We start from the raw sequence: 113,722 nt of genomic DNA on the forward strand, positions 1-113,722 counted from the left end.
GCTGGTCGACGCGCCACTCGAACCGGCTCAGCTGCCAGCTGCCCATGAACACACAGAAGGCGACGGCGAGCAGCGTGAGCACGCTGACCGCCAGCCAGCGGGAGGTGAGCAGGAACCGGTACACGCCACAACGGTACGCGGGCCGGGCCGGTGTGTTGCGCCCGACCCCGGGAGCGGCCCGGCTTTCCCGGGGCCGGCCCCCGGAACCGGCGCGGGCTTCGCACTCTAGGAGGCGGGTGTCCCGTTCGTGGCGGGCAGCGGGGCCGTGGTGTACACCGTGCCGGCGCAGGCGTCCTTGATGACCGGTCCGGTGACCACGGGGGCGCCGGCGGCCGGGGTGTGGTTCAGGCTGACGCTCCCGGAGGCGGGTGCGGCCGGGGTGTCACCGGCGGCGGAGGACCCGCCCGTGCCGGCGGGCGCGCCGTTCGCGTCGGTGCTGCCGGCGTCCGTGCCGGAACCGGCGGTGCCGGTCGCCGTCGGGGTCGCCGTCGGCGAGGGGGGCGGTGTGCTGGGCACCGGGCAGCCGCCGGGGCCGCTGCCGTCGGGCACCCAGGCGAAGGCCACCTCGTAGTCCTCGCCGGGCTTGAGCAGGAGCGGGCCGGCCGTGTCGGGCGCGGGCAGGCCGGACGCGGCGTCACCCGCGGTGTGGCTGACGACCTGGATCCGGGAGGGATCGGCCGATCCCTGGGCCAGCGCCTGGACCACGCCGCCGCTCGGCACGGTGCACGCGGTGTCGGAGACGTTCGCCACACGGAACCAGCCGTAGACCCGGCCGCCGGCGTCGGGTGCGTCGGCGCCGCTGGCGCCCTGCCCGAGCTGTGCGCTGGAGCAGTCCGGCACGGGACCGCCGGTACCGCCCGCGGTGGTGGGCTCGGCGGTGGGCGTGCCGCCCGCGGTGGGGTGCTGCGCGGAGGGGTCGCCGCCCGGGCCCGGCGGTGCGTGGCCCGACGGATCGTCGGCGCCGCCGGGGCTGGTGTGGCCGTCGGTCTCCGGTGAGCCGGTGTGCGACGCGGAGACGCTGGCGGCGGTGGTGCTGGAACCGTTGGTGGTGCCCGCCGCCCGGATCAGCGCGGGCACGGCCGCGCCCATCAGCAGCAGCGCGGCCGCGGCGCCGACCAGCGCCTGACGCCGGCGCTGCCGGCGCACCGGAATGGCCTGACGCAGGTGGTCCAGGGCGGCCGGAGAGCCGTGCAGGCCCTGGACCGCGTCGCGCATGAGGACGCGCAGTGCCGCCTCCTCGGCGGACTCGCCGCCCAGCGGCTCCTCGGAGTGCGAAGAAAGGGGGTTGTTCTGCTGATCCATGGTGTGAGGGTCGTCGGGTCCGTGAGGGGTGGTCATGCCGTCGCCTCCATCGCGACGCGCAGCGCGGCGAGGCCGCGTGAACCGTACGCCTTGACCGAGCCCAGGGAAATCCCCAGGGTGTCGGCGACCTGTGCCTCGGTCATGTCGGCGAAGTAGCGCAGCACCAGCACCTCGCGCTGGCGGCGCTGCAGGGTGCGCATGGCGGCCTTCAGCTGGTCGCGCTCCAGGAGCTCGTAGGCGCCTTCCTCCGCGCTGGCCATGTCGGGCATGGGCTTGGAGAGGAGCTTCAGGCCGAGGATGCGGCGGCGCAGGGCCGAGCGGGACAGGTTGACGACGGTCTGCCGCAGGTAGGCCAAGGTCTTCTCGGGGTCCCGGACGCGGCTGCGCGCCGAGTGCACCCGGATGAACGCCTCCTGGACCACGTCCTCGCACGAGGCGGTGTCGTCCAGGAGGAGGGCGGCCAGTCCGAGCAGCGAGCGGTAGTGCGCGCGGTAGGTCTCGGTGAGGTGGTCGACCGTGGTGCCGACTGCCATCGCGGTGTCAGTGTCCCGACTGTCAGAGGTGGTGGACGAGCTGTCGCCGGTCACCCGCACCGGCCACGGCGCGATCACCGGGAGCCCTCCGGGACCCCGTGCCGGCGCCCCCGCGGCTGTGCCGGCAGCTGCCGTGCGCGCCCGCGGGATCCGCGGGGGCGCCAGAGTGCCGCCCCGCGGTCCGAATGCCGTCTCGATGCCCAATGCCTCCGCCACGACTGTTGGACACACATCCCCCCGCCAGGGTTGTACGCGCAAGTCTCATGACCCGACGGAGCGTCAGATATCTCCATGCGTACCAACTCTTCCTTGCGCCCCAATGCCACCGACGCCCCCCAGGAACACGTACGGCGTGCCACACCACAGGGCGGTGCACTGACACAAAGACGCTCCCCCGCGGCCGGCCGGTTGCAGCCACGGGGGAGAAGATTGTCCAACGTTTGAGCAGCCTGGTTCAAGTGGTCCAGACCAGCAGTTATCGAACTCCGCGTCGGCCGGCGGCCGGTGACCGGCACCCCGCCGCTGTGGTTCAGCGGCGGGAGGCCCGGCTGCGGGGCCGGTTCAGCGGCCGGTACCGCCGTAGACGACCGCCTCGTCGCTGTCGCTGTCGAGCCCGAAGGCGGAGTGCACCGCCTGCACGGCCGGCTTCACGTCGTCGACCCGCGTCACGACCGAGATGCGGATCTCGGAGGTCGAGATCAGCTCGATGTTCACCCCGGCGTTGGACAGCGCCTCGAAGAACGTCGCCGTGACGCCCGGGTTGGTCTTCATCCCCGCGCCGACGAGCGAGATCTTGCCGATCTGGTCGTCGTACCGCAGCGAGTCGAAGGCGATCACCGTCTGCGCCTTGGACAGCGCCTCCATCGCCTTGTGCCCCTCGGCCTTCGGCAGCGTGAAGGAGATGTCGGTGAGCCCGGTGGCCGCCGCCGACACGTTCTGGACGACCATGTCGATGTTGATCTCGGCGTCGGCGATGGCGCGGAAGATCGTCGCCGCCTCGCCCGGCTTGTCCGGTACCCCGACGACGGTGATCTTCGCCTCGGAGGTGTCGTGCGAGACACCCGAGATGATCGCCTGCTCCATCGGCCTCTCTCCTTGGGGTGGTTCGTTGCTGACCCAGGTACCCGGAAGCCCGGAGAACGAGGACCGCACGTGGATCGGGATGTTGTAGCGGCGGGCGTACTCCACACACCGGTGCAGCAGCACCTTCGATCCGGAGCTGGCCAGCTCCAGCATGTCCTCGAAGGCGATCCAGTCCATCTTGCGGGCCTTCTTCACCACCCGCGGGTCGGCGGTGAAGACGCCGTCGACGTCGGTGTAGATCTCGCAGACGCCGGCGTCCAGGGCCGCGGCCAGCGCCACCGCCGTGGTGTCCGAGCCGCCCCGCCCCAGGGTGGTGATGTCCTTCTTGTCCTGGGACACCCCCTGGAAGCCGGCGACGATCGCGATGTTGCCCTCGTCCAGCGCGGTGCGGATCCGGCCCGGCGTCACGTCGATGATCCGCGCCTTGTTGTGCACCGAGTCGGTGATCACACCGGCCTGGCTGCCCGTGAACGACTGCGCCTCGTGGCCGAGGCTTTTGATCGCCATCGCCAGCAGCGCCATGGAGATGCGCTCTCCTGCGGTCAGCAGCATGTCGAACTCGCGGCCCGCCGGGATCGGCGCCACCTGCTCCGCGAGATCGATGAGCTCGTCCGTCGTGTCGCCCATCGCGGACACCACGACGACGACCTGGTGGCCGGCCTTCTTGGTGTCGACGATCCGTCGGGCGACCCGCTTGATGCCCTCGGCATCAGCAACGGAGGAGCCGCCGTACTTCTGCACGACAAGGCCCACGTGCGCTCCTCGCTCAGGGGGGAATGCGGTCAGCCCAGTTTAACGAGCAGGGACCATATGCCCCGGTTGTATCGCATGATGAGACGAGGCGTTCACCACGTGATCATTCGCCGGCTCACGTGCCGCACCCCCGGGCCCTGACAGGCCCCGGCGTGCCCCACTCCCCGGCCCCGGCGGGCCTCAGCGGCGGCCCCGCCGCAGGCCCATGGTGCCCAGCTCGGCCTCCATGACCCGCCCGGCCTCCTGCGCCAACTGCTCCTCGTCGTCCCCGTCGCTGCCGGTGTCCAGCCCGTCCAGCTCGTCCAGCGGGCTGTCCAGCCGGACGTGGGCCACCAGCGACTGCAGCGCCCGCAGCGACGCACTCGCCGTCGGCCCCCAGTTCGACAGGTACGAGAACTGCCACCACCACAGGGCCTCGGACACCCGCCCGGCCCGGAAGTGCGCCAGCCCGTGGGTGAGATCCGCCACCACGTCGGCCAGATCGTCCGAGATGCGGGACGCCACCGGCGTCGACCGCGGCACATACGGGTCGAAGACCTCGGAGTACACGTCGATCGGCTCCAGCAGGGACCCCAGCTGCTGCCGCAGCTCGTCCTCGTCCGGCTCCGGGCCGACGTCCGGCTCGTAGCGCTCGTCCGGCACGAAGTCCTCGTGCGCGCCGAGCCGCCCGCCCGCCAGCAGCAGCTGCGAGACCTCCAGCAGCAGGTACGGCACCGCGCTGTCGGGGTCGTCGCCCTTGGCCACCTCGCGGACCGAGAGGATGAAGCTCTCGATCTGGTCGCCGATCTGCACCGCGAACTCGTCCGGCTCCTGCGGACCCGGCACCGCCTGCTCCAGACCCTTCGTGGCGGTCCCCCCGTTCCGGGAGCCGCGGGGGCCCTGCTTCCTGTTCACCACGGTCTCAGACATCCAGCAACCGCCTCCCTTCGAAGGCCCGCCCCAGCGTGACCTCGTCCGCGTACTCCAAGTCGCCGCCCACGGGCAGCCCGCTCGCCAGCCGTGTCACGCGCAGTCCCATCGGCTTCACCATCCGGGCGAGATACGTGGCCGTCGCCTCCCCTTCCAGATTGGGGTCCGTGGCCAGGATCAGCTCGGTGACGGTGCCGTCGGCGAGCCGGGCCAGCAGTTCCCTGATCCGCAGGTCGTCCGGGCCGACACCCTCGATGGGGCTGATCGCACCCCCCAGGACGTGGTACTTCCCGCGGAACTCGCGGGTGCGCTCGATCGCCACCACGTCCTTGGGCTCCTCGACCACGCAGATCACCGCCGGGTCGCGGCGCGGGTCACGGCACACCCGGCACTGCTCGTCCTGCGCGACGTTCCCGCACACCGCGCAGAACCGCACCTTGGCCTTGACCTCGGCCAACGCGTGCGCGAGCCGCCGCACGTCCACCGGATCGGCCTGCAGGATGTGGAAGGCGATCCGCTGCGCGCTCTTGGGACCCACGCCGGGCAGCCTGCCCAGCTCGTCGATCAGGTCCTGAACCACGCCTTCGTACACGCCGACGCGCCTTCCTCGTGGGTTGTGGGGTCAGAAAGGCAGGCCGGGCATACCGCCGCCCAGCGCCTGGGTGAGCGGGCCGAGCTTGGCCTGCTGGAGCTGCGCGGCGGCGGCGTTCGCGCTGTGGACGGCTGCCACCACCAGGTCGGCCAGCGTCTCGGTGTCGTCCGGGTCGACCGCCTTGGGGTCGATCACCAGCGCCCGCAGCTCGCCGGCCCCGGTCACCGTCGCCTTGACCAGACCACCGCCCGCCGAGCCCTCCACCTCCGCCTCCGCCAGCTCCTGCTGGGCCGCGGCGAGGTCCTGCTGCATCTTCTGCGCCTGCTGGAGCAGCTCCTGCATGTTCGGCTGACCACCGGGGATCACGGTTTCGCTCCCGCCTGTTCCGTGCTGTTCGTACGTGACAGAGCGAGCCTACGTGCTCGTACGGCCCAGCGCTCTACGCCGTACGGAGGATCGGCGCGCCGCGGTCTCAGCCCGGAGGGGCAGACGGCCTCAGCACCGCGGACCACACCGCGCGTGCCGCCACCCGTGCCAACGAAACCGCAGGTCAGCCGTGGTTGATCTCCTCGATGACGGTGGCGCCCAGCTCACGGATGAACAAGTCGTGACCACTGAGTGCGGAGTCCACCAGATCCGGGTCGTCGTCCTCGGGGATGTCGTCCTCGAGCGGCGGCGGCTCCTCGGCGGGGGGCGCCGCCGGGTGCGGTTGCGCGGGACGGGGGGCCAGGGTACGCGCGGCGAGGGCCGTCGCGGCGCCGCCGCCGTGGCCGGGGGCCGCACCGGGAACGCCTCCTGATCCGCCGGGACCGCCGCCTCCGCCGGGACCTCCACCCGGGCCCGCCGCGTTCTGCCCCGGGCCCGCGGGGGCGCCGGGACCGCCCGGGCCGCCGGTCGCGCTGCCCGCGCCGCCGCGGTCGTAGGGCGCCGGGTTGCCGGACGGCTGCTGCGGTGCCGGGGGGCGCGGCGCGGCGCCGCCACCGCCGCCGTAACCACCGCCACCGCCACCACCGCCGCCGGGGTCGACGAGGGTCTCGATCCGCCACGACGCGCCGGCGACCGAGGTGATCGCCTGCTTGAGGACGTCCTCGCTGTCGCCGTTGGCGAAGCTGTTGCGCGCGCCGGGGTTGTCGAAGCCGATCTGCAGCGTCTCGCCGTCGAAACCGACGATGCGGGCGTTGTTGAGCAGCAGCATCCAGGTCAGACGGCGGTGCTTGACGGCCTCCAGGATCTGCGGCCAGAGCTGGCGGACCCGCGACGGGTCGCCGACCGGGGCGGACGCCTGGGGCGCCGGGCGCTGCGGGGCCGCCTGGGCCGCGGGCTGCGGGGGGGCGGCCGGGGCCTGCGGCGGGGATGTCTGAGGCTGCGGTGTCTGGGACTGGGAGGTCTGGGCCTGGGACGCCTGGGGCTGGGCCTGGGGTGCCGGGGCGGGCCGGGCGGCCTCCTGCTGCGGCGCGGCGGGTACGCCCGGCACCGCGGCAGTGGGCCAGGCGCCGGGGCGCGCGGGTGCGGCCGCGGGGGTGCCCGCACCGGATCCGGCTGCCGCGCCCGGGCTGCCCGGGGCGACCGGCCAGGCGCCCGGGCGGGCGGCCTGCGGCTGTTCCTGGGCGCGGGTCTGCGCGGGGGGCGCCTGCTGCTCGGCGGGGTGCGGTACGGGCGGCGGCCCGGGCTGCTCGTGCTGCTCGTACGCGGCGACGGGCTCCGGGGCAGGGGCGGAGGCGGGCGGTGCGGGGGGCACGGGCGCCGGGGCCGCGGGGGGTGCGGAGGGTGCCGGCTCGGGCGCGGGGCGTCCCATCGCGGCCCGGGCCGCGGCCGCGCCACCGGGACCCGCGGGGACACCGCCGCCCTGGGCCGGGCCGGGGAAGCCGCCGTCCGCGAACGCGCCCCCCATGTGACCGGCGCCAATGCCAGCGCCCGCCCCGGCGGAACCGACACCGCGCTCCAGCCGGTCCAGCCGCGCCTGCAGCGACCGCTCGTCGTCGTACGCGGCGGGCAGCAGCACCCGGGCGCAGATCAGTTCCAGTTGCAGCCGCGGCGAGGTGGCGCCGCGCATCTCCGTCAGCCCGGTGTTGACCAGGTCGGCGGCGCGGCTCAGCTCGGCGGCGCCGAAGACCGACGCCTGGGCCTGCATGCGCTCCATGACGTCCCGCGGCACGTCGATGAGGCCCTTGTCCACCGCGTCCGGGACGGCCGCGACGATCACCAGGTCGCGGAGGCGTTCCAGCAGGTCGGCGACGAAACGGCGGGGGTCGTGCCCGCCTTCGATGACCCGGTCCACGATCTCGTAGACCGCGCCGCCGTCCCCGGAGGCGAAGGCGTCCACGACGTCGTCGAGCAGCGCGGTGTCGGTGTAGCCGAGCAGCGAGGTGGCCATGGCGTACGTCACACCGCCGGCGTCGGCTCCGGCCAGCAGCTGGTCCATCACCGACATCGAGTCACGCACCGAGCCCGCGCCGGCGCGGACGACCAGCGGGTACACGCCGTCCTCGACCTGGATCGCCTCGTGCTCGCAGACCTCGGCGAGGTAGTCGCGCAGGGTGCCGGGCGGGACCAGGCGGAACGGGTAGTGGTGGGTCCGCGAGCGGATCGTGCCGATGACCTTCTCGGGCTCGGTCGTCGCGAAGATGAACTTGAGGTGCTCCGGCGGCTCCTCGACCACCTTCAGCAGGGCGTTGAAGCCCGCCGAGGTGACCATGTGGGCCTCGTCGATGATGTAGATCTTGTAGCGGCTGGCCGCGGGGCCGAAGAAGGCCTTTTCGCGCAGGTCACGGGCGTCGTCGACACCGCCGTGGGAGGCCGCGTCGATCTCGATCACGTCGATGGAGCCGGGGCCGTTCCTGGCCAGGTCGCGGCAGGAGCGGCACTCGCCGCACGGGGTGGGCGTCGGGCCCTGCTCGCAGTTCAGGCAGCGCGCGAGGATGCGGGCGCTGGTCGTCTTGCCGCAGCCGCGCGGCCCGCTGAACAGGTAGGCGTGGTTGACGCGGTTGTTCCGCAGCGCCTGCTGCAGCGGGTCCGTGACGTGCTCCTGCCCGATGACCTCGGCGAAGGTCTCGGGTCGGTAGCGGCGGTACAGGGCGAGGGACACGCCTACGAGACTATCCGCGCGGACTGACATCGCGCCCCACCCCTGCCAGGGCCGCCTCCGGTGCGGCACTCCCACCGGCTCGCGGCCTCACCCCGACCTCGCGCCGGCGTCCGGGTCCGCGTCCGGTCCGGGGCCGGGTTCCGCGTCCGGTCCGGGGCCGGATCCGCGTCCGGTCCGGGGCCGGGTTCCGCGTCCGGGCAAGCGAAGACCCCTCACGCACCCGCCAGAGCCCACCTACCCTTGCTGCCTTCCGGCCCTGGGGGAGTTCAGCGAGATAGCGCCACGTGAGGGGCTGAGCCCCACCCTACCCGATCGGATCACCCGGGATCGAGTTCGCTACCACCCCCCTCGGTCTTGTACTGTTTGCCGCGGAGGATTCGCCTAGAGGCCTAGGGCGCACGCTTGGAAAGCGTGTTGGGGGCAACCCCTCACGAGTTCGAATCTCGTATCCTCCGCCAGCTCAGAGGGCCGGACCACATCAGTGGTCCGGCCCTCTTGGCGTTCACAGTCTCAACCGCAGTCTCAACGGGTGCCCGCGGAACTCTCGGAGTCCACCTCTCCCCCGCCCTTGGCCACCTCCCAGATGAGACCACCGACGCGCTCGGCCACATCCCGGAGGATGCCTGCGGTCACGTGCTGGTAGCGGGCCGCCATGGCGGTAGACGACCACCCCATGATCTGCATCACGACGCGCTCAGGGACGCCCAGGATGAGCAGGACGGTAGCGGCGGTATGGCGAGCGTCGTGGAGACGCCCGTCGCGGACCTTGGCGCTGACGAGCAGGTCCTTCCACGTGTCGTAGTCGGTGCTCGGCACCAGAGGCTCACCGAACGGAGACGTGAAGACGAACCCGGTCTCGCGCCACGCGTTGCCGACGCGGCGGCGGTCCCGATCCTGCTCCTCCTTGTGCAGTTCCAGCAGACGGGCGAGTTCGTCGGGCAGGCCGATGACGCGCCGGCCCGCACGGGATTTGGTGTTGGCGGTGTCCTCGTTCTTCCGTACGCGCTGCTTGCAGTACCCCGCCTTACGGCCGCAATCCCCGTCGCAGCCGTGCCGGTATTTCGGACGCAGCCGGTTCATCCGTACGCGGATCACGCCGCGAGTCAGGTCCACGTCCGTCCAGCGCAGTCCAAGCGCTTCCCCTTGCCGCAGACCGAGAGCGAGCGCCACGGACCACCGTGCGCTGTTGGGCAGCTTGGCCGCCTGTGTGAGCAGACGCTGCACCTCTTCGAGGTCGTACGGGTCGATTTCCTCTTCTTCGACCTTCGGGGCCGCCGCGAGCATGGCCACGTTGCGCGTGACGTGGCCACGACGCAGAGCGTGATTCAGAGCCGTCTTCAGCGACCGGTGCACGTGATGGACCGTCGCGGGCTTGCTGCCACTTGCCAGCATCTTCGAGTAGAAGCGTTCGAGGTGTTCCGGTTCCAGCTTGGCCAACCGGTGAGCGCCCAGGCCCGGAATCAGGTGAACGCGCACGTCCACCTCGTATCCGCTGTAGGTCGAATCGCGCACAGAAGGCTTGGCGATCTCCTCAACCCAGTGGAGTAGCCAAGCTTCGAGGGTCCACGCCTTACCGGCCCTGCGCACTTTGCCCGCGTCGCGTTGGGCTTCGAGCTTGCGGACCTTCTTAATAACCTCCGCCTCACTGACCTTGCTCATCACGTGGCGTCGATCGGGCTTGCCGTCGTCTCGGATGCCGACTGTGACGCGGCCGTGCCAGTAGCCGTCCTTGCCGAAGTAGATGGTTGATGCCCCATCGGGGCGCTTCGCTCGCTTTGGCTTGTCCACAGGTCACTTCCGTTGTTGTGGCTGATCGGAGAATGCGCCTGTGGCGTGGCTCCGGAGTCCGGAGCCACGCCACAGGCTGAGGGAGTCAGGCGGCGCGGTGCGCCTCGCGCAGCCGCGCAACGTATTCGGGCAAGGCATCGACCGGAACTCGGCGAAGATGGCCGATGGTCACCGACTCCAGTGCCCCAGTGCGGATGAGGTTGAAGCAGGTCGTCCGACCGATGCGCAGGCGGTCAGCCGCCTCCTCAACCGTGAGGAGAACAAACTTCCCGTTGGCGTCAGGAATCTCGCTGGGAAACTCTGCGATGGCGGTGGTCACTGCGGCTCCTTGTCGCGGTGAGCGGGGGGCGGCCCCCCTCTTCCTCTGGGTCCGCTACTTCCGCTACCTCCGCTACCGCCCTGGTCAGGGGCTTGTGTGTGGTAGCGGATGGGGTAGCGGGTAGCGGATGTGCCGCTACCGGCCGGAGGTCCGACCGGTAGCGGATGTGGCGTGCTGGTAGCGGATAGGTGCGGGGCTTGCCGCTACCTGTCCACCGGGTCTGACCTGCGCGGTAGCGGAGGTAGCGGAAGTAGCGGACTCTCAGGGAGAGGGGGGCAGTAGCGGGTCCACGCGTCGTGCAGGTCGCTGGCGTAGTAGCCCTTGACGACTCCGTCGCCGGTCTTGATGTTGCGTGCCTTGATCGGGTCGTTGTCGGCGGTGACGTACTCCCCGAGGCGCTTGGCCAGCGCCCGGGCGTCCAGGGGCTTGCCGCCGATGTCGGCCCATGGGGAGTCGTCCAGGGAGTTGAGGCTGACCAGGATGTGCGCGGTCGGCATGCGTTCCGCGCCGTTGAAGATCAGCCGCAGGTCGGTGAGCAGCTTGATGCCGATGCTGGCCTTGTCGCTCTGCTTCGCGGCCTTGACCAGCTCCACACAGGCCACGCGGGCCCGCGCCGGCCAGTGCCCGCCTGCCGCGTCGGCCACGGCGAGCAGGGGTTCCCACACGTCCGCGGGCCGGTCGCTCACGCCTTCCGGCATCTCCGGGAAGGCTCCGTCCACCTGCTCTCGGACGCTGGCGGCCCACTTCGCGAGCCGGTCGCGGAGGGCGTGGCCTTCGGGTTCGTTGAGCCGCTTGCGCCACGGCTCGATCACCTCGTTCGGTGCCCGCCTTCGCATCCGCACGATGACGGAGCGGGTCAGGATCGTGTCCGGCAGCGACCCGAGTCCCGCCATGGCCACGGCGCAGAACGACGGGAACTCGGTCGGGGTCTGCGACGATCCGTCGCCGACGCACCGCCACGTGGACGCGCCGCGTCGGTGTCCGGCGTTGATGAATGCCCGGAGTTGTTCGTCTCCTCCGGCCAGTGGGCCGAAGATGGCGTCCACCTCGTCGAAGAGGATGGTGGGGCGGGTCTCGGTCGCGGACACCGCGCGGAACATGGCGTTGGCGGTGGCGTTTGCGGCCATCATCCGGTTCGGGACCAGGGTCTCCATCACTTCCAGGGCCCGGGACTTGCCCGACCCGGGCTCCGGGGACAGGAACGCGATGCGCGGTGTGGAGTCGAACGCGTCGACCAGGTGGGCGTGGGCGTCCCACAGGGCCACGGCGACGTAGGCGGCTTCCAGGGGAAAGACGTTGAAGCGGCGGTGGAAGGCTTCCACCTCGTCCAGCAGGGCAGCGCCGTTCTCGCTCATGCCGCCTGCCTCCTCTCCGGTGCGGGGATGAGCAGCGGGCACACCTCGCGGTGCGCGTTGTGGGTCTCGATGAGGACCAGCACGTCTCGGCGGCCGGAGGCTTCCACGTGCCTGCCGCACAGGCAGTCCGAGGTGGCCCACGGGATCGTGTTCCAGCTCGGGGCCGCGACGACGTGCAACCACGAGACCGGCTGGCGCCCGTCTCTCGGGCGCGGGTCAGGGACAACAGCAGACAGGACGCCTTCGGCGACGACCTTCGGCGCACCACCCGCCGCGGGTGTTCCTGGCGGTGTGGCGGTGCTGAGCTGGTCTGGGGTGGCGGTGAGGCTTTTCAGGCGGGGGGATGGGGTCTGGTTCATGCCGTCTCCCGGGGTCGGGCGGTGCGGATGGACCAGTCCAGGGCGCTGCGGATGGTGGCGCGGCACTCGGATGCCGGCAGTCCCGCCGACTCGCCCCCCGCCTGAAAAGCCTCCTCAACGGCGGCGCGGTCGAGGTCTCCCCACGCCACGAAACGGCCCACCGCCCGCACCGCGCGCAGCAGTTCAGCGTTCCGCCCGCCCTCCGAAGCTCCGGCGACCGCGCTCACCTCACGATCGAGGACCACCGAGGCGAGTCGGGGGGCGTTGCGGGGCGGTGTGGGCCGGATCGGGCCCACCACGGCCCTCTGAGGGGCCGTCAGAGCCTTTTGGAGCCATTCGGGTAGGTTTGTAGGCTCTACGTCGCACAGGACCGTGTACGGGCCTTGTGGCGTCTCGGACCCCGGAGCGACGACCTGTCCGCCCCATGCGCGGGTGTCCACATGGGGGGCGAGGGTGCCCGCGGTGTTGCCCAGCCGGATGCCGGGCGGCGCAGTGAAGTACAGGTGGTGCCCGCCGCTCGCGGTCCGGATCGTGCGCGTGGTGGGGACGGGCTGCCCGTTGCGCTCGCAGAGCGCCTGGAAGGTCGTCACGCCGTCAGGCGGGCCCTTGATGTCTGTCGCCTTGACGGTGTCCAGGTCCACCACGACCAGCCCCGCGGGGCCGGTCGCAATGCCGACGTTGAACGCCCCCGCAGCCCAGCACCGTTCGATGCGGGCGGGATCGGTCGTGGCGCGCTGCTCCCAGGTGCGGTGCCCGCCCGCGCAGTCTCCGGTGTGGTGGCAGGCGCGTTCGCTGTGGAGATTGGGGATCTTCCGTCCGGGCCACAGCGGGATTACGGGCCAGCCGCGTTCGGCGGCGGATAAGGCTGCGGACAGCAGCGCGGATCGGTCGGGATGGGCCATGCTGGGTGTCTCCAGTTCCTTGATGGGGTTGCTGGTGCCGGGGCGGTCGCGGACTTTGGCGAGAGCGCGACCGCCCACAGGCGGGGTCACACGGGCGGGATGTTGGCGGGGAGCCCGGTCAGGACTTTGGTGCGCCAGTTGAGGGCGTAGGGCAGGCAGTTGGCGCAGTTCTTGTGCGTGGTGTGGCCGGGCATGGGGGGACGCCTGCGGGCGTGGTAGGACCAGGCGGCGGAGTCGGCGGATGCCATCAGGTGTCCGACGCGCTGGAGACCGAGGGTCTTGAAGCCGAACCCGTGTAGGCGTATGCCGTGCGCGGCCAGGCTGGTCACGATGGCGGCGCCGTCGGTGGTGGATTGGCGGCGGCAGACCGACCCGAGGCCGACCAGCGGTTCGCGGGTGAGGTCGATGCCGGCGCGGTCGTACATGCCGACGCAGCGTTCGTAGTCCGGGAGCTCCCATCCCTGGAGGACGGGCACGATCGGCAGGTCCGGGGCCAACTCGTGTAGGTGCAGGTAGTTGGCGACGGTGCGGCGCTGGTGTTCGGCGACGGACAGGCCGGTGCCGGTGAAGGTCTGCCCGCCGAAGGTGCCGCCGTGGATGATCGCGGGTTCGCACATCCAGTCCTGCGGTGCGGCCCAGTCGAACGGGCCGACCTCATCGCGGATGCGCCGCAGGTCGTCCACGTACCGCTGGGGGGTGATGGTCCAGCGTCCGAACCGCTGGAGGATGGTGAAGCCGCCGGAGTCGATCGCGTAGCGGCCGATGGCCAGCGGCAGGCTGCGGGCGGTGCCCACACCGAAGTGCTCGTACTTCAAGAACAGCGGCACGTCGGTGAGGGTGACCCAGTGCCGTTTGTGGGTGGTCAGATAGAACCTCACGCTGCCTCCTTCGAGGCGTCAGAGCAGGGCCAGCAGCAGCCCAGCGAGCGAGGGATGACGTAGCCGCGGTCGCGGCGGCAGGCGGGGCAGGTGCGGCGGGCCCGCATCGCCGCGTTCAAGGCCCGCCTGCGGCCCTCGGTCATGGGGCGGACGGGCAGGGCGTGGGTGCGGTCGTAGAGGAGCGCGAAGCGCCGCCCCCGACGCCAGCGGATCTCCGCAACCGGGTCGACGCCCCCGGGCCGCAGCCCTGCTGCGCGGAGTTGGCGGCGGGTCAGCAGGCCATCGGGGGCGCATCGGTAGGGGTAGACGGGAACCAGGGGGTTGGCCGGGCCGGAATGGGATCCCGGCGAGAACCCGCTGGGTGCAGGGCGGTTCTGGGCGGGAGCAACGCGCGGGCTCCTGGGCTTGTAGGACAAGATGGGGCCTCCGAACTGGAGGGGGTTAGCGATGGCTTACGAACTGGAAGCAGTGATCGGCGAGGGCAAGGCCCTGAGCACCGTGGCGAAGGATCTTCCGGGCGCCCGGCTGACGTCGATCGGACAGGGCCTCGCACTCATGCCGATGACGAAGGCGCTGGCCGATTCCGTCGCAGATAGCAGTGGTGAGGGCGTGTTGGGGTTCTGGCGGCTGCCGGGAGGGTTCGAGGAGACCCTCGCTGCCTGGTCGGCTGGTGGACCGATGGCCTATGTGGAAGCTGAGTACTTCGGCGGTGTGGGCGAGCAGCGCGCTGCGGTGTGGGACGGCGGGACCCTCGTGCTGGGACCGCTTCATCTGGAGGAAGGACAGGCCCCTCCGCCTGTTGGCACCCCGATCTCCCAGGCGCTGCGGCGGTTGGGCGTGCGGGTAAGCGGCAGGGAGGACGAGTTCTCCGCTGCGGGATTGGACCGCCATCGACAGAGCGAGGCGTGGATCGACTGACGCGCGACTTCCGGTTTTCTCTTCCTCAGATCGGTGACTGTGCGTACAGGGAGGGAGGCATGCGGGATCCCGGAAACCCTGGTTTTCGGAGGTTTCCGCAGGTCCGAGCCGGGTGCCTCCCTGACTCCCTGTGCGGGTGTTCGTGCTGATCAGGTCAGGGAGGCGGGGTCAGGGAGGCGGTCAGGGAGAACTCCCTGCCTCCCTGACCGCCTCCCTTCACTCAGCGTCACTCTCGGCGGTGTCCTCGGTCCGGTCGTCCAGTGCCTCGCGGACCCTGCCCCGGTCCACGACCATGCGGCCGTCGGACTTGCGGACGGCTCCGGAGGGGGCGAGGACCTCGCGCAGATCGGCGAACGTCCACTCCCGGTACTCGCGTCCGTTGCGCTCGGAGAGGCGGTGCAGCACCTCCTGGGTGCGCATCCGCTCGTTCTGCCCGAGCACGGCGTAGATGTCGGCGAGGTGGTCCACCTCCTCGCCAGCCGGAGCATCGGCAGCAGCCGCGGGTGTGATGCCCTCGCGCAGCGCCAACGCCCGCTTCACGACGGGCGTCACCTGGTCCACCTCGGCGTCCTTGCCGACGTAGTAGGCCCGGACCAGCTCAAACGCATTCGAGGTGAACCCGACCGTGAGCGCCGTGCCGATGTTCTCGGCGGGGTTGAGGGTGGTGGCGGTGATGCCGGCGCGGTGCTTGCCCGTGCCCAGCAGACCGTCATTGGCGACGTGGTCGCCGACCGCGAACGCCACCCGATGGGAGGTGTTGCGGGTAACGTCCTTCGGGATGCTCGATGCGGTCGGGGAGACGGTGACGAACACCAGCGTGATGCCGACCTTCCGCGCCTTCTTGAGCACCTTGATGGCCAGCTCAGCGGCTTCCTCGCCGTACTTCTTGTGCTCGAACAGCTCGTGGCACTCATCGAACACCACCACCCGCGGACGCATCCGCGGGTCCCGCTCGGCCAGTTCCCGGGTGAGCTTGACGGTCTCCCCGCCCATCTCCTCCAGCAGCTTGCCGCGCCGCGTCACCTCGTCGCGCAGGTCCCGCAGCGCATACAGGGCGTCCTTGACCTGCTCGTCCTCGTCGCCCTTGACCAGCGTGCGCAGCCGATCCCGCATCGGGTCGTAGTCCACGTTGTAGGCCATGACGTACACGTCGATCTCGACCAGCGGGTCAAGCATCGCGCCCAGCAGCAACCCGACGACCAGCGACGACTTACCCGAACCCATGATGCCGCCGACCATGTAGTTACTGGCCATGAGCTTGCCCATGACCGGCTCCCCACGCTGCGAGACACCGACCGGCACGCCCTTGAAGTAGTCCGCCGTCCCTTCGGTCAGCAGGGGCCAGGCGAGCACCTTGCCCGAGAGACTGCCCTGGTCGGCCACCCACAGATCGAGGGTGCCGGGGGCCGTTGACGGTTCGGTCGGCCACACCTCGACGGGCAGGCGCAACAGGTTGTGGGCGAGCACGTCCTTGTGCTTGTTGATCATCTCGACGGTCACGCCCATCGGGAGCTGCAACTGGGTGTGCCAGCCCTTCCCCAGCCGGGTCGTGGGCTGGACCCAGCGGGCCTGCCAACCAGCCTTGAACGCCTGGTTCAGCGGGCCGATGCCCAGGTGGCGCAGGGCGTCCAGGATCGCGCCCTCATCGGGCACCACATCCCGGGTCTCCTGCTCGGAGGCGGGCAGCGCCCAGTTCGGCGCGGCCTGCCCCTTGCGGCCGATGCTCCACAGGGCCGCCAGGCCCAGCCACGGGCCGAAGAACGTGGCAGGTCCCCATACGATCGACGCCAGCCACACCAGCGTGCTTATGGCGTGGATGATGAACATGATCGGCGCGATGGTCAGGCCCGGCTGCTTCTCGGCGATGGCCAGCACGATGCCCAGGCCGAGCAGGCCGCCCGCGGTGCCGGCGGTGCCGACCGCGGCGGACTTCACCACCCGGGGGGCGGCGGTCAGCAGCTCCATCCGGCGCTTGTGGCGGTCCTCACGGGCCTTGGCTGCGGCCTGCGCCCACTCCAGGGCCACCTCGTGCTGACCGGCTGCCTCAGCGGCGCGCATCATCCGCTCATGCCGGGCGACCGTGCGCGCATCCCACGCGCGCTTTGCCACGATGCGGGCCCCGCCCACCACATATGACCCGTGGCGGACGACCAGACGGGCACCGGTCTTGGTGCGGTCATGCGTGACGACGTGCAGCGTCACACCCGCGGCACGCCGCAGGCGGGCGGAGGCAAGCGCGGCACGGCCCCACTCTTCCTTGCCCATCCCCGGGATTCCGGACGGGATGACGCGGCCTTCCAGCACCCGCGGAGCGCCCGGGGCGGGGTCGCTGTCGGAGGCGGGATCGGCGGTGTGCTTGGTCAGGTCGGTGACGGGCCGGGCCCGTCGCGTGCTGATGTCGATGATCTCGGTCATGCTGGGCTTCCCTGCTCTCTGGCATGAGGTGTGGGGCCCGGGCCGGCCGATGTCTTGGCGGATAGGCGGCCGGTCCGGGGCAAGGTCACTTACTGGTGTCGGCGCGCTTGCGTGCGCCGTCCAAGATGCGATCGAGCTTGCGTTGCAGGTCGCGCTGATCAACGTCGTCACCCGCCACGCCGCGCTTGGCCATGCGGGCGATCAGCCAGGCCACGCGGGCGGCTTCCGCGGCGGTCAGCGGTGGGTCGTCGGGGTGGGTGCGGATCACCGGGGACCACCGCCGACGACGGTTACGTGGTCGTCGCCGAACACGTAGTGACCGGCGAACCATTCGGTGAGGGTCAGACCGGAGACGATGTTCATGCCGTTCTCGTGGTCGGTCACGATGGCGCGGCGGCCGATCAGCCGACGCGGCGGCTTGGCACCGTCCACGGCCAGGTGGTCAACGGAGGTGATGGTCACGCGGGTACCGATGGGCAGCACAACGGTTCTCCCGTCCGGGAAGGGGACTTGCGGAAGTCAACGCGTGGTTCGGTTGCCGCAGGTCAGTGGCGGCGGATGTCGCGGTAGATGCCGTAGACGACCAGCGCCACCAGCGCCACGGCCGCGGCGGCAATCGCCAGCGCGACGGCAGCGAACGCCACGGTGACCATGAGCATCGATCCGCCTACCGCGATGGCCAGCCACTTGCCTGCCTGATCGGCAGCGGACTTCTGGACCACGATCGGCGTGGGCGGGGCCACCTGTTGCTGTTGGGCGTTGATGATCTGTTGGGCTTGCAGCGCGGCCACGATCACCGCGAACTGGTCGCCCTGCCGGGCGGCTTCCACCGCTTCGGCGGAAGCCTTGCTGATCTCAGACACGTCAGTGCCTCCGGTCTTCCGAGTGGGGTGGGGGTCGGTGGGGTCAGCCGGTCGCGCCATCGGCGGTCAGGCGCTTCCACGACGCCCGCAGACGCGTCTCCGAGGCGCTGTGACCGGAAGCGCGGAACCGGGAAGCGGCCTCGCGGTAGGAGGGCGGAGGGATCTGGGAGGCGAGGATCTGCCCGATGATCGCGTCCAGGTCGTCATCCGACAGGGCGGGCGCGTCCAGCGCGGGCAGGGTCGGAAGCGGCTCAACCGGCCCCCACACCGGCAACTCCCACAGCGACTGCGCGCCGGGTGCGACACGACCGGTCACGCTGGCCAGAGCCGCCGCGGACTTCTCATCCGTGCGGGCCTTTTCCAGCACCGCCCACGCCTCCGACAGTGCGGCGGCGGTCGCGGCCTGCACGCGTGCGATGCGCGCGCCTGCCTCCGTCACGGCGGTCAGCCGGGTCTCTTCGGTCGTGGCGTCGGCCCGCAGCCTTGCCCGCGCCACCGCGGCTTCATCGCGCGCCTCTTGCTGAATGGCGCTGATCTTGTCCAGCGCGCCCGCGGTAAGTGCGGTGCGCTCCCACAGGCTGTGGACAAGCCACAGCGCCTTCGCTGCGATCGGCAGCCATGCCACGGCCAGCCACGCACCCGCGGACTTCTCGGCGAGCAGCGCGTGAGCGACCAGAACACCGGTCGCCAGTAGGCCGAACGCCCAGCCGACCGCGGTGACCGGTCGGGAGTGGTCGCCCTGCGCGGCAAGACGCCGCTCGTAGGCCAGCGTCGCCAGCCAACCCCCGTCCAGGCCCAGACCGACCACCAGGGCAACCGGCCACGGCATCGACTGACCGAGCCACATCACGACCACGGCCAGCGTGAGCACCATCGACACGACCGTCATCGCCACGGCCGGCGCGACGGTCAACAGGCGCTTGAGGTTCTTGCGGGTGCGGTTCATGCCGCCACCTGCTTTCCCCGCGGGCGGCGGCGGGCGGGAACGGTGGGGCGGGCCGGGACGAGGTTCAGGAGCTCCGGCATCGTGCGGCCGATGGTCTCCACGGCCAGCGCGGTCGTGCGGTCGTACAGGCCCGGGTCATCGGCGAGGATGTCCCGCGCGGCGGCCAGCCGGGCCGCGCGCTCTTCCTCGCTCTCACCCTCCTCACCCAGCCACAACTCCAGCGGGGTACCCAGGGCCAGCTCAACGAACTCTTCGGCCGTAACGGCCACCTGACCAGCGACGATACTTCTCATGGGTCGTGCACTCTCCTAGATCGCAGGGGAACGGCCCGAACAAGCGGCCCCGGAGTTGCAGCTCCGGGGCCGTGTGCCGTTCAAGGTGGAGTGCCCCGGGCCCGATTCGATCGGACGCCCTCGCGGCGGAATGCCGGGGCCGACGTGCATGCGTCTCCTTCGGGCCAGCGGCTCCCGTATCAGGTAGAGCCGCCGCAGCCCGTTGTAGGCAGAGACGTGACCTTTCGGTCTCGTGCCATCCGGCTGACAAGGCGCCGGTGACCTCCCCCCGACCAACGCGGGGCTCCTGGGCATGCCTGAGCAGCCCAAAGAAGGGCCACTCTGTGCCGTTCCGGACTTCTCCGGTGGCGACGTGTCCAACATAGCCAACCTGCTTAGACAGGTCAACCAGGCTGCGCATGCTGCTCAGGATGGGCAGGTGGCCTACCATGGCGGGATGAGCCTCGACCCGAACGACGACCGCCCGCCGTACTTGCAGGTCAACAGTGTTCTGCGTGCCGAAATCCTCACGAAGAAGTTCGAGCCTGGAACACAACTCCCGTCCGGCCCCGAGTTGGCCAAGCGTTTCGGGGTGGCTCGCGGCACGGTCACGCGAGCGATCGACATGTTGCGAGACGAGGGACTGATCGTGACCCGCAAGGGGTCCGGTTCCTACGTCCGTGAACGCACTGAGCGGCCGGTAGGACTACGACCGCACCTGGAAATGGCGTTCGCCGACCAACAGGTGACGATCGACTTCGCAGGCTTTAGCAGTGAGACGCTGCACAGCGCGATGCAAGAACCTCTCGACAAAATCCGCGCGGGCCGATTGCGGCCCGAGTCCATCGCGGTCCGACTCCTACTGCCGGACACCACGGCTCCGATGGCGGTCCCGACCCTGGTGGACGGCCTGGCGGATGATCCAGCGCTGAGGAACCGGGCCCGCGACATCGCCCTAACGAACGCAGCCGGCATCAAGCACTCGGTGGAGGTGCTGGCGGAGATGGGTCTGGTGGAAAAAGCCACAGTGGACGTGAAGGTCTATAGGGCGACGTCCCTGTTCAAGCTATACGTCCTCAACCACCGCGATGTGTTCTTCGGCTTCTACCCCCTACGTGAGCGCACGCTGGCGGTAGAGGGCAAAGCACGTACGTTCTTCGACATCACGGGCAAGGATGCGACCCTCTTCCACCACGCAGCCGGGCCTGACGCGGAATCGATGGGCTCCCAGTACGTTCAGCAAGCCACGACGTGGTTCGACAGCGTATGGTCCACGATCGCCTTTGAGCGCGCGTGAATACGGATCCGGAGGAACTGGCATCGATCCTCGCGCCGGTGCGTCACGTCCTGCTCGACTTCGACGGGCCGGTCTGCTCCGTGTTCGCAGGCTTCCCCGCGGCCGATGTCGCTCGGCGACTTGCTGATCTACTTGCGGGCCCGGACGGCCTCCCGCCAGGTCACGGACTGATGGACCCTTTGGCCATGCTGCGGCATATTGCCGACGTGCGGCCGGACCTGGTTCCGATGGCGGACGACGCATTGGCGCGGCTGGAGGTTGAAGCCGTCGCACAGGCGAGACCTACTGAGGGCTCCGTGGAGTTCCTGGAGGCGTGCGCAGCCAGCGACAGACAGGTGTGGTTGGTCAGCAACAACGCGACGGCAGCCATGGACCGATACATCGAGACATACCAGCTCAAGGCCTTGGTGGCGGGGTGCTTCGGACGCGTACCCGGTCGACCGAAGTCCATGAAACCATCGCCGGAACTCCTGCTAGCCGCAATGCGAGTGGCGCATGCGGAGCCCGCCGAATGCATCTTCATCGGTGACGCGATCCGCGACGTTCAAGCCGCCAAGGCAGCCGGGGTGTTGACGATCGGGTACGCAAACAAGCCGGGAAAAGCGGAAGCCCTTGCAGAAGCGGGCGCTGTCTCGATCGTGACTCTAATGAAGACGCTGGCAGAGTCGTGGCCAGCGTGAAGCGATGTCCGAACCCCGTGACGCGTATCGGCACAGTTCACAGTCTCAACCGCAGTCTCATCCATCCGCGTACATGCCCGTACGCTCATGCGTGCCAGACATCGCCGACCAGTGCGCCGAACGGCTGTGAACCTGCCGGGACAGGCGCATGCAGAGTTGGAAAGCGTGTTGGGGGCAACCCCTCACGAGTTCGAATCTCGTATCCTCCGCCAGTGCCTCACCGGGCACGATGTCGAAGGGCCCCGCCTCGCGGCGGGGCCCTTCGCCGTTCGGGCGTCGGTCGGAGCCGTGCCTCAGGCGTTGCCCCGGCCCGGACGGCAGCGCAGTTCACCGCTCGGCACGCTCGGCACGCTCGGTGGGACGTCCGGCTGCGGTGTCGGTCCCCGGACGTATCGTTCCCGGCACCGCACACCGACCGTGAGGACCAAGGGACTTGACCGAGCTGTCCGCTTTCCCCCTGCCCTTTCACGCTTCCCGTTCCACAGCGTTCGCGGCGCCCCGGACGCTGCGGGAACTGGAGATGATGCGGTGCAGCGCCCGCATCCGGGAGAAGCCCGGCTGGTTCGACAAGATGAACGACGCCGGCATCGTCGCCAGGTGGACGCGGGAGGCGGTCGCCCAGGGCCTCACCGAGGCGCAGGTCCGTTACGTCCTCGCCGAACTCGGACACTACGCCGCGCTGCGGGACGGGCGAACCGGCGTCGAGGTGTCCGCCGTCGACGGGGTGTGGCAGTCGGACACGCTGGTCGACGAGGAGCTCCGGGCGCGGCTGCGCGAGGCGGTCCGGGTTCTGGAAGAGGTCCCGGAAGCGGAGCGGGACTGGCATCCCGGATCCGGTGGCCAGGTACTGGATCTGGTGCATCCCTCGCTGTTCTGCCTGGTCCGAGAGGTGAGCGGCGGGCCCGAGCGGGCCTGGCACAACCCCACGGACCGCTGGTCGAGGTACGAGTTCTCGGAGAAGTTCCAGTGGCTGCCCACCGACGTCGACGTCCGTGACGACGGTGACGTCGCCTTCCGTTCGTACGTCAACAACGTCCACCCGGAGGCTCATCGCGAACTGGCCCTCGTCCTGCCGGACGTGTTCGCGCGGCTGCGCCCGCTGCTGGAGAACGTGCTGACCGATCTGCGGCACCCACGGCCGCTGCGGATCGAGGCCGATCCCTGGGGTTGGTACGACGCCGAACCGCAGTATCCGGAGAAGTCCTCCTTCAGCGACGACGAGGCCTACGCGGAGGCCCGTCGCGTGTGGGAGACGGCCCACACCGACTGGTGGGAGACCCGCCGGCCGGTCATCCCCGACGCCCCGGCCTTCACCGCGCCCGAGGTGCCGGGCGGCCCCGACCGTGTCGACCTGCGCGGCTGCCGCGTCCAGGTGATCGTCAAGCTCGCCACCATTCATCTCACCCCGGACGAGCCCGAATACGCCGGTGGCTCCTGGCATGTCGAGGGCATGATGAACGAGCGGATCGTCTCGACCGGCATCTACTACTGGGACAGCGAGAACATCACCGAGAGCCGGCTGAGCTTCCGGGCGGCGCTCGACGACCCGGACTACGAGCAGAACGACGACAACGGTCTGCGCGAGGTCTACGGTCTCGAGAACGAGGACGCGCTGAACCAGATGCTGGGATCGGCGTCGACCCCGGCCGGCCGTTGCCTGGCGTTCCCGAACGTCCTGCAGCACCGCGTCGGCGCGTTCCGCCTCGCGGACGGGACGCGCCCGGGGTATCGCAAGATTCTGGCGTTCTTCCTCGTCGACCCGTCGCAGAACATCGTCTCGACCTCCGACGTCCCGCCGCAGCAGCCCTGGTCCGACACCTCGACGATGACGCTGGAGCAGGCCAGGGTCTACCGCGAACACCTGATGCAGGAGCGGAAGTTCTTCGTCGACGAGCACAACGAGCAGCTCTACGAGCGGGAGTTCTCCCTCTGCGAGCACTGAGCTCCGTGGGGCTCCGCCCGCCTGGGCGCCGCGGTCCTCAGGGGATCGCCCAGGCCTCGCGGGGGAACCAGTGGCAGAGGTCGTCGCGCATGGCCGGAGTCTCCGGACCGAGGCGGGCACCCCGTGCCGGCCGGCGGCCCCGCCCGCCGGGCACAATAGTAGCGGCAGAGATAGTATCTCTAGCGATACTATCGATCACGGGGGCTTGTCATGCGTCGTTTCATCGGACGAGACCGGGAGCTGCGCGTGCTCCACAACGTCTTCCAGGGAGTGCGTGACGCCGTCGGGACGGCGAAGCCCGGCCAGTGCGTCCTCATGCGCGGGCGGCGGCGGGTGGGCAAGTCCAGCCTCGTCGAGGAGTTCCTGCGGCGCACGGAGGTTCCCAACCTCTTCTTCACCGCATCCGGCGGCACGGCGGAGGACGAGCTGACGGAGCTGCTCGACGCCGTCGCCAGGTCCACCCTGCCCGAACGGGAACTGTTCGCGGAGGAAACCCCGGGACAATGGAACGCGGCGTTCCGGCTCCTCGCCGAAATGCTCCCCGACGACACCCCGAGCGTGGTCGTCATCGACGAGGTCCCCTATCTGATGGAACGCGTCGACGCCTTCGAGGGCATGCTGCAGCGGGCGTGGGACCGTCTGCTCAGCCGGAAGCCCGTGCTTCTCCTCCTCGTCGGATCCGATCTCTCGATGATGGAGGCGCTGAACAGCTACGACCGCCCCTTCCACCAACGGGGCCGGGAAATGGTCGTGGGGCCGCTGAACCCGGCCGACATCAGCGAGATGCTCGAGCTGGAACCGGCCCCCGCCTTCGACGCCGCCCTGGTCACCGGTGGTCTCCCGCTGATCTGTGCGGAGTGGCGCCCGGGGGCCGACGTCTGGGAGTTTCTCCGCGACGCGCTGGACAACCCGATCTCCGCACTGCTCGTCTCCGCCGAGCGGTCGTTGTCCGCGGAGTTCCCGCCGCAGGCGATGAGCAGGGAGGTCCTGCGCGCCATCGGGAGCGGTGAGCGGACCTTCACCAACATCGCGCGCGCCGCGGGAGGCATCGCCCACACCACGCTCACCCGGGCCACCGAGGTTCTGACGGAGAAGCGCGTCGTGGCGGCCGAACTGCCCCTCTCGCTCCGGCCGTCGAAGGAACGCCGCTACCGCGTTGCCGACCCGTATCTGCGGTTCTGGCTGGCGTTCCTGGACCCCCACATGGCGGAGATCGAGCGCATGCGCGGAGATCTCACGCTGAGCCGGATCAAGGAGCGGTGGACGAGTTGGCGGGGGCGTGCGGTCGAGCCCCTCGTCCGGGAGTCTCTCGCCCGGCTGCTGCCGGACGCGGCCCTGCCCGCCGCACCGGCCATCGGCGGGTACTGGACCCGTAGCAACGATGTCGAGATCGATGTGGTGGGCGGCGACCGGCAGCCGGTGGCACGGGAGTTGCTCTTCCTCGGTTCGATCAAGTGGTTGGAGACCGCTGCCTTCGACAGCCATGACCTGGCAGCGCTGCAAAGGCACCGGGCCGCGCTCACCGATGATCCGGTACCTCTCATGGCGATCTCACGCAACGGGATCGACTGCTCAGGACTCGCGGCGGCGTACGGCCCCGAGGCCCTGCTCAGCGCGTGGCGCAAGCCGTCGTGAGGACCGGACAGCAGGCCCCCCTTGCCGATCGCCCAGGACAGGCCGGAGGGCCCCGCCGAGAAGGAACTCGGCGGGGCCCTCCGGCCATGGGGTCAGCGCCCGTCAGCGCCCGTCAGCGCCCCTCAGCGCCCGTCAGCGCCCGTTGCCCCCGGCCGTGATCGGCCGGTGATCGTGATCCGTCAACTGGAACCCGACCGTCCAGGTGCGGGTGACCGCTCCGTTGGCCGAGGTCACCGTGATGGTCCGGGTGGTGAACCGGGAACCGTCCGACGAGAGCACCGGGCTCCCCTCGGTGACCTTCACCCGCGCGCCGGGCTCGGCCGGCACCGCGGAGACGGCCGGGATCTTCGCGTTCTTCGGCCAGTCCACGACGTACGTGGACACCCCGGGCGCGAACCCGTCGATCCTGGCGCCGCCGACCGTGACGGCGTCGACGTCCGCGTCACTGGCCTTGGTGGCGTCCGCGAAGTTCGTCACCGTGACCGAGCCGTCGGCGTTGACGACGACGTGTGCCGCCATCGCCGCCGCCAGGTTGATCCGCTCCCAGCTCGCCCCGCCGTCGCCGGTGAGGTCGAGCGGGTACCCGGAGTCCGTCGCGGTCTGCTGCAGGATCTCCGTGCGCTGCTGGTCGGTGAGGTCCGGGAAGGCCGTGATCAGCAGGGACGCCGCGTCGGTCGGCGCCCGCAGGGTCTGCCCGGCCTTCCCCACCTGGGAGAACCCGTAGCTGAGGCGCTGCGTGTACAGGTCGATGTCCTGCGCGGTGCTCAGACCGTCGTAGGAGTCGCCCTCGCAGGCCGCGAGCGTGTCGCCGTACCCCTCCTTCTCGCACTGCTCCAGCAGCACGTTCTCCATCTCGGTGTGGGCCTGCGTCAGCAGCTTCGCGAAGTCGGGGTCGGCCCACCGGTGGGCCACCGTGGCCTGTCCGGTGATGCGGCCGCCCATGACGTCCAGCGGGTAGTGGAAGCCCAGGACGATGCGGTTGTTCCCGTACTCCGAGGTCCGGGCGAGGATCGACGGCGCCAGCTCCGGCAGCAGCGTGGCGAGGATCGTCCCGGCCTCGTAGCCGCCGTAGGTGTGGCCGCTCGGGTACGAGCCGCTGGTGGTGAGGCTGCCGTACGAGCCGTCCTGGGACTCGTAGACGTCCCCGCCGTCGCCGACGAACCCGAGCCGCACGTACGGGCGCAGGTAGCCGAAGTGGTCCTTCGCCGCGTCGTGGGTGTCGATGCTCTTGGTGACACGGGAGAACAGCGCGCTGGTCTTGGGTAGTTGGCCGCTGTTCAGGGCGTCGTGGTAGATCTGCCCGAGCCGGGAGCCGAGGCCGTCGGCCATGGTGACGGTGGCGCTGTTGGTGGCGTCCACCTCGGCCCGGTCCACCTCCTTCTGGGTCGCCGCGTTGTTGATGCCCACCGCGATCCGGTCGTTCTGCGCGGTGAGTGCCGTGCCGTTCGGCACCTTGGAGTTCGCGCCGAGGATGTCGGTGTGCAACTCGTCGATCCCGCTGAGCAGGTTGTCGAAGTAGTCGCTCCCGTCTGCGGTCTTGGGCCACGCGTCGGACGGGTAGGTCGCGTTGAGCGTGTCGTCCGGGAAGGGCGACGCCGTGTAGCCCGGGTCGGAGGCGTCCGTCGCGGTCGTCGCGGAGACGTCCGCGGGGGTGGCCGCGGCCGGGTCGTCCGAGGTCCCGGCCAGGGTGACCGCGGTGACGGCGGCGGTGTGCGCCTTCGCGTTGCCCGTGGTCGTGAGCAGCGCCGTGTCCGCGGTGGCCGGGACGTGCGCGGTGGTTCCGTCGTCGAGGGCCACGGTGTAGCCGATGACCGGGAACCCGCCGTCGCCGGCGGCGCTCCAGGTGACGCGGACCTGCTTGCCGTCGGTGACCACCGAGGCCACCTCGGGCTTCTGCGGCTTGCCGCCGCCGGTGGCCACGGGTGCCGTGGCGGCGCTCGGGCGGGAGGTGCCCACGGCGTTCACCGCCTGGACGCGCGCGGTGTACGACGTGCCGGCCGGCAGCCAGGTGAACGTCGTGCTCCGGCTGCCCGGGTCGGCGACGGTGACCTCGTGGCCGTCGTCGAGGGTGACCTTGTAGCCGGTGACGGGTGAGCCGCCGGTGTCGCCGGGCGCGGACCAGGAGACGGTCACGCTGCTGCCCGACGACGTCGCCGACACCGCGCCGGGCGCGGCCGGCACCGTCCGGGGCTTCGTGGCGAGCCCGGACCGGGCCTGGCGGAGGGCGTCGTAGCGGGCGGTGAGGGTCGCGTCCGTCGACGTGGCGTCGGCGAGCGCGGTCTTCGCCGCGGTGAGCGCCCCGGTGAACGCCGCCCACGACGCGTCGGTGTAGCGCGCGTCGTCGAGCGCCGAGGCGGTCGCGACCAGGTCCTCCAGGGTCAGCCTGGGCAGGGGGACGAGCTGGTCGGCGGCCAGCGTGAGGCTGCGCGTCTGCGTGTCCACCTCCGGCTGGGTGGCGTCGGCGGCGGCCACGAGGGCGCGCGCGGCGGCGAGTTCCCGCTGGTAGACGGCGAAGTCGATCGCGTCGTAGCGGTCCGCGTCGGCGGCGAGCCCCGCGTACTGGTCGATCGCCTTCCGCAGGGCGGAGGTGTCCGTGGCGGCGGGCGTGTCGACGTGGGTGAAGGTGACCCGGCCCAGGTTCGCGACGTACGGGTGCGAGGAGTCCGGGGTCGTCGTCAGCCGCAGGTGCACGGCGTGCTTGCCGGTGATCGCCTTGGGCAGCGTCAGGCTCGTCGTGCCGCCCGAGGACCAGGCGCTGCCCGTCACCGGCAGCGGCACGGTCGCGTACGGCGTGCCGGGGTTGGCCGCGTCGAACGAGTCCAGATAGAGCTGGACGGCCGAACCGGTGCCGCAGCGAGCCGAGTTGTTGACGTAGGTGAGCGTCACGGTGGTCTTCGGGGAGTCGCCGAAGTCGACGGTCCCGTAGTCCAGCCAGGCTCCGTTGTAGGTGCCGCCGAGGTCGGTGGCGGAACCCGCGCCGGTCCAGCCGGCCGGCTCGCTCTTGAGCCCGCCCCCGCTGTCGGCGGTGAACGCGGTGGCGTCGAACGCCACGGGGGCGTCGGCGGCCTGCGTGAGGGTCAGCGCGTAGACGTTGCCCACGTACGGCTGGGAGGACGTCTGCGTGCTGGAGACGAAGTCGGCGTACACGTCCTGGACGCCGGTGAAGACGGCCGGGTCGAGGTGCACCGACGTGGTGGCGATGGTCCCCCAGCCCGAACCGGTGTAGTCCAGGGGGATGTCGACGCTCTTCTGGCCGTCCTTCGCGCCGAGGTGCAGCTCGATGTGCGAGTCGGACGCGGCCCGCGACTGGGGCTTGTCGTAGCGGACGGTCACGGTGTCGGCGCCGTCCCGCAGGTCGGTGCCCTGCCACTGGGCCCACGCGCCGTTCGAGACGTTCTCGAAGATGCCGTTGGAGAGGTTGAGCGGTACCGTGCCGCCGCCGGTCGCGGTGGTGTCGGCCGCCGACAGGTCGGCGAGCGTGGTCGTCGGGGACGACGACACCGGGTTCGGTGAGAACTGGAACCAGTCGAAGTTCGACACCCACTGCTGGCCGGACGGCGCGTGGAAGACGAACGTCGCGCCGGAGGCGCCCAGCAGGACGTCCGGGGACGTGACGGGCGCCTGCACCGTGGAGTAGTACTGCCAGCCGCCGGTGCCCGGGAGCGACACGGTGGCCACCACCGGGCCGTCGGCGGTGCCGGCGTGGATGTCGACGCTGCTCGGCTTGGCGTTCGCCGCCTGGGAGTTGGCGTAGCGGACCGAGACGCTCCGCGGGGCGACCCCGCCGAAGTCCAGCTTGTCGAACTTCTCCCACGCGCCCTCGGTGACGCCGCCGAGGTCGCCGTCCGAGTAGTACGCCTCGCTGACGAGGTTCGGGCCCTGCTTCTGGTCGGGGGCCTCGGCCTGCAGGACGGCGTAGCCGCCCTCGTCGATGGTCAGCGCGTCGGCGGACGACCGCAGCGCGTCCTGCGCGGCCATCAGCGTGCCCGTCCCGGAGGCGGTGTCCGCGAGGACGGTCCGGGCGCGTTCGAGGGCCGACTGGAAGAGGTTCCAGGAGCCCTCGGCGTAGTTGCCGCTGCGCACCAGGGACGCCCGGCCGGCGAGCGCGCCGAGCGACGTGCGGTACACCGCGGCGGCCGAGACGACGAGCGGGTCGGTCGCGGAGGTCCCGGTGCCGCTGACCGTCGCGGCCCGCACGCCGTGCGCGAAGGCCGCGTCGGCGAACGTGACGGCCGGACGTCCGTCGACCTTGGTGGTGCCGGTGAGCGACAGCGTCGCCGTGTGCTTGCCGGTGACGCGGAGGTCCGCGGTGACGCCGTCCGGCAGACCGCCGACGCTCGCCGCGCCGGTCGACGTGAGGCTGGTCCCCTTGCGGGCGGCGAAGGACGCCGGTCCCGACAGGGTCAGCCGCACGCTGCCGTCGACGGTTCCGTCCGCGGTGGTCTCCACCCTGGCGGGGTCGGCGGTGACGGCGGTGCCGCCCTGGCCCGTGCCGCCGTCACCGGGGTCGGTGTCCAGCGAGTACGCGGGCTTGGTGTGGGCGCCCCACTGCGAGGGCTTGGACCCCATGGTGAAGTCGAGGGTGCCGCCCGCGATGATCTGCCGGTAGTCGAGCCAGGTGTCGTCGAACCGCGCGCCGTTGAGGGTCGCGCTCCGCACGTAGTAGTCGCTCGGCGAGACGCCGTCGGCCTTCACCGTGAACCGGGTGCCGCCTGCATAGGTGATGGTCGTGGAGTCGAAGAACGGGCTGCCGATCTGGAACTGGCTGGAGCCGGCGGTCACCGGGAACAGGCCGAGGGCGGCCGCGACGAACATCGTCGACATGGTGCCGGCGTCGTTGTCCATGGTCGGCAGGAAGCCGTCGGGAGCGAGCTTGTAGACCCGGGTGTCGACCGGCGGGGTGAACTCGCCGCCGGAGCTGGGGGCTTCGTTGGTGGAGCCGGTCGCGATGTAGCGGTTCCAGGTCGTGCCGGTGTAGATGGACCGCACCCACTTCTGCGTCAGGCTCGGCTCGCCGACGTAGTTGAAGAGGTACGGGGCCTGCAGGTCGATCTCGTTGGCGTTGGAGTGCAGCATCGTGGAGCCGTCCGAGGCGCTGGAGTCCTCGCCGAACATGTGCTCCACGGCGGCCTTTCCGGCCTGCGCGCCGCCCATCGCCTTGATCAGGCCGCCCATGTCGTAGGCGTCGTACCAGTTGTACTGCCAGAGCGTGCCCTGGTAGAGACCGGCCGCCTCGAACTTCTCGTAGTCCGCGCTCTGCCAGTCGCCGCCGGACGCTCGCGGGGTCAGCAGGCCCACCGGGTGCCGTCAGCGGCCGTCCAGGCGCCTGACTTCACGAGGTGGTCGATCGCCATCGTCGACTGGGTGCGCAGCTTCTGCGCGTCGTCGTCCTTGCCCAGCGCGTGGGCGATGATCGACAGCGCCCACTGGTCGTAGCCGCGCTGCACGGTCGTACCGGGGTCACCGGTGACATAGCCCTGCCGCAACTGCGCGCCGGTGTAGTAGCCGGCGTACGACATCAGCGCCGGGTAGGCCTCGTCGAGCCGGTCGAAGTTCTTGTAGCCCTTGGACAGCGCGTCGGCGATCACCACCGCCGAGCGCTCCCAGCGCACGCTCGGCACCGACTGGGTGAGGCTGCCGAGGCTCTTGCCGGAGGTGTGCGCGTCGGCGAAGAGCTCGATGAGCGACTGCACCAGGTCCCGGTAGGTGGCCGGATCGATGTAGGCCTCGACGGAGTACTTGCGGAAGTCGTCCCAGGTGGACCATCCGTCGTAGTACGTGAAGCCGTTGGTCCGGTGCACCGCGCCGTCGGCGCCGCGGTACGTGCCGCTGGTGCTGGTGGCGTTCACCGGCAGCGCGTACATGCGGTACAGGTGGGTGTAGAACTCCTTGGTCAGCGTCGACCCGGGGTCGGACGTGGCCGAGGCCCGCACGTCGACCGCGCCGAGCGCGCTGTTCCAGTCCGCCTTCGTCCGCGCGCGGGCCTGGTCGAAGGTGAGCTGACCCACCTCGTTCCGCTGGTCGGCGCCGGCCTGTTCTGCGCTGATCGGCGACAGCGTCACCCGCAGCTCGATGTCGCTGCCTGCGGACGGGTCGAACCCCAGCACCGCGCCGGTGTCGGCGCCGTCCTGCGCGCTCGCGTCGGTCAGCCGGCCGTCAGCGCCCCAGCTCTTCAGCGAGGTCACCGGGACGTTGGTGGTCGCGTCGTAATACAGCTGGTACGCGGCGCCGTTGAACGACCCCGCGACGATCCCGGTGATCGACGTGGTGCCGTCGGGGAGCGTCGCCGCCTTGAGCGTCGAACGGGTGCGGCTGGTGTAGTTGTTCGCGAGGTCGAGGACCAGCTCCGGGTTCGACCCGGCGGGGAAGCTGTACCGCTCCAGCGCCGTGCGCGTCGTCGCGGTCATCTCGGCGTTGATCGTCCCGGAGTCCTGCGTCACCGACGACGCGGTCCCGGACAGCGCCCCGAGCCCCACCTGGTAGTAGCCGGGCGTCGCGGTCTCGTCATCGTGGTGGTAGGTGTGCGCGTACGTGCTCGCGGCGGGACGCTTGTCGTACTGCACGGACGTCGGCACGACCAGCAGGTCGCCGCCGCCGCCCGAACCGCCGACACCGTCGAGGTCGGTGGCGGTGAACCCGGCGATGTGGTCGGCGTTGTAGTCGTAGCCGGAGTGGTTGCGGCCCGGCGTGGTCATCGGGTTGACCTTGGCCAGGCTGTGGGGCGCCTCGGCGCCCGGCAGGTCGTTGCCGTCGTCACCGGCGGTCGAGACGAACGGGTCGACGAGCTTGGCGTAGTCCGTACCGCCGGACGTCCCGGAGGACCCCGCGGAGCTGTTCGGAACGGGCGCAGCGGCGGCGACGCCGGTGGCCGCCAGCGCGGCGAGGCCGAGCGTGCCGGCGAGCACCGCGGCGACCGTCGCGCGCATCGGACGCCGGCGGGTGGGTCTCGGGGGAACCACGCTGGGCACGGGGGGATGGGATCTGCTGGGCACGTAACCTCTCCGGCGTTGCGGTACGCGTGCACGACCCGACGTGGAAGACAACGTTGTCAGGCCAACGCCGGAGCGGGCAGAGCGAGACGGCAGTGGACACGCGGGAGTATCTCCCGCCGTGTTCACGGACGTCCACCATCAGACACGGAGAATCCGTACGGCGGGCGAACGGAAGGGACACAGCGGGTGTTCGGGGGCGGCGGGGCTCGGCGCGGGCCGGGTGGGCGGCTCAGCGCGGCCGGGCAGGCGGCTCGGCGGGGGCCGGGTGGCTCGGCGCGCGGGCCGGAGCGGCGGCGCTTAGCTTGGAACGAGGGGGCGCCGGCGCACACCTGCGCGCACCACCGCCCACGACGCCCGGAGGCACAGACATGACGGAGAGCGGTCCGTACATCGACTACGAGAATCTCCCGGCGCCGCAAGAGGGCTTCGTGGCCACGCTGTTCATCACCGTCCGCCACGTCGCGCGCTCGCGGGAGTTCTACTCGAAGGTGCTGGGCGGCACGGTTGTGCTCGAGGAGAACCCGTGCATCGTGAAGCTCGCCAACACCTGGATCCTGATGAACCCCGGCGGCCCGCCGACGCCCGACAAGCCCGGCATCACCGTCGCCGACTACGAGCCCGGTGACACGACGTCGATCTTCCTCAACCTGCGCGTCGCCGACATCGACGCCTGCTACCGGCTGTGGTCCGAGCGGGGGGCGGAGTTCGTCACGCCGCCGATCGACCGCGGGGCGGAGATCCGCTGCTACATGCGCGACCCCGACGGCTATCTCATCGAGGTCGGCCAAGCCACGGGTGTCCTCACGGGGCACCTGGCGAAGAAGCGGCCCGAGGACCTGCCCGGCTGAGCCCGCAGCGGGCCGCCGGAGCGGTTGCGCGGGCCGGTGGCGGCTGCACCGGCGTTCAGCGGTGCGACGGCCGAAGGGCCCCGCCTGGTGGCGGGGCCCTTCGGGACGTGCGGCCGGCCGTGCGGCCGGGACTCGGTGAGCGGAATTCAGTGCTTCAGTGCTTCACTGCCGGCTTGTGCCGGAGACCGACCATCCAGGACGGCTTGCTGATGGTCAGCGGCCCGCCTCCCTTCGTGGGCGGCGCCGCCGTCACCGTGTAGCCGCCCGGCAGGTAGCCGGTCGACCGGGTGCCGGAGGTGTAGCCCGCGAGGTCGAGGACGACGTCGTACCGGCCCGGCGTCAGGCCGCGGGTGCTGAGCACGACGGTCAGCGTGGTGCCGTCGGCACTGACGCTGACGGGTGTCGCCATCGGGTCGTAGCTGGACCGGATGCCGCCCTGTGCCAGGCCGACGTCGGTGCCCAGGTTCAAGTTGGTGCCGTGGAGCACCACCTTGTTGTCCCTCTCCGCCGGTCCCGCCGCCGGCGACAGCGACGTCACGTCCGCGGGCTTGGGCGACGTCGAGCACTGCGAGCGGCACACGCCCTGCATCGTGTACGGCAGGGGGAGTGTGCTCCCGCCCGGGCTGACGATGACCACCACCTGGGTCGCGGGGGCGCCGCCGCTGACCGAGCAGTGGAAGTCGTACCCGTAGCTCGAACCGCCGCACTGGTAGGCGTAGTCGATGGCCGTGCCGTTCCAGTTGGCGCTGCTGAACATGTCCACCGACGGCCCGGCCGCGGGGTTGCCGTCCACCAGGTAGACGTCGAAGGACTGCCGGGGCTTGACCTGCATGACCCCGCAGTAGGCCGTCGAGGTCTCGGTGAGGCTACCGCTGCGCGGCGCGAACCCGTCCGCGGACAGGGAGTTGGCCGTGCACTGCGACGCCCATCCCGTGGCCGTCCCGACCCGCCAGGTGTCGACCCGCGCGGGGATCGACGTGCCCGTGTAGCCGGCGGCGAGAACGGCGACCACGTAGGAGGCCGAGCCGCTCACCCGGCACCCGGAGCCGTGCTGCCAGCACACGATCGTCCCGGTGGAGTCCATGACGAGGAGCTCCGCGCCGGTCTTCGCGGGCGCGGCCGGAGTCCGCACCGACAGCCACAGCTTGTCGGTGGTGGCCGCCTGGACGCGCAGGCAGCGGGAGTCCAGCGCCGAGGTGAAGGTGTAACCGGTCGACGCGCCGCCGACGGTGAGCGACGCCGGGGCGGCGCAGGCCGCCGACGACGACACGTCACGGCGCACGAGGTGGTACGTGTCGACCGTGCCCGTGCCCACCAGGACCGCCGTGTAGGCGACGCCGGCGGTGAACCGGCACGTCGTCGTGGAGCTCGCGATGCTCGAACACACCTGGTTGCCCGCCGCGTCGAACACCCGTACCGAAGCGTCGAGTCGGTTGGCGGTGTTGGCGAAGTCGAACAGCTCGGCCGTGGAGTGGCCGTTCGCGGGGAGCGTCAGGCAGGCGGTCTGCGCCGTCGCGGTGAGCTTGACGGGCGTACCGGCCGAGGCCCCGAACGGGGTCTGCGGCCACCCGGCGCAGCCTCCCGCGTCACCGGTCCGCTGGACGGTCAGCCGGTACACCCGGGGCACCGGCGCCGTCACCACGACGTGGAAGGGAGCCGTGCCGGTCAGCTTGCAGACGGCGAAGGAGTACTCGTTCTCGCACTGCTGGACGCCCTTCGCGTCGTACACCGTCTCGACCGGGACCATCCCGTCGTCGGCCGCGGCGGGCACCAGGTAGACGCCGTTGCCGGACGCGGTGGGAAGGGTGAGGCAGTCGCGCACCCCCGCCGCGCTGAGATCGAGGCTCACCGGGCCGCTGACGAAGCCCCGGTCGGACGCCGCCACGCAGCCCGCGGTCTGTGCCGGGGACACGAAGACCGGGGCGAACGGGGTGTCGTCGAGGTAGCCGGGCCGGAAGACCATGGCGTACGTGCCGGCGGCGGGGAAGGTGCAGGACGCGGCGCCCTGCGCGCAGAACCGGGTGCCGTCCAGGTGGTACACGCCCGTGCCGCCCACGTCGTAGGTACCGGCGGCGGGCACCTGCAGAAGCCAGCACGGGTCGGTGGAGGTGGCCGGCGCGGTGCCGTACACCTGCGGGTGCAGCGCGGTGCAGCCGGCGGGGTCCGACAGCCGGGCGATCCGCATCGTGTACGAGCCGGTGAACCCGTACATCGTGTGGCTGATCACCCGGTAGGGGCCGGACCCGGTGAGGACGCACCCGTCCTGGCTGCTGCCGTCACCGGTGCTCGTGGAACAACTCGGCGCGCCCGACGGGTCGACGATCGTCGAGGTGAGCTGACCGTACACGTCGGTGCCGGCGCTGAGGTCGATCCGGTCGCCGGCCGCGGCGTCGAAGGACTGGCAGTCCACCTGCACCGCGGAGGTGAACGACCGGTGCAGCAGCGGCAGGTCGTAGGAGGTGCCGACGCTCGCCGCGCACCCGCCGGTGGAGGCCAGCGGCACCAGCGACACGGTGTAGGGGGCGTCTTCGTAGCGCGACGCGTTCTCGATCAGGACGGTGTACGTGCCGGCGCCCGGCAGCGAGGAGCACGTCACGTCCTCGCTGCTGTCGTAGCAGGCCGGATCGCCCTGCGCGGTCAGCAGCTGCCAGGACGCGCCGCCACTGGTGGACTCCCCGCCCTGGAGGGACACCATCGTGAGCCCGCCCGGCAGCGTCACGGTGCGGCACTGCAGGCCGCCGACGGGCAGCGTCCCGGTCGCCACGGCGGAACCCGGGTCGCCGAACGGCGCCGCCGCGAGCGTCGCGCAACCGGCCGGATGCGACAGGCGGTTCACGGACAGCGTCCAGGACGCGGCCTGCGCGTAGCTGTCCTCCAGGAGCATCCGGTAGGGAGCGGTGCCGGACAGCGCGCAGGTGTCCCCGTACTGCCCGACACCGCAGACGACCGTGCCGGTCGCGTCGTAGACGGTGGCCTGGACCTCGTACGACAGGCCGCCCACCCGCAGCGCGTCGCCGCTCGCCACGCCGTCGTCGAGGCCGTAGCACGCGGAGGCGGCGCCCGCGGCGAGCGAACCGGTCTTCGGCGCGCTGCCGAAGGCCAGGTCGGACGCGGTGATCGGGGTGCACGCGGAAGACTTCAGCGAGGAGACCGCGAGGGTGTAACCGCCGCTGCCGTACTGGTCGTCGACCACGAGGGTGTAGCCGCCGGCCGCACCCGTGGCGCAGGTCCTGACGGAGACCCCGGAGAAGCAGGACACGGCGGTGCCGTCCGGACCGGTGAGCGAGGCGTTGACCTGGGCGCCGGAGGTCGCGACGAGCTGGATCGTGAGCTGGTCGTCGGCCGCCGAGGTGGTCACTGTGTACGCGTCGCTGCCGCCGGACGCGATCGCGTCGCAGGCGTGCACGGTGTCGAACGCCAACGGGCCGCCGCACGAGGCGTCCTGGGTGTCGCGCGGGGAAGCCGAGGCGAGGGCGCGGGCCGCGGCCTTCGCGCGCAGAGCCTTGAGCTGCGCGGCCGACGGCCTGGCGGCTGCGGGCTTCGTGCCGGACGGCTTCTGCCCTGCGGGGTGCCCCGCGGGCGGGGCGGACGCCGGACGGGTCGTGGGGCCGGACGTGGGCCGGCCGGGCGTGGTGCGGCCGGGCGCCGGCGGCTTCGCCGTGGCCTTGTGCACCGAGGCTCTCGCCGCGGCTCGTGCGGTCGCCGCTCCGGTGCTGGCGTAGGTCGGCCCCGCCCAGCCGATGAGCGCGACGGCGGCGCTGGTGACCAGTGCCGTGATCGCGGCGGCGCTCGTTCTCCTGCGGCGCGTCTGGTGGCGCCCGGCAGTGGGCCATGGAGTCATACGGTTCCCCCCCTGGGAAACACAGGCCCGGCCCCCATGACGACCACAGGGGCCACTCAGGGCGCGCAAAGCTTAGCGAGCACCGACGACAGACGGGTAAGGAATTCGCTGTCGCCAGGCGCGCGTTCGCCCCCCCCAGGCCGGGACCTGACCCGCGCGTGGTCCGTCGGGCCCCGCTACCGCGGGCAGGCCGGGTCGGACTGGGTGTGGTGCCAGGGCGAGCCGTGGAGGGCGACGCGGACCGTGACCGAGGCGGAGGCGGCCTCGGAGGGGGTGGGGGCCGGGACGGCCGTTCCGGGGATCGAGCCGCCCACCCGGGGCTGGGCGAGGTGTGGGGCGCCGCCGCTCAGCCGGTACGCGGTCGCGGCCGTGCAGACGAGCTGGCGGACCCCCGCGGAGTCGGGCGCGGCCGTCCCGGCCGGGAGCGTCAGCGTGACCGTGCCGTCCTGAAGGCGGACCTGGACCGGCGAGGTGAGGTGCGGCAGGCGCGTCGTGAGGTCGGGCCGTCCCGCCGCGCCGGGTCCGGCGAAGAGCAGATGGACGGCCGCCGCCACCGGATCCGCGTCGCCCGCGATCTTCTCCTGAGCGGCCTGGAGCCGGTCGCCGTCCAGGAAGTAGACGACGACGCGGTCCGCCGCGACCGGGACCGCGGGCAGCCCGCTCGCCGGCATCCCCACGTCGACGACGCCGGTCGTGGGCACACCGCATCCCGCGATCAGAACGGCCGCCGCACCGGCTCCGGCGCCCGCGACCGCCACCCGCCGCCGCCCTCCGAGGCCCGTGCGAGTCCTCGCCCCCCTCACGGCCTCCACTCCTTCATCCCGCTCCTCCCGCTCATCGCGCTCATCCCGCTCATCCCCTTCCGTCGCCGCGGCCGGCGGGCAGGTCGACGGTGAAGACGGCACCGCCCGCGGCGCCGTTCTCCGCGCGGATGCGGCCCCCGTGCAGCCGGACGTTCTCCGCGGTGATGGCCAGCCCGAGCCCGCTGCTCTCGCTGCGCGTCCGGGCCGAACTCGCCTTGTAGAAGCGCTCGAAGACGTGCGGCAGCGCGTCCGGGGCGATGCCGGGGCCGCTGTCGGCGACGACCAGCCGCACCCACGACCGCTCCCCCGCCGCACGCGCGAACCCGGCCGTCCCCGCGGCTCCCGCCGTCCCCGCGGCTCCCGCCTTCGCCGCGTCCCCCGCCCCCGGTTCGCGGTGCGCCGTCAGCGTGACGGTGACCGGTGGCGCGCCGTGCCGCAGCGCGTTGCCGACGAGGTTGGCCACCACCACGTCGAACCGCCGCGGGTCGACCGGCGTCCGCAGCGCGCCGGGCGGGGGCAGCCGTACCGTCACCCGGTCCTGCCAGCCCCGGGCGGCCAGCGTCCGCCGCACCGACTCGGCCATGTCGATCTCGTCCAGGTGGAGTTCGGCCGCGCCCGCGTCGAACCGGGAGATCTCCATGAGGTCGTTGACGAGCCGGACCAGTCGCTCGGTCTCCTCACCGATGAGCTGGACGGCCTCGGCCGTGCCGTGTTCGAGGTGCACCGCCTCGTCGTCCAGGACGTCGGTGACCGCGGACATCGCGGCCAGCGGCGTGCGCAGTTCGTGGGAGACGTCGGCGACGAAGCGCCGTGCCTGCGCCTCCATCCGCCGCAGTTCCGAGACGGAACGCTCCAGCGCGACGGCCGTCTCGTTGAACGCGGCCGACAGGTCGGCGAGTTCGTCCGAACCGTGCACGCTGAGCCGGGTGTCGAGGTGGCCGTCGGCCATCCGCCGGGTGGCCTGGCGCAGCGCCCGCACCGGCCGCAGCACCCCGCGGGCGACGAACAGCGCCAGCAGCACGGCCAGGCCGAGCGCGGGCAGCGCGGCGCGTTCGACGGCCGAGACCAGCGTGCTCACGTACCGCTGTTCCGTGGTCTGCGGCACCACGAGGTAGAGCGCGAGCCCGGAGTCGGCGCGGGAGCCGGTGCCGTCCGCGAAGACGACGGGCAGCCCGACCACGAGCGCCGACGCGCCTCCGCTGTGCACCCGCTGGAAGACGGCCACCGACCGGGTCTCCACGGAGTGGCGCAGGGCGGCGGTGAGTTCGCCGAAGTCGTCGCCGGCCTCGGACGGCGCCTCCACGCCGCGGTAGGTGGCCAGCACCCGCCAGTGCTGGGAGCGGTGCGTGGAGGCCAGGCTGAACACCAGGGAGCCGAGCTGGGCCCGGTCGGGCTGCGACGGGACGTCGGGCAGCAACGCGTCGACGCTGTCCCGGAACTGGTTGACCACGGTGTCCTGGCTCTGCTGGAGCACGCCGGTGCGGGCCTCGCGGAAGGTGAGGGCGCCGGTGCCGAGCGCGCTCACCACGGCGATCAGGCCGAAGCCGGCGACGAGACGGAACCGCAGACTGCGGACCGCTTCGGGCATCCTGACCATGGCCGGTGTCCCGCCGTCACGCGGCGCGGAAGCGGTAGCCGAAGCCGCGCACCGTCTCGATGTGGCCGGAGTCCCCGCCGAGCTTGCCGCGCAGCCGCTTGACGCAGGCGTCCACCAGCCGGACGTCCCCGTGATAGCTGTGCTCCCACACCTGCTCCAGCAGTTGCTGGCGGCTGAGGACCTGGCCGGGCGCGTCCGACAGGGCGAGCAGCAGGCGCAGTTCGGAGGGGGCGAGCGGCACCGGCTCGCCGCGGTGGGTGACGACCAGGGCGGCCCGGTCGATGGCGAGGTCGCCGTAGGTGCGCGGCCGCGGCCGGGTGCGGCCCTCCGTGTCGGGGGCGGTGCGGCGCAGCACGGCCCGCATCCGCGCCTCCAGCACACTCGCGCGCACCGGTTTGACGACGTAGTCGTCGGCGCCCGCCTCCAGGCCGACCACCACGTCGATGTCGTCGCCGCGAGCGGTCACGATGATGATCGGCACCTGGTCGTGCTCGCGTATCCGGCGGCACACGTCGAGCCCGGGTATGCCGGGCAGCATCAGGTCGAGCACCACGACGTCCGGCCGGTGCGAGCGCAGGAGGGTCAGCCCCTCCTCGCCGGTGGGCGCGGCGGCGACGTCGTGCCCGCGGTGACGCAGCGCCCATTCCACGCCCCGCCGGACGGCGGGGTCGTCTTCGATGAGCAGTACGCGGGACACCGCCTCAGTATGCGCAGGGCGCGGCGCGGGCGGGTCTCCGGTTCCGTCCCGGGGCGGGTTTGTTGCAGAACGGTCACATGGACGGTGGCACCGTCACCGGCCCCCATCAGGCAGCATGCGTCCGCACGTTATGCATTCGTGACCGAACGGACCAGGAGTCATCATCTGCTCTCGCGAGCCTGAGGCCACGACCGCCGGTCAGCCGGCGGGGAGTTGACCGAAGAGCGACGGAGGGGACGGGGACATGGGCGGGGCGCGCGGCAGAAGTGCCAAGCGGGGCGGGCGGCGCGGCGCGCGGCGCTCGGGCGGCGGGTCGTACGTCGTGCTGGGGCTGATCTTCCTTGCCCTGCTCGGGGTGACGCTCTATGTGGTGAAGGCCGGCGGGCACGCGGGGGCGGCGGAGGCGCGGAACGGCCCGCCGGGGCCGGGGGACGGCACGGTCCCCGCCACGGCCGGGGCCTCGGACGCGGCGTCCGGCGCGTCGTCGAGCGCGAAGCCGCACCGCACGACGCCCGGCAGCCCCGCGGCACCCACCACCCCGGACGTCCCCGGCCACGGCACCGGCGACTTCAGCACCGCCGACGCCGCCGGGAAGGCCGTGGGGCAGGGCACGATCCGGCGCTACAAGGTCGAGGTCGAGGGCGGCACGGGCATCTCGGCGGCCGCCGCTGCCCACGAGATCCAGGGGATCCTCGCCGACCCCCGCGGCTGGACCGACGACGGCCGTGACGGCTTCCAGCTCGTGTCCTCCGGGCCCGCCGACTTCGTGATCAAGATCGCCACGCCGGACACCGTGGACGCGATCTGCGGCGCCGCGGGCCTGCACACGCACGGCGAGGTGAACTGCGACGTCGGGCCGACCGTCGTGGTCAACCTCAAGCGCTGGCAGCTGGGTTCACCCCAGTTCCCGGGGCCGATCCACGGCTACCGCGCGCTGATCATCAACCACGAGGTCGGCCACAGGATCGGCCACGGCCACGAGGGGTGCCCGGGACCCGGCCGGCTCGCGCCGGTCATGATGCAGCAGATCGACGGGCTGCACGGCTGCAGGGCCAACGCCTGGCCCTACGACGCGTCCGGCCACTACATCCAGGGGCCTTCCGTCCCCTGACCCCCTGGCCCGGGGCCCTGGGGCGACCACGACGCCCGGTCGCCGCCGAAGGGACCGCTCCTACCGCATCTCGAAGACCGGCCCTCGCGGGGCGAACGGCAGGCGGGCGCCGCGCGGCAGCAGGAAGGCGTGCTCGCGCCGCACCCTGAGCACGTCGCACTCGCCGTCGGTGATCAGCAGCACCGGGGCCCCTGGCGGGAAGTCGTCGGCGCCGAGCATTACCGGTTCTGAGCGGTTCTCAGTGGACCTTCAGCGCCGCATCGCGGTCTCCCGCTCGACCCGCGACAGCTTCTCCGGATTGCGCACGTTGTAGATCCCGGTGATCAGCCCGTCGTCGATCCGGATGGTCACGACGCCCTCGATCACGCCGTCCACCCGGATGACCAGGCCGGCCCGGCCGTTGACCTCGACCGCCTCGACGTCCGCGCGGCCGGCGAACCGCGGCAGGCCCTCGGACAGCACCCGGCCCACCTCCTGGGCGCCGCGCAGCGGCTGCGGCGCGGCCTCGCGGACACCGCCGCCGTCACCGAGGGCGACCACGTCGGGTGCGAGCAGCGCGATCAGGTTCCGCAGGTCGCCGGTCTCGACGGCCTGCTGGAAGGCCGCGAGCGCGCGGCGGGTCTCGTCCGGGGAGACCGGCCCGCGCGGCCGGCGGGCGGCGACGTGGGCCCGCGCGCGGTGCGCGATCTGCCGGACCGCGGCCGGTGTCTTGTCGACGGCCTCCGCGATCTCCGCGTACTCCAGGTCGAACACGTCGCGCAGCACGAACACGGCCCGCTCGGTGGGCGTCAGCGTCTCCAGCACCAGCAGCATGGCCGTGGACACGGAGTCGGCGAGTTCGACGTCCTCGGCGACGTCCGGGGCGGTGAGCAGCGGCTCGGGCAGCCACGGCCCGACGTACGTCTCCTTGCGCCGGGCCAGGGTCCGCAGCCGGCTCAGCGCCTGGCGGGTGGCGATCCTGACCAGGTAGGCGCGGTGGTCGCGCACGGTGGCGGCGTCGACGCCGACCCAGCGCAGCCAGGTCTCCTGGAGGACGTCCTCCGCGTCCGCCGCCGAGCCGAGGATCTCGTAGGCGACGGTGAACAGCAGGCTCCGGTGGCGGACGTAGGCGTCGGTGGCCCAGTCCCGGCCGTCGTCCGGAGCGAGCGGCCCGGTCGCGTCCGTCGTTCGCTCGCTCATCGCCTGACTCCTGCCCGTTCGCGTGCCGTGGTGGTGCCGGCGGCCACTGGCTCCCGCCCCCTGGCGCTCCCCCCCGACCGCCCGCCAGTGGCCGCCGATCACAGGACTCCGGTGCGCGCCGCTTTGTGACACCTGGAGATCGTGGCGCAGGTCACATTCCCACACCGTCACAGGGGCCGGATCGTTGGCATCTTGTGTTCGTTCCGTGCCAGGAGCACACAAAACGTCACAGGTAAGGATGAAACGATGGAACCCCGCTTCAACCTGCTCGACAGCCCCACCGCCGCGAAGGCCGCCAAGCGGTTCTACAGCGCCTCGCTGGCCCTGCGGGAGTCGACGCTGCCGCGGAGCCTGCAGGAACTGGTGTCGCTGCGGGCCAGCCAGATCAACGGCTGCGGCTGGTGCGTGGACATCCACGTCAAGGAGGCGACGGACATCGGCGAGACCCCGCTGCGCCTGCATCTGGTAGCCGCCTGGCGGCACAGCACGGTCTTCACCGAGGCCGAAAGGGCGGCCCTGGCGTTCACCGAGGAGGCCACGCGGCTGGCCGGCGGCCAGGGCGTCTCCGACGCGACCTGGGAAGCGGTCCGCAAGCACTTCGACGACGACGCCCTGGGCACCCTCGTCTACGTCATCGCCATGATCAACGCGTCGAACCGGATGAGCATGGCCGTCAACATGCAGGGCGGCACCTACGAGCGCGGGATGTTCGGCGCCCTGGAGTGACCCCCCGCCGGAAAGCACGCGGCCGTCCCCCCGGAGGCGGGACGGCCGCGGCGCCACGAGCGCGGGTCAGTCGCCGCGCCCGGGGCTCCGGCGGTCGCCGGACAGGTGGATGGCCAGGTCCTTGGTCAGGTGGGCCTTGCGGTTGAGGGCCAGGGTGTCGGCCACCGGCCCGAGGTGGGCCAGCTTGTCGGGGTTGCTGACCGAGCGGATGGCCTGGATGCGGCCGTCGTAGATGTCCAGGGTCCAGGTGTTGAGGACCTTGCCCTCGCCGTCGCGGAAGATCCCGCCGGGGTGGCCGTTCATCTCGCGCGCCTCGACGGTTCCGCCGACCCGCACGAACAGGTCCGCGAGCCCGCCGATCACCCGGGTGACGTTGTCCAGGCCCAGGAACTCGTCGGCCACGCGCGGGGCCTTGCCGCCGCTGTCGCCGACCAGCGTGACGTCCGCGGCCAGGAGTTCGGCGAGCCCGTCGACGTCCCCGACCCGGAACGCGTCGAAGAAGCGCCCGGCCAGCTCCTCACGCTCCCTGCGGTCCGCCTCGAACCGCGGCCGGCCCTCGTCCATGTGCCGGCGCGCCCGCACCGCGAGCTGCCGGCACGCGGCCTCGGAACGGCCCACCGACGAGGCGATCTCCGGGAACCCGAAGCCGAAGACCTCACGCAGCACGAACACCGCCCGCTCCAGCGGGCTGAGCCGCTCCAGCAGCAGCAGCGCGGCCATCGACACCGAGTCGGCCAGCTCGGCCGAACGCTCGGGGTCCTCGTAGGGGTCGGTCAGCAGCGGCTCGGGGAACCACGGCCCGACGTACTCCTCGCGCCGCACCCGCGCCGAGCGCAGCACGTCGATCGACACCCGCGTCACCACCGCCGACAAGAAGGCCTTGACGGAGGTCGGTTGGGTGGAGGACGCGGCGTACCGCAGCCACGTCTCCTGCACGGCGTCCTCGGCCTCGCTCACGCTCCCGAGGATCCGGTACGCGATCGAGAACAATAACGAACGGAGATCTTCGAATTCCTCGGCCCGCGTCACGCCAGCTCCTCCTTGAAGCCCTGCCGCCACGAGGGGTACCTCAGCTCCCAGCCCAACTCCCGCTTCGCCTTGGCGTTGGAGAAGCCGCGCCCCTCCGTCATCATAATCACCACCACCTTCCCGGCCAGGACGCGGGCCAGCCACGGGGGCACTCGCATGGGCTTCTTCGCGCCCGCGCACTCCGCCAGGTACGGCAACCACGCGCTCGCCGGGGCCGGTTCGTCGTCCACGATGTTGAACACGCCCCGGGCCTTCTGCTCCAGCGCCAGCACGGTCGCCCGGGCGGCGTCGTCCAGGTGCACCCAGGAGGCGTAGCCCGAACCGTCCCCCACCAGCGGGAACTTGCGCAGCCTGATCAGCTCCACCTGGTCGTCGATGGCACCCGGCCCGTAGAATCCGCCGTACCGCAGCACCGCTCCGCCCGCCTTGACCACCACGTCCTCGACATGGCGGAGCGCCTCCATCGACGACTGCGCCGCGGTGCCCACCTCCATGTCCAGCGGGTCCTCCTCGGTCTTGACCCAGCCGCCCTGCCGCAGGCCGTTCCAGTTGGCGTAGCCCTGCGCGATGACGTGGTCGACGCCGTTGGCCTCGGCCGCCGCCAGCAGGTGGTTCGTGCCCTCCGTGCGCAGGCGGATGGTGGGTTCGGCCCACCGGTCGAAGTGCTTGAGGTCGGGCTTGCCGGCGTGCTTCAGCGAGATCCCGGTCATCTGGTGGATGATCGCCTCCGGCCGGGCGCCGCCCACCGCCTCGGCGACGGACGCCGCGTCCAGGCCGTCCATGACGACGCCCTTGGCGCCCAGCGCCTCAACCACCTCCAGTTTGGCCGCGCTCGTCGTCGTAGCGATCACCTCGTGCCCCGCGGCCACCAGTTGCGGCACCAGCCGCCGCCCCAGCACCCCGGCCCCGCCTGCCACGAACACCCGCACAGCCATCACCTTCCCGATCACGGAATGTCAGGATTTCTCTCTACCATCCCGGACAGTTCGGGGCGATCTGGTGGGGGGCGCGTCGGGAGTGAAGAAGCGCAGCGCGCGGCAGAGCTACGGCGGATTCTCCGGGGCCGTACTCCCCGGGTGCCCGGGGGGCTGGTCCGGGCCGCGCCGGGGCTGCCTGTGCGGGGGTGCTGGTCCGGGCTGCGCCGGGGCTGCCTGTGCGGGGGCCCGTGCTGCGCCGGAGGCCGGAAGTGCCCGGGGGCCGGATGCTGGTCCGAGCTGCGCCGGAGGCCGGGAGTGCCCGAGGCCCGGGGCCGGTCCGGGCCGCGCCAGGAGCCGGAAGTGCCCGAGGCCCGGGGCCGGTCCGGGCCGCGCCAGGAGCCGGAAGTGCCCGAGGCCCGGACGCTGGTCCGAGCTGCGCCGGAGGCCGGGAGTGCCCGAGGCCCGGGGCCGGTCCGGGCCGCGCCAGGAGCCGGAAGTGCCCGGGGGCCGGTCCAGGCTGTGCCGGGGCTGCCTGTGCGGGGGCCCGTGCTGCGCCGGAGGCCGGGAGTGCCCGAGGCCCGGGGCCGGTCCGGGCCGCGCCAGGAGCCGGAAGTGCCCGAGGCCCGGGGCCGGTCCGGGCCGCGCCAGGAGCCGGAAGTGCCCGAGGCCCGGGGCCGGTCCGGGCCGCGCCAGGAGCCGGAAGTGCCCGGGGGCCGGGGCGGGCTGTGCCGGAGGCCGGAGTGCCCGGGGCCGGGATGCCCGGGTGCTGATCCGGGCTGCGCCGGGAGCCCGGAGTGCACAGGGGACGGGGGCTGGCCCGGACTGCGCCGGAGCCGGTACCGGCTCCCGGGCGAGGGGGTCGGCTGGACAGAGCCGGACGGTCCAGCGCCTCGGGCGGGGGCTGGGCAGGAAAGAGCCGGGCGGCCCCGGCTCCCCCGTTGATGGGCCCAGGCGGGCCCGAACCCCCGGAGTCGTACGGCCTGACGGCACCGGGACGGGCGCCCGAACTCCCCAGGCGAGGAAGGCCGGGCGCGACGCAACGGTGCTGCCCGGGGCTCCCCGGGTGACGGAAGGCCCGGTCGGGCGGTGCCGGGAGCCGAGCCCGAGGCCGGAGTGCGTGTGCAGGCTGCGCCCGAGACCGGATCCCCGGGGGAGGGAGGCCTGACGCGGCGGCCCCAGCTCACCGTCCGGCGGGCGGAGGCAAGGACCCAGGCCCCCCGGGGGGTCAGAGGCCCACGTCGCGGTTGCGGATGTCGGCGAGGGACTCGCGGCGGACCAGGAGGCGGACGCGGCCGTTGTCGACGGCCACCACGGGCGGGCGGCCGACCATGTTGTAGCCGGAGGCCATCGAGACGTGGTACGCCCCGGCCGCGGGCACGGCGAGCAGGTCGCCGGGCCGGAGGTCGGACGGCAGCGGCACGTCCGCGGCCAGCACGTCACCCGCCTCGCAGTGCCGGCCGACGACCGTGACCAGCGCGGGACGGGCGGTGGACACGCGGCCGGCCAGCCGGGGCGCGTACCGCACCCCGTACAGCGCGGGCCGCGGGTTGTCGCTCATCCCGCCGTCGACGGCCACGAACGTCGTCCCGCCGGTGCGTTTGACGACCAGCACCCGGTACAGGGCCACGCCCGCGGGACCGGCGATCGCGCGGCCGGGCTCGACGGTCAGCCGCGGCACGGCGAGGCCCGCCGCCGCGCAGCTCTCCGCCAGCTCGGCGTAGACCTTGCGCGCCAGCACGCCGATGTCCAGCTCGGGTTCACCGGGCCGGTAGCCGATGCCGTGGCCGCCGCCGAGGTCGAGCTGCGGCAACTGGACGCCGTGCGTGTCCCGCACCCGCGCGAGCAGCCCCACCATCCGCCGTACCGCGGCCAGATACGGCTTGACCGTGGTGATCTGCGAACCCAAGTGGCAGTGCAGGCCCACCAGTTCCAGGCGCGGCTGCTCCAGCACCCGGGCGATGACGTGCTGGGCGGAACCGTCGGCGATGGACAGGCCGAACTTCTGGTCGTCGGTACCGGTCCGCACATGGGCGTGGCCGCCCGCCGCGATCCCCGGCACCACCCGGACGAGCACCTTCTGCCGGCTCTCCGGCGCCACCGACGCGGCCAGCCTGGGCACTTCGGACGGGCTGTCGACGACGATGCGGCCGACGCGCAGCCGCAGCGCGGCGTTCAGGTCCTCCGGGCTCTTGGCGTTGCCGTGCAGCAGGATGCGCTCCGGCGGGAAGCCGGTGGTGACCGCGAGCTCCAACTCGCCCGCGGAGCAGACGTCCAGGCCCAGGCCCTCCTCCTGCACCCAGTGCGCCATGGCCCGGCACAGGAACGCCTTCGCGGCGTAGACGACGTCCGCGTTCGGGAACGCGCGCAGGTACGCCCGGCAGCGCTCGCGGACCTCGGCCTCGTCCACCAGGTAGACGGGCGTGCCGTGGCGTTCGGCGACCTCGCCGAGCGGTACGCCGCCGACCGCGAGTCCCGCGCCCGGCAGGACGCGGGTGGACGCCGGCCAGGGCGCGGCGACCGGCTCCTCGCTCACCGGCGGCACGGAGGCCGGCACCGGGGTCACGGGGTCGCCCGGGCCGCCGGGGTGGGCCGGGGTCGCGGGAGATCCGGGGTTCGCGGGATTCCCCGGCGACGCCGGGGACACCCGGGACACCGGAGTCACCGGGCTCACCGGCTTCGCCGCCCCCGACGGGTTCGCCGGGGGCATCACTGTGGTCATGACGGCACCTCCTCAGCCGATCCAGAGAGTGAGCGCTTCGACGGCGGCGGCCATCGCGGTGACCCGCAGGACGCCGACCATCTGCGGGTCCCAGCGCCGTTCCGCCTTGCGTGCGGCGGCCGCGGCCGGCGCGGCCCGGAGAGCGGGCGCCTTGGCGAGCGCGGGCCTCTTGGCGAGCGCGGGCGCGGCCCGCAGGGCGGGAGCCGGCCTCGGGACCGCGCCGGGTACGGAGGCAGCGACGGGGCCGGGGGAAGGAGCCCTGACCAGGTCCGCCACCGCGGCGGGCGACGGCCGTGCGGGCAGCGGCCCGGCCTCGTCCCCGTTCCGCACCGCCGGGGCCGCGAGTTGCGGGTCCACCGTGAGGGTGGTGACGCCGAGCGGCTCGGCAAGGGACCGCAGCGCCGGCACGGACAACCTCGTGCAGGCCTGGTCCGGACCGAGGACCTCGGTCATCCGGCGGTGGGACGTGAACCCGACGGCCGTACGGTCGCCGAGCGGCGTCCGGAACATCCGGGCCGCGATACCGAAGGGTCCCGGCCGGACGGGAACGTAGAGCAGTCCGGCCGGGAGTCGATCGGCGGGCTCCGGATCGTCCGTGGACAGCGTGTCGGTCATGGGAGGCTCCTTCGAACGCGAAGGCCGACCGCGGGGGTCGAGCGCTGAGGTCCCCGGGCCGGGAAGGAAGCCCGGGGCACGTCAGTGACGGTATGTCCGCCCGGGCCGCCCCTCGGCCCCCTCCTGACGCACCCCTGACGGCCGGCCCTCCGGCATTAGCGCGACGCTGACGCCGGCGCGTCCGCCCGTCCCTCCGTCCCCCCTCCGCGTGCCCGTTCCGCGCCCCGCGCTCACCGGACGCCGCCCGTTCCCGCAGGTCACGCCCCTACTCCGCCGCCGTCACCACCTCCACCGGGCGCGGGCGCAGCGCCACCCGGCCCGGCAGGGCGACCGCGGGCAGGGCCAGCACGGCCGCGAGTGCCACGACGCCGCCGTACGGCAGGGCCCGGAACGCCGGGGCCGGGCTGCCGGTCATGCCCGTGCTGAAGGCGGTGAGCACGGCCAGGGCGATGGCGCTGCCCAGCGCCGCGGCCAGCACCACGACGGCCGCGCCCTCGCAGGCGAGCATGCGCAGGACCTGACGCCGTCCGGCCCCGGCCAGCCGCAGCCGGGCGAACTCGCGCACGCGTTCCGCGGTCGACATCGCCAGCGTGTTCACCGCGGCGATCGCGGTGAAGACCAGGACCAGGCCCATGGCCAGGAACTGCGCCTCGGCGTTGGACCGCCGCACCCGTGTCGTCAGCGCGTCCGCCGCCCGGCCGGGGGCGAGCACGCGCACGCCGGGGAAGGCGCGGACGGCCGCGGTCAGGGCGGCCGCTTCGGTCCGGGCGTCCCCGCGCACCAGGACAGCGGCGGCCAGCGGGTCGTCGACGTGCCGTGCCACCACGTCGTGGGCCAGGGTCAGGTCGCCGAAACCGAGCCCGCGGGCGTACACCGCGGCCACCGTCAGGGTCACCCGGGTGCCGTCGCCGAGCGTCACCGGCAGTGTGTCGCCGGGCCGCAGACCGCGTGCCCGGGCGGCCGTCTCGCTCACCGCGACGCTGCCGTCGCCGAAGTGCGCCAGGGTGCCGGAGACGACGTCCGGGTCCCAGGTGCGGGTCGGCGCGGCCGAAGTGACGCCCTGCGCGGGGTACTTGTCGAGGCCGACGCGGACGGTGGTCCGCACCACCTCGGTGACCGCGGTGACACCGGGGACCTTCCGTACGGCGTCCGCGGCGGCGCCGGGCACGCCGAGGCCGTCGGAGACCAGCGTCCAGTCGCCGTGCGTGCCAGCGGCCGCCTGGCGGTGGGCCGCCTGCCCGAGCGTCGACTGCGTGAACAGCACGGTCGAGGCCATGGCGACGAGCAGGGCGAGCGGCGTGACGGCGGCGGCCGTCCGGACCGCGTTGCCGCGCAGGTTGCGGCGCGCCAGGACGCCGGGGAAGCGGGCCAGCCGCAGCGGCCCGGCCAGCAGCGCCGCACCCGCCCGCACCAGCGCCGGACCGAGCAGCGAGACGGCCGCGGCGAGGACGACGACGGCGAGGAAGGTCACCGGGGTCGCGGCCGGCTCGGTGTCGAGCGCGCTCAGGACGCCGACGAGGGCGCCGCCGCCGGCCAGCAGCACCAGACCGGCGACCGTACGGCCGCCCGAGCGCCGGGGCTCCAGCACGGCCTCGGCCAGCGCCTGGGCAGGGGTGATCCGGGTGATGCGGCGCGCGGAGATCCGGGCCGCGGCCCACGCACCCGCGGTCGTCGTCAGGACGCCGGCCGCGACGGGGACGAACCCGACGGCGGGACGCAGCGTGTCCGGGATCGTGCCCATGGCCACGAAGCGGCCCAACAGCCAGTGCGCCAGGGGAAGCCCGGCCAGCGAGCCGAGGACGCCCGCAGCCGCGCCGACGAGCAGCGCCTCCCGGCCGACCAGCCGCCGCAGTTGGCGGGCGGTGGCGGCGACGGCCCGCAGCAGGGCGAGTTCGCGGTAACGCTGCCGCAGCGACAGGGCGAAGGTGCCGACGACCACCAGCACGGCGACGAGCAGGGCGGTGCCGCCGATCGCACCTCCCATGCTGACGAGTTGGACGCGTGCGCGGGCGGCGTCGGGGAACTCCACCGAGCCGCGGCCGTCGCCGCTGTGGAGCTGGGCGGTGGTGCCGGCAAACGCCGTCCGCAGCACGTCGGGGTCCAGGACGCGGCCGGACGCGGGCAGCACCCCGATGGCGGCGACCTGGCCCGGGTGGGCGGCCAGCCGCTCGGCCTCGGCAGGGCTGAAGAACAGGCTGGTCTGGTCGGCGAGGTCCCCGCCGGCCGCGGTGGCGATCCCGCTCACCCGGTACGTGCGGGGGGCCGCGGTCGACTGGACGGTGAGGTGGTCGCCGGGTTTCAGGTGCGCCCGGGCGGCGAGTTCACGGTCGACGACGACATCGGTCGGGGCTTTCGGGGCGCTGCCGGCGCTCAGGGTGAACGGGGTGAGCCGGGCGGATTCCCAACTGTGGCCGTACGCCGTCCTGCCCGTCGCCGGGACGCCCACCGGGGCTGCGGGGAAGGTCAGTTCGGGCACCGCCGCGGCCACGCCGGGGACCCGGGCGATCCGGGCGGTCAGGGCGGCGGGCAGCCAGGCGCGCTCGGCGAGCGGCTTGGCCTTGTGCTTGACCTTCGTCTTGCCCTTCTTGTGCTTGACGGTCGTCTGGTGGACGTTCTGATCGGCGGCGACGACGAGGGGGGCGGCGGCGTACCGCTCGGTCGCGACGGTGCCGCGCAGGCCGGTCTCCAGGAGGCCGCCGCAGGCGGTGACGAGGGCGGCGGCGCAGAACAGGGCGACGAAGGCGCCGAGGAAGCCGGTTCTGCGGGCTTGCAGGGTTCTCAGGGCGAGGCGCATCAGCATGGGGCGGTCCTTGGGCGGGGTGGCCGCACCGTGCGGGACGGTGCGGTGGCCGTCGAGCCCGGCCTGCTCCCACCCTGCGGCACGCAGCGCCCCCGCACACTGGAGTGGTCCCGCCCCTCCCAGTAGGGCCAGCCCCCTCCCCCGGCGTCGGGCCCACGTCCTGCCCGCTCGCGGCGCGTTCCCGACTGCTGCGCCGTCGTGCCTTGTCGCGCTGGGGGCACCACCCACCGGGCGGAGGACGGGAACGCACACCCGGGGGCACCCCGGAAGCCGTATCCCCCGGACGGGGGAAGCGGGTGAAAGGATGGCCCGCGCACTAATGCGGTGAAAGGGACCGGCATGAGCCATGCCGACAACGGCACGCACCAGCACCGACGCACCACCCTGCACGCGGCGGACCAGCTGGCCCACGCCGCCCGCGCCCTCGCAGAGGATCACGCCCGGGCGGTCGACGCCGCACGCACCCCTCTCGACGCCCTCCGCGCCGACCTCGCCAGGCGCGACCTCGCGAAGATCCCGGTCGCCCGGCTGAAGGACGTCACCGAGGGCCGTCTGCGGCTGGCCGCGATCGAGTCCGCCGGGTACGCCACCGTCGCGCACGTGCTGGACGCCGGCCGCTACGAACTGCGCCGCATACCCGGCGTCGGTCCGCAGACCGCGGACCAGGCGGTGGCCGCGGCCGGCCAGATCGCGGCCGCGGTCGAGGAGGCCGTGACCGTCCGCATCGACATGGACGACCGGGACCCCCGGACCACCGCCCTGCTCGTCGCCCTGCACCGCCTGGTCGAGGCCGGCCCCGAGGCGCGCCGTGCCGTGGACACCGCCGCGAAGCTCGGCCCGGAGCTGGAGGCGCTGCTCGCGCAGGCCAGGCCCGCGGCGTCGCGCGTCCGGCTGTGGCTGAAGGGCCGCACGGCCCGCGAACTCGCCCTGTCCGCGGCCGCCCGCGTCCAGGCATTGCAGGCGCAGGCCGAACGCGATGGCGTACCGGAGCTGTTCGCCCAGTCCTCCGTGGACCTGCTGCGCGGCCCGGCCGACGCGATCGAGGCGTGGGTCGACTTCGAGGTGCGGTCGGCGGAGTACTACAACCTGCTCGCCGAGCTGTCGGGACAGGGCCCCGACCCGGCCGCGGCCGAGGGCTTCCTGCCGTCCGAGATCGCCGACCGCGTCCGGGAGCAGCCGCTGGACGACACCCACCGCCGCGTGTCGCTGCGCGGCTACCAGTCGTTCGGCGCGCGGTTCGCCCTGGCCCAGCGGCGGGTCATCCTCGGCGACGAGATGGGGCTCGGCAAGACCGTCCAGGCGATCGCCGCGCTCGCCCACCTCGCGGCCCGCGGCCGTACCCATTTCCTCGTGGTGTGCCCGGCCGGCGTCCTCGTCAACTGGACGCGGGAGATCCGGACCCGCAGCACCCTGCGGGCCGTCGCCCTGCACGGCCCGGACCGGCACGACGCGTTCGCCGAGTGGCGCACCCGCGGCGGCGTCGCCGTCACCACGTACGACGCGCTGCGCGGCTTCCCCGCGCTCCCCGCGGCCGACGGCGGCGACGACGTGGCGATGCTGGTCGTCGACGAGGCCCACTACGTCAAGAACCCGGAGACCCGCAGGTCCCGCGCGGTCGCCGAGTGGACCGCGCACTGCGAGCGCGTGCTGTTCCTGACCGGCACCCCGATGGAGAACCGGGTCGCCGAGTTCCGCAGCCTCGTCCGCTTCCTGCAGCCCGGTCTCGTCCCCGACGTGGACGCGGCGGACGGCGCCGCCGGATCCCAGGCGTTCCGGGCCGCGGTCGCGCCGGCCTATCTGCGGCGCAACCAGGAGGACGTGCTGACCGAACTCCCGTCCCTGGTCCGCACCGACGAGTGGCAGGAGCTGAGCGCCGCCGACCAGGACGCCTACCGCGACGCCGTGCTCAGCGGCAACTTCATGGCCATGCGGCGGGCGGCCTTCGCCCAGCCCGAGAAGTCGGCGAAGCTGGCGCGGCTGCGGGACATCGTCGCCGAGGCGGCGGGCAACGGCCTGAAGGTCGTCGTCTTCTCGTTCTTCCGCGACGTGCTCGCGGCGGTCGAGCGGGCGCTCGGCCCGGACGACGTCCACGGTCCGCTGTCCGGAGGACAGTCACCGGCCCGACGCCAGGCGCTCGTCGACGCGTTCAGCGCGGTGCGGGGGCACGCGGTGCTGCTCGCGCAGATCGAGGCGGGCGGGGTCGGCCTGAACCTCCAGGCCGCGTCCGTGGTCATCCTCTGCGAGCCGCAGGTCAAGCCGACGATCGAGCATCAGGCGGTGGCCCGGGCGCACCGCATGGGGCAGGTGCGGGCGGTGCAGGTCCATCGGTTGCTCTCCACCACCGGGGTGGACCAGCGGTTACTGGCGATCCTGGAGTCGAAGGGGCGGCTTTTCGATGCGTATGCGCGGCGCAGTGAGGTGGCCGCGGTTGCGCCCGAGGCGGTGGACGTCTCCGACGTGGGGATCGCTCAGCGCATCGTCGCCGAGGAGCAGCTCCGCCTCTCCTGAAGCCTTGCAGCCTGCCGCTGGGCTCCCCGAGCCCGTCCCCCGGGCTGCCCCGGCCTCGACTCCCGGGCTGCCCCTGGCCCTTGTTCGCCGTCTGCCGCGCCGTCGTGGCTGTTCGCGTTGGGGGCACCTCCCACCGGCGGACAGCCGGGAACGCGCACCCGGGGGCACCCCCGAATCCGTACCGCACTACCCAGCGGGAGGCACTACTTGTAGACCTTGCCCGGCACCGGCGCCCCCGGCGCCAGCAGCTGGGACACCGTCACGAACGTGTACCCCCGGGCCTGGAGGGCCGACACGATGCCGGGTACCGCCGCGACCGTGCCGTTGTAGCCCTGGTTGGTGGGGTCCACCAGATCGTGGAGCAGGATGATCCCGTCCGGCTTCGTCTGCTGCAGTATCCGCTTGGTGATCAGCGCCGAGTCCGTCGTGCGGTAGTCCGCCCCGTTGGCGCTCCACTCGACCTCCGCCATGCCGAGGTCCTTGGCGATCGCCGTGACGGTGCTGCTGGTACGGCCCTGCGGGGGCCGCAGCAGGGTGGGGCGGACTCCCGTGACCTTCTCCACCGCGTCCGCTCCCTCGGTGATCTCCTTGCGCACCTCGGCCTTGCTGATCTTCGTGAGTATCTGGTGCGACCAGGTCAGCGTCTCTATCTCGTGGCCGTCGGCGGCCATCTGCCGCACCATCTCCGGGTGCACCATGACGTGGTTCTTGCCGAGGGTGAAGAACGTGGCGTGCACGTGGTACTTGCGGAGGATGGCGAGGATCTGCGGGGTCCGCACGCTGGGCCCGGCGTCGAACGTCAGCGCCACGCACTTGATCTTCCGGCAGTCGACCGAGCCGCTGGGGCCCGAGGCGAACGCGGCCCTGCCGGCGGTCGTCGGGTGCTGGCGGGCGGAGGCCGGCGCCGTCGCGTCGTAGCCGTTGCAGCCGGCGAGGCCGAGGGCGAGCGCGCCGGTGGTGACGAGCGCGGCCAGTCCGCGGGCCGGTGTGATGGTACGACGCATGCGGGTTCCCCCTGTGTCGGCGAGGGCCCGCACGCGCGGACCGCCGGGAACTATACACAGGGCGTATACATGCCCCGGCCCCCGGCCCGGGCCATCGCCTCACCCTGCCACCGCGGGCCCCCGCCCCCGTCGCACCCACCGCGACGGCCTGGTCACGCCGCGCCACACCGCGGCCCGGTACGTCCCGGCGTACACCGCGGTCGCCGCCGCCAGAATGCTGAAGCTCGGCGGCATCCGCGGCACCGCGTAGCTCAGCACGAGTCCCGCCCACATCTCACCGACGGCGAGCGCCCCGGACAGGGCGAGGCCCCGCAGCGGGCGGTCGGTCATCCGGTGCGCGGCCCCCGCAGGGGCCGCCAGCAGTCCCAGGATCAGCAGCGAGCCGACCGCCTGGGTGGCCTCGGCCGCGCACGCGCCGACCAGGGCGAGGAAGACGAAGCCGAGCAGCCGTACCGGCACCCCGCGGGCCGCGGCCACGGTTTCGTCGAGCGAGGCGAACAGCAGCGGCCGGGCGACGGCCACGAGCACGGCGCAGATTCCCGCCCCCACCAGCGCCGCCGTCAGCGCCTGGGCCGACGACAGCCCGAAGACCGACCCGAACAGCACGCTCACCCCCGCACCGCCGTTCCCCGCGCTGCGGGAGGTCGTGTAGAGGGTAAGGAAGAACACGCCCAGGCCCAGGATCCAGGAGAAGACGCTGCCGATGGCCACGTCGTCGGCCCGCCCCCGCCTGCCGAGGCTGCCGAGCAGCAGCGCGACGGCGACGGCCGTGACGAACAGGCCGATCCGCAGGTCGACGCCGACGGCCAGGGCCGCCAGCGCGCCGGTGAACGCGACGTGGCTGAGCGCGTCCCCGACGAAGACCTGGGCGCGCAGCACCAGGAAGTAGCCGGTCAGCCCGGCGGCCGCGGCGATGGCGGTGCCGGCGAGCAGCGCGTGCTGGAAGAAGGGGTGCCCGAGCGCCCCCATCGCGAGCGTCATGCCGCACCTCCCGCGGGCACACGGACGGGGACGTGCCGCGGCGCGCGATCCGCCGCGGCCCGGCCGATGCGGGCGAGCACGTAGGCGGCGAAGGCGTACGAGGTCACCGCGAACCCGAGCGGGCCGTCGGAGAAGTAGGCGGTGGTCAGCCCGAGCCAGGTCACGGCGATGCCGATCACCACCGACAGGGCCAGGCTCAGCGCCGGACGCGCGGTCAGCACCTGGGCGGTGGCCGCGGGCATCACCAGCAGCGCGAAGACCAGCAGCGTGCCGGTGATCTGGCTGGCCTCGGCGGCGGCCGCGCCCAGCAGGACCAGGAAGCCGGTGGACAGCAGACCCACCGGCACGCCGCGCCCGGCGGCGACGTCCGGGTCGACGGAGGCGAACAGCAGCGGCCGCCCGATCGCGCCGAGCAACGCCAGGACCGTGACGGCCACCGCGAGCAGTACCCACACCTGAGCGGTGGTGATACCCAGGAAGCTGCCGAACAGCATCGACGTCACCCCGCCGAGCACGCCCTTGTACAGGGCGGTGAACAGGAATCCGCACGCCAGCAGGAACGCCTGCACGGTGCCGGTGAGCGCCGCCTCCTGGCCCGCCCCGGGCCGGCGCCCGCGCCCGGTCCGCGGGACCGCCGCGACGAGCAGGGCGGCGGCGACGCAGAAGACGAAGTAGCCGTAGGTCGCGGAGACCCCGACCAGAACGGCCCCCGCGGCTCCGGGGAAGCCGACCACCGCCAGCGTGTGCCCGGCGAAGCTCTGGCGTCGCAGCACCATGAACCAGCCCATGACGCCCGCCGCGACGGCGGTGATCGTCCCGGCCCGGAAGGCGTTCACCATGAACGGGTAGGCCCACATCTGCCGCAGGTCGGCGACCGGGTTCCAGGACCAGGTCGCATACGCGTCCGCCAGCGCCGTCATGCCCGCTCACCCCCGGACGCCCCACGCGGGATGCCTGCGCTCTCGGCCTCCCCCTCGACCACGAGAGGTACGGGCGGCGTGTGCCGGTCGGTGTGGTGGGCGGGCGCCTCGGGCTGGCCGACGACCACCAGCCGCCCGTCGGACGTCCGCAGCACCTCGACCGGCGTGCGGTACAGCCGGGTCAGTGTCTCGGAGGTGATCACCTCGGCGGGCGTGCCGCTGACCGCGCCGCCCTCGGCGAGGTACACCACCCGGTCCAGGCGGGACAGGATCGGGTTGACGTCGTGCGCGACCATCATCACCGTGACGCCCTCCTCCCGGCAGATGCGGCCGATGAGCGCCGCCACCGCCGCCTGGTTGGGCAGGTCGAGGCTGTCCAACGGCTCGTCGAGCAGCAGGAGTCGGGGGCGGCGGACCAGCGCCTGGGCGATCAGCAGCCGCTGCTGCTCGCCGCCGGAGAGCATGCCGATCGGGCGGTGGGCGTAGCCGCTCGCCCCGACCAGCTCGACGACGTCGGCGATCCGCTGAGCCGCGGCCCGGCGCCCGGACGACCAGGGCAGCGGCACGCCCCAGCGGTCGCCGTCCCAGCCGAGGCGGACGACGTCGAGGCCGCGCATCCGCAACGACGCGTCGAAGCTGCGGCGTTGCGGCAGGTAGCCGACGCGGTCCCCGGCCCTGCCCGGGGCCGCGCCCAGCACCCGCACCTCGCCGGCCGCGGCCGGGAGCACGCCGAGCAGCACCTTGATCAGCGTGGACTTGCCCACGCCGTTGGGACCGAGCACGGCGACGAACTCCCCTGCCCCGACGTCGAGTCGGACGTCCGACCACAGCGTGCGCCCGCCGACCCGCACGGCGGCGTCGCGCAACGACACCACCGGGGAGGGCCGTACGGATTCCTGAGCGGCGGTCGTCGCGGGCGTTGTCGGGGACGGAGCGGGTGGCGCCTGCCCGGGGACGGAAGCCGTCGGGGCGGAGAGCGGATCCCGCGACGCGACTGCGTTCGCCACAAGGCCCGTTCGGGCCGGACGTTTCCCGCTCACCGGCCGACCGCCTTCGCCAGCGCCTGGCGGATGCCCTCCAACTGCCGTACCTGCCAGTCCTGGAAGGACGCGCCGGCCGGGGTCAGCGTCTCGGTCACGGTCGCCACCGGAATGCCCGCCGCCTCGGCCTCGTCGACCTGCCGCTTCACATCGGGCGTGGCGTTCTGGCTGTTGTAGACGTAGACCTTGATCCGCCGGTCCCTGATCTGCCGGTCGATCAGCGCCTTGTCGTGCGCGGTGGGGTCGGTTCCCTCGCTGATGGCGTCGAGGAACGTCTCGGGCGTCAGCATCTTCAGGCCGAGTCCGTCGGCGAGCGGGCTGACGATCGACTCCGAGGCGCCGACGGGAGTGCCGCCGTACGTCGTCCTGATCTCCGCCGTCAGCCGGTCGTACGGGCCGAGGGTGCGCTGCTCGAAGGTCGTCCTGAGCCGGTCGAACTCGGCCGCGTCGGCCGGGTCGAGCTTCTTGTAGTCCGCGGAGATCCGCTCGACGACGGTATGGACGTCGGCGGGCGCGTACCAGCGGTGCGGGTTGCCGCCGGGCTTGACGCCGACGAGGTCGCCGACCTTCAGATCGGTCCGGCCGGACGAGGGGGTGGCGGCGAGCAGCTTGTCGGCCCAGGTGTCGTAGCCGACGCCGTTGACGATCGTGTACCGCGCGGCGGCGACGGTACGGGCGTCGCGGGCGGTGGGTTCGTAGTCGTGCGGGTCGGCCGCGGGGTTGTCGATGATGCTGGTGACCTTCACATGGCTGCCGCCGAGCTGGCTCGCGATGCTGCCCCAGAAGTTCTCCGCGGCCACCACCTGGATGGTCCGCCCGCCGCCCTTGCCACTACCGGACGAGGAGGCGTCCGCGCGGTCGTCGCCCGATGACGACGCGGTGGAGCACGCGGTGGCGGCGAGGACCGTGAGGACGGCGGCCCCGCCCAGGGCGAGCCGGGCCCGGCCGGCCGGCGTGTGGGCCGCCCGGCGGGCGGGGCGACGGTGGGGTGCAGCCTTCATGGCGCGGTCTCTCCTCGATGCGGCCGATGTCCTGACTTCCTCACCGTAAATGAAAACGACTTTCACAACCATGGTCACCCATGGCAATCATGAAAATCATTGCCAACTTGTGACCGGAGGAGGCCCGGCGCCCGGGCGCGATCCACCCTCGGCAGGCCCCGGCTCAGGCGTTGCTAGCGGCCGTCCGTCCCCGTCGGGGCGTTGCCGACGGCCCGCAGCCACGCGTCGAGCACGGTGAAGTCCCGGTCGGTGAGACCGCAGCTCGGGTCGACTCGGTGGAGCAGAGCCGGGGTGGGGTGCCGGCCGGCGACCCAGGCCTGATCGACCCCGGTGATCTCGTCGTCGACCCAGACGAACGGGCGGCCGGCCGACCAGGCGAGGAGCGTGCGGGTCTTCCAGTGCAGGCCGCGCGGCGGTTCGTCGACGAGGTCGGGCCAGCACACCACCGGCAGCTCGGGCAGGCCCAGCACCGGCGCGATCCACTGGTTGGCCTCGTACTCCCAGGTCGTGGCCCACACCAGCTCACAGGGCAGCGCCGCCAGCCGGGCTCCGAGCGCCGGGTCGATCCGGGCCAGGAGGGGGTGGATCTCGTTCGCCCCGGGGGCGAAGGGGTTGTCGTACGTCGGGTAACCGCCGGGGAGTTGCTCGGGGGTCGCGCCGAAGGGGATGAGAGTGCCGTCGACGTCGAGAAAGAGCAGCGGGGGACGTCCGGGACCGGTCACCCTTGCACGGTACCGGCAGGGCGGCGGGCGAACGCGGCCCCACCGACGGGGTTCTGACCGCGCTTCACCCGGGCGGGTGCGGCCATGAGGCGGAGGCGGAGAGCGGGGACGCCCTCCCCTCCCGTCGCAGTCGAGTCCTTCCGCGCAGGCCAACCTATGCACCAGCGCGCGGAGTTCACGGGCGATGCGCCCATCGTTCCCTCAACCTTCCATTATTGACACGTCAGAACAGGACCTTCTACATTTGACAGGTCAGGTTCGGAACCGAGAGACGGAGCGAGCCCATGTCGTACCTGCGCACCTTCCTCCCCTGGATCCTCTTCGCGGTGCTGCCCTCGGGGAGCTGGCAGTGGGTGTCGCTGGCGGCCCTGGCCGTCGCGGTGGCCGTGATCGCCGGGCAGCACCGCGTGGGGGTCACCTCCGACGCGCTGATCATCGAGATCGGCTCGGCCGTCTTCTTCGCCGCCCTCGCGGTGGTCGCCTTCACCGATCCGCACTCGCCGGCGCACGCCTACTCGGGGGCCCTGTCGTCCGGGACGCTCGCGGTCGTGGCCGGGGTGTCGCTCGCCGTGGGCAAGCCCTTCACCCTGGGCATCGCCAAGCGCACGACGCCCCGGGAGTACTGGACCGCGCCGCCGTTCATCCGCGTCAACACCGTGATCACCGCCGTGTGGACGGCCGCCTTCGCGGTGACCGCGATCGCGCTCGCCCTGGTGGCGCACGCCGGCCACGCCCACTCGACGCCGGCCACCCTGCTGCAGATCGCCGGCTTCGCGGTCCCGATGGTCTTCACCGTCCGCTACGTCGCCCACGTCAAGGCCGTGGCGAGTGCGGTGCCGCCTGCCGCTGGGCTCCCCGAGCCCGTCCCCCGGGCTGCCCCGGCCTCGGCTCCCGGGCTGCCCCTGACCCTTGTTCGCCGTCTGCCGCGCCGTCGTGGCTTGTCGCGTTGGGGGCACCTCCCGGACACCCCCTGGCAGTGAAAGTGGCCGCAGGGGGTGTTACCGGGGTACGCCGGTACTGCCCAGGCGGCCCCATGAACGACCAAGGGGGTGGGGAGGAAGCGCTCCCCGCAAGGACTTGTGCACACACCCGCCCAGCCCCTTCGTAAAAACGTTCACGCACAAGTCCGAGGAGACGCTTCCGGACTGCCCCCAACGTGCGGGCAAACGGCACGTGATCAGGGGCGCGAGGTCCCCCAGACTTCGTCCGGGAGGTGCCCCCAGCGCGAGCAACCCACCACCGGCGGAAAGCCGGGAACGCACCCCAGCGGGGCACCCCCGAATCCGTACCCCACTACCGCGCCGGAGGCCGAACCGTCTACCGGGCTGGAAGCCTCACGGCAAGGCCTGCTCAACCCAGATGATCTTGCCCTCGGGGCTGTACCGGGTACCCCAGCGCTCGCCGAGCTGGGCCACCAGGAAGAGCCCGCGACCCCCCTCGTCCGTCGTCGCCGCATACCGCAGATGCGGCGCCGTACTGCTCGCGTCGGCGACCTCGCAGATCAGCGTGCGGTCCAGCAGCAGCCGGACGCGGATCGGCCCGGCGGCATGCCGAATCGCGTTGGTGACCAGTTCACTCAGCACCAGCTCCGTGGTGAACTCCAGGTCCTCCAGGCCCCAGGCCGCCAACTGCGCGTTCGCCTCGTTGCGGACCGTGGACACCGCCGCCGGGTCGCCGGGGACGTCCCAGGACGCCACGTGGTCGCCGGGCAGCGCGCGGGTCCGGGCGACGAGCAGGGCGATGTCGTCGCGGGGCACGGCCGGCACCAGGGCGCGGAACACCGCGTCGCACGTCTGGTTCGGGGTGCGGCCGAGTCCGGTGAGGGCGTCGCGCAGGAGGCCCAGGCCGGCGTCGATGTCGCGGGTGCGGTCCTCGACGAGCCCGTCGGTGTAGAGCACCAGCCCGCTGCCCTCGGGCAGTTCGCGTTCGACCGCCTCGAAGGGCAGGCCGCCCAGGCCCAGCGGCGGTCCGGCCGGGAGGTCGAGGAAGTCCACTGTGCCGTCCGGCAGCACCAGCGCGGGCGGCAGATGCCCGGCCCTGGCCATCTCGCAGCGCCGCGAGACCGGGTCGTAGATCGCGTACAGGCAGGTCGCGCCGGCGATGGTGGCCCCGCCGCCCGGGGCGGCCTCGTCCTTGTCGATGCGGGCGACGAGGTCGTCGAGGTGGGCGAGCACGTCGTCCGGCGGCAGGTCGAGCATGGAGAAGTTGTGCACCGCGGTCCGCAGCCGGCCCATGGTCGCGGCGGCGTGCAGGCCGTGCCCGACGACGTCGCCGACGACGAGTGCGACGCGGGCGCCGGACAGCGGGATGACGTCGAACCAGTCGCCGCCGACGCCCGCCTGGGCCGGCTGGTAGCGGTAGCCGACGTCCAGCGCGTTCTGCTCGGGCAGGCCGTGCGGCAGCAGGCTCTGCTGCAGGGTCACCGCCATGCGCTGGTTGCCGGTGACGGCCGACTCGATCTGTTCCTGGGTGGTGTAGCGGGTGTCGAAGGACCCGGTGTTGTGGCCGACCCGCAGCACGGCCACGCGGTCGGCGACGGCCCGGACCTCGTCCATCTCGTGGCTGACGAAGATCACCCCGGTCCCGTCGTCCCGCAGCCGGCGTATGAGGTCCAGGACCTGGTCGGCCTGGCGCGGTCCGAGGGCGGCGGTGGGCTCGTCCAGCACGACCAGCGCGGGCTTGCCGATCAGCGACCGGACGATGGCCACGCCCTGGCGCTGCGCGCCGGACAGCGAGGCGACCGGCACCCGCAGGCTGGGTATGCGCACCGACAGGGACTCCAGCAGGGCGCGGGCCCGCTTCTCCATCCCGACCTCGTCGATCATGCCGAATCTGCGCAGTTCGCGGTTGAGGTAGAGGTTGTCGACGGTGTCGAGGTTGTCGCAGAGCGCCAGGTTCTGGTGGACCGTGGCGATGCCCAGCCGCTGGGCGTCGACGGGTCTGCGCGGGTCGGCGGCGCGGCCGCGCCAGGTGACGGTCCCGCTGTCTGGCACGGTCACTCCGGAGATCACCTTGACCAGGGTCGACTTGCCGGCGCCGTTGCTGCCGACGAGGCCCACGACCTCGCCCTGGTGCACGTCCAGATCGACGTCGCTCAGTGCCTGCACCGCTCCGAACCGCTTGCAGACTCCGCGCACGGTCAGCAGCGGAACTGTGCTCACTGCACCACCTCCGCCCCCGCCGCGCTGGCTCCGGTTACCGAGTCTGCTCCTCGGCGCGTCCCGGCGCACCGGGGAAACGGAAAGGAGTGACCTGTCACGACTGAACCATTCCCCCCGAACACGCATCTAACGGGTGGATGCGGGAGACCGCCTCCGGATCCCGGGCCGCCGGGAGCCCGCCGGGATCGTCCCGTCCCGCGGCGGCGGTCCACGACTTCAGGGAGCGTCATGAGTCTCACCGGCACGGCACTCTTCGTGCTGAGCATCGGCCTGGTGCCGGTGGTGATGCTCCTCATGCTGTTCGCGTGGAACCGGCTGCCGGGTCCCCGGGGCGTGCGGATCGCCGGCCGGCTCGGCATGGTGCTGGTCAGCCAGGCCGCCGCGGTCCTGGCCGTGCTGATCTGGGTGAACAACACCTACGGCCTGTACGAGTCGTGGAGCGACCTGATGGGCGACAACGGCCAGGTGCGGATGGACGCGGCCGGCCCCGGCAACGCGGGCGTGCCCGCCGACCCGGCCGTCGCCACGCAGACGGAGTTCGCGCCGGGCAAGGACGGGGTGCTGGCGACCGTCGCCACCGGCCCCCGCTCCCACGTCACCGGCACCGTCCTGGTGTGGCTGCCCCCGCAGTACGACCAGCCCGCCTACCGGCACACCCGCTTCCCCGTGGTCGAGCTGCTGCCCGGCTACCCCGGAAGTCCCGGCGCGTGGTTCGGCGCGATGGGGGTGGGCCGGGAGCTGACCTCGCTGATCGCCGAGCACCGTGCGGCGCCGATGATCCTGGTCGCGCCGAAGATGAACGTGCTCGGCCGGGTGGACCCCGGCTGCGCGGACCTCCCGCACGGCGCCCGGACGTCCACCTGGCTCGGCACCGACGTCCCCCAGCTCGTCCGCCGGCACTTCCGGGCCGAGGCGGGTGCCCGGCACTGGGCGATCATGGGCTACTCGGCGGGCGCGTACTGCGCGGCGAACACCGCGCTGCACCACGCGCGGACCTTCCACGCGGTGGTCAGCCTCTCCGGCTACAACGCCCCCGAGGCGCGGCTGGTGACCCGGGACCCCGCCCTGGCCCGCGCGAACAACCCCTACCTGGAGCTGCGCGCCGCCAAGCACCAGCCGGACCTCGTGCTGCTGATGGCGGGCAGCTACCAGGACAGCGACACGGTGTACGCCGCCAGGACCCTGCTGAGCGTGCTCCACCACCCGGGCCCCAGCCGCCTGCTGACGATCCAGCGCGGCGGTCACAACACCCAGGTGTGGCGGTCCATGCTGCCCACCGCGCTCGGCTGGCTCTCCGAGCAGATCGCCACCGGCCGGCCGTGAGACCGGGCGGGACGCCCGTGCCGCCGGGCCGGTCGCGCGGCCTCCGACACAAGCGGAACGCGCCCCTCCTCACCTGCGGAAACTGATCTCCCGTCAGAACAGGGATATCCCTCTGCACAGTACAAGGAAGCAGGTCTAGACTCACCAGGCCCGGGCGGAACATCTGCCCGCCCGGCCTCATTCGCCTGCGCCCAAGAGCGCGGCGAGGATCGCATCCCGTGGGGGGATCATGTTCTCTTCTTCTTCGGCGCGCTCCGGTGCGCGCCGTCGCGGCCGCCTGCTGGCGGCCTGCACGACCGGTGTCGTGGCCGCGGGCGCGTTCGCGCTGGGCCCCGCCGGCATCGCCAGCGCCGACAGCGGCGCGCCGCACCAGGCCCGGTTCTCCGCGCCGCAGACCACGCAGCACCCGACGTCCACGCTGCGCAAGCACAAGAAGACGTCGTACTCGACGGCCGCGGCCGGCACCGCTCTGACGGCGCCGCGCTACGACTACGACAACGACGGCTACAGCGACCTGCTGGTCCAGAACGACGACGCCTCGTTCGGCGTCCTCAGCAGCGCCAAGCTCACCGCGGGCCAGGCCGGCTACACCGACCTGGGCACCGGGAACACCCTGTACCGGGACGTCATCACGCCCGGCAACCTGACCGACTCCTATGCCGGCACCGAGGTGCTCGCCCTGACCGCGTCGGGCCGGCTCAGCATGTTCACCGACACGAACAGCCTGGTGAACGGCTACCCGGTGTGGACCGGCACCGGCTGGCAGGTCTACAACCAGATCGTGGCCGTCGGGGACACCAACGGCGACGGATTCGGCGACCTGCTCGCCCGTACCCCGTCCGGCGACCTGTACCTCTACAAGGGCACCGGCAACGCTTCCGCGCCGTTCGGCGGCCGGGTCAAGGTCGGCTACGGCTACGGCATCTACGACCAGCTCGTCGGCGCCGGCGACATCACCGGCACCGGGTACGAGACGCTGGTCGCCCGCGACCTCTACGGCGACCTGTGGATGTACAAGCTGGACGGGACCGCGGCGAACCCGCTGGCCGCCCGGGTGAAGATCGGCACCGGCTGGAACGTCTACAACCAGATCATCGGCTGGGGCGACGACGGCGGTTCCATCGGCCAGATCCTGGGCCGGACGGCCAACGGCGACCTGTGGTGGTACAACGGCGACGGCAGCGGGAAGGGCACCCTCACCAAGCGCGTGCGCATGGGCGGCGGCTGGTCGAGCAACGTCATCTCCGGCCAGGGCCACACCCAGGTCTGGGGCAAGGCCGACCTGTTCGGGCTGACGTCCGGCGGCAGCCTGTACTACTACTCCAGCTACAACACCGGCGTCCTCAGCAAGCGGTACCTGGTGGGCAACGCCGGTGCGTGGAAGGGCTCCAACCTCACCACGACGGTGTCCCTGTCCGACGAGGGCGAGCAGCCGCTGCTGGAGATCTACAACGGCACGCTCTACAACGACACCCTCGGCTTCGAGAACGTCAGCAGCAGCGGCTGGGGCGGCTACAACAAGGTGTTCGGCCCCGGCGACCTCAACGGCGACGGCCACTCCGACCTCCTCGCCCGTGACAAGAGCGGCGTGCTGTGGGACCTGACCGGCAAGGGCGACGGCTCGTTCTACGGCCGCGCCAAGGTCGGCGCGGGCTGGGGCGGCTACAACCAGATCACCGGCGCCGGCGACATCAACGGTGACGGCCTCGCCGACATCGTGGCCCGCGCGAGCAACGGCCACCTGTACCTGTACCTGGGCACCGGCAACGGCGCGGCGCCGTTCAAGGCCCGCCAGGACATCGGCGCCGGCTGGAACGCGTACTCCAAGATCGCCTCGCCCGGTGACATGGACGGCGACGGCCGCGCCGACCTGGTCGCGGTGACCCCCGGCGGCCAGCTCTACCGCTACAGCGGCGAGGGCTTCACCGGCACCGCCACCTTCAAGCACCGTGTGGAGATCGGCACCGCCGGCTGGAACGGCTACAGCAGCCTGTTCTGATCCCGCGCCACCTCCCGGCCCGCCGTCCGCGGGCAGGGGCAGGCTGACCACGTGCCCGGTACGCACTCCCGCGTACCGGGCACGTATCGCTTCATGCCCCTGCTCATCGGAACCTCGGGATGGCAGTACCGGGACTGGCGCGGCGTCCTCTACCCGGAGAAGCTGCCGCAGCGGCTGTGGCTGGAGGAGTACGCCGGCCGGTTCGCGACCGTGGAGAACAACAACGCCTTCTACCGGCTGCCCACCGCGGACATCTTCGCGGACTGGCGGCGGCGGACCCCCGACGGGTTCGTGATGGCGGTCAAGGCCAGCCGCTACCTCACGCACATCAAGCGGCTGCGCGAGCCGGAGGAACCGGTGCACCGGCTGATGGAGCGGGCCGCGGCCCTCGGCGACCGGCTCGGGCCGGTGCTGCTCCAGCTCCCGCCGACGCTGCGCGCCGACCCCGACGCCCTCGACGCGTGCCTGCGCTGCTTCCCGCGGACCGTGCGGGTGGCCGTCGAACCCCGGCACCCCTCGTGGTGGGAGGCCGAGCGGGCAGTGCGGCGGGTGCTGGAGCGCCGCGGCGGCACGCTGTGCTGGGCCGACCGCGACTCGCGGCCGGTGACGCCGCTGTGGCGCACCGCGTCCTGGGGTTATGCGCGCTTCCACGGCGGCCGCGCCCGGCCGGCCCCCCGCTACGGGCGGACGGCCCTGCGGTCGTGGGCCGAGCGGCTGCGCGCGGCCTGGCCCGGCGACGCGGACGACGTCTACTGCTACTTCAACAACGACACCGGCGGCGCGGCCGTCGCGGACGCCGCCGCGTTCGCACGGGCCGCCGTCCGCGCCGGCTTCGTCCTGGCGCCGGGAGGCGGCCCGGCCCGATGACGGCCGCCGCGGTCCCCGATGATGGTGACCGCGGTCGCCGATGGCGGTGACCGCCGTCTCCGTCGCCGCCGGCGGAGGCCGTCACTCCGACGTGCCACCGAGGGAAGGCCCGCCGTCATGCTCGATGCCGAGGACGTCCGCCGCATCGCCCTGTCGTTCCCGGCGACGCTGGAGAAGGAGCGGTGGGGGCATCCCACCTTCGACGTCACCGGCCGGATGTTCGTCACCGTGCCCGACGACGGCACCTCGTTCGCGGTGCGCTGCCCGCGTCACGAACGCGCCGAGCTGATGGCGAGCGAGCCGGAGAAGTTCTGGGTTCCCGCGCACGAGGCGCACTCGTCATGGGTCCGGGCCCGGCTGGCCGCCCTCGACGACGCCGACGAGCTCTACGACATCCTGCTCGACTCCTGGCGGCAGGCCGCTCCCGCCGACCTCGCGGAGACCTTCCCCGCGCCCGGCGACCGCCGCCCGTCCGCGGGCTGAACCGGCGTCGCCGCCGCCAGAGCGCGGTTGGGAAAGGGCAGTTGCGGGCGACCGTAAACGTTGCCGGAACTCTTGACAGGGATGCGACGAACCACGACGCTCCTGAGAGCGCTCTCACGAACCCCCGACACCCCCGACACCCACCGCGCCCGCGTTCCCGCTTCCCGGTCGGCTCCTCACCGCGACCACGCCCGCGGGCGCCACCCCCCACACAGGTGAAGGAGTACGCATGTCCATCGAAGGCACGCGGCAACGGGTCAGACGGCGATGGTCCGCCGGCCGGGCCGCGCTCGGGGCGGTGGCCGTGGCCGCCGTCGCCGCGGTCACCCTGACCGGCACGCCGTCGCAGGCGGCCCAGCCCCCCACGGCCGCCGCCCGGCCCGCCGCCGTCCAGCCGTCCTCCGTGCCGGCCGCACCGGCCGGCTTCACGACGACCTGGAGCGACGACTTCAACGGCGCCGCCAACACCGGCCTGGACACCGGGACATGGCGGTACGACGCCGGGCCCGGCAGCAGTTTCGGCACCGGCGAGATCGAGACGACCACCACCAGCACCTCGAACGTCTACCAGGACGGCAACGGCCACCTGGTGCTCAAGGCCCTGCACTCCGGCACCGACCCCAACTCCGGCTGGACGTCGGGCCGGGTGGAGACGCAGGCCGACGGGTTCGGCGCGGTGCCCGGCGGCGTCGTGCGGATGCAGGCCTCCATCCAGCAGCCCAACGTGACCACCGCCAACGGCGCCGGTTACTGGCCGGCGTTCTGGATGCTGGGCGCCCCGCTGCGGATCGGTGTGGGCTGGCCGGGCTCCGGCGAGGTCGACATCCTCGAGGACATCAACGGCCGCAGCTCGGTGTTCGGCACCCTGCACTGCGGGGTCGGCTCCGGCGGTCCCTGCAACGAGACCACCGGCATCGGCTCGGGTGAACGCGCCTGCTCCGGCTGCCAGACCGGCTACCACACCTACGCGGTGGAGATCGACCGGTCGACCTCGCCCGAGCAGATCCGCTACTACCTCGACGGCGCCAACTACTTCACCATCAACTCCAACCAGGTCGACGCAACGACCTGGGCGAACGCCGTCGACCACAGCTACTTCATCATCTTCGACCTGGCCATCGGCGGCGGCTTCCCCGCGGCCTTCGGCGGCGGACCCAACGCGAACACCGTCTCCGGCGGGCAGTTGAACGTGGACTACGTCGCCGTCTACAACAAGCCGCCGGCCGGCAGCCTGGGCACGAACATCGCGCAGGGCAAGCCGACCACGGCCTCGTCGGTGGAGAGCGCGTCCTTCCCCGCGTCGAACGCCACCGACGGCGACCTGACGACCCGCTGGTCCAGCGGCTTCTCCGACCCGCAGTGGCTGCAGGTCGACCTCGGCCAGAGCTACAACCTGACGCACGCCACCCTCACCTGGGAGGCGGCCACGGCATCGGCCTACCAGTTGCAGACCTCCAACGACGGCACGACCTGGACGACGGTCTACTCCAACTCCAACAGCCCCCAGGACATCCAGGACACCGCGCTGAACGCCTCCGGGCGCTACGTGCGGGTCTACGCGACCGGCAGAGCCTCCCAGTGGGGCGACTCCCTGTACGAGCTGGCGCTCTACGGCACACCAGGGTCGGGCGGCGGCACCGGCGGGAGCACGCTGCTGTCCCAGGGGAGGACGGCGACCGCCTCCTCCACCGAGAACGGCAGCTTCACCGCGCCCAACGCGGTCGACGGCAACACGGGCACCCGCTGGTCCAGCGCGTTCTCCGACCCGCAGTGGCTCCAGGTCGACCTGGGCGCGACCCACAGCATCAGCAAGGTGGCGCTGAACTGGGAGGCGGCGTACGCCACCGCCTTCCAGATCCAGACCTCGAACGACGGCACCACCTGGACGACGATCTACTCCACCACCAGCGGCACCGGCGGCAACCAGACCCTCAACGTCTCCGGCAGCGGCCGCTACGTGCGGATGAACGGCACCGCACGTGCCACGCAGTACGGCTACTCGCTCTGGGAGTTCCAGGTCTACGGATCCTGACCCGCCCTGACCCGGCCTGGTCGGTGCTGGTCCGGCCCGCCCCGCACTCCCGCAGCCGGCCGGTCCGGCTCACCACCGGCCCCGCCCCGGCCGCCGCAAGGCGTCCGGGGCGGGGCCGCCGTGCGAGCGGGGAACGTCCTTCCCGGACGTCCTACCCCGGTGACCGCCATTCGCGCAGCTCAGAGGCGGCCGATCGGGTGGCGCGGTCGGGTGGTGGCGGTGTGTCGTGATCTTCGGAACGCATGATCGTCGGACTTTGGGACCGCTCTCGCCCGCGTGACGCCTTCACGTGGGTCTGTCGCTGTCCTACGGAGTCCACAAGATGCGCATGCTCGCGCGCGGCCTCACAGCCGCGGTCACGCTGCTCGCCTCGCTAGCAGCCCTCCCGGCGGCCACCGCCCAGGCCACACACCCCAAGGCCCAGCCACTCCGCTCCGCCCTCGCGCCCCTGCACCGCAACAGCCAGGCGGTGCCGGGCCAGTACATCGTCACCCTGGACAACGGCGCCGACCCGTCGGCGTTCGCCAAGCAGTTCGGGGTCTCGCCGATGTTCCACTACACCAAGGTGTTCTCGGGCTTCGCCTCGAAGTTCACCGCCGCGCAACTCGCCACCGTGCGCCGCACGCCGGGCGTCGCCGCGGTCGAGGAGAACGCCACGGTGACCGCGGACGGCCTCGGCCCCACCACGGGCGTCCACCCCGGCAGTCGCGAGCGCCGGGCCGCCGCCGCGTCCTGGGGCCTGGACCGCATCGACCAGCGCAACCTCCCGCTGGACCACCAGTTCACGGTGGACGGCACCGGACAGGGCGCGACCGCCTACGTGCTGGACACCGGGATCGACTTCGGCCACAGCGAGTTCGGCGGCCGGGCGGTCCCGGGCTACGACGCGATCGGCGACGGCCGCAACGGCCAGGACTGCGAGGGCCACGGCACCCACGTGGCGGGCACCATCGGCGGGAAGACCTACGGGGTCGCGCGCCAGGCGAAGCTGGTGAGCGTCCGGGTGCTCGACTGCCAGGGCCAGGGCACCCTCGCCGGGATCATCGCGGGCATGGACTGGGTCGCCCAGCACGCCCAGCAGCCCGCAGTGGCCAACGCCTCGCTCGGCGGCTCGTACTCGCCCGCGCTGAACGACGCCGCCGACGCGCTGTCGGACAGCGGTGTCCTGCCCGTGGTGGCGGCCGGCAACGACAGCGCCGACGCCTGCACCGTCTCCCCCGCGAGCGCGCCGCGCGTGCTGACCATCGGCGCGTCCAACGCGTCCGACCAGGAGGCCGGCTTCAGCAACTCCGGCAGCTGCGTGTCGATGTTCGCGCCCGGCACGGCCATCGTGTCGGCCAAGCTCGGCGGCGGCAGCGTCGCCATGGACGGCACCTCGATGGCCAGCCCGCACGCGGCCGGCACCGCGCTGCTGTACAAGTCCGAGCACCCGGACGCCGACGCCATGGCGGTCGCCGACGCGCTGACCGCCTCGGCCACGCAGAACGTCCTGAAGGTCAACGGCGGTTCGCCCGACCTGCTGCTCTACACCGGCGGTCTGTGACCTCGACCGCCCCACGCGCCACTTCCCCGAGGACCTCTGAGGCCCCTTCCCCGGCCCCAGAGGTCCTCATGTGCGCGCGTCCCGCCAGGTTCCGTGCGGGTGAGAGGGGTCAGTGCCGGTGCCGGCGGCGGTCCTCGCGCGGCTGCCGGCTGATCCGCACCAGGTGGTCGAAGTCGACGGCCACACCGCGCAGCAGCAGGTCCACCAGCCGTACGGCCGCCGCCTGGTCCACCGGCGCCCCGCCGAACAGGGCACGCTGGTAGACGACCGACGCCAGCAGGTCGACGAAGAGGTCGGCGTCGACGTCCGGGAGCAGGTCGCCGCGGTCCACCGCGCGCCGTACCGCGACGGCCGCCGCGCCGCGGCTGGGCTGGATCAGGGTCTCGACCAGTGCCCGGTGCAGTTCCGGATCGGCCGCGCAGTCCGCGACGAGCGGGGCCAGCACTCCGGGCGGCAGCCGCTCGTCCAGTGCCTCGGCCAGCAGCCGCACGCTCTGGTGCAGGTCGCAGCGGGTGCAGTCGTTGTCCGGTACCGGCGGCGTGACCAGCACGGTGGCGAGCGCGTCGATCACCAGACGCTGCCGGACCGGCCAGCGGCGGCGGATCGCGGCCTTGGTGGTGCCGGCCCGGGCCGCGACCTTCTCCAGCGCGAACGCCGCGTAGCCGCCCTCGCCGAGCAGCCCGACCGTGGCGGCCAGCACGGCCGCGTCGATCGCCGGATCCCGTGGCCGCCCGGGCGCGGTGCTCATGCCGGGACGTCCTGCGGGTACCAGCGCAGCTCGACGGTGTTGCCGTCCGGGTCGCGTACGTACACCGACGTCGCCCAGCCGCGGGCGCCCCAGCGCCGGACCGGTCCCTCCAGCACGGTGAACTCACCTGATTCCACGACCTGTTGCCAGTCGAGCGGCTCCACGACCAGACACAGGTGGTCGACGTTGGACTCGCCCCGCGGGCCGTTCACCAGGTCGATGACCGTCGTCTCACTGACCCGGACCGACGGGAAGGGCGCGGAGCCGTCCCGCCACTCGTCGACGCGCTCGGGCGCCAGTCCCAGCCGTCCGCCGTAGAAGCCGAGCGCCCGCTCGACGTCCGCCACGTTGAGCACCAGATGATCGAAGCCCGTCACACGCATGGGATCCCCCTGCCGTCGTCGTGTCCCGCTCTGCCGCCGGACGCTTTACGATCCGACCCGGTTCGGATCGTAATACCGAACCACCGAACCGGTCAACGGGAGGGGGTCCCGTGGGAGAATGGGGACGACGGGCGCCGGAGGTCGTCATGGGTGTGTACAACGAGCAGGTCGTGCCGCGGGTCACCAACGTCGCCTGCGCGATGGGCGAGGCCGGGCGGCTGCGCGGCCGGGTCTGCCACGGCCTGGCGGGAGAGGTCGTGGAGATCGGCTTCGGCTCCGGCCACAACGTCCCCTACTACCCGGCGGCCGTCACGGGCGTGGACGCCGTGGAACCCTCGGACGTCGGCTGGAAGCTGGCCGCCCGGCGGCTGGACGGCGCCAGGGTCCCGGTCCGGCGCTCCGGACTCGACGGGCAGCGGCTGCCCTTCCCCGACGCCGGCCACGACGCGGCCCTGTCCACCTGGACACTGTGCACCATCCCCGACGCGGAGGCCGCGCTGAGCGAACTCCGCCGGGTCCTGAAACCCGGCGGCACCCTGCACTTCGTCGAGCACGGGCTCGCGCCGGACGCGTCGGTCCGCCGCTGGCAGTACCGCCTGGAGCCGCTGCAGAAGCGGCTGTTCGGCGGCTGTCACCTCACCCGGCCGATCGCCGACCTGCTGCGGACCGCCGGTTTCGCCATCACCGAGCTGGACGTCTTCTACGAGAAGGGCGCGCCCCGGACGCTGGGCGCGGACACCCTGGGCGTGGCCGTCTCGGCGTGACGCGGCTCGTCCGCCGCTCAGCCGCCGGTCATCCGCCACTCATCCGCCGCTCAGGGCCTGCACCTCCTCGTACGCCGCCACGGGCCCGGACGGCCGCCGCCCCGCCCGGACGTCCAGGGCCGCGACGACCGCCGCTCCGAGGGCGCAGCGGAACAGCAGCGATCCGAGGCTGACCCGGGCGACACCCAGCGCGGCCAGCTCGGCGACGGACGGCCCGGCGGGCGCGTAGAGGATGTTCAGCGGCAGGCCGACCGTGTCCACCAGGCCGGCGATCCGCTCCGGGTCGCTCAGCCCCGGCACGAACACCCCGTCGGCACCCGCCTGTTGGTACGCGGCCAGGCGCGCCCCAGTCTCGTCCGGCCCCGCGGCTCCCAACCAGTACGTGTCCGTACGGGCGTTGACGAACAGGCCGGGGACTGCGGCCTTCACCGCGGCGATCTTGGCGGCGTGCAGGGCGGCGGGGGCGAGGGTGCCGTCCGGGCGGCCGTCCTCCAGGTTGACGCCGACAGCACCGGCCTCCACCAACTCCCCTGCGAGCGCCACCACTTCCTCGGGGTCGTCGCTGAACCCGCCCTCGATGTCGACGGACAGCAGTCCGACGCCCGCACCGAGCCGCCGCGCCAGGGCCAGCGTCTCGGCCCGTGCGGCGCCTTCGCCGTCCCGCAGTCCGGCCGCGGCCGCGACGCCCAGACTCGTGGTCCCGATCGCCTCGAAGCCCGCCGCGGCCAGGGCGGCGGCCGACGCGTGGTCCCAGGCGTTGGGAAGCAGCAGGGGGGTGCCGGGGCGGTGGTGCAGGGCGGCGAATTCCGCGGCCGCGGCAGGACCGTTCGCGTTCATCGTGCTTCCCCCTTCGGCAGTCGGCCGACCGCGTCGGCGTAGTACGTCGATCCCTTGAGGTGGAAGGCGAGTTGGCGGAAGGTCCAGCCGCGGCCGGGGGAGCGGTCGAGCTGTTCCGGGGTGAGGGCGCCGAGGCGCTGCGACCACATCCGGGAGAGCCGGACGAGGCGGCTGCGGGCCTCGTCCAGGTCCTGGTCGGTGAAGGGAGCCAGGTCGGCCGGGGTCGTCGTGGCCGAGGCGTGCCAGTGGTCGGGCTCGGGCTCCTCCCCGGCGAGCCGGGCCTCCAACTCTGCCAGGTGGTCGAGGAGATGGTCGGCGACGCGGCGGATGGCCTTGTGCGGGGTGTACACCCGGTCCTCGCTCGGCACGGGCTCGCCGTCCCACGCGGTCCAGGTGGCGGCGACGTCCAGGACGTGCGCGACCATCCCGGTCACGACCTCCGCCGGGTCCCGCCCGTCGGTGACGGGAGCGTCCTCGGGGGCCTGCTCCTCCTCCAGGACGCCAGCGGCGATGGCGAGGGCGTGCGCGGCGCCCGGGCAGCGGCGCGGGGCGACGCCGAAGGTCAGCGGCGGGTGATCGGCCGGCCGCGCCAGCGCCTCGGGGTCGCGGGTTGCCGCGGCGACGTCCAGCAGCACGAAGTCGCCCGCGGCGACGGCCAGCTCGCCGATCCGGGTGTCCCGCGCGGCCTGGCGGCGCATGGCGAGGACGGGCGGTTCGCGGCGCAGGGTCTCCTCGAGTACGGCCTCGACCGTGGGAGTGCCCGCGGGTGCTGAGGGGTGGCGGCGGGCGTGGGCGATGAGGGTCGCGGTGGCGTCGCACGCCTGGACCAGGAGGCCGATGCGGTTGGCGGCCTCCTCGTCGTCCGCGGTGCCCATGCGGGGCAGGAGCCAGGCGGTCGCCGCGTCCCCGTCCGCCACGGCGGTGGCGTCGGCTCCCCCGAAGTACGCGGGCGCGATCGCGAGGACTGCCTGGGCGGCGCCCTCGGGGTCCTCCACGCCGAGGCCTGCGGCCAGCACCCCGACCACGACCGCCCGCTCGTCCTGCCCGGGGGTCGCGGTGGCCCGGGCCGCGGCCGCCCGGAGCCGGGCCGGGTCCAGGCGGGCCAGGTCGCCCTCCACCAGGGCGCGGCGGCGAGTGTGCGCGGGGCCCGAGGAGAACCGGGCGACGGTTGCGCGTAGCCACTCGGCCGTGGCGGGCCGCGGGGCGCCGGTGGCGGGCAGAGGGACGAGGTCCGGGTTCCGCAGGGCGGCGTCTACGTCGGCGTAGCGGTCGAGGACGTGCTCAGTCGTCATACGGCGACGCTATGGCCCTCATTCTTCGGGCTCGGCCGAACGGTGTGGCTTCCAGCCCGGTAGAGCGGTACGGATTCGGGGGTGCCCCCGGGTGCGCGTTCCCGACCTCCGCCGGGTGGGTGGCTTGTCGCGTTGGGGGCACCTCCCGGACGAAGTCTGGGGGACCTCGCGCCCCTGATCACGTGCCGTTTGCCCGCACGTTGGGGGCAGTCCGGAAGCGTCTCCTCGGACTTGTGCGTGAACGTTTTTACGAAGGGGCTGGGCGGGTGTGTGCACAAGTCCTTGCGGGGAGCGCTTCCTCCCCACCCCCTTGGTCGTTCATGGGGCCGCCTGGGCAGTACGGGGGTGCCCCGGTAACACCCCCTGCGGCCACTTTCACTGCCAGGGGGTGGGGAGGAAGCGATCCCCGCAGGAATGTGCATCCGCCCCGGTCAAGGTGTGGAAGAACCCGTCATGCACAGTCCGAGGAGACGCTTCCGGACTGCCCCCGACAGACGAACGAACGGCAAGCGATAACAGGGGCGCGGGGTCCCCCAGACTTCGTCCGGGAGGTGCCCCCAACGCGACAAGCCACGACGGCGCAGCAGACGGCAACGCACCGCAAGGGGCAGGACAAGCCCTGAAAGGGGCGCGGGGAACGGCGCGAGCAAGGGGCCACAGGGCGGAGAGCCGGGAATGCGCACCCGGGGGCACCCCGGAAGCCGTACCCCACTACCGGGCCGGAGGCCCCCCGCAGCGGAAGCCTCGGGCGTGGCCGCGGCCGACGACGTGGGCGACGGCGCCGCACTCGCAGGGCCGCCCGGTACCGCCGGCGACTGGGCCCGCGTCGCCGAGGGACGAGGCCGCACCGCCGGGGGAGAGACGACCGGCACCGTCGAGCGCGGCCGCGGCGAGACCACGTGACCGTGGTGACGGAACGGCCGCGCCAACTCCCCGCGCTGCGCCGCGACGGCGACCCCGCCGAGCGCCATCACCGCCGCGACCCCGCCGACCAGAGCCTTGACCGTCAGGCCACGGCGCCGCCCGGGCCATCCGCGCCGCCCACCGGTGTCGAAGGCCCGTGAGACCGAGGACGCCCGCGCCTCGCGGTACGCCGCCCGCGCGGCCTCCTCGTCCCCCTCCCGGACGTCCAACGGCCGCGAAGCCGCGTCCAGCAGCCGTGCCACGTTCACCACCGCGGCCCCCGCGGCATCCCGTGCCCCGGCATCGGTGCCGGACAACGCGCGCCCGTCCAGGAGACGTTCCGCGATCCCCGGGTCGGGCCACACCCCGCCGCCGCCCCGCGCACTCCGCAGCCGCCTCATCCCTCGCCCCTCCCCGCCTGCTCCCCCGCCGCGGCCAGCCGTTCCGACAGCCGCTTCAGACCGCGGTACGCGGCGGTCCGCACGGCTCCGGGCCGCTTGCCCAGGACGCTCGCGGCCATGGGGGCGTTGAGCCCCAGCACCACGCGGAGCAGCACCGCCTCGGCCTGGTCCTGCGGGAGTTCGGCGATGAGGGCCAGCGCCTGCTGGGTGGACACGTTGTCCAGCGCCTCACCCGCGGAGTCCTGCGGCGTCACCGGCTCCGTCACGGTCTCGTCGAACGCCGCGGTGCGCGGCCGGGCCTTGATCCGCCGCATGTGGTCCATGGCCCTGTGGCGGGCGATGGCGGCCGCCCAGCCACGGAAGCCCTGCCCGTCGCCGCGGAACCCGTCGAGGTCCCGCACCACGTCGTGCCAGGTCTCGGACGCGACGTCGTCGGCGTCCTCGCCGACCAGCCCGCGCAGGTATCCCAGCAGCATCGGATGGACCTCGCGGTAGACGACGCCGAACGCGTCCTCGTCGCCGTCCCGGGCCTGGGTGACCGCGTCGCCCAGTTCCCCGTCGTCCATCCTCGCGCGCCGGCGCACCTCCGCCTTGCTCACCGCACCTCTTCGTGCTCACCGACACATGCGACCGTGGCCCCCGCCCGGAAGCCGCGAACCCGCCTCCGGGGCCCGGCGATCCGGAACCGCCGCGCCCGGGAGGGAGGTCCGCACTCCCGCGGGCGTCACGACCGCGCCGACTCCGCCACCGTCAGGCAGAACGCCCGCAGGCTGTCCTGCGGCCCGTTCTCGTACCGCTGGACCGCTCGGCCGAGCGGGTTCCAGACCTGCCCGTCCGGGGTCCGCAGTCCGAAGGCCTGGCCGAATGTATCGCGCTGGTCGGCGTCGAAGACAACCCATGTCGCGCTCGTGGCCAGCACGAGGACCTGGCCCGCGTAGGCGCCGAAGCCCTGGAGCGCGGGCAGCACCGCCTCGATGGGCGGCTGTTCGCGCCGTATGTTGCCGATGACCCGGTCAACCGAGGCGAGGCTGCCGAGCGTGTAGTCGAGCCGGATCCCCGAGCCCTCCCGTACGACCGCGACGATGTCCGCCGCGAGCCGGGCCGGGCTCGTGGCCGCAGGCCGGTCGGTCACCGCGTGTTCCATGCAGTCCCTCCGCTCGCTGTCCTTCGCTGACCGGTACCGCGCGCGGATGCGCACGGCCCACAACGGGGGCGCAACGCGGCGGCAAAACGTCACACCAGGGGGAGCGATGGGGGTCCGGGAACGCGAGCGGCAGGTGCGTCCAGGCGGCAGGCGGCGGCCCTGGCCGCCGTCGAAAGCACCCGGGCGGGACGCCTCACCGGTGCCGGACGCCGTAGGTCAGGTAGGCGAACTGCCCGGAGCGTTCCACGCCGGTCAGTTCGAGGTCGGCGGACGTCAGCCGCCGGGGCAGGACCGGCGCGCCCGCGCCCAGGGTGACGGGCGCGACGCCGAGCACGATCTCGTCCAGCAGGCCCTGATCGGCGAAGGCGCCGACGAGTTCACCGCCGCCGACGAGCCAGATCACGCGGTCCCCCGCTGCCTCGGCCATCGCGGCGTGCACCGGTCGTACGTCCCCGCGGACGAAGGTGACGGCGGCGCCGGGGAGGACCGGCAGGTCCCGGTGGGTGAAGACCCAGCAGGGCGTACTGCCGTACCAGTCCTGCCACTTCTCCGGGTGCTCGGTCAACTTCTCGTGGTCCACGACCCACTCATAGGTCGTGGACCCCATCGCGAACGCGCCGACCGACGCGAAGAAGGGGGCGAACCGGTCGTCGCCGCCCTCGACGTCGAAGAGCCAGTCCAGGGAGTTGTCCGGGTCCGCGATGTGACCGTCGATCGTGGTGGCCGTGAAGTACGTCGTCCTCGCCATCGTTCCACCGTAGGCGGGACCTGTGACAACGGCCCGGCGCGGCGCGGCGGTGGTGAAACGCCGACGGGCCGCCGGCCAGGATCGGCCGGCGGCCCGCTGGGGCGGGGTGCCTCAGTGGTTGGCAGCGCCGTTGCCGGACAGCACCGGGATGTTGTCCAGGATGTGCGAGGCCGGCTCGTCGCCCTTGATCTGGCTGCTGTTCTCGTCGCACTGCTGGTTCTGCGGCGAGGACAGGACGTTGATGTCCTGGGCGGTGATCGGGATGAGGCCGATCAGCGAGCCCACGTTGGCCTTGACCGGCAGGCCGACGCACGGCTTGTTCAGGGTGCCCTGGACCAGACCGATCTCGGGGCTCTCGGTGCCGCTGGTCGCGGTGTTGCCGTACGCCTGCTCGGCGCCGTTGCCGTCCACCGTGGTGGTGCCCTCGTCGTTGCCGATGGCCATCGCCGGGGAGGCGGTGACGCCGACGGCGACGACCGAAGCGGCGAGAGCAGCACCGGCGAGCATCTTCTTGATCATTGTTGTCCCTTATTTGGTGCTTGGATGCACGGTTCGGAAGGTCTGGTGGAGCGATCTGATCAACCGCCCACCCAGGGTTTGGTTCCGCCTTTTCACCCCGACGGGCGAGGGCCGGACCTGCGGTGACGTCCGTGCCGGCAGGGGCCGGCGCCGGTGTCAGCCGCCGAGCGGGAGTCCGCCGAGCGGCAGCCCGCCGAGGGGCAGTCCGTTCAGCGGGAGGCCGCCCAGCAGCGAGGCGCCGGGCACGACCTGGCCGACCGCCGGCAGGGCGGTGCCGCGGGCGGTGTCGACCGCCTGCCCGACGAGCCCGTCGGGCTTGGCCTGCCCCTGCAGGCTGTCCGTGGTCCGGTCCGCCGACTGCAGCGCGTGGTCGAGGTGCGTGCCCTCGACCACCTTCTGCAGGGGCTGGGCGGCCAGGAGCTCGTCGACGCCGCCGTTGATGCTCGTGGGCATCATCGGTGTGGCCGCCGTGCTGTCGGCCGCGAAGGCGGGAGCCCCCACACCGACCGCGATCACGGAGCCCGCCACGGCCGCTGCCATCTTCGAGTACTTCACTTGCCGCCCTTTCGCTGGCTGACGCCGAATTTCCCCGGCGATCGTTCTCCGTGGACAACGACCGCGGATTGCAACGGAAACGTGGAGTAAACGGCGAACCGGACAATCACCCGAACGGTGCGAATCGGCGCGCTATTGCTCGTACTAATCCGGTCGTTCGCCCATATACCGGGTGTCCTTTTCAGGTCCGCTTCAGGTCCGCTTCACTCGCTAGGAGCGGGCGTGGGCCGCGTGCCGGCGGTGCCTGCCGATCAGGGCGTGCGCGGGGCGCAGACCGCGCCGGTAGAGGATCGCGCCGCCCAGCAGCAGCGCCGCGCTGGTGGCGCCGGCCGCCCCGAGCTCGCTTCCGCTGAAGCCGGTGTCGGCCAGCGGCGGCGAACTGACCTGCACGCCGGGGGTGTCGGGGGCCGGGGTGTCCGGGGTGCCGGTGGCCGGCGGCGCGGGCTGCGGGGTGTCCGCCACAGGCACCTGCTCCCCGTGGGCGCAGTGGTCGCCGAACGCCGGGTCGAGCAGCGCGACGACGTCCACGGTGTTGCCGCACACGTTCACCGGCGCGTGCACCGGGATCTGCACGTCGTTGCCGGACAGCACGCCGGGGGAACCGTGCGCGTCTCCGTGCGCGGCGGCCCCGGAGTGCCCGGAACGGGCGTGCGAGGACGAGGTGGTGGCACAGGAGTCGCCGAACGCGGGGTTGAGTGCCCCGACCGCGTCGACGCTGTTGCCGCAGACGTTCACCGGAACGTCCACCGGTGCCGAGATGCTGTTCCCCGACAGCACGCCGGGCGACCCCGCCGCGGTGCCGTCGGCGTCGGAGTCGGCGCTCGCCCAGCCGCCGGTCGCGGCGAGGAGGCTGCCCGCGGCAGCGGCGGTGAGCAGGCTACGGCTCAGGATCTGTCGCATCGGTCGAACTTTCTCCGCTTCGTTGATCAGGCCGGGGGTGTCCCGATGGGCGCCGCCCCGGGGCGCGGGGACGCGCTCCCGGGGCGGCGCTCGCGCAGGGCCGGCAGGCCCCGCGCATCCGTTCGGTCAGCCCTGGCTGACGTCGGCGCAGGAGTCGCCGAACGCCGGGTTGAGCAGGCCGATGACGTCGACGGTGTCACCGCACAGGTTGACCGGGATGTCGACCGGGACGGCGACGTCGTTGCCGGACAGCACGCCGGGGGAGTGCACGGCGGCACCGGCCGCGTCGGCGTCGGCGAAAGCCGGGGCAGCGGCGGCGCCGAGGGCGATCATGGTGCCGGCGGCCATGGCCGCGACCTTCGAGAACTTCACTTCTTGCTCCTTTTCCGAGAGCGGTGCCGTTTTCCCGTCACGGCCTTCGTGACGGGACGGCCGTAATGTCCGGGCCGGTGCACCGCTACGACGGACTAACGAGAACGCAGGAGATCAGGCAACTCCCCCGCGGCTCCCGCCGATGACTATCCACTCGAATGGACGGTATTCAGGACCGGGTATTTCCGGGGAGCCGCGGGACCGGAAACGCCGGGCGGCCCCGGCGGGCCGACGAGGGTCGGCGGCCGGGGCCGCACGGGGCCGGGGGCACGGGCCGGCGCCCGGCGTCAGCCGTTCTGCGTGCCGTTGCCTGAGAGCACCGGGATGTTGTCCAGGATGTGCGACAGCGGCTCGTCGCCCTTGGACTGCGTGGAGTTCTCCGTGCACTGCTGGTTCTGCGGCGAGGACAGCACGTTGAGGTCCTGCACGGTGATCGGGACGACACCCACCAGCGAGCCCAGGTTGGCCTTCGCGGGCAGCGCGATGCAGGGCTTGTTCAGCGAGCCCTGGACGAGCGCGAAGGACGGGCTCATGTAGCCGCTGGTGTACGTGTTGCCGTACGCCTGCGTGGAGTCGTTCCCGTTGGCGGTGGTGGTGCCCTGCGAGTCACCGAGCGCCATCGCCTGCGGGGCGACCGTCGCGGAGACGCCCGCGAAGGAGGCGGCGACAGCAGCCGTCGCGAGGATCTTCTTGATCACGGTTGGTCCTTTGAGAGAGGGTGCCCCGGTACCAGGGCCGATCTGACCAACCCCGCAGCCCCGCGTTGGTAATGATCCTTCACTCGAATGGATAAAAGGGGCATGACGAGGGACGTTCACCCTCGCGCAGGGGTGTCGAATCGGCCTCCGCGTTGACCTTTCGTCAATACGGATCATGCGATCGTCATACGAAATCAAGAGCAGTGAAGTGCCGCGCGTCGTACGCCATTTCGCCGCAGAACGTGCATTCCTGTTGTGGGGATTACCTGACAGGCACGGGATTCGTTGACTGCACGCGGCCCACCGCTCACCGACGGGGAACGCGGGCCGCGGTCTGACTGGACTTGGGCTTCTCCGGGGTCGCCCGGAGCAGTCCCGGAGAGAGGGAACGGCGCCGCAATGCCGCAACATCCTTACGGACTCGCCGGGTTGACGGTGCTCCACATGACGCAGCCCGTCGAGGGCGGCGTCGCGCGCGTCGTCACCGATCTCGCCGCCGCGCAGGTGCGGGCGGGCGCTCGCGTCGTCGTGGCGTGCCCGCCGCAGGGGCCGTTGGCGCACGCGGTCACGGCCGTGGGGGCCGAGACCGCCCGCTGGCCGGCCCGCCGCTCGCCCGGGCCTGCGCTGCCGGTGGAGGTCACCGCGGCCGCCCACATCCTCGGCGACGTCGATCCCGACCTGCTCCATCTGCACAGCGCCAAGGCGGGGCTGGCCGGGCGGCTGGCGGCGCACGGCACCGTCCCCACGGTCTTCCAGCCGCACGCCTGGTCCTGGGAGGCCGCCCGCGGGCCGGTCCGCGCGGCCGCGCTGCGCTGGGAACGGCACGCCACCCGGTGGACCGAGCGCGTGCTGTGCGTCAGCCGGGCCGAGTGCGCGTCGGGCCAGACGCACGGGGTCCGCGCCGCCTACACGGTGGTCCCCAACGGCGTCGACACCGGCCACTTCACCCCGGCCGCGGACCCCGCCGCCGTCCGCGCCGCGCTCCCGGCCCTGTCCGGGCTCGACCCGGCGGCGCCCCTGGTGGTGTGCGTGGGCCGGCTCTGCCCGCAGAAGGGCCAGGACGTGCTGCTGGACGCCTGGCAGTCGGTCGGCGCCAGGCTGCCCGGCGCGCTCCTGGTGCTCGTCGGCGACGGTCCCGACGCCCGCCGCCTGATGGCCCGGGCCCCCGACCGCGTCCTGCTGGCCGGCCCGGTGGCCGATCCGCTCCCCTGGTACCAGGCGGCGGACGTCGTCGTGCAGCCGTCCCGCTGGGAGGGCATGGCCCTGGCCCCCCTGGAGGCGATGGCCTGCGGCCGGCCGGTCGTGCTCACCAATGTGGCGGGCGCCCGGGAGAGCCTCCCGGCCGAGGACGGCGACCACGTGGTGCCGGTCGGCGACGAACGGGCGCTGGCCTCGGCCCTGCTGCGGCTGCTCACCGACACGGGACTGCGGGGCGACGCCGGCCGGCGCGGCCTCGCCCACGTCCGCGAGCAGCACGCCGTCGACACCACCACGGCCGCTGTCGCCGACCTCTACGCCCGGCTCGTCGCCCTCCCCGCCCCCACGCTGGGAGCCGCCCGATGACCGCCGACGCCCGCGATCTCACCCCGGCCTCCTCCGAAGAGCCGCAAGGCCCCGGAACGCCCCCGGGCGCCCAGGACAAGCCGCGCACGCGCCCGGGGAACGCCACCCGGAACGACGCGGGCGGCCACACAGAGCCGCGCGCGACGGCGCGACCGGCCACGACCGCCCGCGCGAAGGACCCGCACCCCAAGGGCCACGACAAGCGCCGCAGAAGCCTGGGCCACGGCGCCACCAACCACGGCCGCCCCGAGGCCGACCCGCCACCCCCGGGCCGCGACGGCGACCCGGCGGCCACCCCACCGCCCCCGACCGAGGCCGCGACGGCAACCCACGCAAAAGGCCACGACAAAGCGCTCGGGACCGCGGCGCACGACGTGACCAACCACAGCACCTCGCACAAGGGCAACGGCGACAGCAACGACGCCGCCCAGGCCGCGGAACAGGCGCCGCCCGCCACCGACCCCACGACCGCAACCCACGCAAAAGGCCACGACAAAGCGCTCGGGACCGCGGCGCACGACGTGACCAACCACAGCACCTCGCACAAGGGCGACGACGGCAACGACGCCGCCCGGGCCGCAGCACAGGCGTCGCCCGCCTCGGCGAAGCCGCACCCGGCTCCTCGGCCCGTCCCGCACTCAGCCCCGCCACCCGCTACCGGTGCGCCGGCCGCAGGCCACCTCGTACCGCTGCTCCCGCCGGTGATCCCGCTTCCCACGTCCGCCGAGGCCGTCGGCCACTTCACCCACCTGGGGCCGTACGCGCCGCGGGCGGCAGCGGCGGCGCTCCCCGCGGCGGGGGGCGACACCCTGCACCTCGGCCCCTACGCCAAGCGCGGGAAAGCCGCCCGCCCCGCGGCCGGGTGCGATACGGTCCTGACGCTGTGGGCGGGGGCGGGCGTGCCGAGCCCCGGGCCCGCGGCCCTCGTCTCCGTGGAAACGGCGACCGCCGGCCACCGCAGCACCGTCGTCGCCCTGCGCCCCGAACAGCCGCTGCAGCAGGCCGTATCGCCGTCGGCCACACCGTCCCTCGCCCCTTCGGCCGCGCAACTCTCCGCAGCGTCCGTCCCCACCACGGCACCGCAGGCGGCGCCACGGGACGTCCCCCGTCCGCCGTCGCTTCCCCCGGCCCTCGTGGGGCTGCCGGGCGAGGAGACGGACGAGGGCCGGGGCACGGGACGGCGCACCGGGCCGCAGCCCCGCCACCGCGCCTTCCGCCCGCGCGGCGGCGCCGTGCTGATGGCCGCGGACGCGGCCGGCGCGCTGGCGGGCGCGCTGTGTGCCGGGGAGGGCGTGACGGCCGCCGCGGTCGCCCTGGCCGTGCTGCTCGCCGCCCTGTACAAGGGCGGCCTGTACCGGCCGGGCTTCGCGCCCTCGGCCCTGGCCGAGGTGCCGGCGATCGCCGCCCGGGCGGCCCTCGGGTGGGGCGTGGCCGCCGTCGTCGTCACCACGATGGACGTGCCCACGCTGCTGTGCGCGACCGCGGCCACTGCCGCGTTCGGCTGTCTGCTGCGCGCCCTGGTGCACGCGGTGCGGCGCCGGGCCGCCCGCCGCGCGCCCGCCTCCACGCTGATCGTGGGCGCGGGGCCGGGCATCCGGCAGGTCGCGGCCGCGCTGCACGGTCATCCCGAGTACGGCATGCGCCCGGTGGGCGTGGTCACGCCGGGGCCGGGCGCGGACGCGTCGGACCCCGCCGTCCGGCTGCTGGCCGCCGCCCTGCACGCGCAGGCGCCGGACGACCCGCCGGACGTGCCGCTGCCGGTGCTGGCGGGCCACGCCGAGATCACCCGCGCGGTGATCCAGAACTCCGTGCGCTCGGCGGTCGTGGTCGGTCCGCCGACTCTCGACGCTCGGACGACCGCGACGGTGCGGCTGCTGGCCGCGCAGGGCTGCTGCATCTGGCACGCCGAGGAGGGCGGCCGTCCCCGGCGCGGGCCGGCCGCCGCGGCGCACCTGTGGGGCTTCTCCTGCCGTCGGCTGGAGGTCGAGCCGTACCCGGTGCCGCGCCCGGGCCGGTGGGCCAAGCGGGCGCTCGACGCGGGCGCGGCCGGGTTCGCGCTGCTGCTGCTCTCCCCCGTGCTCGGGGGCTGCGCCCTGGCCGTGCGGATCGCGGACGGCCCCGGCGTGCTCTTCCGGCAGGAGCGGATCGGGCTGGGCGGACGGCCGTTCACCCTGCTGAAGTTCCGCACGCTGCGGCCGCGCGACTCCGACGAGTCGGCGACCCGCTGGAACGTCGCGGGCGACCACCGGATGAGCGCGGTCGGCCGCCTGCTGCGCCGCACCTCGCTCGACGAGCTGCCGCAGTTGTGGAACGTCCTGCGCGGCGACATGAGCCTGGTCGGCCCGCGGCCCGAACGCCCTTACTTCGTCGAGCAGTTCAGCACCGTCTATCCCGGCTACGAGGACCGGCACCGGATGCCCGCCGGGCTCACCGGGCTGGCCCAGGTGCACGGGCTGCGCGGGGACACCTCGATCGCCGACCGGGCGCGGTTCGACAACCACTACATCGACAGCTGGTCGCTGTGGCAGGACGTGGCGATCATGCTGCGCACGGTCCGCGCGCTGATCCGGTTGGGCGGCAGCTGATGGCCGTCGCCCTGTCGCCCGCCCGCCGCCCGGGCGGACCGCCGCCCGCACGGACGCGCGGGCCCGGCCGTTCCCCGCGACGCGGCACGCTGCCCCGTTCCCTTCGGTCCCTGCGCTCCCTGCGGCCGGCCCGGTTCGCCCCGCTCGCGCCGGCCATGGTCACGGTGCTGCTGCTGGCCGCACCCGTGCACACCGGGGACGTCAGCGCGTCCGGCAAGGTCACCCCGGCGGACGCGGCGTCCGCGGTGCTGGTCCTGGCCTGCGTGGTGCGCCTGGTCCGCGGTGCGCGGCCGCGGCTCGCGCCGCTCGGGGCGGTGGTGCTGGGCGCGCCCGTCCTGGGCTTCGCCGTCGCCGCCGTGACGTCCCTCGACCCGGGCGCCGGGGTCGCCGGATTCCTGCGCTACGTCCAGGTGTTCGTCGTGGTCCCGGCCGCGGTCGTGCTGCTGCTGCGCGACCGGCGGGACTTCGCGGTCGTCGCCGGCACGGTCGTCGCCCTGGCCCTGGCGCAGGGCGCGGTCGGGGTCTGGCAGTACGCGACGGGCACCGGCGCGTCGTACGCGGGCCAGGACGTGCGGGCCGTCGGCACGTTCGGGCCGTCCGACGTGATGGGCATGGCCACGGTCGTCGCCTACGGTCTGGTGATCGCGGCGGCCTACGCCCTCGCGCCCGGCGGGTCGCGCCGGCTGCGGCTGGGCGCACTGGCCTGCACCGCCGCGCTCGCCGTGCCCCTGGTGGTGTCCTTCAGCCGCGGGACGTGGATCGCCACGGCGGTGGCCTGCGGCGCCATGACGCTGCTGGCCGGGCGGCGGCAGGCCGTCCGCGTCCTGGCGGTCATGGCCGCGGGCGGGTGCCTGCTGGTGGGCGGGGTGGGCGTCGGCTCGCAGATGATCAGCCAGCGGGTCGCCAGCATCACCCAGGTCACGAGCGCGCCCGACCCCTCCGTCACCGACCGGTACGCGCTGTGGAACGCGGCCGTGTCGATGTGGCGGGAGCACCCGGTGACGGGGGTGGGCCTCAAGCGTTTCCCCGACGAACGCGACTCGCACGCCTCGCTGGCGCTGTCGTCCGGCAGCGACACCGCGGGGGCCGGGCAGGCCTTCACCCGCGAGCCGCTGCTCTCGCCGCACAACATGTACCTGCTGGTGCTGAGCGAACAGGGCCTGCTGGGCTGCGCGTTGCTCACCGGGTCGTGGGCCGCGCTCCTGGTCGCCGGCACCGCCCGGCTGCGCGACCGGCCCCGCGTGTCCGGCCCTCGCGGCGGGGACGGCGGCTTCGCCGCGGACGGCCGTCCCGCGACCCGCGGCGGCGTCGTCCCGGCGGCGCGCCTCGGTCCGGCCCGCGGCTCCGTCGCGCGCCATCGCCCGGGTCCGCCAGCCTGCGGTCTGGCGGCCGTCGGGCTGCTGCTGTGGACGTGCGTGGACTTCCTCTACGCCGACATCGGCGGCCCCGCCACCGTGCTGACCGCCCTGATCCTGGGCCTCTGCGCGTGGTGGCCGCTGCACGCCTCCGCCGCGCCCGCCCGTCGTACCGCCCGCCGTACCGCCCGCCGCGTGCCGACCGGCCGGGCGCCCGGTGCCCCCGCACCTGCCCGCCCGAACGGCGGCCGCCCGATCCGCCGCCCGAGCTGGGCCGTCGAGCCCCAGGCCGACCGGACCGCCGCGGCGCCGGGTGGGACCCGGAAGACGATTCCGGCTGCGGGGACCGCTCCGCCCCGCCGCGCGACGGCGACCGTCCCGGCCACGGCACCCCGCCGGAGGGTGACCATCCCGACCACGGCCGACCGCACAGCACCCGTGGCGACCGCGCCCGGCCCGACCACGGCCGAACCCACGGCACCCCGCCCGGCGACATCTCGCCCGACCGCAACCGAACGCACAGCACCCGTCGCGACCGCACCCGTCCCGACCGCCCCCACACGCCCGCGCCCGCCCGCGGCCGGTCCGGCCGGTCCGGGAGGTCCGCCAGGTCCGGCCGGGCGCGCCGTCCCACCGCGGCCGAAGCGCCCCGCCGCCGAAAACCGCGGCGGCGGAGGGGGGTTGGCGCGGGCGGCCGGGATGACGGCGGCGCTGACCGTCGCGGGCTCGGTGCTCGGGCTGGTCCGCGACCAGACCGTGGCCCATCTGTTCGGCGCCGGCGCGGAGAGCGACGCGTTCCTCGTCGCGTGGACGGTGCCGGAGATCGCCGCGACCGTGCTCATCGAGGACGCGATGGCGCTGCTGATGGTGCCGGCGTTCAGCGCGGTGCTGGCCCGCGGCACCGGGCCGCGCCCGCTGGTGCGCGGCACGCTGCCCCGGCTGCTGGCGCTGCTCGGCGTGCTGACCGCGGGCCTGGCCGCGGCCGCCCCCGTGCTGGTGCGGGTGCTCGCGCCGGGGCTGGCCGACCCGGGGACGGCCGTGGCCTGCACCCGGCTGACCGCCCTGACGGTGTTCACCTTCGGCCTGGCCGGCTACGTCAGCGCCGCGCTGCGCGCCCAGCGCCGTTTCGTGCCGCCGGCCGCGATCTACGTCGCGTACAACGCCGGCATCGTCGGCACCCTGCTGGCCCTGCACGGCCGCTACGGGGTGCGGGCCGCCGCCGCCGGAGTGGCGGTCGGGGGCGTCCTCATGGTGCTCATCCAACTCCCGGCGTTCGTGTGGGGAATGGGCCGGACCCATCGTGAACCCGGAGCGGCGGCGCGACCGGAGGAGGAAGCGGGCGGCGGCCGGGACGCGGGCGCGCCCCCGCCGCGGCGCACGGACACCCTGGCGCTCGCCCTGGTCGTCCCCGTCGTGGTGTTCACCGTCGGACGTCAGGCGCAGGTGCTGCTGGAGCGGTTCTTCGCCGCGCCCCTGCCCGCCGGGGCCATCTCGCATCTCAATTACGCGCAGAAGATCGCGCAGTTGCCGATGGTGATGTCGCTGATGATCTGCACGGTCACCTTCCCGGCTGTCTCCCGCGCCCTCGCACTCGGCGACCGGGAACGCGCCCGGAAGCGGGTCGAACGCGACCTGACGCTGGCCGCGGTCGTGGTGCTGCTCGGCGCCGCGTATGTCGTCGGCTGCGCGCCGGCGATCGTCCATGTGCTGTTCCAGCGCGGCGAGTTCGGCCCCGCCGACACCACCGCGACCGCCTCCGTGATGCGGGTGTACGCGCTCGGGCTGCTGGGCCAGACGATGGTCGGCGCGCTGGTGCGCCCGTACTTCTCCGCCGCCCGGCCGACCTGGTACCCGGCGGTCGCGATGGGCGCCGGCCTGCTGGTGACGGCGGCCGGTGACGCCGCCACCGTCGGGCCGTGGGGCGCCTACGGCATCGCCGCCGGGAACGCGGCGGGCATCACCGTCACCGCCGTCCTGCTGCTGCGCGGCATCGGCGTCCACAGCGTCGCCGTCCGCGCCCGCAGCCTCGCCCCGGGGCTCGTCAGGATCGCGCTCGCCGCGACCGCCGCGGCCGGCGCCGGCTGGGCGCTGACCGCCGCGGTCCCGGTCGCGCTCGCCGCGGCCGCGCTCGGCGCGCTCGCCGTGCCGGCGGTGTTCGCCGCGGTGGCGCTGGCCCTGAGCGCCCCGGAACTCCCCTCTCTGCTCGCCTCCGTGACACGTAAGGCCCACCCATGACTCCTGAACTCGTCGCTCCCGCAAGGCGATCCGGGACCGCGCAGCGTGCGCCCTGGACGCTGATGTACCACTCGGTGGGGGACGCCCGGGACGATCCGTACCTCGTCACCGTCGACCCGGGCCGGCTGTCCCGGCAGTTGCGCTGGCTGAGCCGGCGCGGACTGACCGGGGTCAGCATGCGCGAGCTGCTGGCCGCCCGCGCCCAGGGCCGGGCGGACCGGCTCGTCGGCCTGACCTTCGACGACGGGTACGCCGACTTCCTCACCGAGGCCGTGCCGCTGCTGCGCGAGCACGGCCACACGGCCACGGTGTTCGTGCTGCCCGGCCGGCTCGGCGGCACCAACGAGTGGGACGTCAAAGGGCCGCGCCGGCCGCTGCTGGACGCCGAGGGCATCCGCGCCGCGGAGGCCGCGGGCATGGAGATCGGCTCGCACGGCCTGCTCCACCAGGACCTGACGGCCGTCGACGACGCGACGCTCGCCGCCGAGACCACCGAGAGCCGGCGGCTGGTCGGCGAGATCACCGGAACCGCGCCCGGCGGCTTCTGCCACCCCTACGGCTCGCTCGACGCGCGCACCGTGCTCGCGGTGCGCCGGGCCGGTTACGCCTACGCGTGCGCGGTGGAGCCGGGACCGCTGGCCGGGACGCACGCGCTGCCGCGCGCTTACGTCGGCAACCGCGACACCTCCCCCCGCCTGCACGCCAAGCGCCTGCTGCACCGGCTGCGCGGCCCGCAGCTGCCCGACCCGCCCGCGCACGGCGAGCGCCCCCAGCGGCCGGAGCCGTCCGCACTCCCGAGGGAGGACTCATGAAGGTCCTGCACGTCATCACCGGCCTCGGCATCGGCGGCGCCGAGCAGCAACTGCACCTGCTGCTGCGGCATCTGCCCGCGGAGTGCGAGGTCGTCACCCTCACCAACCCCGGCCCGGTCGCCGACGCGCTCACCGCCGACGGCGTCACCGTCACCCACCTGGGCATGACCGGCAACCGCGACCTGACGGTCCTGCCGCGCCTGACCCGTCTGATCCGCGCCGGGCACTACGACATCGTGCACACCCACCTGTACCGGGCCGGCGTCTACGGCCGGGTCGCGGCCCGCCTCGCCCGGGTGCGCACCATCGTGGCCACCGAGCACTCGCTGGGCGTCACCCAGATCGAGGGACGCCCGCTGTCCCGGGCCACCCGCGCGCTGTACCGGAGGACCGAGCGGATGGGCAGCGCCACCATCGCGGTGTCCGAGACGGTCGCCCGGCGGCTCACCGCGTGGGGGGTGCCCGCCGGCCGCGTCCATCTCGCGCCCAACGGCATCGACCCGGCGGCCTTCCGCTTCTCCGCGCCCGCGCGGGTCGCGGCCCGCTCCCGGCTCGGCATCCCCCTGCACGCCTACGTGGTCGGCGGGGTCGGCCGCCAGGTCAAGGGCAAGAACTTCGAGAGCCTGATCCGCGCGGTCGCCGCCGTCCCCGACACCCATCTGCTGCTGGCCGGCGACGGCCCGGAGCACGTCATGCTGCTGCGGCTGGTCCACCAGCTCGGCGTCGCGGACCGCGTGCGGTTCGCCCAGCCCGCCGAGGAACCGAGCTCGGACAGCCCGACCGTGCCCGAACTGCTCGCCGCCATGGACCTGTTCGTCTCGCCGTCGCCCGAGGAGTCGTTCGGCGTCGCCGTCATCGAGGCGCTCGCCTCGGGACTCCCCGCGCTGTACGTGGCCTGCCCGGCGCTGGAGGACCTGCCGCCGCACGACGCGCCCGGCGCCCGCCGGATCGAGGCGTACAACCTGCCCACGGCGGTGCACGAGGAGCGGCTCACCGGGCCGCGCCGCCTCCCGGTCCCGGCGGCCGTCGAGCACTACGCCATCGCCCGCACCGCCGAACGCGTCATGGCCGTGTACGAGGCCGTGCTCGCCGCCGCGGCCGAGCCCGTCACGGATGCCGTCACCGGCACCACCGCGACGGCCGAGCCCGGCGCCGCGCCCGCCGCCGTCTCCGTCCCCGAACCGTCCGCGCCGCCCGCCGCGGCGCCGCAGCAGCAGCAGGCCACCGCACCCGCCGAGAAATGAGTCTCCCGATGAAAGACGCCCGCGACCCGCACCCACGCCCCGGCGGCGGACCCCGCCGGCGGCGCGCCCTGCCACGCTGGACGGCGGTGGCCCTGGGGATCGGCCTGGGCCTGGCCTCCGGGCTCGCCTACGGAATGGCCACCACACCGCAGTACAGCGCCACCGCCTACGTCCTGGTCGTGCCCGAGCGCAGCACGGACTCCCAGACCGCGCTGGGCTTCGCGCAGGCGTACGGCAGGATCGCCACCGGCTCCACGGTGCTGGCCGGCGCGCAGTCCGGCGCCGGCACACCGGCCGCCGACCTGCGCGGCCATGTCGCGGCGGCGACCTCGCCCGACGCTCCGATGATCTCGGTGACCGGCACGGCGGCCGACGGCGGTCTGGCCGCCCGGATCGCCGACGCGGTGGCCCGCTCACTGACCGCGACGGGGAACGGCACGTCGGCGGCGACCGGGGTACGGCTGCTGCTCTTCTCCCCCGCCGTCGCGCCCACCAGCCCGACGTCCCCGTCGGTCCCGCTGTCGGCCGCGGTCGGCGCGAGCGCGGGCGGCCTGCTCGGCGCGCTGGCCCTGCTGGTCCGCCGCTCGCCGCAGGACGGCTGGGACGCGGCGTACGACGGTGAGGCGGCGCTCGACCCGCGCGACGACCGCGGGCGCGCGGTCCCGTCGCCCGCGCAGGAACAGTCCAGGGCGGCGGTGTGAGCACGGATCCCACCCGCACCGGACCGTCCGCGGAACCGCACGCGTCGACGGAACCGCACGTCCGGCCCGTCCCGCAGCACGCGGCCGACGCGACCGACGGACCGTCCGCGGCGGCCGCCTCCCCCGCGACCGGCGGCGCGCTCAGGTCGGGCGCGAAGGCCGCGTCCACGGTCAACGGCACAGGCGGCGGCGCCCCAAAGGCCGACGGCACGGGCGGCGGCGTGTCCACCGCCGACGCCACGTCCGCAGCCGGCGGCCCCTCCCCGGCCAAGGGCCCGGCCCGCTCCGGCAGCCCCTCCCCAGCCGGCGAGCCGTCCAGGACCGTCCCCGCCGTGCCCGGCCCCCGCGCCCGGTCCGGCGGGGACGGTCTGACCGTCAGCGTCTGCCGGGACCCCGCGGAGTTCGCCGGGCTCGCGCAGGAGTGGACGCGGCTGTACCAGCGGTGCGCGGCGGCCACACCGTTCCAGAGCCACGCCTGGCTGTCGTCCTGGTGGGAGTCGTACGGGGTGCCCGGCCGGCTGCGGGTGGTGCTGGTGCGCCGCGGCGACCGCCTGGTGGGGGCCGCGGCGCTGACGCGGGTCAACCGGCCGCTGCCCGCGCTCGTTCCGCTCGGCGGGGCGATCACCGACTACACCGACGTACTGCTCGCGGACGGCGACCGCGCGGCCGTCGCCGCCCTGGTCCGCGGGATCCGCCGGGCGGCGCGCGGCGCCGTGGTGGACCTGCGCGAGGTGCGGGCGGGCGCGGCGGCCGAGCAGGTCTACGCGGACTGGCCCGGCGCCAAGCGCCGGCTGTCCGGCTCGGTGTGCCTGGAGCTTCCGGGGCTGCCGATGGACGGCCTGATCGCGCGGCTCGGCAGTTCCCGCGGGCAGCGCATCCGCGCGGCGCTGCGCAAGCTCGACAGGGCCGGCGTCGAGGAACGCGACGTGCCGGCGCACGACGTGCCGTCCGCGGTGGCCACGCTGCTGCGGCTGCACCTGCTGCAGTGGCGCGGCCGCGGCGTCAACCCGGAGCACGAACGTCCGCGGTTCGCCGAGCATCTGGCGCGGGCGGGCGCGCGGATGGTCGCCGACGGGGACGCGGCCCTGACCGAGTTCCGGCTCGGCGGGGAGGTCGTCGCCGCCAACCTGACGGTGCTCTCGCCGCGGCTGGCCGGCGGCTATCTGTTCGGGGCGCACCCCGACCTGCGGGCCGCGAAGGTCGACGTCACGACGCTGCTGATGCGGCACGGCGTCCGGCAGGCGGCCGACGCGGACCGGGAGGTGCTGAGCCTGCTGCGCGGGGCCGAGCCGCACAAGTTCCACTGGCGTCCCGAACACCGCGCCAACCAGCGGCTCATGCTGTCCGGTCCCGCGGCGGCGCCCGCGCTGCTGGCCCGCTACGGCCTGGCCCGCGCGCGAGCCCTCGCGGCCCGCTCGTCGCGGCTGCGGCGGCTGCGCGGGGTGCTCAGCCGGACGTCGCGGGCTTCGGCCGGAGCGTGACGCACACCTCGCCGGACGCGTACCGCTGCCGCATCTCCGCGGTGAGCCGCATCGGCGTGCAGGTCTCGTCGCCACCGCCCGCCGTCGCGTCCGGCGAGGGCGCGGCGGCGGGCAGCGGGACCGGGACCGCGCGGGCCACCGACGCGGCGGGCTTCACCGGGACCGCGGGCTTCACGGAGGAGGCCGGTGGCGCGGTCGCGGTGGGCCGGGGCGTCGCCGGGGACGCGGTGGACGCCTTGCCCGGCGGCGCCGCGGGCAGCGCGCTCTTCTTGCCGTACAGCACGGCGCGGTAGACCCCGGACGCCCTCGGGTTGTCCCGGCACTGCCACACGCCGTGCGGGCAGTAGTCGCTGATCGTCTGGTAGAGCGGCTTGTGGGCGGCGATCCACGCCAGCATCAGGGACATGTAGTCGGGGTTGTCGCCGTTCTGGAACAGCCCCCACTCCGGGTAGGAGATGGCCTTCTTGTGGGCCGCGGCGAAGTCGACCTGCTCCTGCAGCCCGTACGGCTCGGAGACCTGCTCGGCGAAGCTCTCGCCGCCGGGCTGGTCGTAGGAGTCCATGCCGATCACGTCCACGGTGGCGTCGCCGGGGTAGCACTCGGTCCAGGCGATGGCGTCCTGGCCGCGGCTGGGTGCGAAGTCGAAGCGGAAGTGCTGGCCGGGCACGGCCCGCATGGCGGCGACGATCCGGTTCCAGTACGTCTTCCAGTCGGCCGGGTCGGGCGCGCAGCGGTGGCTGTAGGTGGTGCCGTTCATCTCCCACCCGAGCACGATCACCGTGTCGGGGACGCCGAGCGCGACGAGCCGCTGGGCGAGCCGGGTGAAGTGGACGTCGTCGGCGCCCTGCGCGCCCTCCTCGATGAGTGCGCGGACCTGGTCGTCGGACAGGTGGTCCTCGTTGCGCTCCTGCATGGGGACGTTGAGCACGAACATGCGGCCGGCCTCGGCGCGTTTCCACTGCGCCCAGGGCTCCAGCAGGTCGCCGCCCTCGATGGAGTCCCAGCTGTCGCCCGGCAGGTAGGTGTGGGCGACGCGGACGGGCGTGCCGCCCAGCCAGTTCTGCAGGCCCGCCAGGTTCGCCACGCCGTCCGCGCCGGAGTCGGTGAACGCGCCGAGCGGGGAGACCTCGGCTCCCGCGGCCGCGCGGACCAGCGCGTCGTCCGGCACGTCCGCGGCCCGGGCGCCGGGGGCGCCGCGGCCGGGGGTGCCGGCGCCGCGCGACACGCCGTCCGGCGTGGCCGCGGAGGAGCGGCCGGCCGACTCGCCGCCCAGGGCCGCCGTCGCCAGACCCGCCATCAGGAGGGCGGCGGTGACCACCCCGACACCCGCTCTCGCCATCCAGTGACGCCGGCCGGTCATGGGCACTCCTCATCGTCGGCAGCAGGCGCCCGGAGTCGCACCGCCTCCTGACGATCAGTCATAACGTACGGAAATCACATGCGCGCCCTCGAATGGTCCGAACGGGAATCCACCCCTCCGCCGTACCGGAATCCTCTCCCCGCTGACCACGGCACTTTCCCACGAACGGGCCTGTTCACCAACCGGCCAATACCGCGGCGACGTAAATCGCGGCATCACTCGGGCGGATGAATTTCCTTTCCCCGCTCACCGATTATCCGCCGTTTTTCGTCTTGCGGGGGAGAGGATGAGCCGCGCTCGGGACCCTTCATAGGGGCAGCGCGAGCACCGACCGACCAGACGAGAGGAGCCCGGGCATGGTGACCCGCAGAAGAGTGCTGACGACCGGCCTCACCACGGTCGCGGCCGTGTCCGGCACGGCAGCGGCGCTGCACCCGATGCTGGCCGCCGACGAGCCGTCGGCCCACGGCGGGAGCGCCGCGTCGGCGGACGCGGCGCTGGGCAACGCGGCCGGCGGCACCCCGCTGTTCGACGAGGTCTACCGCGGCCGGCGCATCCAGGGCTACAGCACCGCCGACGACGACCGCATCGCGCTCCTCGTCGACGGCCGGCCGCTGCACGTGATGCGGCGGGTCGACGGCAGCTGGATCAGCATGGCCAACCACTACCAGCCCTACACGACGCCGCTGGACACGGCCCGCGGCGCCGTCGACGTCATGCGGCACGCCGACCTGTCCGCCGCGCCCGTGCAGCTTTCGTTCCTCCACCACTGACGGGGAAAGAGGCCCGACCGTGTACACGCGCAGGAACCAGCGCAACCTGACGAGCAGCCAGCGCACCCAGTTCGTCCAGGCCGTCCTGGAGCTCAAGCGGGCCGGCAGCTACGACAAGTACGTCAGCCTGCACTCCCGGTACTTCGCCGCCGACGGCGAGACCGGGCTGCGGGTCGCCCACATGACCCCGACCTTCTTCCCCTGGCACCGGCAGTTCCTGCTGCACTTCGAACGGGAACTGCGGACGATCGAGCCGGACGTGACCATCCCCTACTGGGACTGGACCACCGACCGCTCGGCGACGTCCTCGCTGTGGGACCCGGACTTCATGGGCGGCAACGGCCGGGACAGCGACGGCCAGGTGATGACCGGCCCCTTCGCATACGGGACGGGCGACTGGCCGATCGTCTACGGCGTCACCAACGAGCGCTACCTCACGCGGAACATGGGCCGGCCCGACCGGCCGATCGTGCTGCCGACCAAGCAGGAACTGGACGGCGCGATCGCGATGGGCACCTACGACACCGCGCCGTGGAACTCCGCGCCGTCCACCCAGGCCTTCCGCAACAAGATCGAGGGCTGGACGGTCAGCGAGACCAAGGGCGGCTACCTGCACAACCGGGTCCACCAGTGGGTCGGCGGCCACATGATCGGCGGCGCCTCGCCGAACGACCCGGTCTTCTGGCTGCACCACGCCTTCATCGACCTGATCTGGGTGCGCTGGCAGCGCCGCCACCCGCACTCCGGCTACCTGCCGGACAAGCCGCTGAGTACCCACGACCCCGAGCGCGGCCGGGTCCTCAGCCTCGACGAGCCGATGCCGCCGTTCAACGTCAGGCCGTCGTCGGTGCTGGATCACCGGAAGTTCTATTCGTACGAGGAGTGACGACCGAGCTCCCGGAGTGGCCGGCCGAGGAACGAGGCCGTCCGCGGAGGGAGCGAGGAGGAACTCCGAGCAGCAAAAGGGGAGGAGTGACGACCGAGCTCCCGGAGTGGCCGGCCGAGGAACGAGGCCGTCCGCGGAGGGAGCGAGGAGGAACTCCGAGCAGCAAAAGGGGTGGAGTCACGACCGAGCTCCCGGAGTGGCCGGCCGAGGAACGAGGCCGTCCGCGGAGGGAGCGAGGAGGAACTCCGAGCAGCAAAAGGGGTGGAGTCACGACCGAGCTCCCTCGCCCGTACATACCCACGGCCTCCCGCTGCCCTGATGTGGGGTCAGGGAGCGGGAGGCCGTGGGGCGGGCCTGACTACCAGCTGCCACCGTCGTGGTTGCCGCCGTCGTCGCCGCCGGTCTCGTGCGTGGAGACGTTGGCGCACTGCTCACCGAACGCGGGGTTGAGCAGGCCGACCACGTCGACGGTGTCGCCGCAGACGTCGAGCGGGACGTGCACGGGCACCTGGACCAGGTCACCGGACACGACGCCCGGCGAACCCGCCGCGCCACCCTCGGCGCCTGCGTCGGCCGCCGCCACACCAGCGCCGCCGGCCAGCACGGCACCTGCGGCGGCGGCGAGGACCGCGGCCTTTGCGATACGCGACATCAAGATCTCCCTGAGACGAGAATCAGCCGCAGATCCTGCGGCTTTGACGCTCTGCGCAACGGCAGGAGATCACGCGTGGTCACGCAGGTTGAGCTGAACCGGTGACGGACCGGGCGCGCGTCCGGACCTCAGACCAGGGGTGTCGCGAAGACCGGCGCCACGCCGCTCACCGTCGGGGCGGACGGTGCCGGTGCGGAGGGATCCGCGGCCGCGGGCGTCGCCGGGGCGTGGGCGTCGGGGGCCGGGCGCGAGGTCAGGACGGAGTGGTGGGGGGCTTCGGCGGTGGCGGTGGCGGAGGTGGCGGTGAGCACGCCTCCGGTCACGCCGGCGACGAGCGCGGTGGCCACCACCGCGCCCGTGATCCGGGGGATACGCATGGGGACGGAATTCCCTTCGAGAGGAATGGGCCTACGCCACCCACGGTGGAAAAGCGCGTGTGGTGCCGCAACCGTTCCGTGCGTGCCCGCACGGCCGTCCTTCCGCTCGCCCCGCACCATTCCGCGGCGGGAACAGGGAACGGATCCGCTCACGTGTCCGAAAGGTGTTTACGCCGTTCGGGTACGCACGCGCGAGGGGAATTCCCCGAACGGGTTAATCCCGGTCCGGGCCGTCGCCCGCGGAGGTGATATCGGCGGCCCGAGTGCTTCCGCGCGGAATAGGGTCAGGACGTATGACCCAGACGAATGCCCCGTCCCCCTCGTCCCCCTCCGCCGCCTCCGCCGCCTCCGCCGCGGCACCGCTGCCGAGCCGCCTCGGCACCCTGATGGTGATCCCCTGGGCGGGTGCGCACGAGGAGGACGGCGCCGACATGCCGTTCCTGATGGCGTACGCGCTCGGGGACGGGGTCGGCGGGCCCGAGGGCACGCGGCAGGCGGTGCTGGAGGCGGCGCAGGAGATCGGCCTGCCCGTGGGCGGCGCGATCCTCGATGTGGCACGCACCCAACGCCCCCCGGTCAAGGTGCTGGTGGAGGCCGGCAAGGCGGTGCTGTCCATGCCCTACCTGCAGGCCACCTGCCCGGTGCCGGACCAGTGGACGGCGGCCGCCCGGGCCCGCGGCTCGGTCTATGTGATCCTGGCCAGCCGGCCCTGGCCCGCCGCGGCGCCCGGTGCGGCGCTGGGCGAGGAGGAACTGCGGGCCTTCGCGGGCGACGCGGAGGTGCTGCGTTCGGCGGCGCACGCCCTCGTCCCGATCGGCACCCTGCGGTAGCGCGGCCGCCCGTGCCGCGGGCACATGAGTGAGGGCGCCCCCGCGGGGGCGCCCTCAGTCGGTGCGGGGGGGTGCCGGGTCAGCTGTTGACGAGCTGGTTCCCGGCGCTGACCGCGTCGGATCCGGCCTGCACGGCCTTCTTCACCGCGCCGACCTTCTGCCCGACACCGGTCTGGTCGAGCACGCCCTTGGTGGCCGTGCCGGCCGAGGTGCCCGCGGCCGAGGCGGTCAGCGCGGTGCTGGTCAGCGTGCCTCCCAGGTCAGCGGCCTGGACGGCGGGTGCGGCGGCGGCCAGGAGGAAGGAACCGGCCGCGGCGGTGGTGAGGATTCGGCATACATTCATGATCTGCACAACGCCGTCCCCCCTCGCCAGGGCACGCGATCGCACCCCACCCGTCACCGTTCGTCCACCGGCTTCACCCGGACAGGTCGCGTGTCCCTGTAGCGCGGCCGTGACAACCAGCGCACAGGGAACGGAAGTTGGCCAGGCACTCTCGTTCCAGAGAAGCAAGCGCTTCGAGACCACGAGCTGTTCCTGGGGGGAACCCGCCATGTCCGCACCGTCGCGCCGCCGTACCTCAGCCGCCATCGCGCTCACCGCCGGCATCACCGCGGGCGCGGCCCTGCTGCTCACCGCCTGCGGACCGGACGACACCACCGGTGCCGGCCCTGCCTCGCCGAGCGTCACCACCAGCGGTGCTGCGGCGGGGGGCGGTTCGGGCAGCGGCTCCGGCAAGAACGGCGACGGCGGCTCCGTTCCGACGGCCGGTAGCGGCGCCAAGCCCGCGTCCTCCACGGCACCGGTGCTCAACGGCACCGGCCACAACGGCTTGACCGTCAGCGACGGTTCGCGGTACGTGGTGATGAACGGCACCCGCGTCGACTTCGGCACCGCGGTGCGCGACCTGGCCTGGTCGCCGGACGGACGCAAGGCCGCGTTCGTCGACGGCGACGGGGACCTGGCGGTCAGCAACCCCGACGGCAGCGGCCGCGTGATCGTCGCGAAGAACCCCGGCAACGCCAACTGGTCGCACCCCACCTGGCAGGTCCGCGCCACCGACACCCAGAACGGCCTGCCCGGCACGGACAACCTGTTCTTCGCGGTCCGTTCGGCGGACGGCGTCTCCCGGCTGTACGGCGTCCCGGCGACCGCGCACCGCGGCACACCCCAACCCCTCGGCCTGAACCGCGAGTCCGGTGAGGGGATCAAGCCGCTCCCGCAGACCGGCAACGCCTGGCCCAGCGCGGCCGGGAAGTACGGTTCCGCCGTCTACGCCAACTCCGGCACCGGCGAGGTCTACATCCGCGACGACTACCTGCGTCAGCAGGGCGCCGCGCTGACCTCCGGGTCCGAGCCCGCGATGTCGCCGGGCCAGGACCAGGACGTCGTGTTCGTCCGCTCGGTCGGCGGCCACGACCACCTGTTCCTGGAGCACTCCACCAACAGCGGCCCGCACGTCAGGGACCTGACCCCGAACGCCACCACCGACTACACCGAGCCGGCCTGGTCCCCGGACAGCCGCACGATCGCCGCCCGCACCCCGAACGGCATCGTGACGCTGCCCGCCGACGGCTCGCGGTCGCCGGTCCGGGTCTCCGGCTACCTGGGCCTGCCCGCCTACCGCGCCTGACGGCCGGTCCCGGCGTCCGCCCGGTCTCCCGGCTACCGCCCGGTACGCGCGAGTTCGGCCCGCAACTCCTCCAGGTGCGCGTCCGCGGTGTCGTGCGGCAGGAACTCGACGACGTCGACGAACCGGAACAGCACCTGGGTGGGCGTGATCCCGAACTCGTAGTCCGCGAAGCCGACCACCGCGCCCATCGCGCCGCGCACCGCACCCCGGACGACATGCTCGGTCATGGCGTCCGGGGTGCGCGCGTCCAGTCCGCGCCGGGCGTTGGGCCGGGCCAGGTACGGGCACACCATCGAGGCGTAGAGCATGCAGGCCCGGTGGCCGGGGCCCTCCAGCGTCGGCGCGAGGTTGCGGTACGGCCGCCCGGCCGCCAGCGCCTCGCCGATCGCCGCGCTCTCCGCGGCGCCCACCACCCGCCACACCGGGCCGCGCGGCATGAGCACGTCGCAGACCGAACACAGCCGCTGCCGGGCGCAGTCGGCGCTGCGCCCGTAGTCGGTCAGGGCGAACTGCGGCTGCTCGCCCTCCCACGGAGTGATCGCCGGCACGGGGTAGCCGCGCGCGTCACGCGGCCGGGCGCCGACGGCCGGCGGCATGGGGACGGAGTCGAAGCGCACCGCCCATGCCTATCAGGAGCGGCGCGCGCTCAGGAAGAACTCCCCCGCCGTTCCCGCCAGTCGGCGACCGCCCGCTCGACGTCGTAGGGCACGAGGTTCAGCGGCGGTCCCTCGGGCGGGGTGCGGACGGCCGCGGCGATCTTGACGTTGATCGCCTCCAGGATGCGCCGCACCTCGACCTCCGAACGCGCCTCCGCCGCCGCGGCCAGCGCGTCCTCGGCCTCCTTGCGGAGCACCAGGCTCGCCGGGAGGAAGGACAGGCCCTCCTGCCGCATCTTGTTCCTGATCCACCACATCTCGTCGTAGGGGGTGTTCAGGGACGGCAGCGGCTTGCCGGCGCCCGGCAGGTCGGCGAACGCGCCGCGCTCCTCCGCCTCGCGGATCTGCTTGTCCGCCCACGTCTCGAAGGACACTCCGGGCGGTTTGCGTTCGGTCATGTCGCACTCCTCGGGCTGGTGAGCGGGCGCGGGCCGTGCGCCTTCGAGCGTACGTCAGCGGCGCGCGGCCCCCTTCCCGGCCGGTCCTGCCCGTCCGGGCGGCACGGGCGGCGCGGCCGGCGCCGTCCAGAGCTCAGGGGTGGGGCTGCGCGCGGGCCACCAGCAGCGCCACGTCGTCCTCCGCCGCGGTCGGGGTGAGCAGATGCACCAGCCGCCCGAGCAGCGCCTCCAGCGGGCCCGTGTTCGGCAGCCGCAGGGCCGCCAGCCGTTCGAGCGAGGTGTCGATGTCCTCGGTGCGCCGCTCGACCAGGCCGTCGGTGTACAGCAGCAACGTGTGCCCCGGCGGCCACGGCACGTAGACCGTCTCGTACGCGCCGCACAGGTCCGCGCCCAACGGCGGCCCCGGCGGGACCGGCAGCAGGTCGACACGTCCGTCCGTGCCGATCACCGCGGGCGGCAGATGACCGGCGTTGGCGAACCAGGCGCAGCCGCGCACCGGGTCGGCCAGCCCGATCAGGCAGGTGCCGGGCCGCTCGGTCCCGGCCGCGGTGAGCAGCACGTCCAGGCGGCGCAGGATCCGGTCGGGGGTGCCCTCGCCGGGCACGCCGCCGTGTTCCCCGGCCACCACCCGCAGCATCGACCGGTACTGGCTCATCTCCACGGCCGCCTCCACGCCGTGCCCCATCACGTCGCCCATGGCCAGCAGCGTCAGCCCGCCGGGCAGCGCGAGGGTGTCGAACCAGTCGCCGCCGACCAGGTCGGTCGCGCCCGCGGGCAGATAGTGCGTGGCCACGTCGACACGCGGGTGCGGGGTGCCGGGCGCGGCCAGCAGGGCCCGCTGCAGCTCGACCGCGATGCCGTGCTCCCGGCTGTAGCGGCGGGCGTTGTCCAGGCTGATGGCCGCGCGGTCGGCCAGCGCGCGGGCCACCGAGGCGTCGTCGTCGGTGAACTCCCCCGACGCGCCCGCCCTGACCAGCGAGACCGTGCCGATCTGGCCGCCGCGGGCGGACAGCGGCACCACCATCGTCGAATGGAACCCCGCCGCCCGGTACGCGGCCAGCCGCTCGGGGTTGGGCGCGGACCGGCTCAGGCTCGCGTCGGAGCCGTGGTTGGACACCACCGGGCGCCCGGTCTCCAGGCAGCGGGGGATCGCCGCCGTGCGCTGGTAGTCGACGTACTCGCCGGGGCCGCCGAACTGCAGGACCTGCTCCCACAGCGCCGGGCGCGCGGCCATCGCGGCACGGCGCAGCCGCAGCATCCCGGCCGGCGCCGGACGGTGGCCGTCGCCGCTCAGCGACAGCACCTCCACGGTCGCGACGTCCGCGATCACCTCCACCAGCAGGTCGCACAGCTCCTGGCAGGTCTGCTCCATCTCCAGCGTCGAACCGATCCGCACGGCCGCCGCGTCCAGGAGCAGCAGCCGTTCCCGGGCCCGCTCCAGCTCCCGCTGGCCGGCACGGTCCTCGGTCACCTCCAGCACGATCCCGCCCAGGCCCCGCACCCGCCCGTCGCCGTCCGCCAGCCGGCTGTAGCTGCCGTGCCAGTAGCGCCGGGCGTGCGGCGACTCCGCGCGGGTCTGCCCGCTGGAGACCACCTCCCGGCAGCGGCCGTCGGCGAGCACCTGGCGCAGCACGTCCTCGCGGGCGTCCACGGCGGGCACGACCTCCGCGATGGTCCGGCCGATGTGCTCGGCCGGGGCGACGCCGTTCATCGCCGCCAGGGCCGGGTTGACGTACAGGTAGCGCAGCTCGGTGTCGAGCACGGCGACACCGGCCTGCGTACCGTCGAGCAGGGCACGCCACAGCCAGTCGCCCGGCGGTAGGTCGTGCATCGCCCTGCCCTCCTGTGCTCGGCGCGGCCCCGGTCCGGCCGTGGCCGCGCTCCCGGGTTCCACCCTGCCCGCCGGACGGCGGATCGGCGATTCAGGGGATGCCGCGCGAAGGGGTTCCGCCCGGGCCGCGCTCTTCCGGTCTCAGGGAGCTTCCGGGTCCTCCAGCACCTGGCTGATCCGGTCGCGCAGCGGCGTCCGCTCCAGCGCGGCCAGTGCCTCGTCGACCAGGCGGCTCAGCGGGTACGCCAGTTCGGCCTCGAACGCCCGGACCGCGGTGAGGGTGGCCGCCCACTCCCGCTCCAGCGCGGGCAGCAGTGCCTCGGCCTTCGCGGTCAGGCGCACGATACGGCGGCGGGCGTCGGCGCCGGCCTCCGTCACCACCAGGTCCTGGCGGACCATCTGGGCGACGGTCTGGCTCGCGGCGGAGTGCGTGACGCCGAGGGTGTCGGCGAGTTCGCGGATCGAGGCGGGGCCGCCCGCCGCGAGGGCACGCACGACAGGGGTGAAGCGGGGGCGGAAGCCGTCCGCCAGGCCGAGCCGGCGCTGGGTCGCGGCGACGTCGCCGTCCAGCGTTTCCAGGAGGTGGCGCAGCCGGGTTCCCAGCAGTTCGCTCATCCCCCGATTTTCCCCCGGCTCCTCCCTCTCCCTCTGCCCGAGGCCGGATCCCGGCTCCCGGCCTGCCCCGCTGGTGCGCCTTCCCGGCCTCCGCCGGTGGTGGGTTGCTCCCGCAGGGGGCACCTCCCGGACGAAGTCTGTGGGACCTCGCGCCCCTGTTGTCGCTTGCCGTTCGTCCGCACGTTGGGGGCAGTCCGGAAGCGTCTCCTCGGACTTGTGCGTGACCGTTCTCCCGAACGAACCGGGCGGGTGTGTGCACAAGTCCTTGCGGGGAGCGCTTCCTCCCCACCCCCTGGCAGTGACGAGTGCCGCAGGGGCAGGACCCCGGGTACCGCAGCACACAACATCACCGGCAGCCCGGGCCGGCCCCTCGGGTCGAGGAGGGGGAGGGAGCCAGGGGTAGGCCAGAGGGACGATTGAGCGCCCCTGCTGCGCCCGGCCAACCACTCCCGGTAGGCTTTCCGTGTGATCTTCAAGCGCATCGGTAACGGGCGGCCGTACCCGGACCACGGCCGGGTCAGCACGCGCGAGTGGGCGGACGTCGCCCCCCGTCCTGTGCGGCTCGACCAGTTGGTGACCACCAAGGGCGAGCTCGACCTGGAGACACTTCTGGCCGAGGATTCCACGTTCTACGGGGACCTCTTCGCCCATGTCGTGAAATGGCAGGGCGACCTCTATCTGGAGGACGGCCTGCACCGGGCGGTACGCGCGGCACTCCAGCAGCGTCAAGTGCTGCACGCCCGGGTCCTGGAGATGGACTGACAATCCGCTTACGCTGCGCTCATGAGCATGCTGACCCCCTCCGGGATGGGCGGGAAATACCGGATCACGGGTAACGCCTACCCGCGGATGCGCCGGCCGCGCCGCCGTGGCCGCATCGTCGCGGCCGTCGTCGCCTCCGTGGTCGTCCTGGGCCTGTTCGGCTGGGGAGCGGTGCAGCTCTTCCACGTCTTCAACGGCGGCGACGGCGACACCAAGGCCAACGCGGGCCCGCAGAACGCGCCGACCTGCAAGCCCGCGCCGACGCCCACGCACACCGCGAAGCTCGCGCCGCTGCCGCAGCCGGCCGGTGTGACGGTGAACGTCTTCAACGCCACCACCCGTGGCGGCCTGGCCAAGTCCACCGCCGACGAGCTGGCCAAACGCGGCTTCAAGGTCGCCAAGTTCGGCAACGCGCCGATCACCTACGACAAGAAGGTCACCCAGTCCGCGATGGTCGTCGCCGGTCCGGCGGGCGAGGCGGCGGCCCGGGAGGCGGGCACCCAGGTGGGCGGAGCCACTGTCAAGATCGACCCGGCCCGCAAGGACAACACCGTCGATCTGATGATCGGCAACGGGTTCAGCGCGCTGGCGACGCCCGCGGACGCGGCCAAGGCGCGGGTCGTCGCGGCGAACCCGCCGCCGCCGAAGCCGGTCTGCACGGTGCCGACCACGCCGGCGACCAAGCCGAAGGGCTGACAGCCGGAAGAATGAAAAAATGCACGGGCCGCCGAGGCGGTCCGTGCATTTTTTTTGGCTCTGCGCGACCGGGGTCAGCCCGCCATGCCGTAGAGGCGGTCACCCGCGTCGCCGAGGCCGGGGACGATGAAGCCGTGCTCGTTGAGCCGCTCGTCGACGGCCGCCGTGACCACGGTGACCGGCTTCCCGGCCAGCGCGCGCTCCATGACCTCGACGCCCTCCGGCGCGGCCAGCAGGCACAGCGCCGTGACGTCGTCGGCGCCGCGCTCGATCAGCAGCTGGATCGCCGCGACGAGGGTGCCGCCGGTCGCCAGCATCGGGTCGACCACGTAGACCTGACGGCCGGACAGGTCGTCGGGCATACGCGTCGCGTACGTCTTGGCCTCCAGCGTCTCCTCGTCGCGGACCATGCCCAGGAAGCCCACCTCGGCGGTCGGCAGCAGCCGCACCATGCCGTCGAGCATGCCCAGCCCGGCGCGCAGGATCGGCACGACCAGCGGCCGCGGGTGGGACAGCCGGACACCGGTGGTCGCGGCGACCGGGGTCTTGATGTCGACCTGCTCGGTCCTGACGTCCCGGGTGGCCTCGTAGGCGAGCAGGGTGACCAGTTCGTCGGCCAGCCGGCGGAACGTGGGCGAGTCGGTGCGCTCGTCGCGCAGGGTGGTGAGCTTGTGCGCGACCAGGGGGTGGTCGACAACGTGGAGACGCATGGACACGACTGTAACGGCAGCCCGCGCCGGCGTCGTCTCCGCACCGTGCCCCGCACCTTCTGCGGCCCCGCTGGGGTAAACCGCCCGTTGGAGGGAAACCGGTCAGGTACGCCCGGTGCACCACCCGGGTGAACCGACCTCGGGACGGTGATCCCCCCATGCCGGACGCTACCGACCGGAACGCCGAGGACCGCGACCAGGAGCGCCGCCGCAAGCGCGCGGTGTTCCTGCGGGAGATGGACGAGGCCAAGGCCCTGCGGGAGCGCGTCCAGCCGCGGCGCGCCCGGGCGAACCGGATGCGTCAGCAGATGCGGATGCGCACCTTCCGGTGGTGATCGGAGCCCGGGTGACAGCCCGGCAAGATCATCGGTTTACCCGGAAGTGACGAAGACCTGGCACGTCGGAGTGCCGAAGACCTCTCGCATCGCCGTTCTTTCTGCCACGATGCCGATGGGTGGGACCAACATGTGGGTGTCACGGCCTCGCGCAGTGCGGGCGGTGCGGCCCTCATGAGCGACAAGCGGCCCCGCCCGGTCCGGACGGCCTGAGACCAGTGGGAGAGTCACGGTGTACTTCGCCGCACTGCTCGCGCGCACCGAGGACGGTTGGCAAGCGAGCGAACCCGATCTCGACGATGTGGAAACCCTCGCCGACTTGTGCGACCTGGCCCGTGCGGCCGGTGAGGAGGATGAAACGGTCCTGGTCTTCATCGAGCAGGAGGACGCCTGGTTCGGCGTCGTCCGCGTCGACGGTGAAGAGGACCCCAGGATCTACGTGTCCGACGCGGCGGCGGCCGCCCGAAGCTCGTACGGGGAGATCCTGCTCACCGACGAGGTGCTGGGCCGCGACCCGGAGGACCTCGACGACCTGGTCGACCTCGACGGCACCGAGGACGGCGAGGACGACGACGACGAGGACGCCGTGGCCGGTCCCTCCGAGGACCACGTCCCGGTCGGCCCGCTCGGCGAGACCGACGTGCTGGCCGACCTCGGCATGAGCACCAAGGAGCTGCTGGCGCTCAGCGGCGACGGCGCGCTCACCGGGGAGGCGCTGGGCGAGATCGCCGACGCGCTGGGCTGCGCCGACGTCCTGGAGGCGGTCCGCTGACAGGACCCGCGCCGGCCGATCCCGTCCGCGACCCCTGGGCGCCCGCGATGCGGCTCGCCCTGGAGGAGGCGGAGTGCGCCCCGCTCACCGGCGACGTGCCGGTGGGCGCGGTCGTGCTGGGTCCGGACGGCGAGGTGCTGGCCCGCGCCCGCAACGAGCGCGAGGCCACCGGCGACCCGACGGCCCACGCCGAGGTCCTCGCCGTCCGGCGCGCCGCGGCGGCGGTCGGCCAGTGGCGGCTGAGCGGCTGCACGCTGGTCGTCACCCTGGAGCCGTGCACGATGTGCGCGGGCACGATCGTGCTGTCCCGGCTGGACCGCGTGGTCTACGGCGCCGCCGATCCCAAGGCCGGAGCGGCCGGTTCCCTGTGGGACCTGGTCCGCGACCGCCGCCTCAACCACCGCCCCGAGGTGATCGCCGGCGTCCTCCCCGAGGAGACCGCCGCGGTACTGACGCGCTTCTTCCGCACAAAGGATTTCTGAGCACTGCCCGGCGTGGGCTAGGATCTCCCTCGGTAGCGTGTCCGAGCGGCCTAAGGAGCACGCCTCGAAAGCGTGTGAGGGGGCAACTCCTCCGTGGGTTCAAATCCCACCGCTACCGCTCTGAGCAGGACGAGAGAGGGCAGTCACGGAGTCCGTGGCTGCCCTCTCTCGTGGCCGTCCCCGCCCTCGTTGCCCTCTCAGCTCCCGTCTCCGCGGCATCCGACGCCCGGCCTCGGGCTCAGCTCTCGTCGGCCGGCCTGGTGTGGAGGACCTCGCGGGCCTGTTCGGCGGCGCGGGTGATGCTCTCGCTGATGAAGTCGAGGAACCGGGCGACGTTCTCCAGCCGGGCGGCGGCGGGGGTGTGGGCGCCGAGGACGGCGACGCCCTGGCGCGCGGTCGCGACGAGCTGGTCGTTGGCCCGGGCGCTGGCGATCGTCGCCTGGTAGAAGAGCTCGTCGTCGACGATGTAGCGGTCGCGGCGGCGCTCGTCGCGCTCCCGGCGGACGAGGCTCTGGCTCTCCAGGAAGGTGATCGCCTTGGAGACGGACGCCGGGCTGACCTGGAGGCGCCGGGCCAGTTCGGACGCGGTGAGGCTGCCGGCGTCGGTGGTGAACAGGCAGGTCAGCACCCGGGCCGTCATCTTGGGCAGGCCGGACCCCATGAGCACGGTGGTGAGCGTCTCCTCGTACTCGGCCACCGCCTCGGCGTCCCGGCCGTGCGGCTGGGGGGCCGACTCCGCCGGGCGGGCCGCGGCCGGCCGGCGCCGGTGCGCGCGGCGTTCGGTCGCGCGGTGGGCCAGGTCGGCGCGGTAGGCGTTGGGGCCGCCGTTGCGCATCACCTCACGCGTGATCGTCGAGGTCGGACGGTCCAGGCGGCGCGCGATCTCGGCATAGGGGAGGCTGTCGGCCAGCCCCAGCGCGATCTGCTGGCGTTCCTGCTGGGTGAGCCTGCCTCCCGGCATCACTGTCTCCTCGCTGGTCCTTCGCGGTCGTCGGCCTCACTGTAGCGTTCACCTTTGATTCATTGCAATGCTTTCACCACCTGACGTTGCGTTACTCCCACATCCGTTGCAACAGTTTCTGCCATATGAACTGCGCAAACAGCACCGTCATGCAACGAACTAGTTGTCGCAGGATGGAAAGCAACGTAGCGTTTCCCATGTCAGAAACGAGGAACGAGCCCAGGAGAGCACGATGCAGAAGTTCGCCACCGCCGCCCCGATCGCCGCCGTCCTGGACGTCCCCGCCGGACGCGTCCAGTTCATCGCCGCCGACCGGGCCGACACCACCGTCGAGATCCGGCCCGCCGATCCGTCCAGGAGCCGCGACGTCCAGGCCGCCGAGCGGACCACCGTCGCCTTCGCCGACGGCGTCCTGCGGATCCAGGCCCCCGAGCCCGGGAACCGGCTCCTCGGCGCCGCCGGCTCCGTGGAGATCACCGTCCAGCTCCCCGCCGGCTCCGGCGTCGAGGGCCGGGCGGCGAGCTGCGAGCTGCGCGGGGTCGGCCGGCTCGGCGACGTCGTCTTCGACGGCGCGTACCGCCGGATCAAGCTCGACGAGGCCGCGAGCGTGCGCCTGACCGCGACCGACGGGGACGTCGAGGTCGGCCGGCTCACCGGCCCGGCGCGGATCAGCACCCCGCGGGGCGACATCCGGATCACCGAGGCCGTGCGCGGCACCGTCGAGCTCCGCACCTCGTCCGGCGACATCACCGTCACCGCGGCCGCGGGCGTGCCGGCCACCCTGGACGCCGGCACCGATCACGGCCGCGTCAGCAACTCCCTGAAGAACAACGGCGCCCCGGAGCTGGACATCCACGCCACCACCTCCCACGGGGACATCACCGCCCGCAGCCTGTGAGGCCCAGGTGAGCGGGGAACGGGCCGGGAGCGGGCCTCGGCGCACCCGCGCCCGCACCCGCACCCGCCCCCGGCCCAACCGATCACCTTTCAACGGATGATGAGCGTGATCGATCGTCTGATTACGCTGTCTGATGGATAGACTCCAGCGATTGCACACTTGTCACCTGTCACCGCTGGCGCGGACGCCTGGCCGGGAGGGGCGGAGCATGGCGCAGGCCAAGAAGATCACCGTGTACGCCGTGGCGATCTTCATCCTTTACACGATCATCAACCAGCCCGCCCGAGCCGCCGATCTCGTGCAGGTGGGCTTCGTGGGAATATCCAACGGCGCCAAGAGCATCGGCCAGTTCATGCACGACCTGGCCAACTAGCGAGCCCCGCCCGGGGTGAGAAGGAGTCCGATGATCCGGCACCTGGTGCTGTTCAAGCTCAACGAGGGCGTCGAGCGGGACGAGCCGCGCGTGGTCGCCGGCGCCCGGGCGTTCGCCGAGCTCGGACCCAGGATCCCCGAGGTCGCCTCCTGGGAGTGCGGCTGGAACATCACCGACCGGCCCGTCGCCTACGACTTCGCGATCAACTCCTCGGTCGCCGACGCCGACGCCCTGCAGCGCTATCTGGTGCACCCGGCCCACCAGGAGGCCGTGGCCCCCTGGGGCGAGTTCGCCACCTGGGTGATCGCCGACTACGAGATCTGAGTGACGCGCGCGGTGTTCCCGCGCCCGGCGGCCGCGGTCCGGCGGCCCGGCCGCGCACCCCGCGCCCACCCGCCTGACGCCGCGACTCCGCCGCTCACGACCGGCCCCCCGCGCAGCTCCGCGCCGGGGGCCCCGTCATGCCCGCAGTACCCCCCGCCACGCCGGTGACGTGCGGCGATGGCCGTGGGCCCGGCCTGCGGCGTTCGTACAACACGGCAATATACGGTGCTTGCACAAGGCGGACATGAATTGTGATGCTATGTCTGCTTTTCCCAGTTTTCGGCGTTTTCTCAGCTTGGGCAGTTCACCCGGCTTTCGAAGCCGCCGGGTTCCGTGCGCGCGCCCGGCGTGCCGCCGCGGCCGGCTTGTGTGGACCGATAAGGGGTGTGGTGTGCCGGTGTCGGCCCGTACGGCGTCAACAGCGTATCCGCGCGGCAGGACGCGGGCGCCCAGCAGCAATGCGGCGGACGCGCGGGCGCTGACCCAGGTGCTCTTCGAACAGATCACCGAGCTCGAGCCGGGCACCCCCGAGCACGCCCGCGTGCGGGCCGCGCTCATCGAGGTCAACCTGCCGCTCGTGCGCTACGCGGCCGCGCGCTTCCGCAGCCGCAACGAGCCGATGGAGGACGTGGTCCAGGTCGGCACCATCGGCCTGATCAACGCGATCGACCGGTTCGACCCGGAGCGCGGGGTGCAGTTCCCGACCTTCGCGATGCCCACGGTGGTCGGGGAGATCAAACGTTACTTCAGGGACAACGTGCGGACCGTCCACGTCCCGCGCCGGCTGCACGAGCTGTGGGTGCAGGTCAGCGGCGCCATCGAGGATCTGACCGTGCTGCATGGCCGCTCCCCCACGACCGCCGAGATCGCCGAGCGGCTCAAGCTCTCCGAGGACGAGGTGCTGGCCTGCCTGGAGGCCGGCCGCGCTTACCACGCCACCTCCCTGGAGGCGGCGCAGGAGGGCGACGGCGCCCCGGGACTGCTCGACCGGCTCGGCTACGAGGACCCGGCACTGTCCGGCGTCGAGCACCGCGACCTCGTCCGGCATCTTCTCGTCCAACTCCCCGAACGGGAGCGGCGGATCCTGCTGCTGCGCTACTTCGGCAACCTGACGCAGTCACAGATCAGCGCTGAACTGGGCGTCTCCCAGATGCACGTGTCGCGGCTGCTGTCCCGCAGCTTCGCCCGGCTGCGGTCCGCAAACCAGCTCGAAGCGTAGCCCACCGGGATTAAGCCACCTGCGAAGATATGTCGACATGGCGCTACAGCGCGTTGCCGACATGTGACATTCTGCGGATACCGCGTTTGTCGCGGGCGGACCTCCGGTATTCCAGAGGAGGAACAACCGTCGCTCGCGACACCCGTCCGCGACCTCAAGGGGGTGGCATGTCCGTACAGGTGGGCAGTCCCAAGGTGCTTCGTACCGACGCAAGCGCACCGCACGACGCTCTTCACGGCGAGGCCATCGACACCCGTACGCTGTCCCGTTCGCTGTTCCTGCGGCTTGCGGAACTGCCGGTGGACAGCCCGGAACGCACCTATGTACGCGACACGCTGATCGAGCTGAACCTGCCCCTTGTGCGGTACGCCGCCGCCCGGTTCCGCAGCCGCAACGAGCCGATGGAGGACATCGTCCAGGTCGGCACCATCGGCCTGATCAAGGCGATCGACCGCTTCGACTGCGAACGCGGCGTGGAGTTCCCGACGTTCGCGATGCCCACCATCGTGGGCGAGGTCAAGCGGTTCTTCCGCGACACCTCGTGGTCGGTCCGCGTGCCGCGGCGCCTGCAGGAGCTGCGGCTGGCGCTCACCAAGGCCAGCGACGAGCTCTCGCAGCGGCTGGACCGGTCCCCGACCGTCGCCGAACTCGCCGCCTGCCTGGGGGTGTCCGAGGAGGACGTGGTCGACGGCCTGGCCGTGGGCAACGCCTACACCGCCAGCTCGCTCGACTCCCCGCCCCCGGAGGACGACGGCGGCGAGGGCAGCCTGGCCGACCGGCTGGGCTACGAGGACTCCGCCCTGGAGGGCGTGGAGTACCGCGAGTCCCTCAAGCCGCTGCTGGCCCAACTGCCCTCGCGCGAGCGGCAGATCATCATGCTGCGGTTCTTCGCGAACATGACGCAGTCCCAGATCGGCGAGGAGGTCGGCATCTCGCAGATGCACGTCTCCCGCCTGCTGACGCGCACGCTGGCGCAGCTCCGCGAGGGACTGACATCGGAGGGCTGACGCACGAGCTCCCGCAGTGGCCGGCCGACGGGATCCTGCCCGCGCGAGGGTGGGCGAGGGGCCAGAGGCCGTCCGCGGAGGGGGCGAGCAGAAAGCCCGACCGACGGCGCAGAGGGGTGAGGAGGGAGGAGTGGTCGGGCTCGGCCCGGAGTGAGGGCGGACCTCACTTCATCGCGAGGACGACCACTCCGATGATCACCACCAGTGCGACGATCACGCCGACGATCAGTCCGGTGCGGCTGCGGGTCTCCGCGCGCTGCACCTCGGCGGCCGGGGGCCGCTCATCCACGAAGGCGCGGAACATCTGCGTGCTGCCCGCGGGGTCGTAGTTGTTGTCAGGGTTCGGGGTGTGGTTCGCCATGCCGCCTGACCCTAGCGTGTATGCGGAATACCCGGCACCCCCAGGTTGTTCGCGTGACTCATGGCACGCATCGGTGACTCTGATCTCGACGTATTCCCTCTCGCCCTCGGCGGCAACGTCTTCGGATGGACCGCCGACGAGGCGCAGTCCTTCGCGGTCCTGGACGCCTACGCGGCGGCGGGCGGCGACTTCCTGGACACCGCGGATGTCTACTCCGCCTGGGTCGACGGCAACTCCGGGGGCGAGTCCGAGACGATCATCGGCCGCTGGCTTGCCCGCCGCGGCCGCCGCGACGACATCGTGGTCGCCACCAAGGCCGGCTCCCACCCGGACTTCAAGGGCCTGCGGGCCGGCACGATCAAGAAGGCCGCGGAGGCGTCGCTGCGCCGCCTGGGGACCGACCACATCGACCTCTACTACTCGCACTTCGACGACCTGGACACCCCGGTCGAGGAGATCGTCACCGCGCTGGACGCCCTGGTGAAGGAGGGCAAGGTGCGGGCGCTCGGCGCGTCCAACATCTCCGCCGAGCGGCTGGCCGCCTCCCTGGACTTCGCCGAGCGCGAGGGCCTGACCCGCTACGAGATCCTGCAGCCGCACTACAACCTGGTCGAGCGCGAGCACTACGAGGGCCCGCTGGCCGCCCTGGTCGCCGAGCGCGGTCTGTCGGCGGCTCCCTACTTCGGCCTGGCCGCCGGCTTCCTCACCGGCAAGTACCGGCCGGGCGGCACGGCCGTCGGAAGCGCCCGCGAGGGCAAGGCGGCGTCCTACCTCGCACAGGAGCGCGGGCCCCGCGTACTGGCCGCGCTCGACGAGGTGGCCGCCGCGCACAGCGCCGAGCCGGCGACCGTGGCGCTGGCCTGGCTCGGCGCCCAGCCGACCGTGGTGGCGCCGATCGCCAGCGCCCGCACGGTCGAGCAGTTGCCCGCGCTGGTCGCGGCCGCCGACCTGAAGCTCACCCCGGAGGAGGTCGCGGTCCTCACGGCCGCCGCCTGACCGCCCGCGGACGCCTGTCCGCCGTCACCGCGCGACCGCCCGTCCCCGTCCACCGGGGGCGGGCGGTGGCACGTGCGGCCCATCCACCGCCGTCCCGGGAACCCACCGCGATGTGGGCTTCGTCTCAGCCGGCTCACAGCAAGTGGCATCTACACCCATCATGACCTACAGTTGCTTTAGGCAACTAAAGTGGAGGTGTGCGAGGCCAGTGGCGTCGATACGAACCCAGTCCGGGACCACCGCGGCACCGGCGGCAGCCGGTGACGCGCCCATGTCCCACCGCCAGATCATGGAGGCGCTGTCGGGCCTGCTGCTCGGGCTCTTCGTGGCGATCCTGTCGTCCACGATCGTCTCCAACGCGCTTCCCCGGATCCTCGCCGACATCGGCGGCGGGCAGAGCGCCTACACCTGGGTCGTCACCGCCTCGCTGCTCGCGGTCACCGCGACCACCCCGATCTGGGGCAAGCTCTCCGACCTGTTCAGCAAGAAGCTGCTGATCCAGCTCGCGCTGGTGATCTACGTGGTCGGCTCGATCGTGGCCGGCTTCTCCACCAGCCCGGGCCTGCTGATCGTCTGCCGTCTGGTGCAGGGCGTCGGCGCGGGCGGCCTGTCCGCACTCACCCAGGTGATCATGGCCGCGATGATCTCGCCGCGGCAGCGCGGCCGGTACAGCGGCTACCTCGGCGCCACGTTCGCCATCGCGACGGTCGGCGGACCGCTGATCGGCGGCGTCATCGTCGACTCCGCGCTGGGGTGGCGCTGGTGCTTCTACGTCGGCGTGCCGTTCGCGATCGTCGCCCTCGTCGTGCTGCAGAAGACGCTGCACCTGCCGGTGGTCAAGCGCCAGGTGAAGATCGACTGGACCGGCGCCTTCTTCATCACCGCCGCGGTCTCGCTGCTGATGATCTGGGTCTCGCTCGGCGGCCAGAGCTACGCCTGGATGTCGTGGCAGACCTTCGTGATGGTGCCCGCGGCCCTGGTGCTGGGCGCGATCTTCCTCTTCACCGAGTCCCGGGCGGCCGAACCGATCGTGCCGCTGCGGCTGTTCCGCAACCCGACCATCACCCTGACCTCGCTGGCCAGCCTGTTCGTCGGCATCGCGATGTTCGCCGGGACGGTCTTCCTCAGCCAGTACTTCCAGCTGGCCCGCGGCAAGACCCCGACGATGTCCGGCCTGATGACCATTCCGCTCATCGGCGGGCTGTTCGTGTCCTCGATGGTCAGCGGGCGGATCATCACCCGCACCGGACGCTGGAAGGGCTTCCTGGTCGCGGGCGGCCTGCTGGTCACCGC

103 protein-coding genes, 2 tRNA genes, 1 other RNA gene and 3 pseudogenes (2 of these 109 running past the window's edge) are annotated in these 113,722 nt (G+C 73.0%); 44 read left to right on the top strand and 65 right to left on the bottom strand.

Annotated features, from left to right (window positions below; translation table 11 throughout):
- The 9 genes from K7862_RS07615 to ffs form a co-directional block, all read right to left on the bottom strand.
- A protein-coding gene (locus K7862_RS07615; RefSeq protein ID WP_222961664.1) for an SURF1 family protein crosses the window boundary here: on the bottom strand, positions 1-124 show its 5' portion. The gene continues 716 nt to the left of window position 1, outside the view; 124 of the gene's 840 nt are visible here — the first part of the coding sequence; it begins with the start codon at positions 122-124; its stop codon lies beyond the left edge, outside the window.
- A 101-nt stretch (positions 125-225) separates the two neighbouring features.
- Complete coding sequence (locus tag K7862_RS07620) at positions 226-1,302, bottom strand: hypothetical protein (protein WP_222961665.1); 1,077 nt, start codon at positions 1,300-1,302, stop codon at positions 226-228.
- A 32-nt stretch (positions 1,303-1,334) separates the two neighbouring features.
- On the bottom strand, positions 1,335-2,051 hold the full coding sequence (locus K7862_RS07625) for a SigE family RNA polymerase sigma factor (RefSeq protein WP_372461516.1): 717 nt from the start codon (positions 2,049-2,051) through the stop codon (positions 1,335-1,337).
- A gap of 345 nt (positions 2,052-2,396) precedes the next feature.
- Positions 2,397-3,671, bottom strand: coding sequence for an aspartate kinase (locus tag K7862_RS07630; protein ID WP_222961666.1), 1,275 nt, complete (start codon positions 3,669-3,671; stop codon positions 2,397-2,399).
- Positions 3,672-3,851: 180 nt separating this feature from the next.
- Positions 3,852-4,580, bottom strand: a complete 729-nt coding sequence (locus K7862_RS07635; RefSeq protein WP_222961667.1) for a DUF5063 domain-containing protein — start codon at positions 4,578-4,580, stop codon at positions 3,852-3,854.
- Positions 4,573-5,172 carry a recombination mediator RecR gene (recR, locus tag K7862_RS07640; protein WP_222961668.1) on the bottom strand — a complete coding sequence of 200 codons (600 nt, stop codon included), beginning with the start codon at positions 5,170-5,172 and terminating at the stop codon, positions 4,573-4,575. The genes K7862_RS07635 and recR overlap by 8 nt, the downstream gene beginning before the upstream one ends.
- Positions 5,173-5,202: 30 nt before the next feature.
- A complete protein-coding gene (locus tag K7862_RS07645) occupies positions 5,203-5,538 on the bottom strand; it encodes a YbaB/EbfC family nucleoid-associated protein (RefSeq protein ID WP_222961669.1) in 336 nt (111 codons plus the stop codon).
- A 184-nt stretch (positions 5,539-5,722) separates the two neighbouring features.
- Positions 5,723-8,257 carry a DNA polymerase III subunit gamma and tau gene (locus tag K7862_RS07650; protein WP_308011891.1) on the bottom strand — a complete coding sequence of 845 codons (2,535 nt, stop codon included), beginning with the start codon at positions 8,255-8,257 and terminating at the stop codon, positions 5,723-5,725.
- A 200-nt stretch (positions 8,258-8,457) separates the two neighbouring features.
- Positions 8,458-8,554: signal recognition particle sRNA small type (gene ffs / locus K7862_RS07655), an RNA gene on the bottom strand.
- A gap of 73 nt (positions 8,555-8,627) precedes the next feature.
- Here ffs and K7862_RS07660 point away from each other — a divergent pair.
- Positions 8,628-8,715, top strand: a tRNA-Ser gene (locus K7862_RS07660).
- Positions 8,716-8,779: 64 nt separating this feature from the next.
- Here K7862_RS07660 and K7862_RS07665 read toward each other — a convergent pair.
- The 6 genes from K7862_RS07665 to K7862_RS37355 form a co-directional block, all read right to left on the bottom strand.
- Entirely contained in the window at positions 8,780-10,045 is a 1,266-nt protein-coding gene (locus tag K7862_RS07665) for a tyrosine-type recombinase/integrase (RefSeq protein ID WP_222961671.1), read from the bottom strand.
- An 85-nt stretch (positions 10,046-10,130) separates the two neighbouring features.
- The gene (locus K7862_RS07670) at positions 10,131-10,364 is read right to left on the bottom strand and encodes a helix-turn-helix domain-containing protein (protein ID WP_308011892.1); all 234 of its coding nucleotides are present in this window, start codon (positions 10,362-10,364) and stop codon (positions 10,131-10,133) included.
- Positions 10,365-10,567: 203 nt separating this feature from the next.
- Complete coding sequence (locus tag K7862_RS07675) at positions 10,568-11,719, bottom strand: DUF3631 domain-containing protein (protein ID WP_222961672.1); 1,152 nt, start codon at positions 11,717-11,719, stop codon at positions 10,568-10,570.
- A gap of 355 nt (positions 11,720-12,074) precedes the next feature.
- Complete coding sequence (locus tag K7862_RS07680) at positions 12,075-12,980, bottom strand: bifunctional DNA primase/polymerase (RefSeq protein WP_222961790.1); 906 nt, start codon at positions 12,978-12,980, stop codon at positions 12,075-12,077.
- Positions 12,981-13,066: 86 nt separating this feature from the next.
- Positions 13,067-13,858, bottom strand: coding sequence for a deazapurine DNA modification protein DpdA family protein (locus K7862_RS07685; protein ID WP_222961673.1), 792 nt, complete (start codon positions 13,856-13,858; stop codon positions 13,067-13,069).
- On the bottom strand, positions 13,855-14,175 hold the full coding sequence (locus K7862_RS37355) for an RRQRL motif-containing zinc-binding protein (protein WP_262412832.1): 321 nt from the start codon (positions 14,173-14,175) through the stop codon (positions 13,855-13,857). Before K7862_RS37355 ends, K7862_RS07685 begins: the two co-directional genes overlap by 4 nt.
- A 130-nt stretch (positions 14,176-14,305) precedes the next feature.
- Between K7862_RS37355 and K7862_RS07690 the strand changes: the two genes are divergently transcribed.
- Positions 14,306-14,776, top strand: a complete 471-nt coding sequence (locus tag K7862_RS07690; RefSeq protein ID WP_222961674.1) for a hypothetical protein — start codon at positions 14,306-14,308, stop codon at positions 14,774-14,776.
- A 216-nt stretch (positions 14,777-14,992) separates the two neighbouring features.
- On the opposite strand, the gene K7862_RS07695 is transcribed toward K7862_RS07690, so the two are convergent.
- The 6 genes from K7862_RS07695 to K7862_RS07720 all read right to left on the bottom strand — a co-directional run bounded on the left by K7862_RS07695 (position 14,993) and on the right by K7862_RS07720 (position 19,293).
- Positions 14,993-17,191, bottom strand: a complete 2,199-nt coding sequence (locus tag K7862_RS07695) for an FtsK/SpoIIIE domain-containing protein (RefSeq protein ID WP_262412796.1) — start codon at positions 17,189-17,191, stop codon at positions 14,993-14,995.
- 85 nt (positions 17,192-17,276) lie between these two features.
- Positions 17,277-17,459, bottom strand: a complete 183-nt coding sequence (locus K7862_RS07700; RefSeq protein WP_308011893.1) for a DUF6257 family protein — start codon at positions 17,457-17,459, stop codon at positions 17,277-17,279.
- Positions 17,456-17,674 carry a hypothetical protein gene (locus K7862_RS07705; RefSeq protein ID WP_222961676.1) on the bottom strand — a complete coding sequence of 73 codons (219 nt, stop codon included), beginning with the start codon at positions 17,672-17,674 and terminating at the stop codon, positions 17,456-17,458. Before K7862_RS07705 ends, K7862_RS07700 begins: the two co-directional genes overlap by 4 nt.
- A gap of 62 nt (positions 17,675-17,736) precedes the next feature.
- Complete coding sequence (locus tag K7862_RS07710; RefSeq protein WP_222961677.1) at positions 17,737-18,054, bottom strand: hypothetical protein; 318 nt, start codon at positions 18,052-18,054, stop codon at positions 17,737-17,739.
- 43 nt (positions 18,055-18,097) lie between these two features.
- Positions 18,098-19,000, bottom strand: coding sequence for a protein spdB (locus K7862_RS07715; RefSeq protein WP_222961678.1), 903 nt, complete (start codon positions 18,998-19,000; stop codon positions 18,098-18,100).
- Positions 18,997-19,293, bottom strand: coding sequence for a hypothetical protein (locus K7862_RS07720; protein WP_222961679.1), 297 nt, complete (start codon positions 19,291-19,293; stop codon positions 18,997-18,999). Before K7862_RS07720 ends, K7862_RS07715 begins: the two co-directional genes overlap by 4 nt.
- 436 nt (positions 19,294-19,729) lie before the next feature.
- On the opposite strand from K7862_RS07720, the gene K7862_RS07725 reads away from it, so the two are divergent.
- From K7862_RS07725 to K7862_RS07740, 4 genes are all read left to right on the top strand, one after another.
- Complete coding sequence (locus K7862_RS07725; RefSeq protein WP_222961792.1) at positions 19,730-20,569, top strand: GntR family transcriptional regulator; 840 nt, start codon at positions 19,730-19,732, stop codon at positions 20,567-20,569.
- Entirely contained in the window at positions 20,566-21,249 is a 684-nt protein-coding gene (locus K7862_RS07730; RefSeq protein WP_222961680.1) for an HAD family hydrolase, read from the top strand. The genes K7862_RS07725 and K7862_RS07730 overlap by 4 nt, the downstream gene beginning before the upstream one ends.
- Positions 21,250-21,682: 433 nt before the next feature.
- Positions 21,683-23,191, top strand: a complete 1,509-nt coding sequence (locus K7862_RS07735) for a DUF4246 domain-containing protein (RefSeq protein WP_222961681.1) — start codon at positions 21,683-21,685, stop codon at positions 23,189-23,191.
- 210 nt (positions 23,192-23,401) lie between these two features.
- Positions 23,402-24,826, top strand: coding sequence for an ATP-binding protein (locus K7862_RS07740; protein ID WP_222961682.1), 1,425 nt, complete (start codon positions 23,402-23,404; stop codon positions 24,824-24,826).
- A 132-nt stretch (positions 24,827-24,958) separates the two neighbouring features.
- Here K7862_RS07740 and K7862_RS07745 read toward each other — a convergent pair whose 3' ends face one another.
- A complete protein-coding gene (locus K7862_RS07745) occupies positions 24,959-30,124 on the bottom strand; it encodes a glycoside hydrolase domain-containing protein (RefSeq protein ID WP_308011894.1) in 5,166 nt (1,721 codons plus the stop codon).
- Complete coding sequence (locus K7862_RS37360) at positions 30,112-31,752, bottom strand: glycoside hydrolase domain-containing protein (protein ID WP_262412797.1); 1,641 nt, start codon at positions 31,750-31,752, stop codon at positions 30,112-30,114. Before K7862_RS37360 ends, K7862_RS07745 begins: the two co-directional genes overlap by 13 nt.
- A gap of 434 nt (positions 31,753-32,186) precedes the next feature.
- Here K7862_RS37360 and K7862_RS07750 point away from each other — a divergent pair, with 434 nt between their 5' ends.
- Positions 32,187-32,666 carry a VOC family protein gene (locus tag K7862_RS07750; RefSeq protein ID WP_222961683.1) on the top strand — a complete coding sequence of 160 codons (480 nt, stop codon included), beginning with the start codon at positions 32,187-32,189 and terminating at the stop codon, positions 32,664-32,666.
- A gap of 154 nt (positions 32,667-32,820) precedes the next feature.
- On the opposite strand, the gene K7862_RS07755 is transcribed toward K7862_RS07750, so the two are convergent.
- The 4 genes from K7862_RS07755 to K7862_RS07770 all read right to left on the bottom strand — a co-directional run bounded on the left by K7862_RS07755 (position 32,821) and on the right by K7862_RS07770 (position 39,604).
- Positions 32,821-36,507: a hypothetical protein gene (locus tag K7862_RS07755; protein ID WP_222961684.1), complete on the bottom strand. Its 3,687-nt coding sequence runs from the start codon at positions 36,505-36,507 to the stop codon at positions 32,821-32,823.
- A gap of 176 nt (positions 36,508-36,683) precedes the next feature.
- A complete protein-coding gene (locus K7862_RS07760) occupies positions 36,684-37,208 on the bottom strand; it encodes a GerMN domain-containing protein (RefSeq protein WP_222961685.1) in 525 nt (174 codons plus the stop codon).
- A gap of 151 nt (positions 37,209-37,359) precedes the next feature.
- Entirely contained in the window at positions 37,360-38,898 is a 1,539-nt protein-coding gene (locus tag K7862_RS07765; protein ID WP_222961686.1) for a sensor histidine kinase, read from the bottom strand.
- A gap of 25 nt (positions 38,899-38,923) precedes the next feature.
- Positions 38,924-39,604, bottom strand: a complete 681-nt coding sequence (locus K7862_RS07770; protein ID WP_222961687.1) for a response regulator transcription factor — start codon at positions 39,602-39,604, stop codon at positions 38,924-38,926.
- 244 nt (positions 39,605-39,848) lie between these two features.
- On the opposite strand from K7862_RS07770, the gene K7862_RS07775 reads away from it, so the two are divergent.
- On the top strand, positions 39,849-40,715 hold the full coding sequence (locus tag K7862_RS07775; protein ID WP_222961688.1) for a DUF3152 domain-containing protein: 867 nt from the start codon (positions 39,849-39,851) through the stop codon (positions 40,713-40,715).
- A gap of 60 nt (positions 40,716-40,775) precedes the next feature.
- Here the strand turns inward: K7862_RS07775 and K7862_RS07780 are convergent, their stop codons facing one another.
- Together K7862_RS07780 and K7862_RS07785 are read right to left on the bottom strand one after the other, a co-directional pair.
- A complete protein-coding gene (locus K7862_RS07780) occupies positions 40,776-40,934 on the bottom strand; it encodes a hypothetical protein (protein ID WP_222961689.1) in 159 nt (52 codons plus the stop codon).
- A gap of 30 nt (positions 40,935-40,964) precedes the next feature.
- Positions 40,965-41,894 carry an RNA polymerase sigma-70 factor gene (locus K7862_RS07785; protein ID WP_222961690.1) on the bottom strand — a complete coding sequence of 310 codons (930 nt, stop codon included), beginning with the start codon at positions 41,892-41,894 and terminating at the stop codon, positions 40,965-40,967.
- Between the two features lie 246 nt (positions 41,895-42,140).
- Between K7862_RS07785 and K7862_RS07790 the strand changes: the two genes are divergently transcribed.
- Positions 42,141-42,620 carry a carboxymuconolactone decarboxylase family protein gene (locus tag K7862_RS07790; protein ID WP_222961691.1) on the top strand — a complete coding sequence of 160 codons (480 nt, stop codon included), beginning with the start codon at positions 42,141-42,143 and terminating at the stop codon, positions 42,618-42,620.
- A 66-nt stretch (positions 42,621-42,686) separates the two neighbouring features.
- On the opposite strand, the gene K7862_RS07795 is transcribed toward K7862_RS07790, so the two are convergent.
- The 5 genes from K7862_RS07795 to K7862_RS07815 form a co-directional block, all read right to left on the bottom strand.
- Positions 42,687-43,649 (bottom strand): RNA polymerase sigma-70 factor, encoded by a 963-nt coding sequence (locus K7862_RS07795; RefSeq protein ID WP_222961692.1) that lies wholly within the window; start codon positions 43,647-43,649, stop codon positions 42,687-42,689.
- Positions 43,646-44,584 carry an NAD-dependent epimerase/dehydratase family protein gene (locus K7862_RS07800; protein WP_222961693.1) on the bottom strand — a complete coding sequence of 313 codons (939 nt, stop codon included), beginning with the start codon at positions 44,582-44,584 and terminating at the stop codon, positions 43,646-43,648. Before K7862_RS07800 ends, K7862_RS07795 begins: the two co-directional genes overlap by 4 nt.
- Positions 44,585-45,791: 1,207 nt before the next feature.
- Positions 45,792-47,285: a diaminopimelate decarboxylase gene (gene lysA, locus K7862_RS07805; RefSeq protein ID WP_262412798.1), complete on the bottom strand. Its 1,494-nt coding sequence runs from the start codon at positions 47,283-47,285 to the stop codon at positions 45,792-45,794.
- 12 nt (positions 47,286-47,297) lie between these two features.
- Positions 47,298-47,900 carry an SAV_915 family protein gene (locus K7862_RS38420; protein WP_222961694.1) on the bottom strand — a complete coding sequence of 201 codons (603 nt, stop codon included), beginning with the start codon at positions 47,898-47,900 and terminating at the stop codon, positions 47,298-47,300.
- Between the two features lie 265 nt (positions 47,901-48,165).
- The gene (locus tag K7862_RS07815; RefSeq protein WP_222961695.1) at positions 48,166-50,700 is read right to left on the bottom strand and encodes an ABC transporter permease; all 2,535 of its coding nucleotides are present in this window, start codon (positions 50,698-50,700) and stop codon (positions 48,166-48,168) included.
- A 339-nt stretch (positions 50,701-51,039) separates the two neighbouring features.
- On the opposite strand from K7862_RS07815, the gene K7862_RS07820 reads away from it, so the two are divergent.
- Positions 51,040-53,208 carry a DEAD/DEAH box helicase gene (locus K7862_RS07820; protein WP_222961696.1) on the top strand — a complete coding sequence of 723 codons (2,169 nt, stop codon included), beginning with the start codon at positions 51,040-51,042 and terminating at the stop codon, positions 53,206-53,208.
- 203 nt (positions 53,209-53,411) lie between these two features.
- On the opposite strand, the gene K7862_RS07825 is transcribed toward K7862_RS07820, so the two are convergent.
- The 6 genes from K7862_RS07825 to K7862_RS07850 form a co-directional block, all read right to left on the bottom strand.
- Positions 53,412-54,212, bottom strand: a complete 801-nt coding sequence (locus tag K7862_RS07825; protein ID WP_222961697.1) for a polysaccharide deacetylase family protein — start codon at positions 54,210-54,212, stop codon at positions 53,412-53,414.
- 99 nt (positions 54,213-54,311) lie between these two features.
- Positions 54,312-55,193, bottom strand: a complete 882-nt coding sequence (locus K7862_RS07830; protein ID WP_262412799.1) for a metal ABC transporter permease — start codon at positions 55,191-55,193, stop codon at positions 54,312-54,314.
- Entirely contained in the window at positions 55,190-56,113 is a 924-nt protein-coding gene (locus K7862_RS07835; RefSeq protein ID WP_222961698.1) for a metal ABC transporter permease, read from the bottom strand. The genes K7862_RS07830 and K7862_RS07835 overlap by 4 nt, the downstream gene beginning before the upstream one ends.
- Positions 56,110-56,985: a metal ABC transporter ATP-binding protein gene (locus K7862_RS07840; RefSeq protein ID WP_222961795.1), complete on the bottom strand. Its 876-nt coding sequence runs from the start codon at positions 56,983-56,985 to the stop codon at positions 56,110-56,112. Before K7862_RS07840 ends, K7862_RS07835 begins: the two co-directional genes overlap by 4 nt.
- Before the next feature lie 164 nt (positions 56,986-57,149).
- Positions 57,150-58,154, bottom strand: coding sequence for a metal ABC transporter solute-binding protein, Zn/Mn family (locus K7862_RS07845; protein ID WP_222961699.1), 1,005 nt, complete (start codon positions 58,152-58,154; stop codon positions 57,150-57,152).
- 173 nt (positions 58,155-58,327) lie between these two features.
- Positions 58,328-58,876, bottom strand: coding sequence for an HAD domain-containing protein (locus tag K7862_RS07850; RefSeq protein WP_222961700.1), 549 nt, complete (start codon positions 58,874-58,876; stop codon positions 58,328-58,330).
- Between the two features lie 284 nt (positions 58,877-59,160).
- On the opposite strand from K7862_RS07850, the gene K7862_RS07855 reads away from it, so the two are divergent.
- The gene (locus tag K7862_RS07855; RefSeq protein WP_262412801.1) at positions 59,161-59,856 is read left to right on the top strand and encodes a hypothetical protein; all 696 of its coding nucleotides are present in this window, start codon (positions 59,161-59,163) and stop codon (positions 59,854-59,856) included.
- A gap of 354 nt (positions 59,857-60,210) precedes the next feature.
- On the opposite strand, the pseudogene K7862_RS37370 reads toward K7862_RS07855, so the two are convergent.
- Together K7862_RS37370 and K7862_RS37375 are read right to left on the bottom strand one after the other, a co-directional pair.
- Positions 60,211-61,320, bottom strand: a pseudogene (locus K7862_RS37370) (ATP-binding SpoIIE family protein phosphatase); the annotation flags it as partial.
- Between the two features lie 213 nt (positions 61,321-61,533).
- Positions 61,534-62,163: pseudogene (locus K7862_RS37375) on the bottom strand (ATP-binding cassette domain-containing protein); the annotation flags it as partial.
- Between the two features lie 102 nt (positions 62,164-62,265).
- Between K7862_RS37375 and K7862_RS07865 the strand changes: the two are divergent.
- The 6 genes from K7862_RS07865 to K7862_RS07890 all read left to right on the top strand — a co-directional run bounded on the left by K7862_RS07865 (position 62,266) and on the right by K7862_RS07890 (position 70,284).
- Positions 62,266-63,360, top strand: coding sequence for an alpha/beta hydrolase (locus K7862_RS07865; RefSeq protein ID WP_222961702.1), 1,095 nt, complete (start codon positions 62,266-62,268; stop codon positions 63,358-63,360).
- 229 nt (positions 63,361-63,589) lie between these two features.
- Positions 63,590-65,359 (top strand): FG-GAP repeat domain-containing protein, encoded by a 1,770-nt coding sequence (locus K7862_RS07870; protein ID WP_222961703.1) that lies wholly within the window; start codon positions 63,590-63,592, stop codon positions 65,357-65,359.
- Positions 65,360-65,452: 93 nt separating this feature from the next.
- Complete coding sequence (locus tag K7862_RS07875; protein WP_222961704.1) at positions 65,453-66,226, top strand: DUF72 domain-containing protein; 774 nt, start codon at positions 65,453-65,455, stop codon at positions 66,224-66,226.
- A 117-nt stretch (positions 66,227-66,343) separates the two neighbouring features.
- Entirely contained in the window at positions 66,344-66,709 is a 366-nt protein-coding gene (locus tag K7862_RS07880) for an MmcQ/YjbR family DNA-binding protein (RefSeq protein WP_222961705.1), read from the top strand.
- Between the two features lie 229 nt (positions 66,710-66,938).
- Positions 66,939-68,741, top strand: a complete 1,803-nt coding sequence (locus tag K7862_RS07885; protein WP_222961706.1) for a discoidin domain-containing protein — start codon at positions 66,939-66,941, stop codon at positions 68,739-68,741.
- 322 nt (positions 68,742-69,063) lie between these two features.
- A complete protein-coding gene (locus K7862_RS07890) occupies positions 69,064-70,284 on the top strand; it encodes a S8 family peptidase (protein WP_222961707.1) in 1,221 nt (406 codons plus the stop codon).
- 109 nt (positions 70,285-70,393) lie between these two features.
- Here the strand turns inward: K7862_RS07890 and K7862_RS07895 are convergent, their stop codons facing one another.
- Together K7862_RS07895 and K7862_RS07900 are read right to left on the bottom strand one after the other, a co-directional pair.
- Complete coding sequence (locus tag K7862_RS07895; RefSeq protein ID WP_222961708.1) at positions 70,394-71,032, bottom strand: TetR/AcrR family transcriptional regulator; 639 nt, start codon at positions 71,030-71,032, stop codon at positions 70,394-70,396.
- The gene (locus tag K7862_RS07900; protein ID WP_222961709.1) at positions 71,029-71,415 is read right to left on the bottom strand and encodes a VOC family protein; all 387 of its coding nucleotides are present in this window, start codon (positions 71,413-71,415) and stop codon (positions 71,029-71,031) included. Before K7862_RS07900 ends, K7862_RS07895 begins: the two co-directional genes overlap by 4 nt.
- A 146-nt stretch (positions 71,416-71,561) precedes the next feature.
- Here K7862_RS07900 and K7862_RS07905 point away from each other — a divergent pair, with 146 nt between their 5' ends.
- A complete protein-coding gene (locus K7862_RS07905) occupies positions 71,562-72,179 on the top strand; it encodes a class I SAM-dependent methyltransferase (RefSeq protein ID WP_222961710.1) in 618 nt (205 codons plus the stop codon).
- A 39-nt stretch (positions 72,180-72,218) separates the two neighbouring features.
- On the opposite strand, the gene K7862_RS07910 is transcribed toward K7862_RS07905, so the two are convergent.
- Positions 72,219-73,016, bottom strand: a complete 798-nt coding sequence (locus K7862_RS07910) for an isocitrate lyase/PEP mutase family protein (RefSeq protein ID WP_222961711.1) — start codon at positions 73,014-73,016, stop codon at positions 72,219-72,221.
- The gene (locus K7862_RS38185) at positions 73,013-74,308 is read right to left on the bottom strand and encodes a cytochrome P450 (RefSeq protein ID WP_308011895.1); all 1,296 of its coding nucleotides are present in this window, start codon (positions 74,306-74,308) and stop codon (positions 73,013-73,015) included. The genes K7862_RS07910 and K7862_RS38185 overlap by 4 nt, the downstream gene beginning before the upstream one ends.
- Positions 74,309-75,058: 750 nt before the next feature.
- On the opposite strand from K7862_RS38185, the gene K7862_RS07920 reads away from it, so the two are divergent.
- Both K7862_RS07920 and K7862_RS07925 read left to right on the top strand, forming a co-directional pair.
- Entirely contained in the window at positions 75,059-75,211 is a 153-nt protein-coding gene (locus K7862_RS07920) for a hypothetical protein (protein WP_222961712.1), read from the top strand.
- The gene (locus K7862_RS07925) at positions 75,208-75,372 is read left to right on the top strand and encodes a hypothetical protein (RefSeq protein ID WP_222961713.1); all 165 of its coding nucleotides are present in this window, start codon (positions 75,208-75,210) and stop codon (positions 75,370-75,372) included. The genes K7862_RS07920 and K7862_RS07925 overlap by 4 nt, the downstream gene beginning before the upstream one ends.
- Before the next feature lie 236 nt (positions 75,373-75,608).
- Here K7862_RS07925 and K7862_RS07930 read toward each other — a convergent pair whose 3' ends face one another.
- From K7862_RS07930 to K7862_RS07965, 8 genes are all read right to left on the bottom strand, one after another.
- Positions 75,609-76,178 (bottom strand): RNA polymerase sigma factor, encoded by a 570-nt coding sequence (locus K7862_RS07930; RefSeq protein ID WP_222961797.1) that lies wholly within the window; start codon positions 76,176-76,178, stop codon positions 75,609-75,611.
- 158 nt (positions 76,179-76,336) lie between these two features.
- A complete protein-coding gene (locus tag K7862_RS07935) occupies positions 76,337-76,756 on the bottom strand; it encodes a hypothetical protein (protein ID WP_222961714.1) in 420 nt (139 codons plus the stop codon).
- Between the two features lie 193 nt (positions 76,757-76,949).
- Positions 76,950-77,504, bottom strand: a complete 555-nt coding sequence (locus tag K7862_RS07940; RefSeq protein WP_222961715.1) for a dihydrofolate reductase family protein — start codon at positions 77,502-77,504, stop codon at positions 76,950-76,952.
- A 111-nt stretch (positions 77,505-77,615) separates the two neighbouring features.
- A complete protein-coding gene (locus K7862_RS07945) occupies positions 77,616-78,023 on the bottom strand; it encodes a rodlin (RefSeq protein WP_222961716.1) in 408 nt (135 codons plus the stop codon).
- Between the two features lie 156 nt (positions 78,024-78,179).
- On the bottom strand, positions 78,180-78,578 hold the full coding sequence (locus K7862_RS07950; protein ID WP_222961717.1) for a hypothetical protein: 399 nt from the start codon (positions 78,576-78,578) through the stop codon (positions 78,180-78,182).
- Between the two features lie 210 nt (positions 78,579-78,788).
- Complete coding sequence (locus tag K7862_RS38125) at positions 78,789-79,478, bottom strand: chaplin (RefSeq protein WP_222961718.1); 690 nt, start codon at positions 79,476-79,478, stop codon at positions 78,789-78,791.
- Positions 79,479-79,604: 126 nt separating this feature from the next.
- Positions 79,605-79,850: a chaplin gene (locus K7862_RS07960; RefSeq protein ID WP_222961719.1), complete on the bottom strand. Its 246-nt coding sequence runs from the start codon at positions 79,848-79,850 to the stop codon at positions 79,605-79,607.
- A gap of 287 nt (positions 79,851-80,137) precedes the next feature.
- Positions 80,138-80,548, bottom strand: a complete 411-nt coding sequence (locus tag K7862_RS07965; protein WP_222961720.1) for a rodlin — start codon at positions 80,546-80,548, stop codon at positions 80,138-80,140.
- Positions 80,549-80,992: 444 nt separating this feature from the next.
- Between K7862_RS07965 and K7862_RS07970 the strand changes: the two genes are divergently transcribed.
- From K7862_RS07970 to K7862_RS08005, 7 genes are all read left to right on the top strand, one after another.
- A complete protein-coding gene (locus tag K7862_RS07970) occupies positions 80,993-82,111 on the top strand; it encodes a glycosyltransferase family 4 protein (RefSeq protein WP_262412802.1) in 1,119 nt (372 codons plus the stop codon).
- A complete protein-coding gene (locus tag K7862_RS37390; RefSeq protein WP_262412803.1) occupies positions 82,108-84,696 on the top strand; it encodes a sugar transferase in 2,589 nt (862 codons plus the stop codon). The genes K7862_RS07970 and K7862_RS37390 overlap by 4 nt, the downstream gene beginning before the upstream one ends.
- A gap of 155 nt (positions 84,697-84,851) precedes the next feature.
- A complete protein-coding gene (locus K7862_RS37395) occupies positions 84,852-88,286 on the top strand; it encodes a lipid II flippase MurJ (RefSeq protein WP_262412804.1) in 3,435 nt (1,144 codons plus the stop codon).
- Positions 88,283-89,098 carry a polysaccharide deacetylase family protein gene (locus tag K7862_RS07990; protein WP_262412805.1) on the top strand — a complete coding sequence of 272 codons (816 nt, stop codon included), beginning with the start codon at positions 88,283-88,285 and terminating at the stop codon, positions 89,096-89,098. Before K7862_RS37395 ends, K7862_RS07990 begins: the two co-directional genes overlap by 4 nt.
- Entirely contained in the window at positions 89,095-90,342 is a 1,248-nt protein-coding gene (locus tag K7862_RS07995; protein ID WP_222961722.1) for a glycosyltransferase, read from the top strand. The genes K7862_RS07990 and K7862_RS07995 overlap by 4 nt, the downstream gene beginning before the upstream one ends.
- 8 nt (positions 90,343-90,350) lie before the next feature.
- Positions 90,351-91,043, top strand: coding sequence for a YveK family protein (locus K7862_RS08000; RefSeq protein ID WP_222961723.1), 693 nt, complete (start codon positions 90,351-90,353; stop codon positions 91,041-91,043).
- A gap of 332 nt (positions 91,044-91,375) precedes the next feature.
- Entirely contained in the window at positions 91,376-92,524 is a 1,149-nt protein-coding gene (locus K7862_RS08005; protein ID WP_222961801.1) for a GNAT family N-acetyltransferase, read from the top strand.
- Here K7862_RS08005 and K7862_RS08010 read toward each other — a convergent pair.
- Positions 92,490-93,884, bottom strand: coding sequence for a glycoside hydrolase family 26 protein (locus K7862_RS08010; protein WP_262412806.1), 1,395 nt, complete (start codon positions 93,882-93,884; stop codon positions 92,490-92,492). The two genes, K7862_RS08005 and K7862_RS08010, sit on opposite strands and share 35 nt — an antisense overlap.
- A 356-nt stretch (positions 93,885-94,240) precedes the next feature.
- Between K7862_RS08010 and K7862_RS08015 the strand changes: the two genes are divergently transcribed.
- Both K7862_RS08015 and K7862_RS08020 read left to right on the top strand, forming a co-directional pair.
- Complete coding sequence (locus K7862_RS08015) at positions 94,241-94,657, top strand: tyrosinase family oxidase copper chaperone (RefSeq protein WP_222961724.1); 417 nt, start codon at positions 94,241-94,243, stop codon at positions 94,655-94,657.
- 19 nt (positions 94,658-94,676) lie between these two features.
- Positions 94,677-95,543, top strand: a complete 867-nt coding sequence (locus K7862_RS08020) for a tyrosinase family protein (protein ID WP_222961725.1) — start codon at positions 94,677-94,679, stop codon at positions 95,541-95,543.
- A 358-nt stretch (positions 95,544-95,901) separates the two neighbouring features.
- Here K7862_RS08020 and K7862_RS08025 read toward each other — a convergent pair whose 3' ends face one another.
- Together K7862_RS08025 and K7862_RS08030 are read right to left on the bottom strand one after the other, a co-directional pair.
- Positions 95,902-96,195: a chaplin gene (locus tag K7862_RS08025; RefSeq protein ID WP_222961726.1), complete on the bottom strand. Its 294-nt coding sequence runs from the start codon at positions 96,193-96,195 to the stop codon at positions 95,902-95,904.
- 128 nt (positions 96,196-96,323) lie between these two features.
- Positions 96,324-96,572, bottom strand: a complete 249-nt coding sequence (locus tag K7862_RS08030) for a hypothetical protein (RefSeq protein ID WP_222961808.1) — start codon at positions 96,570-96,572, stop codon at positions 96,324-96,326.
- Positions 96,573-96,865: 293 nt separating this feature from the next.
- Here K7862_RS08030 and K7862_RS08035 point away from each other — a divergent pair, with 293 nt between their 5' ends.
- The gene (locus tag K7862_RS08035; protein ID WP_222961727.1) at positions 96,866-97,402 is read left to right on the top strand and encodes a DUF5949 family protein; all 537 of its coding nucleotides are present in this window, start codon (positions 96,866-96,868) and stop codon (positions 97,400-97,402) included.
- A 79-nt stretch (positions 97,403-97,481) separates the two neighbouring features.
- Here the strand turns inward: K7862_RS08035 and K7862_RS08040 are convergent, their stop codons facing one another.
- A complete protein-coding gene (locus K7862_RS08040) occupies positions 97,482-97,745 on the bottom strand; it encodes a hypothetical protein (protein WP_222961728.1) in 264 nt (87 codons plus the stop codon).
- A gap of 208 nt (positions 97,746-97,953) precedes the next feature.
- Between K7862_RS08040 and K7862_RS08045 the strand changes: the two genes are divergently transcribed.
- Complete coding sequence (locus K7862_RS08045; RefSeq protein WP_222961729.1) at positions 97,954-99,033, top strand: TolB-like translocation protein; 1,080 nt, start codon at positions 97,954-97,956, stop codon at positions 99,031-99,033.
- A 32-nt stretch (positions 99,034-99,065) separates the two neighbouring features.
- On the opposite strand, the gene K7862_RS08050 is transcribed toward K7862_RS08045, so the two are convergent.
- From K7862_RS08050 to K7862_RS08065, 4 genes are all read right to left on the bottom strand, one after another.
- A complete protein-coding gene (locus K7862_RS08050; RefSeq protein ID WP_308011896.1) occupies positions 99,066-99,650 on the bottom strand; it encodes a hypothetical protein in 585 nt (194 codons plus the stop codon).
- Positions 99,651-99,679: 29 nt separating this feature from the next.
- Entirely contained in the window at positions 99,680-100,087 is a 408-nt protein-coding gene (locus tag K7862_RS08055) for a DnaJ family domain-containing protein (RefSeq protein ID WP_222961730.1), read from the bottom strand.
- A 133-nt stretch (positions 100,088-100,220) separates the two neighbouring features.
- Complete coding sequence (locus K7862_RS08060) at positions 100,221-101,918, bottom strand: SpoIIE family protein phosphatase (RefSeq protein ID WP_222961731.1); 1,698 nt, start codon at positions 101,916-101,918, stop codon at positions 100,221-100,223.
- A 141-nt stretch (positions 101,919-102,059) separates the two neighbouring features.
- A complete protein-coding gene (locus K7862_RS08065) occupies positions 102,060-102,533 on the bottom strand; it encodes a MarR family winged helix-turn-helix transcriptional regulator (RefSeq protein WP_222961732.1) in 474 nt (157 codons plus the stop codon).
- A gap of 465 nt (positions 102,534-102,998) precedes the next feature.
- Between K7862_RS08065 and K7862_RS08070 the strand changes: the two genes are divergently transcribed.
- Both K7862_RS08070 and K7862_RS08075 read left to right on the top strand, forming a co-directional pair.
- Positions 102,999-103,295: a type II toxin-antitoxin system VapB family antitoxin gene (locus K7862_RS08070; RefSeq protein ID WP_222961733.1), complete on the top strand. Its 297-nt coding sequence runs from the start codon at positions 102,999-103,001 to the stop codon at positions 103,293-103,295.
- Between the two features lie 21 nt (positions 103,296-103,316).
- A complete protein-coding gene (locus K7862_RS08075) occupies positions 103,317-103,991 on the top strand; it encodes a LytR C-terminal domain-containing protein (RefSeq protein ID WP_222961734.1) in 675 nt (224 codons plus the stop codon).
- 74 nt (positions 103,992-104,065) lie between these two features.
- On the opposite strand, the gene upp is transcribed toward K7862_RS08075, so the two are convergent.
- Entirely contained in the window at positions 104,066-104,701 is a 636-nt protein-coding gene (upp, locus tag K7862_RS08080) for a uracil phosphoribosyltransferase (protein ID WP_222961735.1), read from the bottom strand.
- Positions 104,702-104,859: 158 nt separating this feature from the next.
- Between upp and K7862_RS08085 the strand changes: the two genes are divergently transcribed.
- The 4 genes from K7862_RS08085 (at position 104,860) to K7862_RS08100 (ending at position 106,408) form a co-directional block, all read left to right on the top strand.
- A complete protein-coding gene (locus tag K7862_RS08085; protein ID WP_222961736.1) occupies positions 104,860-105,036 on the top strand; it encodes a hypothetical protein in 177 nt (58 codons plus the stop codon).
- A 232-nt stretch (positions 105,037-105,268) separates the two neighbouring features.
- Positions 105,269-105,808: a tRNA adenosine deaminase-associated protein gene (locus K7862_RS08090; RefSeq protein ID WP_222961737.1), complete on the top strand. Its 540-nt coding sequence runs from the start codon at positions 105,269-105,271 to the stop codon at positions 105,806-105,808.
- 47 nt (positions 105,809-105,855) lie between these two features.
- Positions 105,856-106,290 carry a nucleoside deaminase gene (locus K7862_RS08095; RefSeq protein WP_222961738.1) on the top strand — a complete coding sequence of 145 codons (435 nt, stop codon included), beginning with the start codon at positions 105,856-105,858 and terminating at the stop codon, positions 106,288-106,290.
- Positions 106,291-106,321: 31 nt separating this feature from the next.
- Positions 106,322-106,408, top strand: a tRNA-Ser gene (locus K7862_RS08100).
- A gap of 120 nt (positions 106,409-106,528) precedes the next feature.
- On the opposite strand, the gene K7862_RS38425 is transcribed toward K7862_RS08100, so the two are convergent.
- Positions 106,529-107,251 (bottom strand): helix-turn-helix domain-containing protein, encoded by a 723-nt coding sequence (locus K7862_RS38425; protein WP_222961739.1) that lies wholly within the window; start codon positions 107,249-107,251, stop codon positions 106,529-106,531.
- A 232-nt stretch (positions 107,252-107,483) separates the two neighbouring features.
- Between K7862_RS38425 and K7862_RS08110 the strand changes: the two genes are divergently transcribed.
- The 5 genes from K7862_RS08110 to K7862_RS08130 all read left to right on the top strand — a co-directional run bounded on the left by K7862_RS08110 (position 107,484) and on the right by K7862_RS08130 (position 111,072).
- Complete coding sequence (locus K7862_RS08110; RefSeq protein WP_222961740.1) at positions 107,484-108,149, top strand: DUF4097 family beta strand repeat-containing protein; 666 nt, start codon at positions 107,484-107,486, stop codon at positions 108,147-108,149.
- A 208-nt stretch (positions 108,150-108,357) separates the two neighbouring features.
- Positions 108,358-108,522: a hypothetical protein gene (locus tag K7862_RS08115; protein WP_222961741.1), complete on the top strand. Its 165-nt coding sequence runs from the start codon at positions 108,358-108,360 to the stop codon at positions 108,520-108,522.
- Positions 108,523-108,552: 30 nt separating this feature from the next.
- On the top strand, positions 108,553-108,846 hold the full coding sequence (locus tag K7862_RS08120; RefSeq protein WP_222961742.1) for a Dabb family protein: 294 nt from the start codon (positions 108,553-108,555) through the stop codon (positions 108,844-108,846).
- Between the two features lie 391 nt (positions 108,847-109,237).
- Positions 109,238-110,065: an RNA polymerase sigma factor SigF gene (locus tag K7862_RS08125; RefSeq protein WP_222961743.1), complete on the top strand. Its 828-nt coding sequence runs from the start codon at positions 109,238-109,240 to the stop codon at positions 110,063-110,065.
- 167 nt (positions 110,066-110,232) lie between these two features.
- Positions 110,233-111,072, top strand: a complete 840-nt coding sequence (locus K7862_RS08130) for an RNA polymerase sigma factor SigF (protein WP_222961744.1) — start codon at positions 110,233-110,235, stop codon at positions 111,070-111,072.
- A gap of 163 nt (positions 111,073-111,235) precedes the next feature.
- Here the strand turns inward: K7862_RS08130 and K7862_RS08135 are convergent, their stop codons facing one another.
- Positions 111,236-111,433: a hypothetical protein gene (locus K7862_RS08135; RefSeq protein WP_222961745.1), complete on the bottom strand. Its 198-nt coding sequence runs from the start codon at positions 111,431-111,433 to the stop codon at positions 111,236-111,238.
- A gap of 60 nt (positions 111,434-111,493) precedes the next feature.
- Between K7862_RS08135 and K7862_RS08140 the strand changes: the two genes are divergently transcribed.
- Entirely contained in the window at positions 111,494-112,429 is a 936-nt protein-coding gene (locus K7862_RS08140) for an aldo/keto reductase (protein WP_222961746.1), read from the top strand.
- Between the two features lie 271 nt (positions 112,430-112,700).
- Positions 112,701-113,722 (top strand): annotated as a pseudogene (locus tag K7862_RS08145) (MDR family MFS transporter); its annotated part runs 487 nt beyond the window's last position; the annotation flags it as partial.

The organism is Actinacidiphila acidipaludis, from assembly GCF_019890725.1.
In the GTDB taxonomy this organism is placed as follows: Bacteria; Actinomycetota; Actinomycetes; order Streptomycetales; family Streptomycetaceae; genus Actinacidiphila; species Actinacidiphila acidipaludis.

Bases quoted from the DNA above. Each gene is read 5' to 3' on its own strand.
- K7862_RS08025 (WP_222961726.1), bottom strand. From the start codon at position 96,195: ATGTCGCGTATCGCAAAGGCCGCGGTCCTCGCCGCCGCCGCAGGTGCC.
- K7862_RS07780 (WP_222961689.1), bottom strand. From the start codon at position 40,934: ATGCTCGGCGCCGACGACTTCCCGCCAGGGGCCCCGGTGCTGCTGATC.
- K7862_RS07695 (WP_262412796.1), bottom strand. From the start codon at position 17,191: ATGACCGAGATCATCGACATCAGCACGCGACGGGCCCGGCCCGTCACC.
- K7862_RS07765 (WP_222961686.1), bottom strand. From the start codon at position 38,898: ATGCCCGAAGCGGTCCGCAGTCTGCGGTTCCGTCTCGTCGCCGGCTTC.
- K7862_RS07715 (WP_222961678.1), bottom strand. From the start codon at position 19,000: ATGAACCGCACCCGCAAGAACCTCAAGCGCCTGTTGACCGTCGCGCCG.
- K7862_RS07935 (WP_222961714.1), bottom strand. From the start codon at position 76,756: ATGGAACACGCGGTGACCGACCGGCCTGCGGCCACGAGCCCGGCCCGG.
- K7862_RS38420 (WP_222961694.1), bottom strand. From the start codon at position 47,900: ATGACCGACACGCTGTCCACGGACGATCCGGAGCCCGCCGATCGACTC.
- K7862_RS07790 (WP_222961691.1), top strand. From the start codon at position 42,141: ATGGAACCCCGCTTCAACCTGCTCGACAGCCCCACCGCCGCGAAGGCC.
- K7862_RS07680 (WP_222961790.1), bottom strand. From the start codon at position 12,980: ATGGCCCATCCCGACCGATCCGCGCTGCTGTCCGCAGCCTTATCCGCC.
- K7862_RS37395 (WP_262412804.1), top strand. From the start codon at position 84,852: ATGGTCACGGTGCTGCTGCTGGCCGCACCCGTGCACACCGGGGACGTC.
- K7862_RS08035 (WP_222961727.1), top strand. From the start codon at position 96,866: ATGACCCAGACGAATGCCCCGTCCCCCTCGTCCCCCTCCGCCGCCTCC.
- K7862_RS07945 (WP_222961716.1), bottom strand. From the start codon at position 78,023: ATGATCAAGAAGATGCTCGCCGGTGCTGCTCTCGCCGCTTCGGTCGTC.
- K7862_RS07755 (WP_222961684.1), bottom strand. From the start codon at position 36,507: ATGACTCCATGGCCCACTGCCGGGCGCCACCAGACGCGCCGCAGGAGA.
- K7862_RS08120 (WP_222961742.1), top strand. From the start codon at position 108,553: ATGATCCGGCACCTGGTGCTGTTCAAGCTCAACGAGGGCGTCGAGCGG.
- K7862_RS07970 (WP_262412802.1), top strand. From the start codon at position 80,993: ATGACGCAGCCCGTCGAGGGCGGCGTCGCGCGCGTCGTCACCGATCTC.
- K7862_RS07870 (WP_222961703.1), top strand. From the start codon at position 63,590: ATGTTCTCTTCTTCTTCGGCGCGCTCCGGTGCGCGCCGTCGCGGCCGC.
- K7862_RS08095 (WP_222961738.1), top strand. From the start codon at position 105,856: ATGCGGCTCGCCCTGGAGGAGGCGGAGTGCGCCCCGCTCACCGGCGAC.
- K7862_RS07750 (WP_222961683.1), top strand. From the start codon at position 32,187: ATGACGGAGAGCGGTCCGTACATCGACTACGAGAATCTCCCGGCGCCG.
- K7862_RS07820 (WP_222961696.1), top strand. From the start codon at position 51,040: ATGAGCCATGCCGACAACGGCACGCACCAGCACCGACGCACCACCCTG.
- K7862_RS07740 (WP_222961682.1), top strand. From the start codon at position 23,402: ATGCGTCGTTTCATCGGACGAGACCGGGAGCTGCGCGTGCTCCACAAC.
- K7862_RS07905 (WP_222961710.1), top strand. From the start codon at position 71,562: ATGGGTGTGTACAACGAGCAGGTCGTGCCGCGGGTCACCAACGTCGCC.
- K7862_RS08045 (WP_222961729.1), top strand. From the start codon at position 97,954: ATGTCCGCACCGTCGCGCCGCCGTACCTCAGCCGCCATCGCGCTCACC.
- K7862_RS08015 (WP_222961724.1), top strand. From the start codon at position 94,241: ATGGTGACCCGCAGAAGAGTGCTGACGACCGGCCTCACCACGGTCGCG.
- K7862_RS07940 (WP_222961715.1), bottom strand. From the start codon at position 77,504: ATGGCGAGGACGACGTACTTCACGGCCACCACGATCGACGGTCACATC.
- upp (WP_222961735.1), bottom strand. From the start codon at position 104,701: ATGCGTCTCCACGTTGTCGACCACCCCCTGGTCGCGCACAAGCTCACC.
- K7862_RS07910 (WP_222961711.1), bottom strand. From the start codon at position 73,016: ATGAACGCGAACGGTCCTGCCGCGGCCGCGGAATTCGCCGCCCTGCAC.
- K7862_RS37360 (WP_262412797.1), bottom strand. From the start codon at position 31,752: ATGCGCGCGACGGTCGCCGCGGTGCTCGCCGGCACGCTCGGCCTCGCC.
- K7862_RS07990 (WP_262412805.1), top strand. From the start codon at position 88,283: ATGACTCCTGAACTCGTCGCTCCCGCAAGGCGATCCGGGACCGCGCAG.
- K7862_RS07785 (WP_222961690.1), bottom strand. From the start codon at position 41,894: ATGAGCGAGCGAACGACGGACGCGACCGGGCCGCTCGCTCCGGACGAC.
- K7862_RS08110 (WP_222961740.1), top strand. From the start codon at position 107,484: ATGCAGAAGTTCGCCACCGCCGCCCCGATCGCCGCCGTCCTGGACGTC.
- K7862_RS07620 (WP_222961665.1), bottom strand. From the start codon at position 1,302: ATGGATCAGCAGAACAACCCCCTTTCTTCGCACTCCGAGGAGCCGCTG.
- K7862_RS07900 (WP_222961709.1), bottom strand. From the start codon at position 71,415: ATGCGTGTGACGGGCTTCGATCATCTGGTGCTCAACGTGGCGGACGTC.
- K7862_RS08135 (WP_222961745.1), bottom strand. From the start codon at position 111,433: ATGGCGAACCACACCCCGAACCCTGACAACAACTACGACCCCGCGGGC.
- K7862_RS07880 (WP_222961705.1), top strand. From the start codon at position 66,344: ATGCTCGATGCCGAGGACGTCCGCCGCATCGCCCTGTCGTTCCCGGCG.
- K7862_RS08000 (WP_222961723.1), top strand. From the start codon at position 90,351: ATGAAAGACGCCCGCGACCCGCACCCACGCCCCGGCGGCGGACCCCGC.
- K7862_RS07890 (WP_222961707.1), top strand. From the start codon at position 69,064: ATGCGCATGCTCGCGCGCGGCCTCACAGCCGCGGTCACGCTGCTCGCC.
- K7862_RS08040 (WP_222961728.1), bottom strand. From the start codon at position 97,745: ATGAATGTATGCCGAATCCTCACCACCGCCGCGGCCGGTTCCTTCCTC.
- K7862_RS07775 (WP_222961688.1), top strand. From the start codon at position 39,849: ATGGGCGGGGCGCGCGGCAGAAGTGCCAAGCGGGGCGGGCGGCGCGGC.
- K7862_RS08060 (WP_222961731.1), bottom strand. From the start codon at position 101,918: ATGCACGACCTACCGCCGGGCGACTGGCTGTGGCGTGCCCTGCTCGAC.
- K7862_RS07635 (WP_222961667.1), bottom strand. From the start codon at position 4,580: ATGTCTGAGACCGTGGTGAACAGGAAGCAGGGCCCCCGCGGCTCCCGG.
- K7862_RS07800 (WP_222961693.1), bottom strand. From the start codon at position 44,584: ATGGCTGTGCGGGTGTTCGTGGCAGGCGGGGCCGGGGTGCTGGGGCGG.
- K7862_RS08115 (WP_222961741.1), top strand. From the start codon at position 108,358: ATGGCGCAGGCCAAGAAGATCACCGTGTACGCCGTGGCGATCTTCATC.
- K7862_RS07845 (WP_222961699.1), bottom strand. From the start codon at position 58,154: ATGAAGGCTGCACCCCACCGTCGCCCCGCCCGCCGGGCGGCCCACACG.
- K7862_RS07690 (WP_222961674.1), top strand. From the start codon at position 14,306: ATGGCTTACGAACTGGAAGCAGTGATCGGCGAGGGCAAGGCCCTGAGC.
- K7862_RS08030 (WP_222961808.1), bottom strand. From the start codon at position 96,572: ATGCGTATCCCCCGGATCACGGGCGCGGTGGTGGCCACCGCGCTCGTC.
- K7862_RS07865 (WP_222961702.1), top strand. From the start codon at position 62,266: ATGAGTCTCACCGGCACGGCACTCTTCGTGCTGAGCATCGGCCTGGTG.
- K7862_RS38185 (WP_308011895.1), bottom strand. From the start codon at position 74,308: ATGACGACTGAGCACGTCCTCGACCGCTACGCCGACGTAGACGCCGCC.
- lysA (WP_262412798.1), bottom strand. From the start codon at position 47,285: ATGACCACAGTGATGCCCCCGGCGAACCCGTCGGGGGCGGCGAAGCCG.
- K7862_RS07895 (WP_222961708.1), bottom strand. From the start codon at position 71,032: ATGAGCACCGCGCCCGGGCGGCCACGGGATCCGGCGATCGACGCGGCC.
- K7862_RS07875 (WP_222961704.1), top strand. From the start codon at position 65,453: ATGCCCCTGCTCATCGGAACCTCGGGATGGCAGTACCGGGACTGGCGC.
- K7862_RS38125 (WP_222961718.1), bottom strand. From the start codon at position 79,478: ATGCGACAGATCCTGAGCCGTAGCCTGCTCACCGCCGCTGCCGCGGGC.
- K7862_RS38425 (WP_222961739.1), bottom strand. From the start codon at position 107,251: ATGCCGGGAGGCAGGCTCACCCAGCAGGAACGCCAGCAGATCGCGCTG.
- K7862_RS07995 (WP_222961722.1), top strand. From the start codon at position 89,095: ATGAAGGTCCTGCACGTCATCACCGGCCTCGGCATCGGCGGCGCCGAG.
- K7862_RS08075 (WP_222961734.1), top strand. From the start codon at position 103,317: ATGAGCATGCTGACCCCCTCCGGGATGGGCGGGAAATACCGGATCACG.
- K7862_RS07885 (WP_222961706.1), top strand. From the start codon at position 66,939: ATGTCCATCGAAGGCACGCGGCAACGGGTCAGACGGCGATGGTCCGCC.
- K7862_RS07835 (WP_222961698.1), bottom strand. From the start codon at position 56,113: ATGACGGCGCTGGCGGACGCGTATGCGACCTGGTCCTGGAACCCGGTC.
- K7862_RS37390 (WP_262412803.1), top strand. From the start codon at position 82,108: ATGACCGCCGACGCCCGCGATCTCACCCCGGCCTCCTCCGAAGAGCCG.
- K7862_RS07830 (WP_262412799.1), bottom strand. From the start codon at position 55,193: ATGACGCTCGCGATGGGGGCGCTCGGGCACCCCTTCTTCCAGCACGCG.
- K7862_RS08055 (WP_222961730.1), bottom strand. From the start codon at position 100,087: ATGACCGAACGCAAACCGCCCGGAGTGTCCTTCGAGACGTGGGCGGAC.
- K7862_RS07930 (WP_222961797.1), bottom strand. From the start codon at position 76,178: ATGGACGACGGGGAACTGGGCGACGCGGTCACCCAGGCCCGGGACGGC.
- K7862_RS08085 (WP_222961736.1), top strand. From the start codon at position 104,860: ATGCCGGACGCTACCGACCGGAACGCCGAGGACCGCGACCAGGAGCGC.
- K7862_RS08010 (WP_262412806.1), bottom strand. From the start codon at position 93,884: ATGACCGGCCGGCGTCACTGGATGGCGAGAGCGGGTGTCGGGGTGGTC.
- K7862_RS08140 (WP_222961746.1), top strand. From the start codon at position 111,494: ATGGCACGCATCGGTGACTCTGATCTCGACGTATTCCCTCTCGCCCTC.
- K7862_RS08065 (WP_222961732.1), bottom strand. From the start codon at position 102,533: ATGAGCGAACTGCTGGGAACCCGGCTGCGCCACCTCCTGGAAACGCTG.
- K7862_RS08130 (WP_222961744.1), top strand. From the start codon at position 110,233: ATGTCCGTACAGGTGGGCAGTCCCAAGGTGCTTCGTACCGACGCAAGC.
- K7862_RS07825 (WP_222961697.1), bottom strand. From the start codon at position 54,212: ATGCGTCGTACCATCACACCGGCCCGCGGACTGGCCGCGCTCGTCACC.
- K7862_RS07725 (WP_222961792.1), top strand. From the start codon at position 19,730: ATGAGCCTCGACCCGAACGACGACCGCCCGCCGTACTTGCAGGTCAAC.
- K7862_RS07720 (WP_222961679.1), bottom strand. From the start codon at position 19,293: ATGAGAAGTATCGTCGCTGGTCAGGTGGCCGTTACGGCCGAAGAGTTC.
- K7862_RS07815 (WP_222961695.1), bottom strand. From the start codon at position 50,700: ATGCTGATGCGCCTCGCCCTGAGAACCCTGCAAGCCCGCAGAACCGGC.
- K7862_RS07855 (WP_262412801.1), top strand. From the start codon at position 59,161: ATGTCGTACCTGCGCACCTTCCTCCCCTGGATCCTCTTCGCGGTGCTG.
- K7862_RS07675 (WP_222961672.1), bottom strand. From the start codon at position 11,719: ATGAGCGAGAACGGCGCTGCCCTGCTGGACGAGGTGGAAGCCTTCCAC.